The organism is Brenneria izbisi (assembly GCF_025840185.1).
Taxonomy (GTDB): domain Bacteria; phylum Pseudomonadota; class Gammaproteobacteria; order Enterobacterales; family Enterobacteriaceae; genus Brenneria; species Brenneria izbisi.
Genome location: NZ_JAMPJU010000002.1, coordinates 115343 through 230685 on the forward strand (window position 1 = coordinate 115343; position 115343 = coordinate 230685).

Consider the following 115343-nt stretch of genomic DNA (forward strand, 5'->3'; position numbering starts at 1 on the left):
CGCGATATTTTCAAGCTGCTGAAACGTCAGGATGTCTCCCCACAGCATGCGGGCGGGGTGTTTCGGCTGATGCCTTATATCCTGATCGGCACGATGCTGCTGGTCGCTATGACCTTGCCTATCGTGACCTGGATCTCCCCGTTCGGTTCAGGGGGCGATGTCATTACCCTGCTTTATCTGTTCGCCCTGTTCCGCTTCTTCTTTGCGCTGGCCGGATTGGATTCAGGCAGTTCATTCGCCGGTATTGGCGCCAGCCGCGAACTGACGCTCGGCATTCTGGTTGAACCAATCCTGATCCTGGCGCTGCTGGTGGTGGCGCTGATCGCCGGTTCCACCAATATCGGCAACATCAGCAGCACACTGGCCGCCCGTCCCTGGCTATCACCGACCGCCACGCTGATGGCGTTACTGGCCTGCGCATTCGCCGCCTTTATCGAAATGGGAAAAATTCCGTTTGATGTGGCGGAAGCCGAACAGGAGTTGCAGGAAGGCCCGTTGACGGAATATTCCGGGGCCGGATTAGCACTGGTGAAATGGGGCATCAGTCTGAAACAGGTGGTGGTGGCGGCGTTGTTTCTATCGATCTTCATTCCGTTCGGCAAAGCGGAAACCTTCACGCTGGCCGCCCTGTGCATCGGAACGATCGCGTTTGTCGTCAAACTGACGGTGGTGTTTTTCGTGGCGGCCATCATTGAGAACAGTCTGGCCCGCGGGCGATTCCTGCTGACAGGACACGTAACATGGCTGGGCTTTGGCGTCGCGGCGCTGGCGTTCGTTTTCTATCTTACTGGTCTATAAGGAGTAAGCATTCATCATGGAGACGGTTATCATAAAGAATGTTGCCCTTGCGACCTTGCTGCTGCCCTTCATTGGCGCCTTGTGGATCGCCGTCGCGCCGCAACGACAGGCCAAATGGTTATGCTGTCTGTTTTCTCTGCTGGCGACGCTTGGCATGGGGTGGCTGGCCGCTAACTATCTCATCGGCGGCAAAACCGATATGGTCTATACCCTGTACCGCTATGGTCAGGCGGAATTATTCGGCTTTCAGTTCGACAGACTCAGCCTGCTGATAGGTTTCGCCGTGGTGTTTCTCGGTTTGCTGGTCAGTATTTATTCAACCGGTTATATGACGCCCGGAAACCGTGAACACCCGCATGAAGGCACCAATCGTTATTATGCGTTTCTGCTGGTGTTTATTGGCGCAATGGCGGGCTTGACGCTCTCTTCAACGCTGCTGGGGCAACTGCTGTTCTTCGAAATTACCGGCGGCTGCTCCTGGGCGTTAATCGGTTATTATCAGCAGCCCAAATCCCTGCGTTCAGCGCTGAAAGCGCTACTGATTACCCACATCGCCTCAATCGGACTCTATCTGGCGGCCGCCTGGTTATTCGTCAGCACCGGCACGTTCGCGCTGAGCGCTCTGACGCAGTTGGATAGCGATGGCAAGATTATCGTGTTCGGCGGCATCCTGTTCGCCGCGTGGGGTAAATCCGCTCAGTTGCCGCTGCACATGTGGCTGCCGGACGCCATGGAAGCGCCAACGCCCGTCAGCGCTTACCTGCATGCGGCATCGATGGTGAAAGTCGGCGTCTATATCTTTGCCCGCGCGATTTTGTCAGCGGAACAAGTGCCGCACATCATTGGTGTTGTCGGCATCGTGATGGCGACCATTACACTGGTGTATGGCTTTATTCTGTATCTGCCGCAGAAAGACATGAAGCGGTTGCTCGCCTACTCCACCATCACCCAACTTTCCTACATTTTCTTTGCCTTGTCGCTGGCGATATTCGGCTCACGTATGGCATTCGACGCCGGCGTAGCCTACATCTTCAACCATGCTTTTGCTAAAAGCCTGTTTTTCCTGATAGCCGGTGCGCTCAGCTACAGTTGCGGCACCCGGATGTTGCCGAAGCTGAAAGGCATTATGCGGAAAAAGCCGTTGCTGGGCATCGGCTTTTGCGTCGCTGCGCTGGCGATTACCGGCGTGCCGCCGTTTAACGGGTTCTTCAGTAAATTCCCGTTGTTTGCCGCTGGTTTCGTCTTGTCCCGCGAATACGTCTGGCTGTTGCCGCTGCTCATTATCACGCTGATTGAATCAGTCGCCAGTTTCGCCTGGTTCCTCTACTGGTTTGGTCGCGTCGTGCCTGGCGAACCGTCCGAAGAAATTGCCGCGGCCTCGCCGGTGCCCTGGGCGATGCAGGGCGTACTAATCGTGCTGATTGTCATGTCGGTCGGCTCAAGCGTTATTGCCGCCGTCTGGCTGAGCTAAGGATGAATGATGACTGGATCCCTGATAGTGAATAACCTGATAGTAAATAATCTGGCCGGATTGCTGATCATTACCTCTCTGTTGGTGATCGCCGCTCGTCGTCCCGCGCTCTCCGCCTGCCTGTACGCGCTGCAATCGCTGGTGCTGGTGCTGATTTTTCTCTCGCTGGCCGATCTGTTGCAGGCGCAGCAACTCTACACCTGGTCGCTGACCGCGTTCATCACCAAAGTCGTGCTGGTTCCGGCCATTATGTACTGGGCTTTTCGCAAACTGGACGACCCGCTGGCCGATGGCGGCGTGGTCAGCCCAGTGATGATTATGTTGCTGGCGGCGGTGATTGTGGTGCTGTGCTACTTCGTGGTGGCGCCGGTTAAATTACCTATGGTGGCCGAACTGAAACCCGCGTTGGCCGTCTCCCTCGGTCACTTTATGATCGGCCTGCTGTGCATCGTCACCCAACGCAATATTCTCAAACAGGTTTTCGGCTACTGCCTGATGGAAAACGGCGCGCATCTGACGCTGGCGTTGCTGGCGAACCGTGCGCCGGAACTGGTGGAAATCGGCATTGCGACCGATGCGATTTTCGCGGTGATCGTGATGGCGCTGATGGCCCGTAAAATCTACCGCACGCTCCACACGCTGGATGTGCGACAACTGACAACGTTGAAAGGGTGAAGGAGATGACCAATATCGATTTGCTGCTCACCCTGCTGGCAACACCGTTCATTACCGCGCTGCTTGCCTTTCTCTGTCGGCTGGCTGGCAGTCATGCCCGCACGCTGGTAACTATGCTCCACCTGCTGGGTCTGACCGTGCTGCTGGTGGCTTCCCTGTCGCTGGTCTGGATGGTGTATCAGTACGGCGAAATACTGGCGCTACACAACTGGCTGCACCTCGACAGCCTGAGCGCACTGTTTCTGGCGATCCTCGGCGTGATTGGCTTCATCACCGGCCTTTATTCCGTCGGCTATATGCGCCACGAAGTGAACAGCGGTGAAATTACCGTCGTCACCCTGTGTTATTACTACGGTTTTTTCCATCTGTTTCTCTTCACTATGCTGTTGGTGATCACCAGCAACAACCTGATCGTGATGTGGGCGGCTATCGAAGCCACCACGCTGAGTTCCGCTTTTCTGGTCGGGCTTTATGGCCAGCGTTCATCGTTGGAAGCGGCCTGGAAATACATCATTATTTGTACCGTCGGCGTAGCGTTCGGTCTATACGGAACGGTGCTGGTATATTCCAACGCGGCCAGCGTCATGAGTGAGCCGGGAAACGCCATTTTCTGGACGGAAGTGTTGCAGCACGCGGGCGAGTTGGACAATACCCTGATGCATCTGGCGTTTATCTTCATCCTGATCGGTTTCGGCACCAAAACCGGGCTATTCCCGATGCACGCCTGGTTGCCGGACGCCCACAGCGAAGCGCCCAGCCCGACCAGCGCGTTACTTTCCGCCGTCCTGCTTAACTGCGCCTTGCTGGTGATTGTGCGTTATTACATCATCGTCAGCGCCGCGCTCGGCCCTGAATATCCGCGCCAACTGCTGCTGGTATTCGGCCTGTTGTCGGTGGCGGTCGCCGCGTTTTTGATGTTGGTGCAGCGTGACATGAAGCGTCTGCTAGCCTATTCGAGCGTCGAGAATATGGGGCTGATTGCCGTCGCGCTGGGCATCGGCGGGCCACTGGGGATCTTCGCCGCGCTGCTGCATACCCTGAATCATAGCCTGGCGAAAACGCTGTTATTTTGCGGTTCCGGCAACGTGCTGTTGAAGTACGGTACGCGCGATATGGATGCGGTGAAAGGCATTATGCGCGTCACCCCGCTCACCGGCGCACTGTTGGCCGGCGGCGCATTAGCGCTCGGCGGCATGCCGCCATTCAATATTTTCCTGAGTGAGTTTATGACCGTCAGCGCCGGTATCAGCGCCGGATACCGTTGGCTGGTCATCATCCTGTTGATCTTGCTGACTATTGTTCTGGCCGGACTGGTGCGCATGGTTGCCGGTACGGTGCTGGGCAGCAGCCCGGAAGCCGTCGGTAAAGGCGAGTTGGGCCTGCTGACCACCGCGCCGATGGTGTTGCTGATGGCGCTCATGCTGATAATGGGCACCCATATTCCTCAGCCGGTACTGCAACTGCTGGAGAATGCCGCCACTGTGGTACAGAACCTCGCCCCGGATAATAACCTTACCCCGCTGGCAGAACACTCGTCGCTAACCCCTTCCCGTCAGGAGATGTACCGTGATTAATGAACAACCGGTTCCCAGCCAGATTTCCTCTGCCGACAAAATCGGCGCGGGCTATATCGCGCAGGTCAGACAGCAATTTCCGGCGGCCATACTGGAAGAAGCGTGGCAAACCCATGATCAACTGACGCTGACGGTAAAACTGAATAGGTTGCCGGAGGTGGTCGAATTCCTTTACTACCAGCAAGGCGGCTGGCTACCCGTGCTGTTCGGCAACGATGAGCGCTCGTTGAACGGCTGTTTTGCGATTTATTACGTGCTATCGATGGAGGCGGGGGAGAAGTGCTGGATCATCGTCAAAGCGTTGGTGGATGCGAATAATCCGGAGTTTCCGTCCGTGACGCCCCGCGTACCCGCCGCCGTCTGGGGCGAGCGCGAGATCCGCGATATGTACGGCCTGATCCCGGTTGGTCTGCCCGATGAGCGCCGTCTGGTATTGCCGGACGACTGGCCGGATGACCTCTATCCGCTGCGTAAAGACGCGATGGACTACCGTCAGCGCCCCGCCCCGACGCAGGATGAAGAGTCCTATCCGTTCGTTAACGAAGGCGGCGGCGCGGCACGCGTGGTGCCGATTGGCCCGTTGCATGTCACTTCTGACGAACCTGGTCATTTTCGGCTGTTTGTCGATGGGGAACAGATTGTCGATGCGGACTATCGGTTGTTTTATGTCCATCGCGGGATGGAAAAGCTGGCGGAAACGCGCATGGGCTACAACGAAGTCACCTTTCTGTCAGACCGGGTGTGCGGCATCTGCGGTTTTACCCACAGCGTGGCTTACGCCTCTTCCATTGAAAACGCGCTGGGGATCGTGGTGCCGCCACGGGCGCACAGCATCCGTAGTATTTTGCTGGAAGTGGAGCGGCTGCACAGTCATCTGCTGAACATCGGGCTGTCCAGCCACTTTGTCGGCTTCGATACCGGTTTCATGCAATTTTTCCGTATTCGCGAGAAGTCGATGACTATCGCCGAGCTTCTGACCGGTGCGCGCAAAACCTACGGGCTCAACCTGATTGGCGGCATTCGCCGCGATATTCTGAAAGACGACCGGTTAAAAACCATTAAGCTGATCCACGAAATGCGGACCGACATCACTCAGCTTTCAGACATGCTGCTCAATACCCCCAACATGCTGCAACGTACCCAGGGCATTGGCATTCTTGATAAAAAAGTGGCCCGCGATTACAGCCCGGTCGGGCCGATGATCCGCGCCAGCGGCTTCAAACGGGATATGCGGATCGATCATCCTTATGCCGGTTATCTTGATCTGCCGATGGAACTGCATCACCTGGATGCGGGTGACGTGTACTCACGTCTGCTGGTGCGGGTACGCGAGGTGTTCACCTCACTGGCGATGATTGAATATGGTCTGGACAACCTGCCGGAAGGCGCGCTGCTGAACGAGCATTTCTCCTATCAGCCGCATAAGTTCGCGCTGGGCTTTGCCGAAGCGCCGCGTGGAGAAGACGTACACTGGAGTATGACCGGCGATAATCAGAAGCTGTTCCGCTGGCGTTGCCGGGCCGCCACTTATGCCAACTGGCCGGTACTGCGTTATATGTTGCGCGGCAACACCATTTCCGACGCGCCGCTGATCATCGGCAGCCTCGATCCCTGTTACTCCTGTACCGATCGGGTCACGCTGATTGATGTAAGAAAACAGAAAGCCACCACCATTCCGTATAAAGAAATGGAACGTTACGGCCTGGAGCGCACCAATTCGCCGCTCAAGTAGAGGGATGAATCATGTTGAAACTGTTTAAAACCATCATCCAGGCGGGCGACAGTACGGTGAAGTACCCGTTCAAGCCGCTGGCGGTGTCGGCGGGGTTTCGCGGCAAGCCAGAGTACGACGCCAGACAGTGCATCGCGTGCGCGGCCTGCACCACGGCCTGTCCCGCCAATGCGCTGACAATGGAAACCGACATCGCCAGCGGCACCCGCTCCTGGCAGTTGTTTCTGGGGCGCTGTATTTTCTGCGGACGCTGTGAGGAAGTCTGCCCGACACGCGCCATCGTGCTGTCGCAGGCGTTTGAGATGGCGGTCATCCGTAAGGCCGATCTCTACCAGCGAGCGACATTTACCCTGCTGGACTGCCATGTCTGCCGCCGCCCTTTCGCCCCGCAAAAAGAGGTGGAATACGTTATGGCGCTGCTGGCGCAATCAGGCCAGTCAGAAGAGAGCGTGGAAGCGCAACGCGCCCACTTTGCCACCTGCCCGGAATGCAAACGTAAACAGAATATGAATCACCGAGGCAATGTCATGCTGAGCCAGCATCTTTCCGCGGCAACCGGCAAACCATCCGCCTCCCGGAAAGGGAGCAACTCATGAGCATCTTGTCCAACTACCGCACCACACCGATCGCGCTGGACGAACAGGCGCAAAAGCTCAAAAAGACGCTGTTGAAAGATATTCAGCGTTCTGCTTACGTGTACCGCGTCGACTGCGGCGGCTGCAATGGTTGCGAAATTGAAATCTTCGCCGCAATCACGCCACTGTTTGATGCCGAACGCTTCGGCATCAAAGTCGTCGCGTCGCCGCGTCACGCCGATATCCTGCTGTTTACCGGCGCCGTAACCCGCGCGATGCGTGCCCCCGCGTTGCGCGCCTACGAATCAGCGCCTGATCCGAAAATCTGTATTTCCTACGGCGCCTGTGGCTGCGGCGGCGGGATCTTTCATGACCTGTATTGCGTCTGGGGAGGCAGCGACACGATTGTACCGATCGATGTCTATATTCCGGGCTGTCCGCCGACGCCCGCGGCAACCATTTACGGGTTTGCCGTCGCGCTGGGATTGCTGGAGCAGAAACTACACGGCAGCGACCATCAGCAAACCGCGGATGAAAAGGTCGCCTTGATTCATCCTGACGTACCGCTGGATCTGCGTATTTTGCTGGAGCGAGAAGCCAGACGCATGGCCGGATATCGTCAGGGGCGGGAAATCAGCGATGCGTTTCTGGCCCGGTTGGAGAATCAACCGCTGGACGGGCTGGATCAGCGTATCGCCCACTGGCTGCAAGAGCGTAATGATCCACGCCTGAATGAAATTGTCGGGCAGTTACAGCAAATCTATCTATCGCTATTGCAGGGAGCACGTTATTGATGAGTACCCAGGTCATTTTTTATGCCTTGAACCAGAAATTTCTTGATGCAAAAGATACGCCCGACATAAAAAGCCGCATACCGGAACAGGCTCAGCAGGTGATGTACTACTCGCTGTCTATCGGCCATCACGTTGGCGTTATCGACTGCCTGAAGAAAATACTGATTTGCCCGCAATCCGACTACCAGCGCTGGATAGCGCAACTTCCACCGGGAGAGGCGCTGCGAAAAATGGCAGGCTTGCTGAAATTCGGCGAGATCACCATTGATGGCAGCCATACTCAACTATTAGGCCGCGCATTTGGCGCGCTGGGCGCAGAACAGGATCGCTATGCGGCATGGACGCAAACATTGCTGACGTACCTGGCCGCCATCGAGCGGGAAAGCGCACTTTATTTAATGGTGAAACGTATTGATGGCTGAAACTGAATGCGGTAGGGAACATATAGTGGATAGTGAAAATATGGTGTTGACCGTGGGCAACACCATGATGGGCGACGATGGCGCCGGGCCGTTGCTGGCCGAACGGATGACACAATATCCGGTGTTCGGCTGGTCGGTGATCGACGGCGGAACCATTCCCGAAAATGCCGCGCACCGGCTGCGTGCGTTGCGCCCCAGGCGGCTGTTAGTGGTCGATGCCACGGACATGGGGCTGACTCCCGGTGAAATCCGCATCGTCGATCCGACCCGCATCGCGCAAGATATGCTGATGAACACCCATAACCTGCCGCTGAATTTCCTGATCGATCAGCTAAAGGAAGACATTCCCGACGTGATTTTTGTGGGTATCCAGCCCGCGCTGGTGGCGTTCTATTTTCCGCTCAGCGCTGCGGTCGAACAGGCGGTGGACAGACTTCACCAGCGCCTGAGCAACTGGCAGGGAAACGGCGGCTTTCAGGTTTTGTAACTGGAAAGCCCTGGTTACGCCGCTTATGTTGCATTGATTATTAAACGTTATTAGCAATTACCCCATTCTGAACACAATTTTGTTACACTACCTGCCGAGCGATTCATGCAATCAGAGGTCAGAAATGAAAATTAAAAGTTATGCGGCAATGCAGGCTGGTCAGGCTTTGGAACTGTATGAGTACGATGCCGGCCCGCTGGATGCCGAAGACGTTGAAGTTGAGGTTGAATATTGTGGTGTCTGCCATTCAGACCTCTCGATGATCGACAATGAATGGGGCATCTCCAGCTATCCGCTGATCGGCGGTCATGAAGTCATTGGCCGTGTTGCGGCACTGGGCGACACCGCCAAAAATAAAGGCTTGTCGCTGGGACAACGTGTCGGTATCGGCTGGACGGCCAAAAGCTGCCAGCACTGCGATGCCTGTATCAACGGCGATCACATCAACTGTCGTCAGGGCGCGACGCCAACCATTTTGAACCACGGCGGATTTGCCGAAAAATTGCGCGCCAACTGGCAATGGGCGATCCCGCTGCCTGATAATCTGGATATCGCCAGCGCCGGTCCGCTGCTATGCGGCGGCATTACGGTATTCAAACCGCTACTGACCCACAATATCACCGCAACCAGCCGCGTCGGTGTCATTGGCATCGGCGGGCTGGGACACATCGCCATCAAAATCCTGCGCGCAATGGGCGCGGAAGTGGTGGCGTTCAGTTCCTCTCCCGCTAAAAAACAGTCGATTCTGGATATGGGCGCCGACGAGGTGGTCAACAGCCGGGATACGGAAGCGCTGAAGCAACTGGCCGGACAATTCGACCTGATTATAAGCACTGTGGCGGTGGATCTCGAATGGCAACCCTATTTTGAAATGCTGGCGCCCAGAGGACATTTCCACACCGTTGGTATCGTGATGAAACCGTTGCCGGTGCCTTCCATTACGCTCATCGGCGGTGATCGCTCGGTGACAGGTTCGTCCACCGGCTCACCGGGACAATTGCGCTCACTGCTCAAGCTGGCCGCGCGTGCGGATGTTTCTCCCAAAGTGGAATTCTTCCCGATGTCGAAAATCAATGAGGCGCTGGATCATGTCCGGGCTGGCAAAGCGAACTTCCGGGTGGTGTTGAAAGCAGATTTCTGATGTGTCGCTAGCGGCATGAGGAATGACGACGGGGACAGCAAAGTCCCCGTCTGTACGTCGGTCAGAATTTTTCCCAGTTATTGTTATGCCCATTCGCGGATAATAGAGACGTATTAACGGGAGAAGGACGACGCGCCAACGCCATACTCGGTGATGGCGAAATTCGTTCGCTGCCTATCGGACAACCATCAGCTTCAAGATGGAAAACATCCACCGTCGCCAAAAGCTGGTCCGTTTTCTCATCCAGACGGGCAGCCGCTTCTGCCGCCTCCACCACCAGCGCCGCATTCTGCTGCGTGACCCCATCCATCTCGTGCACGGCCTGACTAATCTGGCTAATACCACGGGCTTGCTCATCGGTCGCCGCCGCAATTTCGGCAATCAAATCGTTGACATGTGAGATGGCGTCAATAATCTCGGTGGTCGCATCGCCAGACTGTTTTACCTGATCCGCTCCCGCCGCCACCCGGGTTACCGACTCAGAGATCAGATCCTCAATCTCCTTCGCCGCCTGTGCGCTGCGCTGCGCCAGCGTTCGCACTTCGCCCGCGACTACCGCAAACCCCCGCCCTTGTTCACCCGCTCTGGCCGCCTCTACCGCCGCATTGAGCGCCAGAATGTTGGTCTGGAACGCAATCCCATTGATAACGGTGGTGATGTCGGAAATTTTGTGCGAACTGGCGCTGATATTTTCCATGGTTTCCATGACGTTGCTACTGATTTTGCCGCCTTTATGCGCGATATTGGCGGCATTCTGCGCCAGATTGCGCGCCAGATGAACATGCTCCGTAGTCTGCTTTATCGTGGAATTGATCTGCTCCATGCTGGCGGCTGTTTGCTGAAGCGCGGCGGCCTGTTGTTCGGTTCGACCAGACAGATTATCGTTCCCCTCTTTAATATCAGTGGTTCCCTGATCGATTTCCGCCGCGCTCTGACGAATAACCGATACCGTATCCCGCAGGCTTTTTTGCAATCGCTTGATATCCGGTATCAGTCGCCCCGCACAGTTACGGCCAAATTCAGCCAGTTCACACCCCAGTTGTCCGGCAGTCAGTTGCGCCAGATGCGATTTCAATACTCCGATTGGGATCACCAGATAATTTTTCAGGTAGTACTCGGTAAAAAGCAAAATGATAAGACCGACCACCATCGCGGCGATCAGCGCATTTCGATTGCGCTCATTCTGTTCGTTAATACCCGGCAGCATATCGGCCTTGGTAATCTGATCGGTATATTTTTTTATTTCATTGCCAAACGTCATGCTAACAGGGGGATAAACTGAACGGAAAATCTGTCGAAAACTTTCCACATCATTGCGTTGCAACGCTTCGTTCATCGGATCAATCGCAGTTGAAACCAGCGTCGACCAGGTATCACTTATCGATTTGATCGTCACGTCATCAACACCGACATGTTCGGCGGCAGTAAATTTCGCCAGCGAATCCTTGGTATTCCCGATCGCGGTTTGCGCCATCGCCAATGTTTGTTGCGCGTTTTCTGGATTATTGTTCTGCAAATAATCCATTGTTCGCTCCAGTCGGGTCACCGCGCGAAAATATTGATCGGTGCCGTAGACAAGATGCGAATAGGTATTACGCTGAACTTCGGTTTTGTGCAGTTGATTGGTGACGTGATAAAGAGAATAAAGACTGAATCCTGAAGCAATTCCCCATATAATCAATAAGAACGCCACAATCATTAGCACCATACCTCTGATGCTGACATTTCTTAAAAAGCTCATAGCTCAACAACCCCATACCATTAGTCAATAAGCGTCAGAACCGTTGTCTGAATGACGCCTATTATCTATATCTTTATATCCGCTTCCTGCCGGATGAAAAAACCGCAGGTGCACCAAAATCCCCGATTCAGAATTCAAGCAAAGGAAAACCAGATTATTTATAGTAAACGGCGATACCTCATCCCTGTTTTATATATCCCATCGGTTTGTCATCCTTGTCCGCCTTATTTATAGCGGATATAAAATGAGTATAGGCATTAACCCATAAAGTGCGCGTCGCCTCTCGTCAAATCTGCCGAAATCCCCCCTTGCGCCATCGTCATCCTTGACATCATTGCCAGACGACCTTGATCAAAAATGGTTAAATTAAACCTAAAATCAATTAGTTAATTATTGATATTCGCCTTATGGCACAAAGCCTGCTTATTCAGAGCATGGTGTCGCTGCGCCACCGTGTCGACACCCTGATTTTTCATCTGAGTCCAGGTCGGAGACGATGTCATGAACCGGTTCGTTATTGCAGATTCCAATAAATGTATTGGCTGCCGCACTTGCGAGGTTGCCTGTATGCTGGCCCACAGCGACGGAAAAACAGCCTCATTATCTCCAAAAACCTTTTCGCCGCGCCTTAAGGTGATTAAAGGGCTGAACGTCAGCACCACCATCCAATGCCGTCAGTGTGAAGACGCGCCTTGCGCCAACGTTTGTCCGAATGGCGCCATCATTCATGCCGATGACTGCATTCAGGTGCGGCAGGAAAAATGTATTGGCTGCAAAACCTGCGTCGTCGCCTGTCCTTACGGCGCCATGACCGTGATCAGTAAACCGGTTGCCCGTATCAGCCATTATCAGGTGTTGGGCAACTGCATCAAAGCCGAAGCGCAGAAATGCGATCTTTGCGCGGGACGAACCGCAGGCCCGGCCTGTATTGCGGTGTGTCCGACCAAAGCGCTTCATCTGATCAGCCGTGATGATATTGAGGCCATGATCCAACGAAAACAACGACGTGCGGCGCTTGATGAAGCCGCAGGAATGCAGTTCTGAACGGTGCCGTTCAAGGTACGCTGAAGGAGAATAATCATCATGCAGAAAGTGATCACGGTCTGTCCTTATTGCGGTTCAGGCTGCAAAATTAACCTATTGGTTGAAAACGGCAAAGTGGTTGGCGCAGAAGGCGCCAATGGCGTGACAAACGAAGGCGAACTTTGTCTGAAAGGCTATTACGGTTGGGATTTTCTGAACGACACCAAATTACTGACCCCGCGTCTGAAACAACCGCTGATTCGCCGTCAGAAAGGCGCGCCCTTTGAGGCCGTATCCTGGGATGAAGCCATCGAATTCGCCAGTTCCCGCCTGAAAGCGATTAAAGAGAAATACGGCCCCGAAGTCATCATGCATACCGGTTCCTCACGCGGACCCGGCAACGAAACCAACTATGTGATGCAGAAGTTCGCCCGCGCGGTAACCGGCAATAACAATGTTGACTGCTGCGCCCGCGTCTGCCACGGCCCTTCGGTCGCCGGTTTGCAGGTAACGCTGGGTAACGGCGCCATGAGTAACTCCATCTGCGAAATCGAACATACCGAATGTATTCTGGTATTCGGCTATAACGCCGCTGATTCGCATCCTATCGTTGCTCGCCGGATCCTGAAAGCCAGGGAGCGTGGCGCCAACATTATCGTATGCGACCCGCGGCACATTGAAACCGCGCGGATCGCCGATCTGTGGTTGCCGCTAAACAACGGCTCCAACATGGCGCTGGTCAACGCGTTCGCCAATGTGCTGATCAATGAAGGTCTGTACAACAAGGAGTACGTGGCGCGCCATACCGAAGGATTTGAAGAATACAGTCAGATCGTCGCCAAATACACGCCGGAATACGTCGCGGACATCACCGGACTATCACCGCAATTGATTCGCGATGCCATGCGGATGTACGCCGCCGCGCCCTCCGCCACCATTTTGTGGGGCATGGGCGTGACCCAGTGGGGCCAGGGTGTCGATGTGGTGAAAGGCTTGTCCGGTCTGGCATTGTTGACGGGTAATCTGGGGCGCCCGAATGTCGGCGTTGGCCCGGTACGCGGTCAGAATAACGTGCAGGGTGCCTGTGATATGGGCGCGTTGCCTAATGTGTTCCCCGGTTATCAAAACGTCACGGATCCGGCGGTACGGGAGAAATTCGCCAAAGCCTGGGGCGTGTCAAGCCTGTCCGACCAGATCGGCTATTCCCTGACCGATGTACCGCACAAAATCAAAGAGGGCAAAATCAGGGCCAATTACGTGATGGGAGAAGATCCGCTGCAAACCGAGCCGGATCTGTCCATGATGCGGGAAGCGTTTAGTGAACTGGAACTGCTGATTGTGCAGGACATCTTTATGACCAAAACCGCGTCAGTCGCTGACGTGATTTTGCCAGCTACTTCCTGGGGCGAGCACGAAGGCGTCTACTCAGCCGCCGACCGTGGCTTCCAGCGCTTCTATAAAGCGGTTGAACCTCAGGGCGACGTGAAACCGGACTGGGAAATCATCAGCCTGATGGCGACCGCGCTCGGTTATCCGATGCATTATAACAATACCCAGGAAATCTGGGATGAACTGCGCCATCTCTGCCCGCTATATTATGGCGCGACTTACGAAAAAATGGCCGGATTGGGCTACATACCCTGGCCGTGCACCACGGAAGACAGCCCCGGCACGCCATGGTTGTATGCCGGGAACCAGTTCGACCGTCCCGGCGGCAAAGGCCTGTTGTTCGCAACGGAATGGCGACCACCAATGGAACAGGTGGATGAGAACTATCCGCTGGTGCTGTGCACCGTGCGGGAAGTGGGCCACTATTCCTGTCGTTCCATGACCGGCAACTGCACTGCGTTGCAAACGCTGGCGGATGAACCCGGTTATGTGCAGGTCAACCCGGAAGACGCCGAGCGGCTGGGGCTGCGCGATCAAGAACTGGCCTGGGTTTCCTCGCGGCGCGGCAAAGTCATTAGCCGTGTCGCCGTCAGTGAGCGCATCAATAGGGGCGCGGTTTACATGACCTATCAATGGTGGATTGGCGCTTGTAACGAACTGACGCTCGATCACCTCGATCCGATTTCCAAAACGCCGGAATACAAGTATTGCGCCGTCAAACTGGAAGCCATTGAGGATCAACACGCGGCGGAAAATTACGTGCAGCAGGAATACAGCGAGTTGAAGGCGCGTCTGCGCAGGACAGCGGAAGAAGTGAATTAACGTACCGATGCGGCCAGGCTCGCTGGCCGCATCCCGCTCGCCTTTACTCCATATCCTCAATCGCTTTAACCGAAATCCCCATCCGCTGCATACGCGACAACAAGGTTGTGCGTTTCAAGCCGAGTTTGGCGGCAGCGCCTTTTGGCCCGGCGACGATGCCATTGGTTTCTTTTAATACCCGGATAATGCGCTGACGCTCAGACTCTTCCTCGTCATCCTCCCGTCGCGACACCACCGGCGCGTCTTTCAGCGCAACCGGTTTAGGCGTTTCCAGCGGCGAGAGATGCGGTTGCAGTTCAGCCAATTGCAAATTCAACGTCGTTCCCCTGGTGAGGATCACCGCCCTTTCAATCACGTTCTCCAATTCACGCACATTGCCAGGCCAGGGGAGTTTGCTCAATTGGCGCAACATATCTGATGGAATGCTATCAATGTTGCGATTCATTCGGCGTGCGATCTTGCGGGTAAAAAACTTCGCCAGCAACGGAATATCTTCCGGTCGTTCACGCAGCGGCGGGATCACAATCGGGAAAACGTTCAGACGATAATACAGATCGCTGCGATATTCCCGATCAGCAACCATCTGTTTCAGGTCACGATTGGTGGCCGCAATCAGGCGGACATCTACCGGGATAACCCTGCTTCCACCCAGACGCTCAATCTCCCGTTCCTGCAAAACGCGCAGCAGTTTGGGCTGCAACTCTAGCGGGATGTCTCCCACTTCATCCAGAAACAGCGTACTCTTATCCGCCAGTTCAAAACGCCCCTGACGCTGGCTTGAAGCCCCGGTAAAAGCGCCTTTCTCATGGCCGAACAGATCACTTTCCAGTAACCCGGACGGGATCGCCGCACAATTCATCTTCACCATACGGTTCGCCTTACGTGAACTCAGGCTGTGAATGGCGCGAGCGATCAACTCTTTTCCGGTGCCGGTCTCCCCCAGGATCAGAACCGTGCTGTCGCTGTCCGCTACCATTTCCACCTGTTCCAGCACCTGACGGATCGCCGCGCTGCGACCAATAATTTCGCCGAACGCTTCTCCGCCCACACTATGGGTACGTTCGGTGAGTTGCTCCGTCAGATAGAAATTCTCGTGGATTAGCGTGTCTTTCAAACGGGTAATTTGCTCGTAGGCCAGCGCATTGTCCAGCGCGATAGCAATACGCGCCGCAATCTGCCGCAGCAATTTTATTTCCGCTTTACTGACAGATAAATCGCTGTCGTGCGCCAGTTCCAGAACGCCCAGCACGCGATTGCCAAACGTCAGCGGCAGCAGGCAGGCATGCTTCAGGCTATTGTCGAACCATTGCGCCAGATAACGCGGAGGCTCCGCAGGATTAAGGTCATTGTCACGATGGATGAGCAAAACTTCATTGTCGCGCATGACCGCTTCCGCTCGCGTTTCCGATAGCTTGAGCGAGCCTTCGCCGTAATGCGGCGAGCGCCCGGAGAGGTAATGTGTGGCGTAATACTTGAGGGTTTTATCGTCGTCATCGTTATCTCGTAATGCCAGCGCCACGAAATCAATGCCGAAAAAGCGATGAATCTCTTTGGACACTTCCTGCGCCAGCGCCTTCAGTTCCAGCTTGGAAATGACAGTATTTGTCACATCCACCAGAATACGAAAGTGATCGCGTTCATGGCGCAGTCGCTCCTCCTCAAGCAGCGCCTGCTCGCGTTCGCCAATCTGTTCCAGCGTCAGCGTAATGATGTCGGTAAGCGACTGAAAGAAAATAATTTCACTCTCATCAAACCGGCTGCCGTCTGTTTTAATGAACTCGACGCCGCCTAACGAACGCTGCGACGTCAGCAACGGAAACTGGCAGTAATCACTGAGCCCGGCATAAGCCGGCTGGCTCATAAGATGAGGGAATTCACGCTGGAAATGCGCCCGGTCGCAGTGCAGCGGCGTATGGGTATGCCAGACGACACCGCCCGGTCCATCCAATAACAAGACCATTTCTTCATTACAGTGGGTTTTGTTCTCGCTGCGGTCATAGCGGTAAAGCCGAGTTCGATTATGCAGTAGATCGATCAGCAACACGTTGACTCGTCCGAACCGGACAACGGAAAAAGACAAGCTATCCAACACTTGCAACAGAGCTTCTACACTGCGTTGTTGCAGTAGGGTTTGTGACACCTTCAGTAGGGCATCCTGCCATAGAATCGACAACCTTGATGGGGAGTCTGTCAGTCGTATCACCATAACCACCGCAATAAAGTCAACAAAATTACTGGGGATATGTAGTGTAAGGATTAACGACCGGAAATCCTACGTCATCATGCCGATAGCTTGATCTGAATCGCTATTAACCAGAAGAATAATCAGGAAAAAATGCAGAATATTATTGTAATGACAATCATTTTTATCATGTCACGAATAATGGAAAATATCCCGCTTTCCTCCTCTGTCCGCCATTGAGTTTTTGCTCTCCAGCCCCAGTAAAAACTCACAAACCCGAAACAAAATAATTACAAATAAAGTATATATTTTAATCGAAAAATTATTTCAGGAAATATTTACTATTCGTAGATGAATTAAATACCTAAGTAAAGATTAAATAAATTAAGCGGATAAAATCACAACGGCTTGCTTCCATAGAAATGATGGGACTTCAAACAAAAAACATTTTTTAAATTAAAGTAACAAAGCGTAAGGAACAAATAAAATCTGTCTACAATATGTACAATTAAATTCACAAGAAAACATGCTTTTCTTTCTTCTCTCTGCCTTGACTTGCATAAACCTCCATAACCCACTGTTTATATACATGTTTAAATAAGATGGCATACTAACGGGCAGCCGCCATTTCCTATTGAATCACCCATTGATACACACTTTTTTCATGACAAAGATCACATTTGCATTTTAATAAAGAGAAAAAAAATGTAAAAATTCAAAATCGTTGTAATATCGGCGTGCAGACACAACACCCCAATAACAGATCAGGGTGATGGGTTGGGTTTGTTTATTTTATAAACACCCGCTTGTCACACTGCAATAATATTGTGTTGTCTGAATAACATCACCAACATGAGGTTTATATGCAAAGGCAGAAGTTAGTCATACAGATAGCCATCGCTATCTTGTTAGGAATATTGATTGGGTGGGCTTGCCACCAATATCTGGAAGTGGCTCGTGCCAAAGAAATCGCGTCTTACTTCAATATGGTCACAGACATCTTTCTTCGTCTTATCAAGATGATCATTGCACCGCTGGTATTTGCAACGCTGGTTTCCGGCCTGGCGAGTATGGGGAAATCCTCCGCGGTTGGCCGTATCGGTATGAAAGCGATGATTTGGTTCGTTACTGCCTCTGTCCTTTCTCTGCTCATCGGTATGATGCTGGCAAACTTCTTCCAGCCCGGCGCAGGCATGAACCTGGAGATCCCCCCCGTCGCGGCGCCAGTTGCATCCGGCCTGAACACCGATGGTTTTACGCTGAAGAGCTTCATCAGCCACATCTTCCCGAAAAGTATCGTGGAAGCGATGGCAAACAACGAAATTCTACAGATTCTGGTTTTCTCTCTGTTCTTCGGCTCTGCCCTTGCTTACGTCAAACATAGTAACAAACATGCAACAATCATTATTTCGATGATCGAGGAACTGGCGAAAGTGATGTTCCGCGTGACTGACTACGTCATGTCGCTGGCGCCTATCGCCGTATTTGCCGCCATTGCCTCCGCCATCACCACTCAGGGCCTGGGTCTGATTTATGACTTCGGTAAACTGATCGGCGAGTTCTATCTCGGCCTGGTATTGTTGTGGGCGGCGCTGTTCGGCGTCGGCTATGCGTTTCTTGGCAAGGCAATCGTTAAACTGTTCAAACTGATCCGCGAACCCATCATGCTGGCGTTCGCCACCGCGAGCAGTGAATCCGCTTATCCGAAAACCATGGAAGCGTTGACCAAATTCGGCGTGCCGAAGAAAATCACCAGCTTCGTATTGCCATTGGGCTACTCATTCAACCTTGACGGTTCAATGATGTATCAATCCTTTGCGATCCTGTTTATCGCTCAGGCTTACAACATCGATCTGAGCCTGACGCAACAGATTCTGATCCTGTTGACCCTGATGATTACCAGTAAAGGGATGGCCGGCGTAGCGCGTGCTTCTGTGGTGGTGGTGGCGGCGACGCTGCCGATGTTCAGCCTGCCGGAAGCTGGTATTCTGCTGATTATCGGTATCGATCAGTTCCTGGATATGGGCCGTACCGCTACCAACGTGGTGGGCAACAGTATCTCTACCGCGGTTGTTGCCAGTCTGGAAAAAGGCAAATATGACGAGGATGACCAAGAGGAACAGGAAGATCCCGCCGTCGCCTACGAGCAAACCCAAGCCACGCAGAACTCCTGATACGTTGAATGATTATCTGGCGGCCTGAGGGCCGCCAGTGCGATCAACATGTACCGGTATTCAGGTTTTAATATTCGCGCGGCAGCGCTTTTATATACCGCCAGAACTTTTCCGACGCCATATTCAACCTGGCATCAAGGCGATAAAGATAGACGCCCATGCTCATCGCGGCATCCTCCTTATCAAGGATCACCAGTTCCTGACTTTTTAGTTCCTCTTTGATGGAATAGTCCGGCAACCACGCTATACCATAACCGCTTTTGGTCATCCGTTTGAGCAAATCACTCATCGACGAGACGAAATGTACCGTGAACCTGTCGCTGTCAACGGAAGACAAATATCGGCTGACCTGACGCCCCATATAACTGGTATCGGTATAATTCAGAAGCGGCACAGAAGGCGCATGAATATCAAATAACGGATTACCGTTGCTATCGCAGGCGCAGACCGGATAAAGGCGGGATTCCCGTATTTTTTCATGCATAAATGGTTCAGACATCAATTCTTCGTTATAGAATGAGAAAATGAAATCGCTCCGCCCCTCTTTGAGATTTAATACCGCCTCATCAACATCAATTGATTCGACATAAAATATCTTTTCCTGCGGTTCCGGCACGGTTTTTAATAACTCAGGCATAAGAAACACGGACAGCGAATGTGCGGCGGCAATGGTAATTTTATTTTTATAATGGCTGCCGCCATGCAACTTGTTCAACTGATATTCCAGATCGTCCAGGGTATTTCGGATATGGGCATGAAAAACACGGCCCGGCTCGGTTAATTGCAAAGGGGAAGACGCGCGATCAAAAAGATCGAATCCAATGGCGGTTTCTAACGCGCGGATACGTCGACTAAATGAAGACTGTGAAATATTTCGTTTCTCGGCTGCTGTTGTAAAACTACGGTATTCCTCCAGCGCGATAAAATCATAAAGCCACTTTGTCTCTATATTATTCAGCATGATATTTCACCCCCCTCTCCTACCAGCAACGCCAACCCAGGAAAAGCATGAAGATAGCATTCGTTATGCAAAACATACATAGGGGATGGGAATTTAGCAATTCACAAATCCTGGCGATATGCGACCATCCTTGCAGTTTCAACACGCAACGAGGCAAACAGCATGAACAGTCTGGTGGGAATTCTGGGTGGTATGGGGCCGGGTGCAACCGTTGACGCCATGCAAAAACTGATCAGAAACACTCCCGCTTACCGGGATCAGGATCATATTCCGACGATTGCCGTCTCCATCCCGGATATTCCCGACCGCACAAAATGCATTCTTGACCATAGCCCGTCGCCGCTGGAAAAAATGATTGAATATATGAAAATATTGGAAAATGCCGGTGCTGAATGCATTATTATTCCATGCAATACCGCACATTATTGGTTTAAGGAATTAAAACAACATGCACAGGTGGAAATGATCAGTATTATTGATACCGCCTGTCAGGTTATTCAAGAAAGAAAAATCGCTCAAGTCGGATTACTGGCGACCACAGCGACAATCAAGGCGCGTATTTATCAAAATAATCTCGCTGAAAATAGCATTGCCTGCCATATTCCAACCGAAGAAGATCAGATACAGGTGATGGAAAGTATTTATGCTTATAAAGCAGGCGAAGCGGCTACCGCACATGCTCTGCTGTCGCCAATAAAAGATCGGCTGCTGCAAAACGGGGTAGCAAAAATCATCCTTGGCTGTACCGAATTGCCGCTGATTCTGGAAAACGAGATCAAGACGACACCGGACAATTATATTGATGCCACAGAAGAACTGATCAAGAAAACCGTTGAATGGTATTTTTCGCACGTTCATAAAAATGAGATCGCAGCCTGAAAAAGCTTGAGCTCCCATAGATTGCACATTCTCTCACCGAACAGTTTAAAATTGTCGTTTCCGCCTTTGACATGTGCGGCGCGCCCCGTTATGATGCGCCCCGTTCACACGATTCCTCTGTAGTTCAGTCGGTAGAACGGCGGACTGTTAATCCGTATGTCACTGGTTCGAGTCCAGTCAGAGGAGCCAAATTAAAGAAAGCAGACGTTCACTAACGTCTGCTTTTTTGCTTTTAATCAATTGGTTATCCCCTTCTTCAAGTTCGCCCTCGTTCACCAAAAACCACTCGAAGCCATATCCTTTTGCTGGTAAAGATACTGATGAAGCGGGTTTGCCACCAAAACCACATAGCACCAAAAGGAAAGATGATTATTACTGAATTCCATCCTCTCGCACAGATCCGTAGCCATGCAGAGCGGAAAGGTTGGAGACTTGCCGGTCATGAATTTTCTTGTATCCCGCGTTGCAATTGACATCCGCTAATCCCAGCCTTAAATTGCAGCCGCTCAGACACGTACCTTACAAGACCACCGGAACACCCGTCGCCCCTGAAAGAGGTATCAAACGGACTGTCATCGCAACGCTTATTCAGCCTTGCAATCGATATCGCTGACCTTTTCACCGCGTATAATTTTACCGTAAATTTTAGCACTCAGTTTTGGCGTGCGTTTTTGCGTATCGTAATCCACATAAATCATACCAAACCGGCTGTTGTAGCCACTGAGCCATTCCAGGTTATCGTGACTTGACCAGACATGATAACCCTGAATATTTGCTCCTTTGTCCATAGACTGCTTCATCGCTGCGATGTGGTCGACGATATAGAGGCAACGGTTAATATCGTTGATTTTACCGTCAACGAGCTTGTCCTCTCCGGGGAACCCTGCCCCGTTTTCGGTAATAATTACCGGCGGATTGCCATAATTTTTCTGAATTCTTTCGAGCAGTGCGGAGAACTGATCAGGTCTTACCGCCCCGTTAAAAGCAAGCTTCTCTTGCGCGGGGAAATAAATTTCCGGTGAATACGCGTCTTCTGCACCTTGCTGATGACGGACGAAGAATGGCGCGTAATAGTTGACGCCAAGAAAGCCCAGCGCAGAATCGTGGATTCGTTTGGCATCACCGGGTTGCACATCAATGTTGAGATGATGCGCCGCAGCCAACTGGAGGACATCACTTGGGTAGGTTCCCTTGTATATTGCGTCCAGGAACCATCGGTTCAGAATGCCGTCGGCAAGAGTAGCGTCGGACTTGTCCTCTATTGATGCATTCTGGTCTGTCAAGATCGGGAAGAAAGGTAAAGCGATACCCAGGCGGCCCTTATATTGCTTCTCCCTGAAACGCTCCTGAGCGGCGGCAGAGGCAAGGAGGATGTGGTTGTATGCTTTCAGTGAGGTTTCAAGATAAGGCAACGATGGAACAATCGGTGGAAATGTAATCTCTTCACCATTAAGACGTTTTTCCGCCATAATTTTGGTTGCCAATTCCACGGTCGGCTCATTTATCAAAACAAACTGATCAACTTGATCATGGAAGTTCGCAAAAATAACATCGGCATAGCGTTGGAACCATTCCACGGAGTCCCTATTTTCCCATCCTCCGGCTTTTGCCAGCGAATCAGGCATATCCCAGTGATAGAGGGTTACCAGGGGCTGAATACCCGCGGCCTTGAGATCTGCGATAAACTGCCGGTAGTGTGCAATAGCTTTGATATTAACCGGCCCCAGGCCGTCAGGAATGATCCGCGTCCAGGCTATCGAAAAACGATAACTGTTTAATCCTATTTCTTTAAACAGCGTAATATCCTTCAGGTATTGATCGCGATCGTAAAAGTTGATGGCGATTTTACCGGATATACCCGGCCCGGCCAGATGCTTCTCGTCCAGATAGTAATCCCACACTGAGCGCCCTTTATCATCTGCGGTGGCCGCCCCTTCAACTTGATAAGCAGCGGAAGCTGCCCCCCAGAGAAAATCTTTCGGCGCATCCTGAACGGATGCAACGCTAAGTGTTGTTAATAATCCTGACATCAATACACCCTTTTTCATGCTAGTTCCGTTAAACCATCGTTTAATCATAGCGGTTCCTCATTCCTTGCCATCTGAGATTATCCCTCCGCTATCCGCCTACGAAGGTGAAAACCTCAATATATCATCTATTGATGATATATTGGGTAAGTATCGATTGGCTAGCCAAAGACCCATGTGGCGTAACTGAAAATCTGCGGCCTTCCGGCGCTTGTCAATGTCATTGGGGATAACTGCCGTGGAGATGAAGGGAATATCGGGGGAAAAGTATTAAGAGGGCTGATGTCAGCCCTCTGTGGAATGGGTTATAGCGTATGTTCGGTGCGGGAAATAATATCGTCCTGCGTATCGGGTGATAGCGCGGTGAAAAACGCCGAGTACCCCGCCACGCGCACGACCAGATCACGGTATTGGTCCGGGTGTTTTTTCGCTGCTATCAACGTGTCGCGCGAAACAATATTGTACTGAATATGCCAACCTTTATGCGCTTCGAAGAAGGTGCGCAACAACGCCATCAGCTTAAGACGATCGTTACTGTTATCCAGCGTCGAAGGATTCAGTTTCTGATTCAGCAACACGCCGCCCAGGATCGAGCCGGTCGGTAATTTACCAATCGAGCTAATGACCGCCGTCGGCCCCAAATGGTCGGTGCCGGACGCCGGACTTGCGCCCTCGGCCAACGGCGTATGCGCCTTGCGTCCGTCCGGCGTCGCCATGGTCGCGGCGCCAAACGGCACGTTGGCGGAAATTGACGACGTACCCGCATAATAGTTGCCGCCGATCGGCCCGCGGCCATAACGCGGATTGTGGTAATGCCGTAACTCATCGATGTAGGTTTGGTAGGCGCGCACCAGCAGTTCATCAACACTATCATCATCATTGCCGTATTTCGGCGCCTGATTCATCAAACGCTGACGCAACTGCTCATTGGTCATACCGGCAAAGTCGCTTGCCAACGCCTGCGCCAACTGTTGCTGACCGATAATTCCCTGTTCAAAGACCAGATTTTTCACCGCGGCCAGACTGTTGCCCAGATTGGCGATGCCCACCTGCAAGCCGGAAACCCAGTCATATTTCGCCCCCCCTTGCTTAATGCTTTTCGCCCGCTCGATACAATCATCCACCAGCGCCGAACACAGAATATCGTGCGCGTTCTCTTCAAGGACGGTGTCGACCACATACTCGATTTCAATCGATTTACGCGTGTAATAACGGATCTGCGCATCCCACGCCTGCATCACCTGCTCAAAGTTGTCGAAGTTGCCCAGCGACAGCCTCCGGCTATGCGGCAGGAACACATTACCGCTGGTGGCGTCGCGTCCGCCGTCCAGCGCCGCCAGCATCACGCGGGCAAAGTTGATAAAACTCATACCGGTACAGCGATATCCCCACTTGCCGCCGACCGCGGTTTCAATACAGCCAATCGCGGCATACTGATAGGCGTCCTCCGGTTCAATGCCCAGACGGATGAACTCTGGAATGACGATCTCATCATTGTTAAAAGCCGGCATGCCGAAACCACAGCGGATCACCTGCACACAGGCATCGAGGAAATCGTCGCTGATGCCGGCATGGTAACGCACACTCAGGTTTGGCTGAGTGGAGCGCAAACGACCGCAGGACTCCAGAATGGCGTAAGAGAGCGGATTAACGGCGTCAATCGGCTGGCCGTTAATCAGGTTTTGTCCGCCGATGGTGACATTCTGATAAAGCGGGCTGCCGGCGGAGGCTTTCGAATGCGATCCAGAGCGGATCTTGTTGACCTCAAGTAGCTTGAGCCAGCAGCTCTGCAACATTTCGATGGCGCTCTCCCGCGTCAGCGTCTGTTGCAATTCCACATCGCGGCGATAATACGGATACAGATACTGGTCCATCCGCCCGAAAGAAACCGAGTGGCCGTTGGATTCAATCTGCAACGCCAGTTGGATGAAATAGCACAATTGTAGCGCCTGATAGAACGTTTGCGGCGGCCGATGCGCAATCAGATCGCAGTTTTCCGCGATCTGACGCAACTCTTCGCGGCGGGCATCACACGTTTCCGCCGCGACCATGTTTCTTGCTAGTTCGGCGTAGCGTTTAATGTGCCGGCTTAACGCATCCAGGGTGATATCGATAGCTTTCAGAAATTGATCGCCATGCAAATCGTCCAGCACCGTCAGGTTGATGCGCGAACGGCGCTCGACCACTTTCTCGCGTAACCCATCCAGACCTTTTTCCAGCAGCAGCGGGAAATTCACCGCCAGATGCGCGTCGCCGGAGGTCATATTGCCTTCCGCTTTGATGATACCGCTTGCCAGCAGCGCTTTCTGCTCGTCGGTAAACATGCCGTAGCAGCGATCCTGCACGGTCTGTCCCCGCCACCACGGGCAGATCTGATGCAGCGCGCGCTTGTTCTCTTCGCTGACTGAGAAACCCGCGCCGGGGCGGTCGGCCAGATCGTCGATTTCCTTTTCAATCCAGCCGACGGTGTATTCCGGGAAAATCGGCGCGGCGCGCACTTCACTGGCCTGATTGCCGATAATCAGCTCATCGTGTTTAATCCAGATAGTACGATTGGCAAGATGGCTAGCCAGCGCCAGCGCCCGGCGCACCGGTATCGGCTTATCCATGTTTTCCTGATAGGCGCGGGTGTAGTGCTGCGCGCGCTCCGTACATATCGGCGGTTTCACAATATGAATCAACGCGTTTTTATGCGCTTTAATACGTTCGCTCAACATGGTCAAATTCAGGGTGGTCATAGTTCTATCCTCGCAATGTGACTTTCAGCCCCTTTGCCTGCGCATAATGCTTTGCAAAAGCAAGTAATTCGGGATCATTCAACGGCTTATCCGCAGCGAAATAAGCCTGATTTAACAACACATACTTATTCATACCCAACGTGTGGTATGGCAGGAAATGAATATCGGCCACCTTTAACTCATCGGCGGCGAAGTCGGTAATCGCCCTGACCGCCGCTTCATTGGCGTTGAAATTTGGGATCAGCGGCACACGAATAGTGATGTGCTTTCCGGCGCGCGCGACTTTCTTCAGATTTTCCATCACGCGTCGGGCCGAACCGTCCGTCCAGGCGCGAAACACACACTCGTCCACATGCTTGAGATCGGCCAGAAACAGATCGGTATAGGGCAACGACGGTTCAATATAGGACCAGGGTACATGCAGGCAGGTTTCCACCGCGGTATGAATGCCCTCATTACGGCAGCGCTGCAATAGCGCGCTGGCGTTGTCCGGTTGCATGAACGGTTCGCCGCCGGACAATGTCAGACCGCCGCCGCTGCGCTGATAAAACGGGATATCGCGCCGCACGATGGCCATGATGTTGTCGAGATCGACCTCTTCGCCGCACACTGTCAGCGCCTGTGTCGGGCAGCACATTCGTAGGCGGGTGAAATCCGCCTTGGTCAGTCGTTCACGATAAATCGCCAAACCATGCGGCGTGTTTTCAATCGCTTCCGGCACGGCGCGCTGACAGAGATCACAACCGGCCATACAGAGGCGGGCATCAAATAACAGATCTTTCTTTCTGGAACGACTTTCAGGATTCTGACACCAACGGCACCCCAACGAGCAGCCCTTCAGAAATACCACAGTTCTGATACCTGGGCCGTCATGTGTGGAGTAGCGCTGTATGTTGAAAATCATTGCTTTGATCCGCTGAAATTCTTCATATGAAGATTAAACACGCTTCGAAAGAAAGTTAATTTGATTTTTATCAACAATCCTTCGTGTTAATGATTTTATACTTGGCAAAATTAGTGATAACTCACACTTTCCGAGGATAAACCGATGGAACTCTATCTCGATACCGCTGACCTCTCTGCCGTAAAACGCCTGGCGCGCATCTTCCCGCTAGCCGGCGTGACCACCAACCCAAGCATCATCGCCAGCAGCGGCAAATCTGTCGCCGAGGTGCTATTGGCGCTGCATGAAATATTAGGCGGCGAAGGGCGTCTGTTCGCTCAGGTGATGGCGCAGACGGCGGACGGCATGGTCGAGGACGCCAAAAAGCTGCATGCCGTCACCCATAATGTAGTGGTGAAAGTACCGGTCACGGCGGAAGGTTTGGCGGCCATCAAAATATTGAAAACAGAAGGCATTGCGACATTAGGCACCGCAGTGTACGGCGCAGGCCAGGGACTGTTGTCCGCGCTGGCGGGAGCGGAGTACGTCGCGCCCTATGTCAACCGTATGGACGTTCAGGGCGGCGACGGCATTCAGACCGTAACCGATCTGCAAAAGCTGCTGTCGCTGCATGCGCCGCATGCCAAAGTGCTGGCGGCCAGTTTTAAAACTTCGCGTCAGGTAGTGGAATGTCTGCTGGCCGGTTGCGAATCGGTAACAGTGCCGATTGACGTGGCGGAACAGTTTATCTCCGCGCCGGCAGTCAACGCCGCGGTGGAAAAATTTGCGCACGACTGGAAGCAGGCTTTTAATACGAATTCGTTATAGGGCGTTATTTCTGGTTCTTACCCACGGTATAGTATCGATCATTACCTTCATTTCATTTTCATTTGGCCATTATGAACGCACGGCAACAAAATATTATTCAGCTCGTTAATCAACGTAAAAGCGTCAGCGTCAGCGAACTGGCGCAGATATCCGGGGTATCGGAAGTCACTATTCGTCAGGATCTCAACGCGCTGGAGCGCAATAGCTACCTTAAGCGGGCACATGGTTATGCGGTTGCGATAGAAAGTGATGATGTTGATGCTCGCATGCAAACTAACTTTCAATTGAAAAAATCGTTGGCCGATTACGCCGCCACCCTGATTAACGACGGCGACTGCGTTTTCATTGAAGGCGGCAGCACCAACGCCCTGCTCGCCCGTTACGTCGCCAATGCGAAAGATGTCACCATCATTACCGTCAGTCACTACATTGCCCATCTGCTTAAAGATACCGATTGTGACGTGATAACGCTCGGCGGCCTCTATCAGAAAAACAGCCAGTCGGTGGTCGGGCCATTAACCCGCAGCGGGATCCAGCAGGTACACTTCCACAAAGCGTTTATCGGTATTGATGGCTATCATCCTGAGACGGGCTTTACCGGCCGCGACATGATGCGCTGCGACGTCATTGACGCGGTGCTAAGTAAAGGCGTCGAGACGATCGTGCTGACCGATTCAAGCAAATTCGGACTGATACAGCCTTATCCGATCTCAACCGACCATCAGGTCAGCCGAGTGATCACCGACATCCATCTGCCGCCGGCGTATCAGGACAAAATAGCGTCGCTGAGCATAAAACTCGATCTGGTCGCGGAATAGGCGTCAGCCTGACATTCGCCAGCGTGGACGCCCCTCACACAAGAAAGCAGACGTTCACGGACGTCTGCTTTTTGGTTTTTTATCAATGGGTTATCCGTTCCCCATGACTGCACCCGGCTGTTAAAAATCACTCGAAGCTATATCACTTTACTAACAAAGCCGTTTCGATTTTGTTTTTACCAGCAATAGGTGGGAGCAGTCATATCACTTACTGATACCAAAGTAAAAAAGGCTAAGCCATATCACTCACCCTCCGCTTACCTGCAATAGCGTCAAGCAGTTCATTAATATGACTTTCTTTAAGCAATTGGTAATGATCCGCCAGCAATGAAGCGACGTTGGGAGGTGAAACGGAAAACTGCACCCCGCTTTCAATAAACGAATAATCGTCGCCATGAGCTTTAATTACCGATATCGGCGCTTGAAGTCGACGATTTTTCAATTCATTAAAACTATAGTTAAATTCAAACGTTTGGCTGACTATATCGGTTATGCGTGCAATTTGCGTATGCGCCAGCGCATGATGATGTTGCGCGATGAAATCAATAAAGGCATCACGCGTTTTCACCTGCTGCAGACAGCTTTCCAGCAGAGGATGCTGGATGTCTCCCATGAAGACAGAGAACAAAATTGTCAGATAGGCCGGGTTAGTATAGCTGGCCTCGCGTGTATGTAGCATCGCCTGCTGTTGACGTACTTTTGGCGATCCCGGCGCGATCAAAATAAGCGCTTCCACCTGCTCGCCTGCAGATTCAAGCTGCCAGGCAGCTTCAAACGCCACACGCGCGCCAAAAGAGTATCCCCACAGTACATAAGGCCCATGAGGTTGTTTCTGTTTGATAAGCTGAATATCTTGTGCCGCCATCTCTTTTATCGTTGGATAAATAATCTCGCCAGGGTTAATGCCACTGGCTTGAATACCGTAAAAAGGCCGGGAGGATGAAAAAGAGACGGCGAGCGTTCTCAGATTCATACAGTAGCCGCCTAATCCTGGCCAACAAAATACCGGAGTTTGGCGACCTCGCGGCTGCAAAGGGATCAAGCGTGATAGGTCGGCAGCGTTCATTGAACTGTCAGTGATATGCTGCGCCAGTTTTTCAATGGTCGGCGCCGTAAAAATCAGTTGAGCGGGCAGATGATGATTCAACTTTTTATTTAACCGACTCATCAAAGCGACAGCAATGAGGGAGTTGCCGCCGACCTCAAAAAAATTATCATCAATGGATAGCTGCGGTTGTTTCAGACAATCTTGCCAGATTTCAGCAATCTGCTGTTCCAACGCATTCCGCGGTGGAACGATGGTTTTATGAGCAAGCTCTATTTGATGCGCCGCCAGACGTGGAATATCTATTTTTCCATTCGCCATCTGAGGAAGTTTATCCAATACTAAAATCTTATTCGGCAGCATAAAAGTCGGTAAAAAACTCTCCAGATCATCGCGCAGAATCTCAGCCGGCCCTTTCATATGGACGCTATCCTCCTTCATCCCTTCACTCTGTTTTTGCTCTTCGGTAATGCGTCCGCCAATACAAAAATAAGAGGCTTCTGGCTGTTCGGAAAGAATATTTTTAAGCACGATGGCAGCAGGCAAATCATAACCCGTTTCGGAACTGTAGCCTGAGGCCATTAATCCTATCAGCCTGGTATTATTCATCAGATGTTGCATCTGTCTACCAAGCGTGACGTATTTCTGCCAGCCGGTCTGCCCTCGACTCAATAATGCGATCCCAAAAGAGGCATTTTCATATACTTTCTGGTTAATCGCGATAACGTGTTTTTTCTGCACCATTTCACTGCTAATGAATTGAAATTGCTGATTCTTATAACAATAAATTCCAGGTGCCAATCCTCTCACTTTCTTCGGCATCGCCTGCACAAGAATATCTACCGGTGGCCGTGAACTCGTCTGATAGCGGTCTATGCAGCAACTGGTCAGGTAGTAATCCTCGTCGGCTACGCTGAGAAGCGACTTCACTTCAGGACAATACGCTTGCCTGACGATGCTCAATCCAAAGCGGGGAAGCACATAATCCAATACTCCCTGCATATGCCCTGCCTCAAAATTGAGAACTTCCTGAATATTGTTTTTATAGATTGGCTCTATCGCCGCTTTTTTACCAATAAAGTGACAGCGGAAATAAGGGGATTCGTCGGCAAGCACAGCGGCGCAAAGCACTAACTGATGGTTCAATGGGTGATAATAATAAATTCCACTTTCAATGCCCGCGATTCCCGCCAGTTCAACGTAAAGCTGCGTAGCGTATAACGCGCCCGGCGAAGACCAGGTATATTTCGGTAAAATGCGCTCTTCACTGGTAAAGCGTCCGAAGTAACGCAACAGAGCGCCCAGCGACGCTAATGACAGCGCAGAAAGGTCAACGGCATCACCAGATGGCGGCTGTTCAGCCAACATTTCCAGCAGGTCCCGTTCGGTAACGATACCGCCTTCGTAGTGGCGGTATGTCTTGCGGCCAAATGCCATCGCACGCTGCTCAACGCTTTCCTGCGCACCAGGAAGGTTGATGACCTGCTCGCCTTCTTTATCGTCACGGCATCCCATATTCGAAAGCTGCATATAAACCTGAGCTTTGTTAGCTTTTGACTGATGGTGACTTTCAGCATTGCCCTGGTCCATCAATGCCGCTTCTTTATTATTGAGCTCGACGAAGCTGATAAGATTTTGGTAACCGGTATGCGGATCATTTTTGACGATGACAGCAGCATGCCTGACCCAATGGTGTTTTTCGATGGCGGAGCGAATCTCATCAAGTTCAATGCGATAACCGCGTAATTTTATCTGATTATCTGTCCGGCCGACATAAGTGACTGTTCCATGCTCGCTCCAGCGCGCCAAATCGCCCGTTTTGTACATGCGCGCCTGCGAATTTTCAGATTGAAACGGATCCGGTAAAAAACGCTCCTGAGTCATTTCAGGCTGGTGCAAATAGCCGCGCGCCAATCCGATGCCGCCGATATACAGTTCGCCGATGTCTCCCGGCGCGACCGGCCGCATTTCGTTATCCAGGATGTAATAGTGCGTGTTATAAATTGGACGACCTATTGATATTATGTCCAATTCTTTCTCAAGCGTATCCTTGCTGATGGTCCAGGCCGAACTGTTAATCGTACATTCGGTCGGGCCGTAAAGATTTACCAGTTGGCAACCCGGCAACGTTTCCAAACAGAGAGCAGCAAGGCGTTTATGCAATGCCTCACCGCCGCTGAAAACCTGCTTAAGACTGACGCAGTTCAGCACGTCATCATCATCCAGAATCGCCTGTAATAGCGTGGGTACGCATTGCAGTGCGGTAACTTGATAACGACGAATGAACTCGATAAGACGCGGAGGATCCTTATAAATCCCCGAAGCAGCCATAATGACCGTTGATCCGCAAGCTGGGGACAAAATTTCCCATTGAGCGGCATCAAAACTCATGGGCGTCTTTTGCAAAATACGCGTCTGCGTGCTGAGTTGATATTCGCAAGCCAACCAGTGCATCTGGTTAACCAGGCTGCGTTGTTCGATCATCACCCCTTTGGGTTTACCCGTACTGCCCGAAGTGTAAATAACGTAAGCCAAAGTATCAGCAGATACGGTATAGTCTTGCTGTGGCGCCATGCTGATAACGGATTTCGCCATATACTTCTCCACATCTTTCTCAGTGAAAATGTGAACGGAGGAAGGCGCTAATTGCTCAAGCTGTTGGCGCAAATGTTCCTGCGTAAAAACCGCTTCTGTCCGACTATCTTCCAACATGTAGCGCAGGCGCTCCTCAGGGTATTCCGGTGACAGCGGCAAATACCCATTGCCGGATAACATAATCCCCCACGCGCCGCACATTAGCGATATTGAAGGGTCGACAAATAATCCGACGCAGCGATCATAATATCCGAAATTATCCTTCACATATCTCGCGATCGATTCAGCCTGCTGCCAGAGATTTTCTCTGGTCAGTATCTCCTGTTCGAAGATTACCGCCGGGGCCTGTGGCGCAAAATCCTTTTGTTGTTTAAATAAAGTAATAAGACTGGTGTTGGAAGCTAATTGAATTGCCAACTGATTAGAGCAATCAATAACTCCGAAAGAATTCTTTTGATCATTATTAAGAAACATTATTTACTTCCTTATCAAAATATAATGTATTTGCTAGATAATTATTTTTACTGTCTCTGGGTATTTTTATTCTTTATATACCGTCATCGGCTTGCTGTGAAAAACTTGCAGGAAGTTCAGGCGTAGTGGTAAAACAACTGGCCGCTTCCCGATAAATAGCAAGACCGTACGTTCTGTTCCATATTTTTTGCGCGACATAGACCAACTTTGGATTATGCTCTTCGGCTTCAACGATGGCGGCATTGATAATGTGCCGCCACTGCTGCGCCACATCCCGATCCTGTACATCGTCAAAATTATTTTTCCACCGTAAGTCCAGATGAATTAACGTCTGGGGGTCAGGAAAATCGCCGCTGGATAATAGAATTCCCATCATCCCTTGCCAGAAATTACGAGCAACGCTGCGATGTTGTTCCTCTGGTAATTTGCTGGCTATTTGCTCCATTGCATATAATGAGGTAATTAAATGCAAATTGACGAAATCGCCGGGGCGGGCCAGGTAAATGATGGCGACGATATAGTGGATCTGAAGCCACACCTGTTCCATTTTCTCATTTAACAACCAGCCGGGCATCGCATCCATAAGTGGGTGCCCTTCAGCCAGCGACATTGCAATACGATATTGCAATCCAGAACGTTTGAGCTCAGGGTGACACTTTGCCTTCTCTGGCTCGATCTCGCCGTTCTGTATTCGCTGCGCCCAAGCCTGATATTCCGCGCTGTCCAGCTTCAGCATCGTACTGATAGAAATCAGCGATTCGATGGCGGTTGCGTCTTTGGCGAGGGATGACGGAGTCTGACGCTGCGGATGGCAGGAAACCCAGGAGAATGCCATATACGCCAACCCTTCGATAATCATGCGCGGATGATTGTAATCAAGTCCCCATCCCAGATGGATCGTGGCATGCGTAAAGGCCCCCGCCCACCCTGGCAGTAAAATCGGCATCCATTTAGCCAAAATGGTTGGCAGCCCATCACGTTCCGTCGCAGCGGAAAAGTACTCACACCAGTTGGAGAAACTGGTACGCTGTCCCAGCAACGTCAGGCAATTGTTGTCATCAACCGTATAGCGCGAAGGTCGCTTCGGCTCCAGGCCAAAACCATAAGTCGTTTCTTTAACATACTGATAATAATATTCTTCGATCCTCTCTGCTGAGGCTCCCAAACCCGCCAACGCCACTACAGCATGTTTATTGTGATTGGAAAGATGTCCGTTAAATTCAATATGGTGTGAAGAATCAGCCAATAGCGCATCAATTCGCGCCTTACGGGACTGACAGGCGTCAGCCATCCTCTCCTTTGAGGATATTTCAAAAGTCATTGCGTATTAATCCGATCTAATAAGGCAAAATATCTTTTTATAAAAGATATTTTGCTGTGATTACGAATGGGCTATCAGTCAGACAGTAATTGCCTGCTGCGACTGCATCGTTAAAATAGCTTCTACAATCTGGTCAAAAGTTATAGCGATTTGCAGTGGCTTCTGATGTTCTAATTGCTCCCGGCTATGAACACCCCACTCAACCCCCAACCCCGTGATCCCAGCCTGCTGCGCCATAAGCAGGTCGTGAGTGGTATCACCGACCATACAGGTTTGCGCCATCGACGCTTGAAAAGCCGCCATAAGAACTTGCGCCATTTCTGGATGCGGCTTCGGATGTATAACATCATCGGCACCCAGCACTTTGTAGAAAAAAGGCGACAGGCCAGCGGCATCAAGCAGTGCATTCGCGCTTTGAGAGACTTTACTGGTAGCCACCGTCAGAATAACGCCGCGCGCCTTTAGTTTTTTCAATCCGTCAATAACGCCAGGAAAGACCAGCTGCGGCGCCTGGGGCAAAACCTGTTCCCGAAAAGCCTGCTGATACGCGTTAACCAACTGCGGCAGACGCTCATCCTGTGCGGATATATTCATCAAGCGCGTAAAGGCAGTTTCCAGCGGCAGCCCAATAGTCTGACGAATATCCCGTTCATTAACAGCGACGAAATCGTTTGCGTGCAACACGCTGCTAAATGCCTGAACAATGCCCGACGGCGTATCCACTAATGTTCCATCAAGGTCGAAAATAGCCAGCACCGAATTCATTCTCAGCCCTCGCTCTTCAGAAAACGCGCATGTGCAACCGCCAGTCGCGCTCCCACGGCCGCGTTACTGATCAACACCGACATATTGGCTTTGACAGTCTTACCCTCGGTGGCTTTTGCGACCGCCCGCATAAGATAAGGCGTAGCTCCCGGTCCTCGAATGCCTTCTCGCTCCGCCTGTTCCGCCGCCTGACGAATAATGCCTTCCACTTCATCTCGGTCGATTGCGTCTTCCTTATTAACCGGCGCGGTGATGAGCACCGCACTGCGATTACCTAGCCGCCAGTGATGTTCAATAATGCTGGCCACCTGCATATCATCGTCAATGCGGTGCGGACTACGGAACCCGCTGCTTTCACAATAAAACGCTGGGAAATCATCCGACTGCCAGGAAATTATAGGCACACATTGCGTTTCCAAATATTCCAGCGTTAAGCCAAGATCCAAAATACTTTTGGCTCCGGCGCAAACCACCGCCACTTTGGAACGAGTGAGTTGAATGAGATCTGCGGAAATATCCATGCTTTTTTCCGCCCCCCGATGCACACCACCAATACCCGCAGAGGCAAAGAACGCGATACCAGCCAGATCTGTCGCCACCAGAGAGGATGCCACCGTCGTTGCCCCCATCCCCCGCCGCGCCAGAATGACAGGAATATCCCGGCTGGTGGTTTTCGGAATTCCTTTAACCGAAGCGAAGCGGTCAATATCCTGTTCCGTCATACCAATAACGAATTTACCGTTTTCGAGACCGATGGTCGCGGGGACGGCCCCTTCATTCCTGACCGCCTGTTCTATTTTTAGCGCAGTTACGAGATTCTCAGGATAAGGAAGTCCGTGAGAAATCACCGTTGACTCTAACGCCACAACGGGTTTGCCTGTATTTAAAGCATCAAGCACTTCTTCGTTATAAGATAATAAATCAGTATTTTTATACAATTCCATTTCTATAATATCTCATCGTTTGGGTTATAATTGGGGAAAGTATGCGTAAATTGTTTTTTCCCTAATATTTCATTTGGATAAATATCACTCATCCATTTTTCAGGCTCAATAGGTTCGAAAGCAACGGAAATAAAATCTTTCGGACATTTAACGACATAACTTATTGCATTAATGAACATATTTGAAAGTTCATCACGCTGTTCATTTGTTAATGAAGGGAAATGTTTCATATTTACATGCGGCATAAATATAACCCCAAAAATTAATATGCAATCAAGTGTGAAAAGGATGTTATGTTATTTGTGATTTTTTACTAGCTGATGTTGAGGAAAAAAATAGTTTCCTTTATTTCAACAATTAATTTAATTTATAAACCATTAAAAAACTAGGAAAAACTCCAGAGTTTTACCTGGAAATCGAAATAAAAACAAACATTATATTTTAATATGCCACATAGTAAATTGTTCAGCGAGTGATAATTGGTTATTGATGCTTAATAACATGATTATAGCAATAACAACCAAGCGTTAATTAATGCATTGCCGCTAAATTGAGGTAGCTATAGGAGTATAATCATGAAATTAAAGGATTAAATATAAAACGACAGATTCATAGACTGAACTTTCGACGGGTTATAGCTTATATGAGATTAACGGAGAATGTCCTGCGACACCCTCCGTTAATGTTAAAAAACGGCACTGGATGCCGTTCTTAATCACCTAGCCAAAACCTACCGAAATGATTTTTTTCAAATAATGGCTTCAACCGCTCAACTTTTTGATAGTGTTCCTGCTCGAAATATCTTATCGGGATAGATTTATGGTCTGAGCGCTCTTTCTTGCTGCTGATATTTTCGATACCCAAATACCTGCAACTATCAGGACGACAGCGAGTACACTGATCCAGATCGTATCGGATGGATGGCTAATCTGATCAATAACGACACCAGAGATCATCTGACCGCTAATAATTAACATCGCAGCCTGCGTCGAGCCGATTCGTGGAAGAACATAGCTGTTAATCGCCACAAACAGGGCGCCCAGTGCGCCACCTAAGTAGGCATAAAAAGGCGCATTAAAATGGAATGATGAGAAACCATCGCTCTGCACCACTATAATCAAGGTCAAAAAAACAAATCCGACGATATGGTTCCACAAAGACGCATAGAAAGCATTGCGTTCCATGCTCAAACGGCCATTGATTGAACGGCTCAGACTAATGCATACACCATTAAATAAAGCAAGAATAATGAAAGTAATCATAAAATTATCTATAGATTATTAGAAGAGCGCTACCACAGAGTATTAGCATGACAGAGACAAGATCCAGTAAGGAAAAGCGGCATTTAATAACGCCAAACCACCCTCGCAGATCGGATAACAGGCCAAAAATTATCTGCCCGGTAAGCATCAACCCCAGCGTTCCGGCGAGTTCCAACGGGCTATTTACGGCAATTGCGGCCAGAAACACGGTAAGCGCGCCAGGAATCCCACCCAGGTAACTCCAATGCGGCGGCTTGCCTTGCGTAGAATGGGAGTGGGCGGTTTGCACCTTACCAAACCGCATCATCAGTACCCAGGCAACGATAGCGCCAGATCCATGAGCAAACCAAGAGGCTATCAGTGGGGAATTCCATGTTGAGAGGTAGCTGTTGGTCGTGATCATGGTCGTTAATAACACGCCCGCGCCTACAGCCAGCAAAAAAATACTGCCCGTGTTACGCATAACTTAAATACTCCTGAATAATTTAGTGATATCTTAGAAAAAAACGAAATTTGGTATAACCCTGTTCATAAGAAACACATTGTTTACAAGAAGTTGACAAAATAATGGATAATTTCGCAACAATTCCGTTTTTCATTGCCGTAGTTGAAACAGGCAGTTTCTCCGGCGCAGCAAAAAAACTGGCGGTGACTAAGTCAGCGGTTAGCAAACGAATCAGCCAGTTTGAAGACGAGCTCGGCATTAGATTGCTAAATAGAACCACGCGGAAAATCAGCCTGACAGAAGCGGGGTTGAAATATTATGAATATGCCAGGGCCGCCAATTTACTAATGAGAGAAGGACAGGACGCCATATCCAAAATGCAGGGTAAGGCACAGGGGCTCTTAAGGATTTCCGTCCCGATGGCGTTCGGCAGACTGCATATCTCTCCGCTTATTCCCGAATTTCTACGACAAAATCCTCAAATTGAACTGCACATGTCAATGGATGACAATATGGTGGATTTAGTCGGTGAGGGATTTGATATGGGGATCCGCATCGGACAGCTTAATGACTCTTCTCTTATCGCCCGTCAATTATCCCCATGCACCAGTGTTCTTTGTGCCTCTCCCCTTTATCTTGAAAAGCACGGCACGCCTCATACTCTGGATGATTTAAATCAGCACAATTGTATTCTTTACTCGTATTACCGTGGCGGTGCGACCTGGACTTTTAATAGCTCGTATGGACAGGAACGCTTTTTTCCCCGAGGAAACTATAAGGTGAACAACAGTGAGGTTTTATATGAGGCGCTTCTGGCTGGCATCGGTATTTGTCAAATGCCGAAATTCATCATCGGCCCGGCGTTGGACGATGGCCGGCTTGTTCCCTTGCTACCCGATTACCAACTCCCGCAACATAATATTTTCGCGGTTTATCCGCAGAGGCGCTTTATGCCGGAAAAAATGCGTCTATTACTCACATTTTTTTTAAAATGTTTCAATGAGAACTCGGAATACAGGAAACGTTATGAAAACTAACTTGTTCCGCAGAAAAAATTAAATCACTGCGGGTCTAGTCAATATTTCCGTATCCTTTATGCACACGCCCCTAACAATACCAAAATCCACAACGTCAAGCCTTCCAATAAACCCTTTAAATTAACAGATTGTCATGCGGGTTAAACCCAGCATCATCATTTAAAGCCCAGTAAACGCCTCAATGGGCGACTTACCGTGAGACGCGAGGAAATCCAGCATGGTAAATTCATGCACAATGGCGTCATTCGTCGCGGTGGCATAAAATGGCGCAAGGTCGCCAGCAAGCAAATTCTGATATTGTTGTCTTAATGCTGTATTCTACTGCATAGCCACCCAGCCCTGAACAGGCGCCTTACCTTCACCTGGGTTATCGGATTGCGCGACTAAACCACCATGATATTGTGGCTCCTGCTGCAAGTAGAGTGGAATATTCCTGGCATCAGGGTCAAAAAATCGATCCTGGATCTGGATGAATAGTTTCTTGTTCATTGTATTGAGTATTGAAAGATCTTTTTCTATTACGGAAAAGTCATACTCTCCTTTGGATTTTTCCAATTTTTTCCACGTATAAACAATCTGTACGCCGTCAATATCTGGTCGCATAAGCAATGAATGCAAGGTTTCCAGTTGGCCGTAAGAGGTGTAAAGATAATTTTGGGGCGTAGTTGCCTGCACGTCGCTGAAACCAGATAAAAGAAACCAAATCGACATCATAATAATCCGCATAGCCGCACCTGTAATCGTCATGAAAATCAGTATGATTAACAGTATCAGACAACAATGTCTGTTCTTAAAGCGTAGCAGCGCCGGGCACCATTACCGGCAAAATATCTCAGCGACTAAATTTGGCAGGACAAGCATTTACCTGAAATAACGAAAAGATCAGCACCGTTACGGTTGGTCAGGCATCAGTAATACCTGACCAATAACAATAGAAAGAAAAGGATCAGTCTGGCGGGCGCGACACATGCCCCGCGGCGACCTGATTAGCCTTGGCAACTGCCTGCGCCATAAGCAAATAATCAATTTGAGAAGCTATTCACGAAATTGTCCAAACAGACGGATGAAGATCGGGAAAGAGATGGAGATAGGGATGGTGATTAGTGATGGTGGAACGTTGAGCAATATGACGCCGTTGCCGTTTTAGCGGCCTCGCCCGGCATCATGAAACCGATAAGGGAGAGGCCGATGAACCAATATGGCTATAACCTGAGATCAGCGGGATGCTTTATTAAGCACGCTATTGATAGCGGTCGCCAGTTCATTAATCTCGAATTTTGCCACATAAGCATCTGCGCCCACATTACGCACATGATCCTCGTTGGCGCTGCCGGACAGCGAAGAATGAATGATCACCGGGATATTTTTCAGAAATTCATCGCGTTTAATATTACGCGTCAGCGTAAAACCATCCATTTCCGGCATTTCCAAATCGGTTAACACAAACCCGATTTTATCCGAAATCGGTCGACCTTCCGCTTGTGCGGCCTGTGCTATCGCCTTGATTTTATTCCAGGCCTCCTGTCCGGTCACATGCATACTGTAGGGAAGCGACATCATATTCAGCCCCTGTTCAAGGAGCGAACGGGCAACTTTTGAATCTTCCGCCACAATAGCGATCGCCCCCGGTTTCATCGGGTATGTTTTCTCTTGTGCGTTCTCGATCCGAATATCACGATCAACCGGTATGATGTCATGCAGAATTTGTTCAACGTCCAGAACCAGCGCCAGACGATTACTCGCTTTATCGTTGTCAAGCCGCGCAATACTCGTGATATAACTGCTGCTCACGCCCGCCTCCGCAGCAAGCACCTGACTCCAGTCAAGGCGAACGATATCGTCCACGGATTCCACCGCAAAAGCCTGAGTGCTGCGCGCATATTCCGTCACAAGGAGAATGTTGAGCCCGGTGGCCGGTACACAGCCCGCCGCCGCCGGAAGATCGATGACAGGGATGATTTGTCCACGGATATTCACCATACCAAGCATAGGAGATTTCATCCCTGCCGCCTTAGTTAACGCTGGCATAGGCACAATTTCGCGAAGCTTAAACACATTGATACCGAACAACTCAGATTGTTCATCATTTGACGCGGATGGTGCAGAACCCAATCGGAACAATAAGAGTTCAAACTTATTAGCAGAGGTGAGGTTGGTTCTCTCCTCAATATCTTTTTGAAAATTATCCATGCTTTCCTCAATGCGAATAATTATTAATGTACGGTAACAGGCGACATTCGCGATGCGAGCAGAATACGGGCTGGCATCGGCTCCCTCACTGTTCGCGATCAGTAGTTCCCTTCAAATCTTATCCACCGCCAAACAGCGTTGCTATGCTCAGCCAAGCGATCACATAAACGTGATCATCGTGTATCTCAACGTTGATCATTTTTTGTTATCGGCAGCATGTGATGATTTCATGACATCAAAAATCACCAATAAATCAGCTTTAGCATAGATAACAGTATAAGACGCATAGCAGGTAATGCAGAGAAAACCTGTGATTCTCCTTCCACGATGGGTAAGCGAACATCAGGTCATAAGGAAGAGATTTCTCACTGATATGCCAAAACCGCCAGAAAATCAGGGCAAGCGCGATTTTTTATTCTATCACGGCGGGTATTTCGCCGACAGAATGCGCGAGGTATGTAACATCCGCAGAATATGCATTTCGTTTATCTTTCGTTTCAGCGCATAGATAATGTCGTTACCGCTGAGGCTGTCCGTTTCACCGCGTTGCAGCGCATTCCATGCCGGCACAACCTGTTCCTGCAACCATTTCTCCACCGCATTATCACGTGCCAGTAGCGCCAGCACCCACATTCCCACCGGCACCACCCGGTCTTTTCGTCTCTTTCCCTGTCTTACAACCAGCCCGCCGCGCCCCATGTCCACGTCAACTAACAGCAGATTCGCCAGTTCCGAACGCCTCAGCCCGATGCTCCACAGAATTTCCAGCACCGCTGCGGTTTCCTCCACGCCCGCCATTACCCTGAGCGGCAAGTGACTCACTTCAGCGGGATTTACCGCCGGGACGTTTTTCGGGGGGGATTGCCCCCCGTCTGGATGAGGATACCGATATCGCCACGCTGATGGCAGAACTCGACGGCCACGACAGCGAGGGTGCGGACTGGATACGCGATAACGGCGAACTGACTCTGGCGGGCGACTGGCTGACCCGCTGCGGCTTGCTCGGCCAGTCGTTAAATATTGAACTGCTGCCCGGTAAGATGATTATTTAGGCGGAGCGAAGAATTATGCTGGCGTAATAATAAAATAGCCGGAAGGATCATTAGATCACTTCCGGCTTTTTTAGTTAGCTAATAAAAAAAACAACCGACTTTCCTTCACTCTCAAAATAAGAAAAGTTATCAGAAAGTACATCCAGTAAAATATGATAGCTCTTACTGTCATTTCTGAGAGCTTTATTAAGATCCACTAAAAATACACATGCCTTATCACTTTCAAGTAAGTCCAGACCACCAAAAATAGAATCAGAAAAAGCATCAAAATTGCATCTACTATACAATGGTGGATCTAGAGGTAGAGATTTTTTTATTTCATCAAAGACATCATATATATTTTTCGCTTGACTGAAATAGGCATTAATTATCACATACCCATTTCCTTCATACTCATCAACTAGTGCATCCAGTTCATTTGTTTGGAAAAAATTCAAAGACATATCATCTAATCCTTACAAAGGATGGGTTTCCTGAATCACCGTAATGCGTCCATGTATAATATGTTTCACCCGTATTGCTATTAACAACAACTCGCCGTGCACCTGCTCCGCTTACACCGGGACCAGGATCTACTCGATACTCTCTATACGGAGAATTTGCACCACTTCCACCGGGTAGTTCACCTTGATGATTTTTAAACGTAGTTCCCCATTTTCTTCCAAGAGCTCCAGCAGGTTTATCTCCATTATCAATATGTCCTAGCGTTCTATTTACAGCGGCTTCTTCCGCAGCAGGTAGAGAGCCTGGAGTGATCGTCGCAGGATTAGCTCCTTTGGATAATTTTGCAGCCTCTTCAGCCGAATACCCTTGTGAGCGATAGTCTTTATACCTTTCATACCTAGCTTGACAAACGGATCTTGCCAACCCCAGTGGATCACAGAACTCTAAAGGATTTGTGACATATGATTGAGGCCTTATCCCGCCGTGTAACCCTATCGGGTCCGGCGATATATACTGCTGAATACCCTCCGCATCATAATAACGATGCCGGTTATAGTAAAGCCCTGTTTCCGTATCGTATATCTGCCCCTGATAGCGCAGGTCGCAGTACACCTCCTCGTTCGCCGCATCGCCCAGATAACGCCTCAGCGGAAGGGGGATTTTGTCCTCGCGATGCGCGCCCCATAACCCCTGCTCGCCCCGCCAGTGAACCTGGCCGGATTCACTGCATAACTCCCGCGCCGTCCCCGTCAGGTCCGTCACGATATAGTGCAGCCGCGTCGTCCCCTCCTTTGACTCCACCTGCGCCAGCGGACGAAAACTTCCCGGCTCGTACACCCACTGCACTTCCCGTGCCGCTGAACCGTCTGCCCGGTACTGCTGCTGACCTATCAGCTGGTCACCGTCCCAGCGGTAACTCACCCGTGCTACCGCCTGCGCCGACGGCACCTGGCCCTCCCGCACCTTACTGACTCTGCGACCAAACGCATCGTAACGATAGCGCCAGCGCTCGCCGCCCGGCAACAAGACCCGCACCAGCCGGTCCTGCACGTCCCACTCGTATCGCGTTTCCTTCACCCGGAAACCCGCCCGCAATGTCCGTTTCTCCACCAGACGCCCACACTCGTCATACCGGTATTGCGTATCGCCGCGCTCGACCACCCGGCCCGCCGCATCATACCGCGCCGACCACTGCACCGCCGCCTCCGCAACCGACAGCGTCTCGCCTTTCCCCGGCGCTATCCCGGCGATTTCACACAGGTTCTACTCGCTGTCGTAACCAAACAGCCGCGCCTGACGCCGCTTCCCTTGCGCCCGTCGCTCCGCCGTCACCTGACCCGTGCCGTTCAGCCTGAATGCCTGCTCGCCCCAGTGACTGTCGCTGATGCCCGTCAGCCGGTCCAGCACATCATACTGATAGCGGCGCTCCAGCACGTCGTTCACGCCCTCCAGCGCCTGATGCCGCAGCAACCCGTTCGGACTCCACGCCTGACGCAGGGAAAATCCAGCCTCGTTGCTTCTGCGCTGCTCCTGACCCGATGCCGTGTGGCTGAACTTCAGCGGCTGATGCGCGCCGATGCCCAGCGCCGACAACCGTCCCGACGACCACGACAGCCGCAGCGGAGCCAGCACGCCCTCCACCACCGACCGCTGCCCGCCCGCGTCGTAGCCGCTGTGGACGGCTTCACCGTTGACCCGCTCCGCCGTCACCTGACCAGCCCGGTTATAGGCGTACTCCACCACCGCATCCGGGCTGGCCGCCCTGACCAGCCGACCGGCCATATCATACGCCAGCGTCGTGACGCCCTCGGTTGTCCCGTCCGCTTTCAATGTCGTGAGCGTCGTCACTCGCCCTGCCGCATCATGCGCGTACCGTATCGTGCTGCCGTCCGGAGCGACACGCTGCGTCATCCGACCCGCCGCATCATACACGTAGCGATACAACCGACCGTCGTAATGCCGCTCTTCACTCAGACGCCCGCAGTGGTCAAAGCGATACTGCCACTCCCGCCCCTGACTGTTTGTCACACCGGCAAACTCGGCTTCCGCATTATAGTGGTAGCGCACCGTCGCACCCAGCGGGTCCGTGGCCGTCAGCAGGTTATCGAACGCTCCGTAACGGAACTGATAACGCTGGCCCAGCGCGTCGGTTACCGTCGTCAGATTACCTTCCACGTCGTAACCAAACCGGGTTTCGCTGCCGTCTGTCAACGCCATTGAGTAGCGGAACAGGTGACACGCCCCGCATAATGGTAAATCCAACCCGCCCTCTGCCATCAACCTCAAAGGCCGCTGGCTGGAAGAGTGTGGCTTTATCACCGGGATGCCCGTCACCGTTACAGTGGAGCGGGGCAGGATTATTATTGAGACGCAGATTAATTTTTAGCGGTTGACCAACAGTTAAAAATAAAAAGCCGGAAGGATCGTTAGATCGCTTCCGGCTTTTATTCTTAATAGGAGCTAATAATATCTCTTATATTGGATATAAATTCCCTATTATTTAAAACATCATCATCAAAGACCAAAGATAGATTACCCAGTAGGTCTTCAAATTCAAAAAATTTATCTTCTAAAAAATAATCCATCGTCGCTATAAAGTCGCTTCTTTCTTTATCAGAAAAAGAAAGATACTCATCTTTAAGTAAGAGATCACAAGCTTTTCTTAAATCATGTTTACTATTGACATCTAGACCCGACAACAAAGAGACATCAGAATCAACAACATAATTCGCATCAAAAACCTTAAGTAAACTTTCCAATATAAAAACATTTCTTTTCATACTTAAGAACCCCAAACAGGAAAGGCAGTAATAACCTCTCCAGATCGATTAAACCATACTTTAGCACCATGAGAAACGGAGTATTTTAAATCTCCACGTCTTACACCATCACCAATCCATCTTCCATAATCAATTGGTTGTTCCGCAGCAGTTTTTCCTGCTTGCCGATAAATTGTTTGGGCTCTTTGAATTGCATTTAATTGATCTCTATGACTAGAAAAACGAGTTGCCGCAGTTGGTATTTTCTCAATAGCCCCCGTAGCAGGGTTTCTACCAGTAGAAGCTCTAGCAACCTGATCACTTATGCTTGTTTGCGCACCATGTTTATCTAAAAAATGCGCGCCAGGTGTTGCGTCTTGCATCTCTTTCAATCGACGATGGGCATTGGCCTCAGCAAGCTCATTAATCCTTGCCTGTCGCTCAGCTCTCGACATTTTCTTCGGATCAGGCGGACACCCAGCTAACCCCAGCGGATCAACCCACTCCAATGGATTATGCACATAACCCTGCGGCCTTATCCCCCCCGCCAGCCCTATCGGATCCGGCGATATATACTGCTGAATACCCTCCGCATCATAATAACGATGCCGGTTATAGTAAAGCCCTGTTTCCGTATCGTATATCTGCCCCTGATAACGCAGGTCGCAGTACACCTCCTCGTTCGCCGCATCACCCAGGTAGCGCCTCAGCGGAAGGGGGATTTTTTCCTCACGATGCGCGCCCCACAGACCCTGCTCGCCCCGCCAGTGTACCTGGCCGGATTCACTGCATAACTCCCGCGCCGTCCCCGTCAGGTCCGTCACGATATAGTGCAGCCGCGTCGTCCCCTCCTTTGACTCCACCTGCGCCAGCGGACGAAAACTTCCCGGCTCATACACCCACTGCACTTCCCGCGCCGCTGAACCGTCTGCCCGGTACTGCCGCTGCCCCACCAACTGGTCGCCGTCCCAGCGGTAACTCACCCGCGCTACCGCCTGCGCCGACGGCACCTGGCCCTCCCGCACCTTACTGACTCTGCGACCAAACGCATCGTAACGATAGCGCCAGCGTGCCCCGTCCGGCAACAAGACCCGCACCAGCCGGTCCTGCACGTCCCACTCGTATCGCGTTTCCTTCACCCGGAAACCCGCACGCAATGTCCGTTTATCCACCAGACGCCCGCAGTCGTCATACCGGTATTGCGTATCGCCACGCTCGACCACCCGGCCCGCCGCATCATACCGCGCCGACCACTGCACCGCCGCCTCCGCAACCGACAGCGTCTCGCCTTTCCCCGGCGCTATCCCAGCGATTTCACACAGGTTCTGCTCGCTGTCGTAACCAAACAGCCGCGCCTGACGCCGCCGCCCCTCATCACGGCGCTCCGCCGTCACCTGACCTGCCCCGTTCAGCCTGAATGCCTGCTCGCCCCAGTGACTGTCGCTGATGCCCGTCAGCCGGTCCAGCACATCATACTGGTAGCGACGCTCCAGCACGTCGTTCACGCCCTCCAGCGCCTGATGCCGCAGCAACCCGTTCGGGCTCCACGCCTGGCGCAGGGAAAATCCGGCCTCGTTGCTTCTGCGCTGCTCCTGACCCGATGCCGTGTGGCTGAACCTCAGCGCCTGATGCGCGCCGATGCCCAGCGCCGACAATTGTCCCGACGACCACGACAGCCGCAGCGGAGCCAGCACGCCCTCCACCACCGACCGCTGCCCGCCCGCGTCGTAATCGCTGGTCACCGCCTCCCCATTCACGGTTTCGCTCACCACCTGACCGGCCCGGTTATAGACATACGCCACCACCGCATCCGGGCTGACCGCCCTGACCAGCCGACCGGCCATATCATACGCCAGCGTCGTGACGCCCTCGGTTGTCCCGTCCGCTTTCAATGTCGTGAGCGTCGTCACTCGCCCTGCCGCATCATGCGCGTACCGTATCGTGCTGCCGTCCGGGGCGACACGCTGCGTCATCCGACCCGCCGCATCATACACGTAGCGATACAACCGACCGTCGTAATGCCGCTCTTCACTCAGACGCCCGCAGTGGTCAAAGCGATACTGCCACTCCCGTCCCTGGCTGTTGGTCACGCCGGCAAACTCAGCTTCCGCATTATAGTGGTAGCGCACCGTCGCACCCAGCGGGTCCGTGGCCGTCAGCAGGTTATCGAACGCTCCGTAACGGAACTGATAACGCTGGCCCAGCGCGTCGGTTACCGTGGTCAGATTACCTTCCACGTCGTAACCAAACCGGGTTTCGCTGCCGTCTTCATAAATCACTTTTGACGGCGACTCGCGTCCCCCCTCGTATTCCCAGCGACGCACCTGCATACCCTGCTCATGGGCGATGTGCCGCTCCGTCAGACGGTCATAGTCGTCATAGATAAACGTAACTGCGGGCGCGTTGTCGCGCTCAAGCCCGCTCAGTAAGCCGCGCGGATTATAGTGATAACGTTGCAGCACCCCATCCGGCCCGATAAGCGTCGCCAACTCGCCATTATCATGATAATGATGCAACCACTCGCGGCCTTCCGGGTCATTCACTTCCACCAGTTGGCCGGCGGCATTACGCTGGTAACGCCATACGCTGCCCATCGGGTCGGTATAAGCGGTTAACTGACCATCGTCGTCATAGTCATAGCGGTGTATCGCGCCATCCGGCAACGTCACCGTCGTCGCCTGCCCCCACGCATTACGCTGGTATTCCGTGCGATTGCCCAGCGGATCTATTTCTGCCGCCAGTTGGTTGTTTACCCACTCAAACCGGGTTTCACCGCCGTCTGGCTCGCGGCGCAGCAAGATATTATTGCGCTCATCACGCACATAGCTGATCACCCCGCCAAAACCGCTGTGATAATGGCTGGTCAGATTGTTATCGTCGTATTCGAAATGGCCCGGCCAGTATCCCCCAGCGGTTCTGTCACGTACCGCCCGGCCTTTTTCATCGTAATCATGCTCAACCCAGGTAGAACCCAAATCGGACCAACGCAACAGCCAGCCTTCCGGCGAGTAACGGTAGTCAAAATTACGCCCTTCGCCCGCGCGAACGCTTAACAAATGTCCGTGCGCATCATAGGTATAACTGACCAACGTTTTCAGCGGCTGACGATGCGCGTCGCATAATGTCAGTTTGACAATCCGGCGATGCGCGGTTTCCACATGCACCAGACGACCATCAGGTAAGGCAACCCAGCACAGGGTCGCCCGATCCCATAGCAGCGATATACGGTTTCCTGACCGGTCCTCGATCGCCGTCAGACACAGTTGCAGACCGAGCGCATGCTCAAACCGGTAGCGCAAGCCATCAACATGCTGCAACACCAACTGCCCCTGCCGACGGGTCAGTCGCCACGCCGGGTTGGACGGCGCACGGCTCGATTCGCCTTCGGCGGGCAGAGCGAATACCGCCTGATCGAACTCGCCGTCGGTCAGCGTGATCACGCCTTTGTTCAACGTCAGACTCATATCCCAGTTGCAACGCCACAGCGTACCCAGCAACCCAGGCTGTCGTTCGCCGCCTGAACGGTAATAGCGTTTCATCAACAGCGCCAGCACACCCGCCAGTTGGAAATCGGTGCGCCAGTCCACCACATAGCCCGTCGCCATATCCACGGGCTCGCCCTCACGCTGGCATGTGCCGTTGGTGGCGCAGGTTTTCTTATCCTGCGTGTCGGCACTATTCTGCTGTTCCGCGTCAGCCTTGCGATCATCCCGGTTACGCCCCGCATTGACGCTGCTCGCCTTTTCCGGCACGGAGGCGGTTTCTGCCGACTTGCCGCCAGACCGATGCTCAGCGGTAGCGGATGATGATGACGTGGCGGCGCCCGTCTCTGTTTTCGCCGGGCGTTTGGCCGCGGCGGTCGATTTCGCAAACGCCCCTTTGGAAAGCGGACTCCCGGAAGCACGCGTCACGATTAGCGGAATAAAACTGTCGAATTTGCTCTTAAGGATCGTAATGGCCTGGTCGTACTGATCTATCAACGCCTTCACATAATCGATCATTTTGCTGAAGCGCGCTTTCATCAAACCGGCGATCCAGCCATCCTTGTCTGACGCTTTCAGCGCGTTGATCAACGCCGTATGGATCGTCGCCAGCATCGCCTTGCCTTTCTCCGCATATTCCTTCAGTAAGCCGCGCAGTTGGGTTACGCCTTTAACCAGATTGCCGTCTGACAAGCTGCGGATGGTTTTGATGGCAAACTGCACCGCTTCTGGTGAACCCTTATCCACTGCTTTAAGGATCGCCCGCCCTGACACCTTTATCGCGTCGCCCATCCCCGGTACGACGCCGATCACACAGAGCGCGCCATCGACCAGATGCAAAGAGTCATCCATCAGCGCGGGCTTTTTATAGGTTCTCCAGCACCAGTCGCCAATGGAATAGACATCCAGCGCCTGCCCCACCACCGGAATACAGCCGAGGATAATTTGACAAAGCATAATCAACGCCGCGTTGTCATCATCTCCTTTATCCGCCACTTCCGCCGCCAGACTGTGGTGAGTTTTGTTAATCGCCTCCTTTAGCTGACGGCTGCCGCGGTTGACCTGTTCATCCAGTTCCCAGAAACGGTTATAGGCTTTCCGGTATTCGTCGGGGATGAGCGTAAACAGTCCCGCCCCTTCCACATCCACATGGCTATTGCTGCTGTCGTCCGCGTCATAGGAGAGCAGACCTTGCTTACGTAAGAGGATATACAGCGTGAAATACTCGCCGGCCAGCGCCGCATAAGCCGGATTGGACTGCAAGACGGGGTTATTTTGCACGGTTTGCTCAGGTTTGAACTCATCCGAGCCTTCATCCAGCATCAGTTCATACGTGCTGCACCCCATGTCATAAATAAAACAGAGGCCATTGGCATCGGTTTGCCCGCGGATCTCGGTTTTATTACTGTCAATCAGGACAAATGGCGCATTCGGCACGGGTTTTCCCGAATCGTAATGGTAGTAAATTAAGGCCTCGCAACCACATGTTACGCAACCGCCAGAGATTTTATTATCAGTGCTGAAGTTCTGGTTGGCCGCGGCTTCACTGGAGAGCAGCGTGACTTTTTTTTCCTGGCTCATCGTGACTCCTTGTTATGCTTGTTCATTGTCCTGATGTTCAAGGGCCGCGCTATACAGGCGATCCATACGGTTTTGCGTACCGATATTTTCTGCTTGCGCCAGAATCTGCTGCGCCCAGGGCTGAAGAATAAAATCCGGTTCAAGTTCGGTCGCCAGCGCCAGCCAGCGCACAATGTCGCGGTCATTGTTAAAACCATTGAGACGGGCCTGCTCGGACTGCTGACGGATAAACGCAAGCAAAGACGCATCATCGGTATCGCGCCAGCGTGGATGGTATGACTTCAGATGCGTCATATAACGCTCGAACACCTGTTGTTCTGATGGCGACATGATGGCTTGCCATTGCGCATCGCTCAGTTGGCGCGGCAATGTATCTGATATGGCATGTGGCTCGCGGGCAATAAGATTTAAGGTCTGTACCGTACCGTCAGGTGAGAGATCGCAGAAACTGTCGATAGGACCATAGAGCGCACAGGCTTCTTGCGCATTGCTGGCTGACAGTAACTGGCTGACCACCTGCCAGTCACTGATGCGTAAGATGGCATTTTCGCCTGACGGCAAAGTCACCAGGCTCCAATTTCTCAGATGCTTCATGACTTCAATTAGTTGATCAAGGGGGGAATAGGCCTGCATAAACCACGCCAGTTGCATCCCCATACCCCAGCCATCCTGTGTCACGATGTATTCCCGCACCTGCGGCCAGTTAGCGGCATGAACCGGGATACAGTAAGGCGATGCCGATGCATGTATTCGTCCGGCGTCACCCCAATACAATCGAGTCTGCTCCAGGCTGCCGCCCCAGCGCTCCGCCAGCCACGGCACGGCGTCATTCAACGCGGCATCCGCGACAATAAAACAGCCGCCCTGCGCGATGCGCGTCCGCCAGGCGGCTTCGTCTTCCGATTTCCGCGCCAGAAAAGGTTGAGACACACTCACTGCATGACCTCCGTAATGTCAGGTAATTCTCCCCGCATCCAACCAGGGCGATGATAATGAAGACGCACGCTCTCTACGCGTTCTGATTCGGCTTTAAAGATCCGAATGCTATCGCCAAGCGTGTAATGTTCGCTAAGATGAATAAACGCCGGATGTTGAAAAAATTCGCTGCCTAGTACCCAGCGGTGTGCCGACCATGCTTCGCATTCCGTTTCTGTTGCTCTGGGGTAGCGGGCTTTTGCCAGTTTTATACCGCTGATAAAGCGGCTTTTCACCACCTCAATATCCAGCGGCAAAAAATATAATGTACTGACAAACAAAAATAATTCGTTCGCCAGCCGATGTAATCGATTTTCATCGGCGAGCAGATAAAACTGGTCACGCGTCAGTTGAATCTGATAATCCGGGTTAACCTCACCACCCTTTTCGCGCTCAATCAGTAACCGGTACTGACCGTGTTCGCTATCAGCTATCGGCAAGTACAGGCTGGTCAACGGTCCAAGAAAGTTTGTTTTGGCGTTATCGTCAAGCGTCTGCCACCAGGACGACAAGACCTCCGGCGCATAGCTACGCAGCAACGCACGGGTGCCGTCAGGCCAGAGACATGTGATACGTTTCTGCCAATAAGCGGCCATTGCCTTGAGCGATAATTCAGCGTTCATCAGTATCACGCCATGATGTTTTGCGGGTTGGGTATCAATCAGCCAGTGCAGCAATGTTTCCCCCGGCCCGCCCTCCGTGACCTTTACCACCATCGGCGCCCAGACTTGCCAGTCCGCAGCCTGCTTATCAAAACGCAGCGGCTGCCATAACTCAGCCGCGACAGGTTGAAAAGCGCACCAGAATTCAGGTAACGCCGGGTAATTCAGCGGATCAATAATGGCGTACAAAGGAAAAGCATGCTGCTGGCTGATTTCAAACAAGTTATAACCGTTTGTCGTCATCGATATTTATCTGTGTATTATTCAGGATGAAATAAACAAGCACGTTAGAATATGCACATAAATACAATCAAAATAACCTGATAAATAAACTCATTATTAAATTATCTCAGTTAATTTTTATTTATTAAAAAATTCACGGTAATGTAGTAAAATAAATCTCCACCGATTATCGAATACCTACTTATAATTTTTACTAGAAAACCTTCCCTGACATAAAAATATCATATTCAGGCAGATGCCTGATGACTTTATTGAAATTGTGCCAGTAGTCCGTTGGTGACTTATAGCAACTTGCGTCAACGCATTAAAGCGGCTCACCTTTTGCCCGGCGCTCTCTTACCTCTTCGGGTGAACGCGGAGGAAACTTAACACCTTGTTGCAGTAACACCTGTTTGACTTTTAGCGCCCATTTATAGTGCGGAGAATCAGTTGACATAATGGATAGGCTTTCTTCTACCGTCCAGGACAGACTTGCACCTGTTGCTGAATACGTATTTACATTAGCACCATGCTCTATCAACCAGTAGGCAATTTCATATTGATTAAGATAAGCTGCATAATGAGCACTGGTAGTTTTCTGCCCATCCGTTAAATTTACATCGGCTCCGCGTTCTACCAATAACTTAATATCCGCCCAACGTTCTTCGTTAATCGCGCTAAATAGCGCTGGCTGCTCAAGATGACCTATAGCATTAGGATCGCCTCCTGAATCCAGGATCATACGCAACCAGTCAGGATCTTTAGCACCAGATACAGAATTAACCGCACTATCACCAAAACCATCTTTATAGTTTGGATTGGCTCCCAGCTTTAACGCCAGTTTTACCGCTTCTTTGTCCTGCGTTTCATAAATCAACCACAAGAGTGGGGTTACGCCTTCTTTTCCCTGTATATTCAGATCCAACCCCTGCGACAGTTGCTGCCGGGCAGCGGCTTCATCACCATTACGGATACTTTGCAACAATGCCGCCATCGGCGGCTCAAATAATTCACTGGCCTGCATACTGCGTCCTCCCGCCTGACAGGCGGTTAACAACGGCAAACAAGCTAATAGCAGTTTGAACCAACGCCTCAAAGCGGCTCACCCTTTGCCCGGCGCTCTCTTACCTCTTCGGGTGATAACGGCGGAAACTTAACACCACGCTGCTGTAATCGCTGTTTTACTTTTAGCGCCCAAGAATATTGAGGAGATTGGGGAGACATAATTGATAAGCTATCTTCAATAGAAAAAGCAAGGTTACTACCAGTATCATCATAAATATTTATATCCGCGCCTTGTTCAATCAACCAGTAAGTGACCTCATATTCATTCAGATAAGCTGCATAGAGTGCGCTGTTTCGTCCTGGGGCATCTTTTAAATTTACATCGGCCCCACGTTCTATCAATAATTTAATATCCGCCCAGCGTTCTTCGTTAATCGCATTAAAAAGGGCTGGTGTCTTATTATGATCTAATGCATTGGGGTCTCCCCCCGCATCCAGCATCATCTTTAACCATTCTGGTGACTTAGCGCCTGAAACCATATTCACTGCGGTATTACCATGACCAGTTCTAAAATTGGGATTAGCCCCCAGCTTTAATGCCAGTTTTGCACCAGCCTGATCTTTCTCCATAACCAGCCACAATAAGGGCGTAATCCCCTCTTTTCCCTGCACATTCAGATCCAGCCTTGTCTGCGCTATCTGACGTTGAGCCGCTGTTTCATCCCCTTTTTGAATAGTTCTTAATAATTCCACCATTGGTGGTGTAAAAAATTCACTGGCCTGCATACTGCGTCCTCCGGCTTGACAGGCGGTTAAACATCCCAACATAACTATTCCTATCCATTTTAAATGCGTCAACCATTGCATTATGCCCCCTTGAGTACACTAGTAATTTTACCAATATCGTCCTTTTTCTGGCTTTCAATACCGGCAATCACCTGGTCCATCCCATGACGAGCCAGCGGTGACCCGCCGGAAGCTGGCAACGACTGCATGATTCCAGCTGCTTTTGGCAGAGCACCGCCCAGTAGCGTCGCCACGCCTACCACGCCACCAATTGCCGCCCCGGTTGAACCACCGATTAGCGCCCCGGCGCCTGACAATAACCCCGGCACCACCGCCTTACCAACACCTTGCACCATCGTTAAAATTTCACCATCCACAGCCTGAGTGGTAATCAACGAGTTAATTTTAGCAAGATCAGCGCCCCCAGCCCGACTCGTAGTATTCGCATGCAGACCAGCCGCATTAAAGGTATAACCGGTTAAACCACTCATTCCGACGCCCGCCGATGCCAGACCACCACCTAACGAATGCCCAACAATAACAGGATCAGGAGAAATAGACCTTTTTACCATTTTCGCTAAATCCATAGACTGCTTATATTGTGCCGTTTCTCTGCCCACACCTTGTGAAAGATTAGTCATCCAATCCTTTGCACCCGTGACCGCATTATTTGTACCCCGATAAGTCAACATGGTTTCACTATTGATAGCGGACTTAAATAGCGCAGCACCAAACCCAGTGTCTTTATCCATTAACTTGGCATTTCCAAGCCCCGGAATTGTACTGGTATCCATCAATTCCAACCCCACCGGCGCCTTTGGCAACGACGACAGCACGCCCCGCCGAAACTCATCCACCGGATAAACATACTGCGCCGCTTCCGCGCGCAAAATGCTGTCGTTATTAAACGCCAGCCGTTTTGCCGCTTCCGCCAGCCCCGGCAGCGTGGCCGCTTCAGTCGCGAGTTTGGCGCGCGCCAGATAGCGATCCTTACGCTGGGCGATAGAGAGTAATTCATCCAGAACGGGCAACTCGGCAGTTTCCGCCCATTCCATCAGCGTCGGCAACAGCATCGGCGTTAATGCCAGCAGCGGAGCGCGACTTCTGGCGGACTGTTTGGCACAGGCTTGCACCGGGGACTGATAAGGTATATCGCCAATCAAGACATCCCCGCTGCCTGCGGCTACTGAACCACCGCAACCAATGGCATCACCGATGCGTGCCGCCGGTTTTCCATTAATGCTCACCGTGCTGGAACCAGCGGAAATCGCTCGATTATGTACCCCATGCGGCATATTCGGGCAAGGGCAGGCATGAAGCAATACCGCATCGCCCTTACGGGCGGCGGGTTTGCCATTGATAGTGACATCACTGCTGCCTTCAATAATCGGGGTTGCCGGGAAACAACCGTGTCCCGCGCAACTGTCCCCTAGACGTGCGGCGCCTGGCATAATCTCTCCTTAACGCCTGTCAGGGGCATCGGGTAATGTCGGTTTGCCGGGCTCATCCGGCGTAACGGAAACCGGCGCAATACCGGTTCCCGGCGCACCGCCTTCATTAACTTTCACCCGTGCGCCGGAAATGGTGACGCCGGCGCTATCAATTTTGATAAAGCCGCCGGGCGCTTTGATCGTCAGCGCCTGGCCCGCTTCCAGCACAATATCCGCCGCTTTCAGGTAGCTGTCGGTATTCACCAGAATGCGTTGATGCGCGCCGATCAACGTCTCTTCCGATCCCGTCAACGTGGTCTGGCGGCTGCCTTCAATATGAGAGATCTCGCCGCCACCGATAAAACGTTTTAGTGACTCGGCAATCTTCTGGATAAAATTACGCCCGATATGCTGATGATGATCCTGACCGATCTGTTCAAAATCATCCTGCCCGACAGTACGGTGACGATGACGCTCAACCCGCTGGAATTGATCCTGCGCAACGCTAAGATGCTGATCCAGTCCAACGCTTTGCCGGTGAATGTTATTGATCACCGCATCCATATCTTTTTGGGCATGCAGGTAAATCTGTTCGCGGGTAGCTTCATCCTCAAAGCGCAACTCGTTAAATCCGCTGCCTTTGTGGGTATCCGTTCGCAACGTAGTGCGTGTTTTATGCTCAGGCAAGATATAGGGCGTCGGATTAGTGGCATGAAACGTCCGCCCGGTCACTATCGGCTGGTCCGGGTCGCCCTCCAGAAAACTCACTATCACCTCATGCCCGATGCGCGGGATGGCGATTAGACCGTACTGTCCGCCCGCCCAGCCCTGACTCACCCGCACCCAGCATGAGCTCTGGTCGTCGCTTGCGCCGTAGCGGTCCCACGGAAATTGCAGCTTCACCCGCCCGTACACGTCGCAGTAGATTTCTTCTCCCGCCGGGCCGACCACCGTCGCGATTTGCGGGCCGTCCACCATCGGCTTGTGCGGCATCAACGCCCGCCACGTCGTTTTGCCTTTCACCACGCTGAAACTGTTGCTCAGCGTCGTCGGCTCGCCCCCGCTTTCCTCTTCCAGCGCCTGCGGCTGTTGCCCCACGTGCGTTACCCCGACTATCTGCCACGCGATATTCAGTGCCGCGTTCGGGTGCTCCGTCAGCGAGAACGCGCTGCCCGGCATCAGCCCCGCGCAGTTCGATTCCCCTTCGCCCGTCACCGCCCCGGCGCGCAGCGCATCCAGACGGTAGCCGCTGAACGCTTTTCCGCTCGGGTCCTGTTTGAAACGCCCCGGATAGTCATAGTGCTGGTAGCTCTCTCGCTGATGCTCAAGCTCGCTGCCCGTCTTCTGATGCGACAAGCCGTAGGCCGGGGTCTTGAAGCTGTAGTCCTTCAGTTCCACTTCCGCCGTGCTCACCCGCTCCGCATAGTGGAAACGCCTGACATACGCCCCTTCCGACAGCCCCTGCGTCGCCAGGTTGAAGAACAGGTCCGGCCCTTTTCCCTGCGCCCCCGCGTCATCCGCGAACACCAGCCGGTGCTTGCCTTCCTCGTATTCGTGGAAGTAGTACAACCCTTCTTCCGCCGCCAGACGGTTGATAAACGCCAGGTCGCTTTCCCGGTACTGCACGCAGTATTCCCGCTGCGCATGCTCGTGACGCAGCGCGAACGCGTAATCCGTGATACCCGCTTCGTCCAGCAGCGTGGCGATAATCTCTTCCGGCTTCTGTGCCTGAAAGATACGCGCGTTGCTGCGCAGCCCCAGCCGCCACAGCGCCGGACGCACTTCCGCCTGATAACGCGTGCGGCGAAAGCCGGTATCGCCCTGAGTGAAACCGCTGACGATGCCGCTCACCCGGCGTTGCAGTTCGCCTTCGTACCACACCAGCAGTTCGCACGGCTGGTCCAGCACCGCGCCGAAATCAATATCCGGCTGCGCGCTCGCCAGACTCAGCGACAAACTGAATGGCCGGTTCAGCCCCTCGTCCAGCCTGAAATCCACCACCGCGAACGTGCCCGCCGGCAACGCGCCGAGCGTCACGGTGAACTGTAATCCTGTGCTGTTTGCCACCTTGTTCCTCCTCCCTCTGCCACGGCTACCGCACGCCCCGTTACCGCCCGGTGCGACATGCAATTATCTGATGAAAAAATGAAACCGCTGTGTTGTGGTCTGAGTCCGCCCACACCGCAGCACAGCAAAAAACCCGGCACGCTGGCCGGGTTGAACAGGGATTACGCTTCGACCGGCGCACGCCAGTCGTCGGAGCCGGACGTCCCGGCGACGGTGTGTTCCCAGTCGATTTTGCGGTAGGACAGAGACACCTGAATCAGCTGGGTGTAGTCCAGTTTGGACGGGTCCTGGCAGTGCGGCATCTGGCAGTCGATGTCCACGATGGTGGCGTCGGTCAGGATGGTGGAGAAGAAGTGCTCCTGCTTGCCTTCAACGGAGGTGCGATACCACTTCAGGGTGACGGTCGGCAGCATTTCGCCGGAGGCCAGGGCGTTGTACATCAACGGCACCGCCTTGTTCAGCGCCACGGTGAATTTGAAAGGTTTGTGCACGCGCTGACCGGAAGGCTGACCGGACTGCGGGTCAGTCGGGACGGTGACGACGTGTTTGAATTCCTGCACCAGCATTTCATCTTCGTGGCCCTGCACGTAGATGTTGCCGACAGAGTCGGACGTGAAGGCGCCGGCAGTGATATTGCCCTGAGTTTTTCCTTCGATGCTGATATAGCATGGGGTTGGCATGGTCTTGCTCCTTGTTGATGAAAACAGTTGATTGAAAACAGTTAATTAAAGCCTTTAAATGAACATGTTTTTGACTTCACTTGCTTGTTTAGCAATGACCATGCCAATTTTTATGTTGTTGTTTTTAAAGGAAATTAACTTAAGTCAAATTTTCCCTAAGTAAAATTTGAGCAAAAAGTTGCGCAGACTTCCCGAATCGTTTGCAAACATTGCGCAAAAAGTGATTTATGCTGGAAAACGAGCAAGAAGTTGCGCAGATTTTGCATTTATTCTGAAAGTTTTACTTAGGGATAAACCCCTGTGACGACCAATGCAGGGCTAATCGCTGCCCGGCTTTGATCTCATCAGGCTGCATGGTCGCTTCAAGATCATTACGGGCATGGATCGCTTCCGGCATGCCTTCCGTCGCCGCCATCGAGTACCAGGCATAAGCATGAATACGGTTGCGAGACGCGCCAAGCCCCTCCTGACGCATGATGCCCATTCGATACTGAGCCATCCGATTGCCCTTATGAGCAGCCAGCTGATACTGCTTCAACGCTTCCCCATAATCGGCTTTCCCCCCCTGGCCCCATCTGAGCATTTCGCCATACGCCAGCCGCGAATCAGTATCGCCGGCCAATGCCGCCTTCGCGAACGCTTCACGCGCCCGAGCCCACTCATTACGTCTGAGCAGCCATTCGCCTAATTCGCGTTGGGCGCGGACATACCCGACAGATGACGCCTGTAGCAGATAGCGCTCACGTTTTTCATCGTCCGTTTGCAACAGGCTGAGTAAATAGTTCGCTTCGCCCGACCCGCTGGCGGCAGCGCGCTCCAGCCAGTTAAGCGCCAGTTGTTCGTCCTGCGGCAAGTAGTTGCCTTCCCGATATGCCTTGGCCAGCCACAGTTGCGCCTCAGCATCCCCCGATGAAGCCGCTTTCTGATACCAGTTCAGCGCGTTCCTGCCTTCTTCATGACGCGCCATCCATAACTGCGCCTGTGTCTGCCCCAATGCTGCCGCACGGTAATACCAGCGTTCAGCCAGGTCGCGGCGTATCACCACGCCTTTGCCTTGTTCATAGCGCTGCGCCAATTGGTATTGCGCATCCCGGTTGCCCAGATGCGCCGCTTTCTCCAGCCACCTCACAGCATCCGCTTCACCGCCGGCACGCGCTGCGTGCCACTGCGCCACCAGCAGTTGCGCCGGGGCATAATCGTTCGACGCCGCCGTTTCAAAGATCTCCAGACATTGCGCGACCAGTTCATCCTGATGCTGCGCCTGACAATCCCTTCCCAGTCGATAGCCAGCCTCGCCGTTCCCCAACCGTGAGGCCTGAGTCCACCAGCGACGAGCTTGCGGGCTGTTCTTCGGCTCGCCTAATCCGGCCTGATACCAATCCCCGACCTGCAAGGCGGCTGCCGCGCGCATTTCCTGATTGCCGGATAGCGCCGATCGTTCCGTCGCTTTCCGCATCCATTGCATGGCATCGGTATACTGCGAGCGCGCCGCCAATGTTTTAGCCAATTGATACTGCGCCTCGCCATTACCCCGGTTGGCCGCGTTCAGTAATTCCGTTTCAGACATCGAGGAAACGGGGGACTGACACGACGCCAGCCAACATACCGATAGTGCTATGAATAATTTTTTATATTTCATCATGTTATTGCTGTTAGCCATTATGTATCGCAACCATTGCGGGAATATCAGGTATCGCCCCGAACTCAACGAGTCGTGCCATCCTGTTGCAACCGGTACAGGCGTATATTGAATGAACGCAGTTCCTCTTCCATGCTGCGCAATTCTGTCGGCGTCAGTGGTTGACTGGCGCCGTCACGTTCCTCCAGCGCACGCAAACGAACACTGAATGGCACATCCGACATCAGATCTTTTTGTATGTCGTAGAGTTTTGACTTCAGGTACGAAAGGGTGACAGTACGGCGCTGGCGTTCAAGTTCAAGCAGTTGCCGCAAGGTGTCATTGACGCCAGAGCGCGCCTGTTCATAGCCTTCCGCACGCGGCGGATCGATCTGCTGACTATCAAGGGAGAGCCGCCACTGACGATCCATCTCTTTCACCGCCAGCGAGTCCGGGTACAACTGTTGCATTACGCCTTTCAATCCCTCCCCGTATTGATAGAGGTAGAATGGCGAGGCGTTTTTTATCTGCGTCAACTGGGTCTGATAGCGATTGATCAACTCACCTTCCATACCCTGCAATGTCTGCTCGCCCAATACGATACGCACCTGACGAATATCGTTATGATCCGGGGCGGTCGGCAATACGTAAGCCGATGGTTGCAGCAGCGCCAACGCTTGCATTTTCTGTTTCTGCCAATGCAGCCAGCCGGCGACGGCGACTACCGGCAACGCACAACTCAGCAAACCGGCGACAAACCAGAACCAGGCGGGTTTTTGCTTACGATGCGCTTCAATCTTCAGTACCGTTGGTTTCATCTGCCCTTTCTCCCGTCCGACCAGAATACTGCCCGACGGCAACGCAGGCTGACCTGCCGCTGATGCGCCGGCCCCTTGCGATACGACGCCCGGTTCCATATCCGAATGAAAGAACACCATTGGCGGAATTTGCATGTCCTGCTTCTGCAACGCCTGATCGTCCGACACAATCACAATTTCGGTTTCATCAAACAGATGGGTATAGCCTTCGATGAAATGCAGCAGATTTTCCACACGGGGAATACGGCTCAGCCCCGCGTTATGCAGCTTTTCACTCATCAATTGCAGCGCCCGCTCGCAACGATAAACCAGCCGTTTATCTTCATGGCTGATGGCGTACTGGCGGATGACGTCGCTGATTCTGGCGATGAACCAGTCCAGCATTTCGATACGCGCCCGTTCCTGATGAACCGGCGGCCAAAAATTATCCCATTGGGTTACGATCAGGTTTGCCAGAAATTCACAGCTTTCGGTAAAGCCATTCAGTCCCGCCAGACGTGAACGCGCCAGGGTAAAATAGATCGCCGTCTGTAAATCCACCCCCTGTTTTTCAAAGATGGTGGTCGCCATGTCATGAACCAGCCGCCAGTCCACATCAGGACGGGAGGCGTGACTCAGTTTGTTAATTTCCGCCCGTAATGCTTCGTACTCAGGCAGCATCCGTGGATCACGGCCCACTTTCAGGGCCTGTTGCGCATCTTGCATATCACTTATCCGGCAATGGGGCGATTACGCCCCCTCAGGGTTAATAAAGCGAATCAGGCAGTCTGAACTGGCTGAACAAACCACCAGCGAACGGGTTATGGCTCGCATCGGTATAAACGCGGTAGGTCATTGCTCCCTGCTCCAGCGAAAAACGCACATCGAAAGTGTTGTCGTTAACCTGCGTCAGTTGGTCGCTGTTGATAAGACGGAACATCGCCCACGGGCCGTTAAAGCTCAGACTGCGCGGCGATCGCTCCCGATTGTCCGGCACCAGCGTCAACTTGCTTTCAGCGCCGTCGCGCATGCTGTTCGGCCATACCAGCGGTGTCTTCTGGCGACGACCATGGCTGTATTCCAGCAACTGTCCGTCCAGATTCAATACGCTGCGGCGTTTATTGGCTGTCAATTCCAACGGTTCAACCACGAAATGCACTTCCAGACTGCCTTCGGCGTTAAACAGGGTTTGGCGGATACGATCCGCCCGCTCCAGTTGTTTCACCAACTCGGCCTGCAACGGCGACGCGTTTCCGCCTTCCAGCATGCCGCTGTCTATCATCGATTTGAGGTTGGTCTGATAAAAACTATCCAGCGTACCGCCCGTCATAAAGAACAGTTCCATTTCTGACAACGGCACATCCTTGTCGGACGCAGGATTGAATGGATAGCGATCCGCTAGTTTCTCGTTGAAAGGGGTCACCACTTTGTCCAGCCATTCCTGATTCAGCGACGACATCGCCAGACCGGTTACCAGCGTGGCGCTTTCCTCCGCCAGTTGACCAACCCAGCGATCCAACGGCGCGGGAAGACCGCGGGCGTACTGCTGTAACGCGAATACCGGATCGGCGAATTTATTCCCCTGACGAACCTGTACCGCTTTCAACGCCGCCTGACCAGGATCGGTGGCGTTCACGATCTGATCCAGATAATGATAGAGATCAGTCAGCTTTTGATTAACCTCCTGCACCAGCGGGCCTTGTTCACCGCGACCGCTCAGCGCCGCGTTGATCGTCATGAACGGGCGACCGATGCGGGTATTCATTCCTTGCGCCGTATCATTTTCACCATCCGCCAGCTTACGAATGCGCGTGTTGTCGCTCACAGTTGTCAATACCCGCTGGAACGGCTGATCGTTGCCGGTAATGTCGGTCAGGACATCTAGCGCCTGCTCTGGACTATCGAGGGTTTGCACATCCAGATTAGCCAGCACTTTCTGCCACTGGTTGATGTAATCCGTAATGTAGCGGTCATTCACCTGGCGCAAGATCTCCCGGCGATCGGCCTCGCTGAACTGCGCGCGTTCACGCTGGCCCAGCACCCAGGCATCCAGCGCAGTCAGTTCCAACAATGCCTTATCCTGTTTGAGATAATAATCGCTGAAGCCCGGATAGGTCAGCAGACGGGGCACCGTTCCGGCCTTGTCGCTGCGTAGGGAAAACACCGGATCAAACGTTGGCCCGACTTCGTCACGGATCGCCAAGTCCGGCGGCAGCACTTGCGTCGCCTTCATGACCAGACTCTGGTAAACGCGCTGGTACATCGGCAGCTTGCTCAGTTCGCGCTGAGCACTGGCGATCGGTTCGCTAAACGGAGCAAAGGCAGCGATCGCCACGGCGTCCTTCTGCTCACGCGAGCGATGCCAGTCGGTGCGTTCAAGGGCATAATCCAGATGCCGCATCAGTTGCTCCTGCACATTCCCTTGTCCGGGAAACGCCCGTTGCCAACGCTGCGCCATAAACTGTTCCACCAGAGTCTTGTTGCGACCAGACGCATCATCCAGCATCCGCATTACCCGCAAAATCGTCAGCTTTTGCTCGCTATTGGCCGGCGACTGATTCAGGTCTTCCAACAACCCTTGCATCACCGCGGGCAGGAAACGCTGACTGAGCATTTGCAGATAGGAACCTTCCACATAAGGCCCGATCTTATCGCCCTGATAAAGACCGAGATCGGCCAGCACCGGGGTACGTTCATGGTAATTACCGAACGATAAGGTGGCATCACGGATCAGGTTCAGACGCGGCAGTTGCTGATAGCCCAACCCCGGTTGCCCTTCCAGTTCATTGGTGCCGATAAAGGCCTGTGCTTTGGTCAGCACGTTACGTCCCGCCTCTTCATTAACGCGGTAAAAGTGATGCCAACCGCCAATCAACGCCAGGCTCGCCGCCGCCATGCAACCGATGCCGATACTCAGCCGACGCCGCCGATAGAGGCTGTGCAACCGGTTTTCGCCCGCCAGCCCCGCTTCCGGGAAAATGACGTCGGGAAACAGACGCTGTACGAAAAAGGTATTGGATTCGCCCCGCATGGCGGCATTAACTGGTTCCGGCAATTGATAACGCCGGGATGCCGATTGAGCGAACGCATCAAAGGGAACGCCCTGCTGATACACTGAACTGGCATAAACGCCGCGCACCATAAACGAACGGTCCTCGCCCGTGACCAGCGTTTCGGTCAACACGTCCACCACGTAATCCTTCAGTCCGGCCAACTGTCGCACAAAGGCAAACAGGGTGTTGCGCACACTGCGGTCGGACTGGGTCAGCAACATGTCGGGCAGGTTATCGTTCAACTGGGCGACCCATTGATCCCAGAAATTTTCCAACTCCGTCAGCCAGCTTTTGTCCTGACTGGCTTGCGGGGTAAACGTTACTCCCAGTACGGCCTGACGCGCCTCGCGGTTCAACTGGCGATACACTTTGTCGAATCCGCTCAGCATATCCAGCCGGGTCAGCGCGATATACAACGGCAGGCGGGTGTTGAGGTTCACCGCGATTTCCTGTAACCGGCTGCGCATCACCTGGGCATAAGCTTTACGCTCGGCGACGCCCGCCTGCGCCAGCCACGCCATATCCAGCGTCAGCACCAGACCGTTGAGCGGCTGACGACGGCGATTAAGACTCAGCCACTGCAACAGATGTTGCCACTGTCGGGCATAGCGACGGCCTGAAGAATCGACGTCCAGTTCAGGCTGGGAGAGCAGTTGACCGTTGGGATCCCAGATCACCGCCGATTCCCCCACCCAGCAACTGACCTGCTGACCACTGGCGAGTTCACGCAATTCCGCCGTCAGCTTTGGATTGAGTTTATTGGCGGGATTGGCGCGATGAATCAGGCTGCTTTTGCCGCTGCCCGTCAAACCAATAGTGAGATACCACGGCATGGCGTAGAGCGCCTTTCTACCGAACTGGGTTTGAAATGCCGCCAGCCAGCGATCCAGAAACGTCTGCTGACTATCGACATACACTTGTAGCGGGTCCTGTTCGATGATTTGCTGTTCATTACGCTCCGCACGTAACTGCTGGACGCGGCGCCACACTTGCCAGGCGCTATAACAAAAAGCCAGCCACAACCAAATCAGGGTGAACACCACCCGCGCCCAGAAGCTCTGTAACGGACGCATATCGCCAAGCGTCAGTCGCGGCCCCAGCCACCAGGCCAGTACCAGCGCCACCACCCACAGTATCGCGCCCAGCCATAGCCAGGAGGGTTTCAGTTTCGGCAGTTGTTGCCGCAGAAAGGTAACGATTGTTTTAAACATAAGCGACCATTCACTCCGAATGTCTTATTTTTTGCGGGAAGCGACCAACCGTTCCAGACGGCTGACCATTCCCGGTTCCCACTGCATCAGGCCCAGTTGCTGGCTTTCCTGCCACAGATGCTGATAATGCTGTGCCGCCAGCGCTTTCATGCCTTCCTCGGCCAGCAAATCCGCCAGCACCAGTTCGGCATAAAAACGATCGCGCGGCGCTTTCAGACGACGTATTCGCTCATCCAACAACGACAACGCCGCCGCCATGCCGTGTTCGGCCCGACACGCTGAAGCCTCCGTCGCCAGATCGTCCTGTCGTTCACTTCCCGCCCGTCCCGCCAGCGTCGCATGCAACCACTGATTGCATTTATCGGTCAGAAACGGCGATCCATCGCTGAAGGTCAGTTCGCGCAACGTCGGCAAGCGATGGAGAAAAGCCGCCAGTTCTTCGGCGATGGCGTTGGCGACCAGCGCATACCCAAGTCGGGCGGCGACGGTCGCCGATAACATGTGACCGTCAAACCAATAGGGAGCCAGTGTCAGACTTTGCTCAATGCGTTGCCACAGACTCAAATCCGCCTGTCCCAACGCGCTGTGATATTCATCCATGCGATCGGCGGAAAACGGCGCCAGTTGGGTCCGATTACCTTGCGACGCCATAGGCGCGGTGGCGATCCCCGACCAGATGGCATGACGGCGTAACCGATACCCCACCGGCGCATCCGGTTGACGTTCGACCAACACCGTCGCCACCGTCAACTGAGTCTGACGCCAGCCGCGTTCATCGGCGGTATTGATCGCCACCGCGCTGGCTGACGGTGCGGCGGTTTCCTGGCTGACGCCCGCGCTTTCCGTCGTCTCGCCGCCACTGGCGGAAAAGGGGTTGGCGGCCTGATTCGTCTGCTGCCGCGCCTGATGCCGCTGTCGGGCGCGGTTGAGTCCTTGCCGCAATTCATCCGTCAGATCCGCCTTGTCGCTCGCCAGATCGCGCCAACGGTTCGCCAACTGTTCCGCCAGTTGATGCAGTTGGTTTAGCTCCGCGCCGGAAGCGCTTTCCGCCATACGCGGCATGACGCTTTCGAAACGCCGGACGATTTGGGTCATCAACCGCTGTTTCTGCGCCGGACTGGTTGGCCAGGCTTGCTGCCAGTAGTTCGCCAGCCAGCTATCCAGCAGCATCAGCGCGGTGGCAAAAGGCGTGGCCTTAGCCGGATGCTGTAAACAGCGCAATAGTTGCACCAGAACGCGCATATCTTTGGTTCGGCTTTCCAGCAGCGTCAGACAGTGGTCGGCCACCACATTGAGATCCACCTGACTGTGGGCCAGCGAACCGAGCTTCACCAGTTCGGTTTCCACCTTCTCCCACAGCGGGTCATCCGCCAACACCGCGGCACACAAGCTCTCATCAGGCAGCGGGGTCAGCAGACGTTTACACCACGGGTGTGAATGCATGTTCATTCCCCCTACCATCGGCACTGCTGACGCAGCGGTGTCAACGCCTCGCCCAACCCGGCGAGATCAATACGCAATTGCTGACCGTCCGTGCCGTTCAGCACCAGTTCGCGATGACCGATCCAACGTTTCAAGGCGTCGATGGCCGGCAGTCCGCGGCTAAACTCCAGCAGCAAGCCACGGTTGCGCACAAACCAGTTGTCCGGCGCCATCACGCCATCCAACTGCGACGCGACGGTTTCTCCTGCCCAGGGCTGGCTGAGCGTCAGCCTTAAATGCGTAATATTGCTGGCGCAACCGATCACCAGCGTATTGCCGTCCGCCAGAGAACGCGTCAGCGTCAGATCGCCGCTGCCCGCTTCCCGTCCAAGTTGGAAAGCGCCACCGGTCTTCGTCTGACCATCCGTTGGCGAAATGACGCCGGAACGTCCGGCCTCCCGACTCAGCGCGTCATAACACGCCAGCCGCACCTCGGCGGCGCTTTCATTGCGGCACTGTTCCCACAGTTGCTGCCAGGCGGGATCGGGCGATCCCGTCGCCGCAAGCAGCAGAGGAACCATCGTCAGAAACATCAGTTCACCTCCAGCTTTTGGCACTTGTGATCGAGTGTACGTTTGGGGATATTGAGACTCTCCGCCACCAGCAGACGGTTGCCCTGAAACTGGCGCATTCGCGCCGCAATAACCGCGGCTTCATACTGTTGCGTGGCGGTACGCAAATCGTGAATATGCTGAAAATCATCAGTGGCGACCACCGTCGCGCCGCTGATGCGCTCACGCAACTCCGGCGGTAATGAGGAAAGACATAAAGATTCTCCCGCCGGCGTATGCGCACAGGCGACTTCCAGCAAATTCTTAAGCTCCCGCACGTTGCCGGGAAAGTCATACCCCACCAGTTGTTTAAGGAAAGTGCGGTGCAAAGGCCCGACGACTTTCCGCTGCTGGCTGGCAAACTGACCGATAAAGTGCTCACACAACAGGCGGATATCATCCGGGCGTTCACGCAGCGGCGCCACCAGCAGCAGGCACTGACAGAGGCGGTGATAGAGATCCTGACGAAAAACGCCTTCTGCAACCTGTTGTTCCAGCGGCTGATGGGTTGCGGCGATGACCCTGAAATCGGAATGGCTTTCCCTGTCTGCCCCCAATGGCCGGAAACTATGGGTTTCCAGTACCCGCAATAGCTTGGCCTGCATGGACTGCGGCATATCGCCGACTTCATCCAGAAACAGCGTGCCGCCGTTGGCTTGCGCCACCAGACCAATCTTGTTGCTCTGCGCCCCGGAAAACGCGCCTTTCTGATAGCCGAACAACTCGCTTTCGATCAGGTTATCTGGAATAGCCGCGCAATTAATGGCGACAAACGGTTGCGCTGAACGCGCTGAGCACTGATGTAACAGACGCGCCACCACCTCTTTGCCGCAACCAGTTTCCCCTTGGATCAGGACGGCAAGCCGGTGGCTGGCCGCCTGATAGATCTGTTGATGCAATGCTTTAACAACCGCGGATTGGCCGATCAACGTTTCCTCTACCCGTTTCTCCCGCTCGCGCCGATGTTCGTCTTCATCTTTTATCTGACGCAGCGAATCCCGCAGCGCGCTCTGCTCGCGTTGGCTGCGCCCCAACGCGCGCAGCAACGTCAACTGGCGGCAAAATACCTGCGCCAGACGCGGGCCGTTGCCGCCCTGGTGCAACTGGCGCAACCGGTCCGGCGTATCCAGCAGCGCCAGCACCGCCAACGGCTTACCGCTGTCCGACAATAAAGGCAACGCGTGCAGCCCGCAGGCGTTGCCCGCCGCCAGGATCTGACGAAACTCCCGATGTTCAATCCGGGCGCCGCCGTACAGCGAATCCCAGGTGCGCGCCTGATTTTTATGCAGCACATAAGCCAGCGGATGACTGAAATCATCCGCCGCCAGCACCAGCGATACCGGCGTGCGCCGCATCTGACCACGACACGTCAATTGACGACCGCTGACATCCACCATGCCCAGCAATACGCCTTGCGGCTGCCAGGCCGTTTGCAACGTATTGAGCAACCAGTCGCATAAACCAGCCTCATCACGCTGGCGAGTGAGTGCGAGCGCCAGTTCAAGGGCTTCTTGCATACTCAGCCCTCTACCTCGGAACGGAACTGGCCTTCCTCGACGCGGAAATGAATACGACTGACAGCTTGCCCTGCTGACATACGCTGAAGTAATTGCAGCGATACCGGCGGCAGCAACGCGCCGTCAATGACGGATTCCAGCATTCGCGCACCGTTTTCACTGCGATTCGCCAAGCGCAGAATTTCTTCCGGCACCGCATCGTCAATTATGACTTCCGCGCCGAAACGCTGTTGCAGCAGATCCACCAGTCGAGAAAGTTTGCCCTGAACAATGGCGACCAAAGTGTGGTGATCCAGCGGCAGATAAGGAATGACCTCCATGCGCGCCAACAATGCCGGTTTGAAAAACGCCGCCAATTCAGGGTAGAGCGCATCCAGCAACACGTCCGGTTGGTGGGCATGGTTGACGATGGTCTGGAAGCCGAGATTGGACGTCAGGAAAAAGACGACATTGCGGCAGTCGATTACCCGCCCTTCGCCATCCGCCAGTTCGCCTTTATCAAAAGCCTGATAAAACAGGTTGAGGACATCTGGATGCGCTTTTTCCACTTCATCAAGCAATACGACCGAATAAGGTTTTTGACGGATGGCTTCTGTCAGTACGCCGCCTTCGCCAAAACCAACGTAGCCCGGCGGCGAACCAATCAACCGCGATACCGTATGTTTTTCCTGATATTCGGACATATTGATGGTGGTCAGATAGTTGCGACCGCCAAACATCAGGTCGGCGATCTGCACCACGGTTTCGGTTTTGCCGACGCCGCTCGGCCCCACCAGCAGGAAAGCCCCCAACGGGCGACCAGGGCGACGCAGATCGGCGCGCGCGGTCAGCAAGTGTTTGTGCAGTTGGGCAATCGCCAACTGTTGGCCCTTTATACCCTCGCCCAGAAAATCCGGCAGGCGCGTTACTACTTCCAGTTCCCCTTGCGAGATCCGGTTGAGCGGAACGCCCGTCCACTCGGCAATCACCGCCGCGATCTGGGTTTTATCCACATGCGGCGACACCAACACGGACGATTGCTGGCGCGCCGCCAGTTCGCGCTCACAGGTCATTAATTCCGATGCCGCGGCCTGTTCATCAAAATCATCAGGCCGAGGGTTATCAAGCAATGCGCTACGCAGATCAATCACCTGCTGTACCTGCGCTTTCTGTTGTCGCCAATCCGCTGTCAACTGCGTCAGCGCCGCGGCTTCCGCCTCACGGGTGGCGCGCAGTTCGGCCAGACGCGGCGCGGTGTCGCCCAGACCGATACGTTCCTGACGCTCAAGCTGCGCAATCTCCATGTCCTGCTGATGCAGGCGGGTTTGCAACTGACTGACCGCCCGCGGCGGCGTAGTGAGATTAATCGCTACCCTGGCGCAAGCGGTATCCAGTACGTCAATCGCCTTGTCAGGCAATTGACGCCCGGAAATATAGCGAGCGGACAATTGCGCCGCCGCCTGAAGCGCTTCTTCGTCAATCAGCACGCCGTGAGCTTTTTCATAAATGCCGCGCAACCCGCGCAGAATGACGATCGCTTGTTGCGCATCCGGTTCGCCGACCTTGACCAACTGGAAACGACGCGACAGCGCCGCGTCTTTCTCCACATATTTTTTATATTCGCTCCAGGTGGTCGCCGCGATCGTCCGCAACTCGCCACGCGCCAGCGCGGGCTTGAGCAGATTGGAAACATCCAGCCCGCCGGCCTGATTACCGGCGCCGATCAAGGTATGCGCTTCGTCAATAAACAGGATCACCGGGCGCGGCGCGGTTTTCACTTCCTGCATCACCCCTTTGAACCGTTTTTCAAACTCGCCCTTGACCGATGCCCCCGCCTGCATCGCGCCCAAATCGAGTGTCAGTAATTCCACATCGCGTAGTCTTTCCGGCACCTCTCCCGCGACAATACGCAGTGCCAACCCCTCAATCAGCGCGCTTTTCCCGACGCCAGCCTCACCCACCACGATCGGGTTGTTTTTACGACGGCGGGAGAGAATATCGATCATCAGATCGATTTCATGATCGCGGCACAACACCGGATCGAGTTGCCCTTGTCGGGCGGCCTCGGTCACATTCTGGGTATAGCGGGAAAGCTGGGTGCTGGCCGCAGCGGTTTGCTCCGCTGTGGATGACTGAGCCGCCGCGACCTCGGTTTCCACCGACTCTTTCACCCATTCATCAAACTGCTGACGCAACAGTTCACGGTTGATTTGCGCCAATGGCCGCGAGGCCGCCGCCGACAAGTAACGGTTCGGCGTCATCAGTAATACCAGCAGCAACACGCCGCTGCGCAGGTGGGCATGTTGAAACTCAGCGGAAGCCAGTAACCAACTGTCCTGTAACCATTCCACCAGCAACGGAGAAAACGAGGGATAGCCGGCGTCAAAGCCTTTATCCACCGAGGACGGCGACAGCAGCGCGACAAGTTCCTCAACATCCACCCCGGCGCGTTTCAGGATCTGCCGCACATCGCTCAGCGGCGTTTCCAGCATTTTCATCAACAGGTGTTCAATGCGTATTTCGGCGCCCTGATGTTGAATACACAGTACCGCCGCCTCTTCCAGCATATGGCGGCACACCGGGTTGAGCCGTTCAACCAGCGTTGGCAATTCAATTCGGATCATGAGAAACGCTCCTGTTATTGTAATAATTCTCCCAGTTGACGCAGTACGTCCTGGGTCTGTTGAGAAAGCTGGTAACGGTACAGGCCGAATGCGGCGGCTAACGCCACGCACATGCAGATAAACAGGGTACGCAGCGAAACCTGTCTGCGCAGTTGGTAGCGGGAAGCCTGCTGCCCCGGATTGAGGTGAAACACCGTCGGCGGATTGGCGGGTTCAGGGCGCAGCGTGTCATGCAGGCCGCGCACCACGCGATCCAGTTCCTCGCGCCCTTGCGGCATCACCCGGTAACGGCCTTCAAAACCGAGACAAAGACACAAATAGATGAACTCCAGAATGTCGCGGTAGCGCACCGGGTCATCCCGCAGCTTCTCCAACAGCACAAAAACCTTTTCCCCGCCCCAGGTTTCGTTATGGAAACGCGTTAACAGCGAATGCGCCGACCACATGCTTTGCCCGCCCCACTCGCGCCCCATTACCGCCTCGTCAATGAAGGTGCAGAGGATGTAGCGGAATGACAGGATCACGCCATTTTCATATCCATGAGAATGCAGTTCCTGTTCGATCGCCTGTATTTCAGACACCACCCGCTGGTAGAGATCCGCGACGCCGTCATAAGCGGCGAGTTGGCGAACCCGATCCACCATGCCCAACAGCGGCGTCACCGCGTCTATCATCGGGTTGATGCTTTGTCCGCGCAGACGAAACCAGTAGTCGGAATCCATATCCAGTTGTCGGGCATGGTCGTAAAGCAGGTCGCCCAGTTGTTCGTTTTTAATGACCTCAATGCTCATCTCATCCTCTCCTTACGACTGGCTGCGGATAGCCCAAAGCTGCATATCCAGTTCGGGGAATTCGCCAGCGATGTGGAATGCCAGCGTGTTGCCGGACACCAGCGTTTTCCAGGCCGGGCTTTGTCTGTCGAGTTGGAAATAGCTGTAACCGGCGTGATAAGGCAATTGACGCGGCGCCACCGGCAGCGGCAACAACGGCACGCCGGGTAATTGCAGGCTGATCAGTTCGCGGATCTTGTCGCTGGAGGCAATCTTGGTTTGTTGCAGCAACTGTTTACGCAGGTGCTCCTGCGGCATGCGCGCTCGCACCGCCAGCACGAATTCGGCGCTGGTCATTAATTCCGCATCGCCGACCATCGCCACCATCACGCCATAAGGCTGTTTCTTCAGTTGGATGGAAACCGCGCGCGGCGACAGTACGGTGCTCAGCGCCTGACGTAATGCCATCATCAGCGGCTCGAAACTGGCCTGCTGGTGTTCATGGCGGTAAGCCGGAAACTCCGGCGGCAAGCGTGATTCATCGGTAAATGTCATCAGTTCGCCGCACAGTTCCACCAACGCTTCGTGCAGCCGCTCAGGATGCAAGGTGCCGAGGCGCGCCAGATGAGAGAGCTTGGGTTGGGCGCGGTTGAGCAATTGCAGCATCATGAACTCCGCCACATCCGCCACTCCTTGCTGTCCCGGCGTCGCAATGCGCTGCGCCAGACTGCGGGCGCGTTCGGCGACCAGCCCGGCGGATTCCCCCAGAAAGCGCTTCAGGGACGGGATCGCCGTCACGCTGATACTGCACGGCATAAAGTTCGGATCCAGCACCAGCCCGCCGTCCGGCCGTTTATCCAGAATGTTGGCGATCGCCAGCGACGCGTAAGCGCTGCGATCTTCACGATCGAGCATCAGCCGCAGGCTGACCTTGCCGACCTCCATCGACACCACATCGCCGCCTTCACTGTGCAGATCACGCACGTCATGACGCTGCGATTGCAGGCGGCTGGCGATGCCTTGTCCCGGTTGCCCGACTTCGCTTACGCCGTTCACCGCCAATGGCAGCGCCAGATAGACTTTCTGATTCGCCAGCGCCACATCGGTGATTTCCAATGGCTGCGGCAAAGCATCGTCCCCCGGAATATTGAAAACCGTACCGTCCGGCATTACTCCGCTGGCGTTGACCAGCGCAATACGGCCAAAATTGAGGTACTCCTCATTGATTGCCAGCGATTGCAAGCCGTAGAAATAGTCGCTAAGCGCACTGAGACGGGCATGAAGCGCATAGTCTGTGTGTCTTTGCTGCTGCTGGAAGTGTTGCGGTTTGATAAACAGCCCTTCCCGCCAGATAACCCGATTTCGGCTCGACATGATTATTCTTCTTCTTGGTCTTTTTTGATTTCGACTTCATCCCGGCGCAGATGCACCAGAATCTGGTAAGTACGCCCGGTATTTTTCAGCTTGATGACCTTGCGCCATTCGGCGCTCTCCGGGTCGGCATAACGGGCGATCACCCCGACGTAATGGACTTGTTCATCCAACGCCTCCGGCGGCAGATACTTGAACTGCCCCGGCAGCAAGGTGTAGTCCTGATGATTGACATAGTTTTTGGCCAACGCCTTTTCGATGTCTGTGGTCACCTGGTCATAATCGGTCGCCAGCAGGCGGGAATCCTCCGCCAGCATCACCAATTGAAATTCGATGGGCGCAGCCTCGCCGCTCTCATTCGGATTGACATCCGGTTCCGCCAGCAGGCTAAACGCCGCAGTGGAAGGCTGGCTGTCGTTACTGCCCACCTGGATATCCGGGTTCGCCGCAACCTTGGCCATCTTGCCGAGCGTGGCGCATCCCGGCAGCAGCGACATCAGGACGCACAGCCACAGGACGCGCAGCATTATTGCCGCTCCTGTTGCTGACGCACGGCACGGTCATATGCCTGGGCGTATACCTGATGGAACAGCTTCTGAAACCCCTGCTGACGCGGTGAGGTCAGTTCGCGGTAATAGTGCTGATACATCTGCCATGCCCAGCCGTCATCGGCAATTTGTTGTTCGCCGCTACGTCGATAATGTTCAAAACGGTTTAGCAATGCGGCCGGAGAAAACGCCTGTAGAATGCTTTCCAGCGCCACGGCTATCGCCTGTTGATTCGCCAGATGATGAACGCGCACGTTATTCAACACCTCTTCCACCGCCGCAGGCGCGGAGAGATGTACCGGGCTTTTGCCTTCGGCGAATAACAGCGACAGGGTATCCGTATAATCCAGCCCCAGACGCAAGGGGTTATCTTCAATCGGACGCAGATGGGTTTCCGCCAATGCTGTCTGCCCGGTTTGCAACGCCAGCAGCCCCTCCACCATCATGCGCAGGCTTTTGCCCATTTCTTCCAGCATCTCCCGTAACCGCGGTTCGTCCTCCACCGGCAGCGAGATCCCCAGCCCGCGCATCAACGGGGACAATAGCGTACTGTCGATATGTGCGCCTTCCAGCGCTGTCAGTGGGTTATTGATGGTCGGTAATTCCACAAATTTCTGATCCATGGTGTCCTCTACAACAGAAAAAGAAGAAAGAGACGTCGATAGCGATTCATTGGTCTGTTCATCGTCGGACGTCAGCAGCGCACGACTCTGCTCCTGCTGTAGCGCCCACAGGGGATCGTTGAATACCGCCGTCGTGTCGGCATCCGCGACAGGTTGGCTTTTTTTCTCTTCGCTCAACCACCCGCCCAGCACATCATCGGAATGTTGTCCCAGTACCTGATCGATGTCCGCCTCAGTGGTGGGAGCACCGAAGTACACCCCTAACCGAAACGGACCGATCACCAGTTCATCGCCATGAGAAAGAACGACTTTGCGCTCCCGTCCAATTGGCGATAAGGCGCCGTTGATGAATGACTGACCGCTCAGATCGCACAGACAGAAACGGCCATCCTGCATTTCAATGCGCGCATGGTTCGGCAGCACCGCGCCAAGCCGATCCCGTAATTGCCACTGATCGTCGTCAGATGCGCCCAGCGTGCCGCCGCTGAGATCAAACTGATGTTGCACCTGCGAATTGATATCCAGTTGTTCGCTGTTAAGCACAACCAGCGTGAGTGAGTTGGTTTCGTTCACAATTACTCCTGCACACAAATCGTCACATAGGGGTCGGCTGGTGGCTGTCCCAGGAAACTGCTCCATCCCAGACGGCTGCTCTGTTCGCTACCCAGACGCAATCCTTTGGCCTCCCCCTCGGCAAAACCGAGGCGTAAATCCCAGGCCAACTGGTCACGCAGGATGAACGAAACAAAACGCACCAGCGGCTGAAAGTGTTCGCCGTTGGGCAAAAAACTGAGAAAGCGGCTAAAACTGAGGTTCCCGATTTTAAGCAGGAATTTACCCGCGCAGTCGCTCACGTTGTCGCCGATGACAAAATCCCCGCCCAGCATCATGTTGGCGCGCCCCAGACGGTTCTGTTGTCCTTCATGAATCGGCACCCGGCGGCGCTGCCAGGCAACGACCTCGACATCGTCCAGATCAAAACAGTGGATCACCAACCCCGCCACGACTTCCGGGGAACGGCTGGGGCTGGCGAGCAAACCGGCATAGGACAGCATCTTGGCGCGGTTGACCGGCAGGCTGTCACGCACCGCGTCGTTGCCTAACCCCACCAGAGCGAACATCAACCGGGAAAAACCATCCTCGCCGTCATTCTGAAAGCGAACGTGGTAGCGATATTTGCGCCAGGCGCGATGGAGCAGCGTCAATAGCCGGTGATGAAAGAAATCGAGAAACACGCCCAGTTTTTGTTCGCCCTGTGCGTACTCCCAGGCCAATTCCTCCAGGTAATAACCCGGCATCGGCGACTGGCTGCCGTGCAGCCCCAGAAACGCCACCTCCAGTTCCTGCCGCCCTTGGTTATCCTGTCCCACCCGCAGAACATCCGCGGGATGGAAACCGATTGATGCCGTCGAACGGAAACGCAACCGCTCCTGATCGGGCCGGAAGTCCAGTTCCTGTTCCAGATCAACCTCTTCCAGCTGATTAAGCAGTTCCACCAGTTGGAAAAAATTGAAATGCGAGGCATCCTGGCGAAACATCACATCATCGAGTGCTGACCTATCTGTACCGGCCATCGGTAGCGCTCCTTGTTATCGATGTTGACCACTTCCAGCAGGTGGAAAGCGTTGACGCTGGCATACAGCGAGAAGAAATGCGCCAGCACCGTACTGAACAGATACAGTTCTCCTTCGCTGGAGAAGGCGGACTGTCGTATCGACAGCACCGACTTCAGACCGCGAACCGGCATCCCCCGCACCAGTCGATCAATGGGCGAGGTTTCGATGGACTCGATCCCAGCCAGCCGTTTACGCGATGCCTGCTCCGCTTGTTTGTCATGCAGGGCGGGGAAATCGTAGGTGCGCAAAATTTGCACCAACGCATCGCGGCGCAGCAACGAAACATAGTTCAACGACAGGTTGGAAATCAGCGTCCAGTGCAGGCTGCCGTCCATTGCCGGTCTTAGCGGACGGGTTGGCCGGGTCAGATTGCGAAATGTGGCGAAGGAGGGAGAATTGCCGGTCGGCACACAGATCGCGCCAACCGGCAATTGCGCCGCCCGCGAACGATTGGTGCAGGTCAGGCTGACGGAAATGGATTCATCCAGATCAATTACTTCACGTTCATCCCCACGGACAAAGGAAAGCAAATGCTCAAAACCGTCGCCGCTAACAGCTTCCCGTACCCGAATACGGTAATACAGCGCCAGCCGCCCTTTGGCGCGCTCGATCTGATGCTGGAAGCTTTCAAATGGCTGGTAGACGCGCGGCACGCCGCGTGAACGACCGGCATTGCCTTCCACCCAGCCTTCCACCTTATCGACGGAGAAAATTTCAAATCCTTCGGCATGACGGTAACTGGCTTTCAGCGGATATTCCGTCTGACGTCCGCTGAGATTGATCGGTTCGCTGTCATGCTGGAACAGATTGATGGCCGGGACGCAGTTGAGCATGAATGAGTCGGGCCGGATTTTCAGTTCCGCGGGCAAAGGGCGGTCGAAACAGAAATGCAGGCGGAACGCCGTTACCGTCAGCGGCAAGTCGGGCCATGTCGCACCGGATAGTTGGAAGAACAGAAAGCTTTCGGGGAAACAGAAATACTCTTGCAGAATACGATAGCCGGAATAAACGTTGCCCGGATACGGCAGCAGCGCATCTTCACGCTCAAATCCCACCGTTTTCAGTACGCCGGCTTCCTGACGGAAGCGCTGGCCGTCGACTTCCAACTCAATGTGTGATAACTGGCTGGCTATCCAGAAATAAAGTTCATAGGCGGTGTAAGTATCGCCGCCCAGATAAAAGCGCAGTTTATCGAGTTGCAGAGAGCCTAATGACAGCGGGCCGTGCAGACCGATATCCAGCGTAATGGTCGATAGATCGTTACCGCTTTGTACATTGATCTGCCGGATATCCGCCGGGTAGATCCAGGCGTCGTGACAGGTCTGAAAATGACAAACCACCTCGTCAACCGGCAGGCTGTCAAGCTCACAGCCGCGTGCGACAAAAGCAGGCTGCGCGATGGCGCCGGGGAGTACCGAAAACTGCATAATCGTCATACTCGGTACGGGGCGCAGATAGTTGGGCCACAGCATGCCCAGCAAACCATGCGTCAGTTCAGGAAACTCGTCCTCGATCTTCGCCCGTAGACTGCCGGTCAAAAAAGCGAACCCTTCCAGAAGTCGCTCGACATCCGGGTCGGTGGTCTGTTCTGACAAAAATCGGGTGAGTTCAGGGTGTGCCTTGGCGAATTCGCGCCCTTGCAGGCGCAAGTAGGTCAATTCATCCCTGAAAAAATGTTCCAGTGACATAATCAGATCATTCTGTAATGGCGATGACTATCCATATGAATATTGAAGGAGGCGACCTGTTCCAGTTCATCCAGCCTGACATGGGCGGTGACCTGAAACGACATCTCCAGCGGATTAGACAGATAGTCCGACGCACTGACGTCCACATGGACGATTCGAGGTTCAAAGCGACAGATGCACTGCCGGATCGCCTCCCGGATTTTTCCCCGAATATCGGCGCCGCTTTGCGTGGCGTCATTGAAATCAATCACGCCAAGCTCAGGTGCGCTGCGACAACTTCCGGGCCGGGTATTGAGCACCTGATCCAATTGACGCTTCACGGACGCAATCAGTGCTTCAATATCCATTTCAGGGGAAGCGCGCGCCGCTTCCCCCCGGATACGATCGAACAGGCTGGCCGCGGTTCCCCTTTCCCAGGCAGAAAGCGACGGCATCAGCTTTATTCCTTATCCAAACGACCTACCAGCGACAGTTCAAAGTTTGCCCCCATGTACTTGAAGTGAGGACGAACCGCCATAGTGACCTGATACCAGCCGGGTTCGCCTTCCACATCCAGCACGTTGATTTGGGCGGCGCGCAGAGGACGGCGGCTGCGAACGTCTGCCGGCGGATTTTCCTGATCGGCGACGTACTGTTTGATCCAGCTATTAAGCTCACGCTCAAGATCCTGACGTTCTTTCCATGCGCCAATCTGCTCACGCTGCAACACTTTGATGTAGTGCGCCAAACGATTGATGATGAACATGTACGGCAGTTGCGTACCCAGCTTGTAGTTGGTTTCCGCCTCTTTCCCTTCTTTGGTGTTCGGGAACACCTTAGGTTTCTGCACCGAGTTGGCGGAGAAAAACGCGGCATTGTCGCTGTCTTTACGCATCGTCAGCGTGATAAAGCCCTCTTCGGCCATCTCGTATTCACGACGATCGGTAATCAGCACTTCCGTTGGGATCTTGGCCTGAAGCTGTCCCATCGCTTCATAAACATGCACCGGCAGATCGGTGATCGCGCCGCCGCTCTGCGGGCCGATGATGTTCGGACACCAGCGGTACTTGGCGAAACTGTCCGTCAGGGCGGTTCCCATCAGGTAGGCGGTGTTGCCCCACAGATAGTGGTTATGATCGGAACTGATGTCTTCCTTGTAGTTGAAGCCCTTAATCGGGTTCTCAACCGGATCGTAAGGCAGACGCGCCAAAAAGCGCGGCGCCGTCAGGCCCAGATAACGCGCGTCTTCCGATTCGCGCAGCGAGCGCCATTTGGTGTAGGCGGGGCCTTCAAATACCGATTTCAGATCTTTGATGGAAGGCAAATCGGTAAAATCGTCCACGCCAAAGAAGGTCGGCGCTACGGATGAGATAAACGGCGCATGGGCCATCGCGCCCACCGCGCTGACATACTGCATCAGTTTGATATCAGGAGAACTCTGGGTCATGGCGTAGTCGCCGATCACGCCGCCGATAGGCTGACCGCCGAACTGTCCGTATCCACTGGAATATACGTGTTTGTAGAAACCGGACTGCGTGATTTCAGGCGCGAACTCGAAATCTTCCAGCAATTCTTCCTTGGTCGCGTGCAACACCAGAATTTTAATGTTTTCACGAAAATCGGTGCGATCCACCATCAGCTTCAAAGAGCGCCAGGATGATTCCAGTTCCTGAAGCGCCTGAGCATGCAGGATAACGTCGATCTGCTTGCTGAGCTTTTTGTCCAGTTCGACGATCATACTGTCGACCAACGCTTTATTCACTGGCTCCGCTGCGTTGCCGTTATCAAGAATATTGGCGACCAGTGCGGCGATCCCTTGTTTGGCGACGCTGTACCCTTCATCCACCGGGGTGATGCGCGCTTGCGCCATGATTTCGTCAAGCAGTGATCCAGAGGCACTGGCGGCCCCGGACTGCGCTTGTTCTTCAACGATTGACATAATTGTTTCCCTATCTCGTCAGTAAACGTCAATTATTCTGCGGGTTTTACCAGATCCAATTCTTTGAGTAGCTGCTCTCTGGCCTCTTCGCTGGACAAAAGATCCTGCAAACGATTACGGAAGGAAGGAATATTGCCGAGAGGTCCTTTCAATGCCACCAGCGCCTCACGTAACTCCAATAACTTACGTAATTCAGGCACTTGTTGAGCAATGCGATCAGGCGAGAAATCATTCAGAGAGCCAATACTCAGTTTGACCGGCAGATCATCCTGACTCTCCTCTTCGAGACGATTGGGCACGCTGAAATTCAGTTCCAGCTTGGCCTCTTTCATCACCGAGGCGAAATTGTTTTTGTCGATCGCTACCGTTTGACGTTCCTCGATAGGCGTTTCCTCTGTACGTCCTTTCATATTTCCTACTACCATCAGCGTCAACGGCAGTTCTATTTCCGCCTGCTGACCACCAGTGGCCGGGACATATTTAATATTAATACGTTCCTTTGGTGCGACAGATGCACCGTCAGTTCCTTTAGCCATATGTCTATACCAACGTAAGGGCGCTCTGGCCCGGAGAAATAAGGTCGATTTCCATCGAAATCCCTGCCGATTTCAGCAATAGCAGACCATCCGAATCACAAATAAATAAATTATTTGTTTTTTCGACCAACGAGATAAAAGAAATAAAATCCGCATCATTATACGGCGTTACTAAACGCATTATTAAATCGTATGAACCACGATTCAAAAGGAGAAAACAAGCGTCAAATAAAGGAAAAAACCTAAATACGCTTATAATTTTCGTTTGGATCATACACACAACACCAACAGATGGTCAATGCCTATATAATTAGATGAACCACTAAAGTTAATTAAAAAATAAAAACAATAAAAACAATGAATTAAGAAAATTAAACACATCAAAAACAGCGTCAAAAAACCCATCACGCCCTTATTCTCCGGCAGTCTCAATTAAACAAAAAAAGCACTATTTTTTGTCTTCTAATTTAATTTGCGAGCTAAATAGTTAGCATGATAATAATGAGTGCTTCTGGTAACTGATAAGCAATTTTATTTTAACTTATTTTTAATTCTATTATTTTTGGTTTTTTCAGGATAAATAACCATAGCAAGAATCCAGGCCAGGACTCATGAAAAAATCTGGTGGTTTTTATAAATAATATACTCTTAATAAAAACCATCAGAATTTTAATTTATAAATATCACTTAATTTAAAACAATAAACTAAAGCTTATAGCATTAAAGATAAATGAGAATGTTGATGTCGATTAATAAACAAACAATCAATTTAATGTTAGTAAAGTAGCCAGAGAGCAAGATCCATTCTGAAATATGACAGATAGATTAGAAATATTTAGAACATCGGGCAGGACTGGATGATTTACATTCCATTTGAATAGCGCGGGGTACTGCGCCTGCAATCCATTGCAGGCTCTACAGGGGAAGATAACGAGGCTTATCCCCTACACCCGATGACAACGCGTCGCCGTGCCGGAAGACGTCATACTCAGCGTTTGCGGAAGCTGGCAGCCATCTCCGGCGTAGGGACAGCGCTCGCGGAAAAAGCAGCCTGATGGCAGATTACGGTTACTGGGAAGCTCGCCTTTACGATCCGCCTGTCCGTCATCCAGCAGCCGTCCGGCCTGCGGTACGGAATCCAGCAACAAACGGGTATAAGGATGCTGCGGTTGCGTCAGCACCTGTTGCGCTGGACCAAGTTCGACAATCTGTCCCAGATACATCACCGCCACCCGGTCGCTCATATGCCTGACGACCGATACATTGTGCGAAATCAGCACAAACGTCAGATTTCTCTGCCGCTGTAACGTCACCAGCAGATTAAGGATTTGCGCCTGTACCGAAATATCCAGCGCGGATGTCGGTTCGTCCAGGACGATAATATCCGGTTCGGAGGAGAGCGCCCTGGCAATGGAGATTCGCTGGCGCTGACCACCGGAAAATTCATGCGGCAGGCGGTCAAGATAGGCCCGGCGGATACCCACCTGTTCGGCAAGTTGCGCGGCCAGTTCACGGCGCTCCGTCACGCTGTTGTGTTTTTGCACATAAACAGGCTCGGTGATAATACGCCAGACCGGTAAGCGCGGATCAAGCGATGATTGCGGGTCCTGAAACACCATCTGCATACCCGAACCAAACCAGGAACCGCCCTGACGCGCCCGGTTCAGTTCGCCGCCGCTTGGCTGCTGCAATCCCATCAGCAGTTGGGCTAGCGTACTTTTGCCGCAACCGGATTCCCCAACGATGCCCAACGTTTCGCCGCGCATAATTTTCAGATCAAGCCCATTCAATGCGTGGACATAGCTTTTCGGTTTACCCAACCAGTTATAGCTGGCGGGAAAACGCACTCGCACATCCTGCAATTCCATTAATGCTTCTTTCATCATCTCACCTGCTCCTGTTCAGCCGGTTGCGGATGCCAGCAGGCAACCTGCTGATGCCTGCGCGTTACGAGCGGCATTAACGATGGCGACCGTGCGCACTGGGTATCAGCATGCGCACAACGCTCACGGAAGGCACATCCCGGCGGCAGTTGCGCCAGATTGGGTACCGTGCCGGGAATAGCGTGCAGCAAACTGCGCGGTTCGGCATGCTCCGGCGCAGCCTGCAACAGACCAATGGAATAGGGATGCGCCGGATGCGCCATCACCTCATCGGTGGTTCCGCTTTCAATCACCTGCCCCGCGTACATCACATAAACCCGATCGCACAATTGCGACACTACGGCCATATCATGTGTGATGAACAGTACCGCGGCGCCGCTGGCGCGCGCCTTCTGTTGCAGCAGACGCAACACCTGGCGCTGTACGGTGACATCCAGCGCGGTGGTCGGTTCATCGGCAATAATCAACTCCGGCTCGCAGGAGAAAGCCATAGCAATCAGCACCCGCTGACGCATGCCGCCCGACAGTTCAAAGGGATAGCGATTCATCACCTGTTCCGCATCCGCTATCTGCATGTCATTGAGCAGACTTATCGCTTTCCTGCGCGCCTGTTTAGCGTTCAGCGACTGATGCAGACGGAGGATCTCGCTCATCTGCCGCCCGATTTTACGTGTCGGGTTGAGGGCGTTCATCGGCTCCTGAAAGATCATCGCCACGCGCGAACCGCGCACGGAGCGCATCGCCTGTTCGCTGGCCTTGACCACATCCAGGCCGAGCATGTTCAGGCGTCCGCCGGTAATAATAAAACTATCCGGCGGCAACAACCGCATCGCCATCATCGCGGTAACGGATTTACCTGAACCGGACTCCCCCACTACGCCCACGATCTCCCCGGCATTAACGCTAAGCGACACCTGATTCAGCGCTTTTATTTCTCCGCCATAAACCGGAAACACCAGTTGCAGATTGTCGATATCCAGTACCGGTGGCGGTAACGAAACATCAGCCAGAATACGTTCAGTCTGCATATCAACGCCCTCTTCCTTTCGGGTCCAGCAGGTCGCGCAGACCGTCGCCGAACAGATTAAAACCGGTTGCGGTAATCAGGATCGCCATACCCGGAAACGCCGAGTACCACCACTGATCAAGAATATAGTTACGTCCGTTGGCCACCATTGCCCCCCATTCGGCGGTCGGCTGCTGCGCGCCAAGACCGATAAAGCCAAGCGTGGCCGCCATCAGAATCGAAGTGCCGATATCCAGCGAAGCCTGCACAACCAGCGGCGGCAAGACATTGCGCAATACATGCCAGCTAATCAAATGCCAGCGCGACGCGCCAAAGGTGCGGCTTGCCTGCATGTAGGCCTGGTGACGCAACATCAATGTTTGCCCGCGCGCCAGGCGGACATAGAAAGGAATGCGCACCACCGCTATCGCCAGCATCGCATTGAACAGGCTGGGGCCGAGCGCCGCCGCCAGCGCCATGGTCAGCACCAGCGAAGGCACCGATAACATGATGTCCATACAACGCATAATCAGCCCATCCATCACCCCGCCCATCACCCCGGAAAAACAGCCGAGCAGCGAACCGATAATCCCCGCCACCACCACGACCGCTACCCCAGCGGTTACCGACTGTTGGCTGCCAATTAGCACGCGGCTGAAAATATCGCGTCCGACTTCGTCAGTGCCAAACCAGTGCAACGCGGAAGGCGCCTGTAAGCGGGCGGTCAAATCGATAGCGTTCGGGTCATACGGCACCAGCCACGGCGAAAACAGCATCAGCAACGTCACAATCAGTATGATGAGCGCCCCAACCAACGTCAGCGGGCTGCGGCTAAGCAGATAAGCGGTACGCCGCCAGTTGGCGAAACGCGAGGTGGTTTCCGGCGGCGGTAGATTTACGTCGCCGTTCTCCACGCCATTTTCAATCAAAGACATCGCGGTTACCCCTCACGGCCAATACGCGGGTCAACCCACACGTAAAGTAGATCCACCAACAAATTGACGATCACATAAGCGAACGACACTACCACCGCAAAACCCATTACCGCCGGGAAATCCAGCGCCTGAATCGAGTTCACCACATAAGCGCCCATACCCGGCCAGGCAAACACCGTTTCCGTCAGCACCGCGCCATAGAGCAAGTCTCCCAGCGCCAGACCAAGGACGGTAATGGATGGGATCAGCGCGTTGGGCAGCGCATGACACAGGATCACCCGCCAGCGCGACAGGCCATTGGCCCGTGCGGTGCGGATATAGTCTTCCCCCAGTTGTTCCAGCATCGCCGAACGGATTTGCCGGGCGACAATGCCCATGTGCACGAACGCCAGCGTCAGCGCAGGCATCACCAGATGCTGAAAACTATTCCAGAACGCCTCGCTGTTGCCCGTCAGCAGTGAATCGAGCAGATAAAAACCAGTGATGTGCGTCGGCGGTTCCAGCCAGTCATCCAGCCGTCCGCCCCCCGGCAGCACATTCATCTGACCGTAAAACAGAATAATCACCCCTAACCCCAGCCAGAATGCCGGCGTGGAGATCCCCACCACCGAGAGCAGTCGCACCAGATGATCGGGAAATTTATTGCGATAAACCGCAGACAATACGCCCAGCGGCACCCCCAGCACGATGGCCAGCAGCAACGCGCTCAGCGCCAATTCCAGCGTCGCCGGGAAAAACGCTTTCAAATCTTCAAGCACCGGGCGGCCAGTACGAATCGAGGTGCCTAAATCGCCGTGCAGCAGATCGGTCACATAGCGGTAAAACTGTACGTACAGCGGCTGATCCAGCCCCAGTTGCTGGCGGATGCGCTGCACGATCTCGTCACTCGCGCGATTGCCCGCCAGCATGCTCGCCGGATCGCCGGGGATCAGGTGCGAGATGATGAACGTAATCACACATACGCCGATCATCACCAGCGCCAATCCCCAGCAACGCTGGCGGATAATGGTCCAGAAAGTCATACACGTCCCCTGACCAGCTGACAGCGATCAACCGCCGTCAGCCGGAAAAAACAGTCATCGGATGGCGTTCGCAGACGCCGCCAGCGTCTTTACCGGTTATTGCTTGCTCATCTGTCCTACGTTGAACACCTGCTCCAGCATCGGGTTAAACACAAATCCCTGAACCGCTTTGTTCATCGCCACCTGATAGTTTTTCTGGAACAGATAGACGTAAGCCGCTTCGTCGATCACTACCTTTTGCGCCTGTTGGTAGTAATCGGTACGTTGCTTTTGATCGGAAACCGCGATGGCTTTTTGCAGCAGCGCGTCGACAGCCGGGTTGTCATAGAAAGAACGGTTGCCCGGCAGCCCTTTCTTGTTGGATTCAAACCAGTAGTTCATATACATATAGGGATCGGCGAAATCGGGGCTCCAGTTGCCAATGGCGATATCGTAATCCCCCTTGCCGATACGATCGCGCATGGTGGCGTTAGCCAGTTTTTCCAGCTTCACGTTGATCCCCACGGAGGCCAGACTCGCCTGCATGGAAAGCGCGACCGGCTCCCAGTTCGGATCATTATCCGAATAGAGAAAGCTCAGCGTCTGACCGCGATCCGTCACCTTCGCCAGCGCCGCTTTCGCTTTTTCCAGATCCAGACCATATTGCATCGCCGTCGCATCATAACCCCACATGCCTTCCGGGATCGGGCCGCGCATCTGTTTGCCGTTTCCGCCCAGAATGCCTTTCACCATGCCCTGATAATCGGTTGCCCAGGAGATGGCGCGCCGGAAATCGACATTATTCAACGGTGCTTTACCATTATTGAGATACAGATAGGTCACGCGCAGCGCCGGGTAATCTTCCACCGCGACCACGCCGCCTTTTTTCAGCGCCGCCAGTTGATCCATCGGCAATGAGTCGGCGATATCGATATCGCCACGGGACAGTTGCAGACGACGGCTGGAACTTTCACCAATGATTTTCACCGTCACGCGCTTAAATGCAGGCTTCGGGCCGTTGTAGTGCGGGTTCGGCACCAGCACCAGTTGCTGCCCTTTCTGCCAGCGCTCCAGCTTATACGGCCCCGATCCGGCGGTGTTGGCGGCCAGCCAGCTTTTGCCCTGATCGTCAGGATGCGCGTCGGCGATAGCCGGGTTGACAATGCCTGCGCCGTCATTCGCCAGCGTATAAAGGAATGGCGCGAACAGGGTTTTTAGCGTAAAACGCACAGTCATCGGATCGATAACCGTTACCTGCATATCTTTGGGAAATGCTTCCGATGGCCCTTGTCCAATCTGCATCAGGCGATCGAACGACCACTTCACCGCGTCGGCATTGACGTCCGAGCCATCATCAAACTTTGCGCCCGGTTTCAGTTTGAACGTCCATACCAGTTGGTCATCGGATGTCGTCCAGCTTTCCGCCAGTTCGCCTTCAACATCGGTCGAACCTTTTCCGCCTGCCGTTTTGTACTGCACCAAACGCTGATAAGCCGGATAAGTGACCGTCCAGTCGTTATTATCAATGGTCACCGCCGGATCCAGCGTCTGTGGATCGGCTGCTTTGCCGATCACCAGCATATCCTTCGGCACGGCGGCCTGGGCCTGAAATGTGGCGCCTGCCACGGCAAATAATACGACGCCCGCCACCAGACCAGAGGCAAACAGGCGGTGAAGCGAGACAGGGACTTTGGCGCTAATAGTGCTCATGGGTAATCTCCTGGTATCAATAAAAATTCGGATAACGTCGTTTTTTGTGTCATGGTTTGCGCAAGGTTTGTGACTCGTTGGTCATCAACCGACGTTGATCGGCGGATAGCAACCGAAACGATCGGTTAACAACGGATATTCCCTGGCGCTGGGTAATTCAAAATGCCACCACTCGCTGGCAATGCCGCAATACCCGCCCGCCTGCATCACTGCGTTCAATAACAGGCGATTACGCTGTATCGACGCCGGTAAATCGGGATAGAAGGGATGCGAGCGTTCATTCATTTCATCAAACGCCGCGCCCATGTCGAGAGCATTGCCATGTTCATCCAACAACGTGAGATCAATAGCGACGCCACGGCTGTGATGCGAGCCAAGACGAATGTCCATCACGTATTCAGGATTGGGAAACGCCGTCCACAAACAGACTTGCGCCTGTTGCGGGCGATAAGCGTCAAAAATCTTCAGATTGAAACCGGCCAGTCTCGCAACGTTGGCACAGCGCACCAGCGCTTGCGCAGCATCCGGGTGTAACAGGCAGCGGTATTCACGGTAAATCGGTTGTCCGGTCAGGTTATCGTCGGTGGCGTATTTCAGATCGATAACCACCTCCGGCAACAACGCCGCGACATCCACCAGTTCCACCTTGTCACTTTTCTTCATCAGACTGTTTTGCGTCACCGTGCATTCCTTATTCATCACATCAGTTTTATTCGGGTTACGTCTTATTTGGGTTAGCAAGATTGCCCCCTTGTCGTTTTTGGCTGGCGCCGCGGTTACGATTCAAATTGGCCGAACTGTTTTTGCAGCGTTCGATTTTCCGCCAGCCGCTGTTCGGCCTCGCTGCCGCGCAATTCCAATACCGCCGAAGTCAACAGGTTGAACAGGCAACTGAGCGGCGCCAGCGAATCCCAGAACTGACCGGTATCGGTTTTCACCTGAAGCAGATCCACCGGATAGTCCCGCGCCCACGGACAATAGACGTCGGTAATCAATGCCAGCGACAGACCGCGCTCACAGGCGGCGTGACAATATTTCTGCGCCACCACCGAGTAAGCGCGCGTATCCGTCACCACCAGATACGGGTTGGCGAATTCCGAATTCAGCGATTCAACATAGGTTCCCGATAACCCATCGGCGAAATAAACCTTGGGACGCAGGTATTCAAGATGGCTGTAAAAAGCATTGGCGATGCCACGGGTGGATTGAATGCCCAGAATGAATACCGCATCGGCGTCGGCCAGCCGGCCACTGATGCGGGTAAACATCTCTCCCTGGGTCAGTTGGTAGACGTGATTGATCGCATCCAGTTCCAGCGCCAGCGCCTGTTGTAATTTCTCCTGCTGCGGTTGTTGTCGGCGCTGCTGATACACGCCCAGCCGGTCCGTCACCAGCCACGGCTGATAAAACCCGCCGCCGTTCTGCTGGCGCAATGTGCGTTTAAAATCATCCAGATTGCGGTATCCAAGACTGCGCAGATAGCGGCCAACCGAAATGCCGCTGGTAGCGGCGCTGCGGCCAATACTGTCTGCGGTTTCAAATGGAACCTGCGCCAGATTAGCCAGCAGATATCCGGCAATACGTTTGCCGGTTGGCGTTTGTCCGGCAAACGATGCTTCAATCTGTGCAATTACATCGTGATTATCAGCCATGCCTCATCCCTTGTTGTTTTGCTATCAAAATCAACCAGATTGTTATTTAGCTAACAAAGCATGAAGCGTGCCAATTATCTTTTTAGAATTAATTCATTTAGTAAACAGAATGTTATGGAAAGATGGGTGTCATTACATCGGGTAAGATCGGAGGATAAGAAGGGAAAAGCGAGCAAGACTGCACAATAACAAGGCAGTTGCCCCAGAAGTTAACAATCCACAACATCACGATAACGCCCCTGGGGAAACCGTTTTTATCTTAACCTTTCAGGCGGCGGGATGCTTTTGCGCGTACTCGGCGCTGTTAATCCATTGATGCGCGCCTTCCCAGCTAAAGCGCCACTCCCGGACGGGACCGGCCATCACGTTCAGATAATAGCTGTCATAGCCCGCGATGGTCGCCACCGGATGATAGCCTTTAGGCACCATCACCACATCCCGGTCATAGACCGCCATGCTTTCATCCAGTGAACGATCGTCGGTATAGACGCGCTGCATGCAAAATCCCTGTGGTGGATTAAGCCGGTGGTAGTACGTTTCCTCCAGATAGGTTTCATGCGGCGGATTATCCTGATCGTGCTTGTGGCTGGGATAGGAACTGGTGCAGCCTTCATCGGTATACACCTCGACCACCAGCAGACTGTCCGCCGCATTATTTTCCGGCAGGATATTGTGTACATAGCGCCGGTTGTTGCCGTACCCGCGTTGCTCGGCATCAATGTCCGTCGGTGCAATCAGGCGGGTTGGATAGGTTCCACGACCCGGCGCGCAACAGACCGCCAATTCCAGCGCCGTGTGCGCGGTTACCGTGATGCTTTCTCCTGCGGTGACGTAGACCGCGTATGGTTTTCGGCGTTCAAACGGGTTCATGCGGTCACCAATATTTTCAAAACATTCGCCCGGCGTGACGACCGTCGCCTTTCCCCCCAGCAGCACCAGACAACGTTCATTGTCTGTTGCAGGCAGTAACAGCGTTTGCTCCGCCGCCAATTGAAACACTTCAAACCCAACGTATTGCCAACCTGCGCGTTGCGGCGTAATTCGTTGGATACAACCCTGTTTATCCGGGGCGTGATGACGGGATAATAGTTGAGACATCGTGGGCTCCTTAACTGATGACGCCTGCAAGGTGAAGATCGACGGGCTCATACCTTGCAGAGCAGCCTGATACCGGGATGAAGCCGATATCAGGCGGAAAATCTTGTGATCAAATCAACCCGGCCTGCTGAGCGAAGCGTTGCAGATTATTGTAGCCCAACGTGGCATACGTCAGCGGGTGCGCTACAGAAGGATCCTGCTCCGCTTCCACCACCAGCCAACCTTGATAATGATGTTGTTTCAGAATATTGAACACTGCGGGATAATCGACGCAACCGTCGCCGGGTACAGTGAATACGCCGCTGAGCACCGCATCCAGGAAGCTGGTTTTGCGATTTTTGACATCCTTCAGCACATCCGCGCGAATATCTTTGCAGTGCACATGATTGATGCGTTTAATCCAACGTTCAGCGACCGCCACCGGATCGGCGCCGGCAAAGGTCAGGTGACCGGTATCCAGCAGCAAGCCGACTTCCGGCCCGGTATGCTCCATCAGATTATCCACATCTTGCGCGCTTTCGATAACGGTTCCCATGTGATGATGATAGGCGATTTGCACGCCCTGACTCTGGGTGTAACGCGCAAACTCGGTCAATTTCTCCCCGTATTCGCGCCAACGTTCGGCGGGAAAACGGGGACGCAGATGAACCGGCTGTTGCTGGTCGCCATGAATGGCGCCGGTGACTTCCGCAAATACCATCACCGTCGCGCCCAGTTCACGCAATAACGTCAAGTGATCCTGCACTGCCGCGATCTCTTCTTCCACCGAGCGAGTCAGCAACTCGCCGGAATACCAGCCGGAAACCAGCTTGAGGTGATGCGCCTGCAAAATCGGCCCCAGCACGTCAGGTTTTCGGGGAAATTTATTCCCCAGTTCAAATCCGGTAAAGCCTGCCTGACAGCCTTCGTTCAGGCAGGTTTCCAGGGGAGTTTCCGCCCCCAGCGAGGGTAGATCGTCATTCGTCCAGGTGAGTGGATTAATACCAAGTTGAACGGCCATAGTCATTTCCCTTAATCATACTGGTGAGGATGTCCAGCTACCCGCGCTGACGCCATAAGGCAATCAGTTGCAGGTAGTTATGTTTAATTTGTTCAATCAGTTGTTTATCGTCGATCGCGCCTTTCAGCCACTGTTGCGCGGGTTGGGCAAACAGCGTGCGTCCGACGGCAAAGCCTTTCACAATCGGGAAGCCGACGGCGGCGTTGAACCCCTGACGCAAACTTTCCAGCGGGGCGTCCAGCCCCAAAATCACCACGCCGCGGCAGTATGGATCGCGCTGCGCCAGAATCGGCGTCAATTGCGCCCATCCGCTGGCCGACAGCGGCGGCAACTTCCACCAATCAGGGCGGATGCCAAGGTTGTAGAACCGCTGGATCGCCCGCAGATAGAGTTCGTCGCTGTGCGGCATCCCGGTCGGCAGAATGACTTCCAGCAACAGTTCGTGACCGGATTTACAGCAGGCCTGATACACCTCCATCACTTGCATTTCCTGCTCGCGCCGCAGCGCGTGATTGTCTTCCGGGTGGAAAAACACCAGACATTTCACTACGTGCTCCAGCGGCCAGTTGATCAACTGTGAACCGATATTGCCGCATTCCATCGCCAGCGGACGCGATCCCGGCAGTTCAATCGGTCGTCCAATCCACCAACCCTGGCCAGTAATGTCGTTCAGCGCATCCTGCCCGAACGTGCCGTCGCACAGCAGCCCGGATTTGCCTTCCAGCCCGGCTTGCCGAGAGGTTTCGTAACTGGCCTGAAGGATCAATTTTTTAAGCGCCGGGAGGCGACTCATCGGCGCGCCGCAGTTCAGCGCCATATCTTCAAGCTGGCTGCGATGGTCAAAGGCCATCACACACAGTTCATGCCACTGTTTACGGCGCGTCGTGACGCGATGCAGATGGTTCAGTTCGCTATCCAGGTCGGGACGTGGAACCTCGGACGCTCGCGCCAGATAGTTATCCAGTTCAATCCGGCTTGGCATGGCGGGCGCGCAACCATGGCGAGACACCACCAGCGCTCCGCACGCATTGGCGTAAACACAGGCTTTCTCCCAGCCTTCGCCGCTGAGATAACCGCGCAGCAGACCGGACATAAAGGCATCGCCTGCGCCCAGCACATTCAGGACGTCCACCCGCACGCCCTTGATGGTGATGCCTTTATCCAGATGATCCGGGATAATGTCGGTAAACACCGAACAGCCCAGCGCGCCGCGCTTACAAACCAGTTCCGCCTGTGTGTGCGCCCGTACCGCGCGCAGTGCCTGTAACGTATCGGTACTGCCGCCCGCGATATGAAACTCCTCTTCGGTGCCGACAATGACATCAAACAACGTCAGCACCTGCTGCAATTGCTCGGTCACCTGTTCGGCGGCGATAAAGCGCGTTTCGCCATCCCCCAGCGAGGTCAGCCCCCACAATACCGGACGATAGTCGATGTCCAGCACCGTCTTGACGCCGTTGCGCCGCGCATAGCCCAGCGCGGTCAATACCGCTTTACGCGTGTAGGGATGCGACAGATGCGTGCCGGTGATCGCCAGACAGCGGGAAGAAGCGATGTAGTCTTCCGTAAAATCCTCTGGCGCAATGGCCATATCAGCGCAGTTATCGCGATAGAAAATCAGCGGGAAGGTTTCACGATCTTTAATGCCCAGCAGCACTAGCGCCGTTAGCCGCTCTTTGTCGGTAATCAGATGACTGGTATCGCACCCCACCTGATTTAGCTCCTCACGCAGAAACCGGCCCATATGTTCATCGCCGACCCGCGCCAGCATCGAAGAACGCAAACCTTGCCGGGCGGTGCCGTAAGCCACGTTACCAGACGATCCGCCAAGATATTTGGCGAAGCTGCCCATATCTTCCAGACGCGAACCAATCTGCTGCCCGTAGAGATCGACAGCCACCCGTCCCATGCAGATCACATCAAATGTCTTTTCCTTACTCATACGTCAACACCCTGTAAATAAAAAAGAAATTAAATTAGATTGCTGACAGGCCCATCAAACGATGGTGGACATTGATCCCATCAGCCAATTTCGTCTACCGTCACCCAACGTGACATCTGGTGTGACAGAACAATGGCGTCCAGAATGCGTGAGACTTTCCACCCCTCTTCAAAATCCGGCCACAGCGGTAGATCGGCGGCAATACCGTCAATCAGATCACGGACTTCCACCGTCTTTTGATCGTTAAACCCGATACCATGTCCAGCGCCGCTACAAAACGCCGCATAATCCGGGTGCAACGGGCCGATCAGCAGGGTACGGAATCCCTGGCGATGCGCGGGATCATCCTGGAGAAACAGTTTCAATTCCGCCATCCGCTCCTGAGTGAAACTCAGCGCGCCTTTGCTGCCGGTGACCACATAGGTCAGCCCCATTTTGCGTCCGCAGGCAATGCGCGAGGTTTCAATGACGCCGCGCGCGCCGTTGGCAAAGCGCACCAGGGCGTGCGCCTGATCTTCATTTTCCACCTGCACCCATCGCGTCGACCCCGCGTGGGAAGGCCGCTGTGTGATCACGGTTTGCAAATCGCCACATACGCTATCGATGTCGCCCACCAGATACTGCGCCATGTTGACGATATGCGCTCCCAGATCCCCCAGCGCGCCCAGACCGGCGGTTTCCTTGCAACAGTGCCAATCAGCAGGTTTGAACGGTTCGCACAGATAATCCTCGTTATGGGCGCCGTAGAAATGCACAACGTCGCCGATCTCGCCGTTGGCGATGATCTCTTTCGCCAGACTCGCGGTCGGGTTCTTCATGTAATTGAACCCCACCAGCGTTTTCACCCCGGCCAGTCGCGCCGCGTCCACCATTTCCCTGGCATCCGCCGCATTCAGCGCCAGCGGTTTTTCGGCGTAGACGTGTTTACCGTGGCGGATCGCCGCCATCGCCATCGCCTTATGCAGGAAGTTAGGCGCGCAGATGTCCACCACATCAATCTCGGGATCAGATACCAACTCACGCCAGTCGCCGGTAGAACGCAGAAAACCCAACTCCCGCGCACGTTCGTCCGCCCGCTCCGGCGACACGTCGGCGAGCATGGCCTTGACCAGCGCTCCATTCAGGGGAAACACCGTCGGCGCCTGTGAATAAGCAATGGCATGCGCCCGTCCGATATAGCCTGAACCAATCATCCCAATACGAACCGTTTTCATATCAGTCTCTGTCTGTCAGATGGCGCCGCGACGACTCTTGGCGTAGGTATCAAACGCCACCGCCAGAACAATAATCAGACCGGTGATAATCTGCTGGTAGTAGGCCGAAACATTCATCAGCACCAGACCGTTAATCAGAATCCCCATGATGATCGAACCGATAATCGTGCCGCTGATACGACCATACCCGCCCATCAACGAAGTGCCGCCGATCACCACTGACGCGATGACGCGCAGTTCAAATGTAATGCCGGCGACCGCTTCCGCGCTGCCCAAACGGGCGCTGAGAATAAAGCCCGCTAGCCCAGCCAGACAACCGATCACCACATATACGCTCACCAGCACCCGTTGCACATTGACTCCCGCCAAACGTGCGGCTTCCGTATTGCCGCCGATGGCGTAGACGAAACGCCCCCAGCGGGTTTTATGCAGCGCCAGATAACCCGCCAGCGCCACCAGCGCAAAAATCCAGATGGGTACGGAGATGCCCAATATTTCGCCACGTCCCCACCAGCGGTATCCAGCATCAAATCCGGCGATTGGCGCGCCATCGTTTATGACCAGCGTCAAGCCGCGCCAGATGGTCATCCCGCCCAGGGTGACGATGAACGGCGGCAGGCGCAGGCGGGTAACGCCCAACCCATGTAAAAAACCAATCAGCGTCCCCACCGCCAGACAAACGCCCAGTCCAACCAGCCAACTCATGCCGTACCAGGCATCGGGATCGACGGTGGTGAAGTTATCGCCTTTGATGATTGAGGCGGCTGTTATCGCGCAAACCGCCAAAATGGAACCCACAGACAGGTCGATGCCTGCCGTCAGAATGACGAAGGTCATCCCCACCGCCATAATGCCGTAGATGGAAACCTCGGTGAGAATGTTGGTGATATTACGTTCGGTCAGAAAATTGCTGTTCTGAGACTGAAAGAAAATCAGCAATAAAATCATAAAAATAAACACACCAAAACGCTCAAAAAACGCAATGGGATCGAAACGTCCAGGATTGCTGGACGGTACGCTGATCTTAGAAAGCGGCTGCTGCGACATGCGTCACCTCCGTTATGCTGCCTGTTGTGCATCGTGACAGATGGCCATCATGGTCATCAGTTTCTCTTCGGTGGCGTCATCGCCATGAATCTCTCCACTAAGACGCCCTTCGCTGAGCGTGATAATGCGATCGGAAATCGCCAGGATTTCCGGCAAGTCGGAAGAAATAACAATCACGGCCACGCCTTGCCTGGCCATATCGAACAACACCTGATGCACTTCGGATTTGGTGCCGACGTCAATCCCGCGCGTCGGCTCATCAACGATCAAGACTTTCGGATTGAGGGCCATACAACGAGCCAGAATCACTTTTTGCTGGTTGCCGCCGGACAGTTTGCGCACCTCTTGCTGGCTATCCACCATTTTGATGCGCAGCGCCTGACGGTAGGATTCAATCAGTTGATCTTCCTTGCGGGTATTCACGAACCAGCGCCAGCGCAGCAATGAAGACAAGCTGGACAACGTGATGTTGTCGCGGATGGGTAATCCCAGCACCGCGCCCTCTTTCTTACGATCCTCAGGAACCAGCGCGATGCCCTGCGACAACGCATGCATGGGATTAGTGGGGTGATAGGGCTGACCGTCCAGCAAAAACTCACCAGTGGTGAATTTGTCGGCCCCGAACAGACAACGAGCAATTTCGGTTCGTCCTGCGCCCACCAGCCCGGCGATCCCCAGCACTTCCCCTGTATGAACCTGAAAACTGATATCGTTCAGCGCAATACCGTGCGTATCCAACGGCGGTTTTTCCCGGCTGAGCCCGTTGACCGCCAGCCGCACCGGTTTATCCAGATGATGCGTTTCACTGGCGGGACGACGGTTGAATACCACATCACGCCCCACCATCAGGCGGATAATCTCTTTGACGTTAGTCTGCGCCACCTCCCCTGAACCGCTATAGCGACCATCCTGAAAGACGGTGAAGCGATCACACAGTTGGAAGACCTCATGCAAACGGTGCGTCACGTAGATTACGCTGACGCCTCGGCCCTTCAACTCGCGTACCACGCGATGCAGACTTTCTACTTCGCTGTCGCTGAGCGCGGCAGACGGTTCATCCATCACGATCAGACGGGCGTTAAGGGTTAATGCTCTGGCGATTTCCACCATCTGTTGCTGCGCAACGCTCAGACGCGCGACTTGTGTGGTCGGCGCGATGTTCAGTTGCAGATAATCCAATACCGCTTTGGCTTCCTGATTGACTAAGGACGTTTCCACAAACAGCTTGCCGCGACAGGGTTCGCGCCCCAGAAACATATTCTCGGCCACCGTCATATTCGGCAGCAGATTAAATTCCTGATAAATGGTGACAATGCCTTGCTTTTGCCGTTCGACGGGAGAATCCTGCACCGACAGCACTTTCCCGCCGAACCATATATCGCCGCTGGTCTGCGGCTGCGCGCCGGCCAGCGCTTTCAGCAATGTTGATTTACCAGCGCCATTTTCTCCCAACAGAGCATGAATTTCCCCCGGCATAACAACCAATTGGGCTTTGCTCAAGGCCCAGACGCCGGAAAAGCTTTTGGTCAGGTCGGTAATTTTCAGTAAGGGTTGCATGATGCTTACTCTCCTCAATTACAGGCTTTCTTCCAATACAGGCTTTCCTGATCAATCGTTCCGGCCCGCTCGGTTTTTCCTGCCCGCTCCCTCATTTCCGCCGCTAGTTGATCATTCCCGCGCAGGCAAGGATCGGCGCTCGGCGCATCAGCGCTCCGCCTGAGCGGGAATAACGGAAAGGGGCCGGTAAGCTATTTACCTGCTTTGTTTGTGTTGCCCGCTTCGCTAATGCGCTCAGCGTCATTCAGGTTATCTTTGGTAATCATGTTCGGTGGATAGTCGGCGCCGGTGATGGGCGTCTGGTTGCGGATATTATTGGTCAATTGCGTCAATGCGGTTGTCACGGCGTAGCCTGGACGCTGATCGGCGGTCACCGTCAACCAGCCTTCCCGTACACGAGCCAGCGCTTCCGGCACGGCATCAAAGCCGGTTACCATTATGTCGCCGGGTTTCAGTCCCTGCCCCTGCAACGCTTCAATCGCGCCCAATGCCATGTCGTCATTGGCGGAAAGAATCACCTGCGGACGCTTCGGCAACGATGGCAGAACGCTTTCCACAATGCGCATGCCTTCGGAACGCATCCAGTTACCGGTTTGATCGGCGACAATGCGGTATTTGGCGCCGCCTTCCTTCAGGCTGTCACGAATTCCCTGAGTACGTTCGATATTGGAAGAAGAGCCAGGTTGCCCGGTCAGCAGAATGATTTCGGCACCGTCCGGGAATTGGGTTTTGACATAATCTGCAATTGCCTGACCGCCTTTGTAGTTATTGGCGCCAAAATGTGGCACGACTTTTTCCGTTTTCACGGAGCGATCCAGTGTGACTACCGGCAAATTGGCTTCCTGAATTTCGGTGACGGCGCTGGATACCGCATTCACATCATTCGGCGACACCACAAAGCCTTTCGCGCCACTTGTGATCGCGTTTTCCAGATCGGCAGCCTGTTTCGGCGAACTGCCCTGACTATCAAGCACTTGTAAATTCACGCCCAGTTCTTTGGCGGTTTTCACGGCAGTGCGCTGCATGTGAACTTCGAACGGCAAGGCTAGGTTGGGCGTACTGAATACGATCGGCTCATTCTGCGCCTGAGCAAAACCGGAAAGACCAAACGCGAGGGAGATAGCGGTCATGTTGATTATCTTTTTCATGCGTCTTTTCTCTGCATTAATGGTAGGTGTAGGGTATGAATCGCCGGTCGGATTACAGCGTGATCGCTTTGCCCTGAACCAACGATTCCAACGCTTTATCCGCCAGATAAAGCGCGCGTTCGCCGTCCAGCCCGGTGCATTCCGGCTGAACACGGCCATTGAGAACCTCGACAAAATGGTTCCATTCAGCGACATAAGCCGATTGATAGCGTTGCAGGAAGAAATGCTCAGGTTTCGCCGCCAGACAGCCGTCGTCCGTCCACTGCTCCACCACGTTTTCACGAATATTGCCGGCGCTCAGTACGCCTCTGGCGCCGTGCAGTTCCAGACGCTGGTCATAGCCATAGCCGGAACGACGGCTATTGACGATGGTCGCCATCGCGCCGGACGCAAATTTCAGCACCACAAAGGCGGTATCAATATCCCCCGCCTGTCCGATCGCCGGATCGACCAGATTACTGCCCTGAGCGAATACCGAAACCGGCTCTTCCCCCATGATGAATCGGGCCATATCGAAATCATGAATGGTCATGTCGCGGAACATGCCGCCGGAAACACGAACATATTCAGCCGGCGGCGGCGACGGATCGCGGGAAACAATCAGCAGAGATTCCGCTTTGCCGATATTTCCCGCTTCAGACAGGGTTTTCACCCGCCGGAACTGCGGATCGTAGCGGCGGTTAAAGCCGACAAATAACGGCACCTGCTGTTGCTCCACCACTGTCAGACAATCCCGCACGCGGGCGATATCCAGATGTACGGGTTTCTCACAAAAAATGGCTTTGCCGTTTTTCGCCGCCAGTTCAATCAGATCGGCGTGGGTATCCGTTGCGGATGCTATCAGCACAGCGTGAACAGCGGGATCGCCCATCACTTCATTGATGGTGCGCACCTGGGCGTGATAGCGCTCGGATAAGGCCTGGGCATTGGCTGGATTGGGATCAACCACGGCATAAAGATTGGTTTCTTTGTGTTCAGTGATGTTCACGGCATGGACCTGACCAATACGACCCGCGCCCAATAAAGCGATGTTAAACATAAAGGCTCCCTTGATAGCTGAGTTACTCATGCAATTTGTTGTACCCGCTATCTTTCAAGTTGCTGATTTCACATCGTCGATTGCCAGTGTGCCGACCGGCTGCAATTTAAAATCGATGGGGTACAAATACCGTAAGATGGAAAACGGAACCACGATTGACAACAGGCTTGACTACACGTTTCCCTACCTTGTTCTTTAGCAAAATGCCTGACAGTCAAAATAAAACATTTATTTCAGTTTTAGTTAATTTGAAAGTTATGTTTTTGCGTGTCAGTTAACATTTCCGTGACAGATTCAATAGTTTTTGTAATCAAAATCACACATTAGATGAAATACAGAAACAAAAAGGGCAAAAAATGAAGGAATCATAGGAGAAGTGGATAAATCATGGAAATTGCTATCGACAAGCAAAAATGAAACATACGTTCCATTTTTACTTGTCATCCCGCCAGTGGCGAGCGGGAAGGCAGACTATACTCCCGTAGACTACGCTCCTGTAGACCATGCTCCTTAGAAAACCATGCTCCCCGGCAAACAGGGATCAATACTGCCGGGCATCTGACAATTTATCTCTGACCTGGCGCGCTGCGGCTTCTATCTCAGGGTTATCCGCCACCTGCGCCGTACCGGTGCGCCACCATGATTCATAACCGTGAGTCATGGTCTTAGGCAGAACTTTAATATCCAGCAAGACCGGGCCGGGATGCCGCCGGGACATCGTCAACGCTTCTAACAATGACGCCTCATCATGCACCCGCCATGCTTTACAGCCGTAACTCTCGGCATTGCTGGCAAAATCAACGGGTATCAGCGGCCCGCGCAGTTGTCCGGTGTCCGGGCAACGGTGGCGATTCTCGGTACAGAAACTCCCCATTCCCTGACTCATTTGCAAGTTGTTGATACAGCCAAATCCCGCATTATCAAACAGTAAAACGGTGATTTTTATTCCTTCCTGCACGGCGGTTTGCAGTTCCGTGTGCAACATCAGATACGAGCCGTCCCCCACCATCGCATAAACCGGCTGTTCCGGCGCGGCCAGACGCGCCCCGACCGCGGCGGCGATTTCATACCCCATGCAGGAGTAGCCGTACTCCAGATGATAACTATCCGGCGTGCGAACCTGCCAGAGACGCTGTAAATCCCCTGGCAACGACCCCGCTGCGCCGACGATAATGGCATCGTCTTCCAGCTTTTCGTTCAGTAGCCCCAATACGCGCGTTTGCGTCAGGTGAGTATCCAACATCCGGCGGTACTCATCGAGCTTATCCGCCAGCCCATCTGCCACTTCTGGAACCAGTTCGCCCGAATCTTGCAAGGTAAACAACCGTTGTAGTTCGGTTTGCCACACCGATCGCGCCTGCGCGATCTCATCCTGCCAGCGACTGCGATAGTTCGCAGCAGTCAGACGCAGGGACAACGCGTCCAGCCCGACGCGCGCATCGGCAATCAGCGGCAGCGCATCCAGTTTCAGCGCATCAAACTCGGCGACGTTCAACAGCAGAAACTCAACATCCGGGTGCTGAAACAGGGATTTCGAACCGGTGGTGAAATCGGTTAACCGTGTGCCGACGCCAATCACCAGATCCGCGTCCCGCGCCAGTCGGTTAGCGGCCAGCCCGCCGGTTACCCCAATACCGCCGCAATTAAGCGGATGTGACGATACCACCGCCCCTTTGCCTGCCTGCGTTTCAGCGAAAGGAATCGCGAACTGCTCCGCAAATTGCCGTAACGACGTATGCGCGCCGGCATAACGCACGCCGCCTCCGCAAATCAACATCGGCCGCTGCTTGCGCCGGATCAGCGCAACAGCCTCTTCCAGTCGGGCGACATCAGGAGGACGGCGTTCAATGTGATGCACGCGTTTACGGAAGAACGCGGCGGGATAATCCCAGACCTCCGCCTGGACATCCTGCGGTAGACACAGCGTCACCGCGCCGGTATCCGCCGGATCGGTCAATACCCGCATGGCATTGATCAGCGCACTCATCAATTGTTCCGGTCGGTTGATGCGATCCCAATAACGGGAGACGGGTTTAAAACAGTCGTTGGTGCTGATAGAAACATCGTGATACTGCTCAACCTGCTGCAATACCGGATCCGGTTGCCGGCAGGCAAACAGATCGCCGGGTAGCAGCAGCAGCGGAATACGATTGGCGGTGGCGGTCGCGGCAGCCGTCACCATATTCGCAGCCCCCGGCCCGACTGATGAAGTCACGGCATATATTTTCCGGCGCAGATGTTGCTTGGCGAAACCGATGGCGATGTGAGCCATCCCTTGCTCATTACATCCCTGATGTACCCTAAGATGACCGGCCTCCTGTTCCAGCGCCTGACCGATGCCAAGTACATTGCCATGCCCGAAAATCGTCATCACCCCATGCACAAACGGGGTTTCCTCACCATCCACACTGACGTACTGCTGGTTAAGAAACCTGACCAGCGCTTGCGCCATGGTCATTCGTAGCGTATCCATTGTGTGCTCCTTCGTATGAGCGCTTTTTTGAAGATGCCCGAAACGATCAATCACTCCATTGTCGGCATCACGAAGCTGCTGTTGTGTTGTTCAAGACGCACGCTGGCTGGCCAGCGACTGGTGACGGTTTTCATTCGGGTATAGAAACGCACGCCGTCATTACCATGAACATTCAGCGGCCCGAAAATAGAGCGTTTCCAACCGCCAAAGCTGTGGAATGCCATCGGCACGGGGATCGGTACGTTGACCCCCACCATCCCGGCCTGTACTTCTTCACAGAACTGCCGCGCCGTTTCACCATCGCGGGTGAAAATCGCCGTACCGTTGCCGTACTCGTGATTGTTGATCAGCGTTACCGCCGTCTGATAATCCGGCACGCGCATCACTGCCAGCACCGGTCCAAAAATCTCTTCACGGTAAATTTTCATTTCCGGCGTCACGCCGTCAAATAATGTCGGGCCGATAAAATAACCCTGCGGATGGCCGTTTACCGACAGCTTGCGGCCATCAATGCGCAATGTGGCGCCCTGATCTACTCCACTTTGGATATAGTCGGCAATCTTGCTCTTATGCTGAGCCGAGATAACCGGCCCCATTTCATTCTCCTGCCCTTCGACCAGGCCGGGGCCGACACGCATGGCGCGGATCTGCTGCTCCAAACGCTGACACAGCGTCTCCGCCGTTTCATCGCCTACCGCAACCACGACGGACAACGCCATACAACGTTCGCCCGCCGCCCCAAACGCGGCGCCCATGATAGCGCTGGTCGCCATCCTCATGTCCGCATCCGGCATCAGGATACAGTGGTTTTTAGCGCCGCCCAGCGCCTGACAGCGTTTACCATGCGCCGACGCCGTTTGATAGATGTACTCCGCTACCGGCGTTGAGCCGACAAAACTCACCGCTTGAACCCGCGGATCGCTCAGCAGCACATCAACCGCCTCTTTGTCGCCTTGCACCACATTGAATACGCCATCCGGCAACCCCGCTTCCTGCAACAGTTCCGCCAGCATCACGGACAGCGACGGATCTTTTTCCGACGGTTTGAGCACAAACGTATTCCCGGTCGCCAGCGCAATCGGGAACATCCACATCGGCACCATCGCCGGGAAATTGAACGGCGTGATCCCCACGCATACGCCAAGCGGCTGCATCAGCGAGTAGCTGTCTACGCCCGTTCCCACGTTGGCCGAATGCTCGCCTTTTTGCAGATGCGGGATGCCGCAGGCAAACTCCACCACCTCCAGTCCACGCGTCAATTCCCCTACCGCATCGGAATAGACCTTGCCGTGCTCCTGCGAGATCAGCCGGGCCAGCGTATCCATCCTTTCTTCCAGCAGCGCTTTGAAACGAAACAGAATACGCGCGCGCCGTAACGGGGAATATTTCGACCAGGCGGGGAAAGCGGCCGCCGCCGCCCCAATAGCCTGTTCCACCTCGTCGGCGCGACACATGACAACCTGACGAATCTGCTCGCCCGTCGCCGGGTTATAAACCGCTGCATAGCGTTGACTGCGGCTGGCGACGACAGCACCCTGAATAAAGTTAGATACGGTTTCCATGTTTACACCTCTGTGGGTTCTAAAGGAGGACAAAGGGCTGATAACGGATTACAGTATATGAAATGAACGTTTCATTTTATAAAAAAATAAAATAAATGTTGATTATTGTGATCTGCTACGAATTTTTATGTAAACTGAGTTCAGCGCTTAGGGATGCGACAATCCGGCGATTATCACCACTTCATCTGTCGAGCCGCACTGAACCATATGTTCTGTTTCCAGCCCCCAGAATGAAAAAAACAGTTGAGATAACCAGCTATCAGGCACTGCCAACCCACCTGATATTGAAAAATAACGGGCTGAGATAAATTCTTTTGGGAGAGTACAAATTATGGCAATGGCGACCAGCCTGAGAGAGTTGCAGGAACAAATCCGCGATCGTTACGATACGCTGAGCAAACGGCTACAGCAGGTCGCTCACTATGTGCTTGATAACACCAACAGTATTGCGTTTGATACCGTGGCCGTGATCGCTGAACGGGCCGACGTGCCGCCCTCAACCCTGATCCGCTTTGCCAATGCGTTTGAATTCAGTGGGTTCAACGAGATGAAACAGCTATTCCGTATGAATCTGGTGGAAGAAACCGCCAGCTATACCGATCGGGCGCGGTTGTTTCGGGCGATGGAGTCCGACGCAATACCGGAAACCCCGCTCGATATCCTGCATGAGTTCGCCCGGTCGAACTCACAGGCGATGCAGCAATTGGCCGCCCGGACGCCACAGGGCGATCTGCAAAAGGCCGTCGATTTGCTGGCCAGGGCGGACACGATTTATGTCGTGGGCCTGCGTCGTTCATTCAGCGTCGCCACCTACCTGACTTATGCTCTCAGTCATCTGGAAAGCAACCCGGTGCTGGTCAACGGGCTGGGCGGCATGTTCCGCGAGCAACTCAACCGCGTGGGTGAAAAGGATATTGTGGTTTCCATCAGCTTTTCGCCCTACTCCGAGGAAACCCTGATGGTCAGCGAGATCGCGGCGAAAGCCGGTGCACGGCAAATTGTGATCACTGATAGTCAGATCAGTCCGCTGGCAACGCTCAGCGATGTCTGCTTTGTGGTCAAAGAAGCGCAGGTAGACGCCTTTCGTTCACAATCGGCCACGCTGTGTCTGGTGCAATCGCTGATGGTTTCGCTGGCCTATCAACAGGGAAACGGCACAAAAAGCGGGGAAGAAAAACAGCATCGCGCCTGAACGGATTTAGCGGTCTGCGATAAACAACTGGCGCGGCGCTTGCGTCAACCGCTGATGTCCTTGCTCGGTAATGGCGATCGTTTCGCTGAATGCCAATCCTTGCGCATAAATATACATATGGAACACCATACCGGATTTCAGACGCCATTCCGCGTTCGGTAGGAAGACACGGCTGAAATCGCTGGTTCTTGGTGAGAAGCGCGGGTAATAGCCCAGTGCATAACCGGTAATACTGGCATAATCCTTCCGAAATCCAGAGGTTATAACAGCATCACGAGCCAGGCTATCGATATCTTTGGCGACTACTCCGGGTTTCATCGCCGCAAATTGTTTATCCTGAATAGTAATTAACTGTTCGGCCAGTGCCTTCTGCTGCGGGGAAGCTTTGCCAATTACGATAGGCCGCATCAACCGGGCGCTATACCCATGTTTAAATGCCACAAGCTCCGTATGTAAAATATCGCCTGAAACTAATGGATGATTATATAAGTTTCCATGCAAGAAACTGTTTCCCTCGCCCAGAGTAATAATGCCGCAGCGGTTGGAGTCAACCCCGTTGCGCATAAAGACCTGATGAACGACACTTGCAACGTCACGCCCCGTTTTGCCCTCTCTAACCTCAGATACAGCAGAAGATAACGCCAGATCACAGGCTTTTGAGGCATCAGAAAGATATCTGATCTCCTGTTCGGTTTTACATTCCCGCAATAGCTCCAGCACACCAGAGAAATCCCGAAAGGATTGTTCTGGGAAACGGTTTTGTAAACGATTAAAACGTTTTACCGTCATGTTGTATGAATCAAAGTCCATCCCGACATTCAGCCGATCCCAGCCACGATGCATAATCGTATCAATAAGAATATCAACCGGGTCCTGCCAATCAGAGAAGGTCACCGTATCAGTAACCCAACTATTTTCCTGAAAGGTATGCGCATCCATCGCGCGGAATATCATCACCGGCGCATCCTGCAATGTGAGTAAACATGCCCGATACAGATTCTCTGAAATGCCAAATCCGGTGAGATAATATAAAAACTCAGCTTGATCGACGATCAATAACTCAATGTTTTTCTGTCGCATGTAGGCACGAACAATTTCAACCCGTTGATGATACTCTTCTGGCGTAAATATTATTTCGTTACAACTATTCATCTTATCCCCATTAATTTACCGGAACATAATTATCGTTTGGTCATGAGATTCGCTGTTAGCAACATGACCATCGTAATCATAATTAACAATACGCTCACCGCGGCTATAGTCGGTTCTAATTCAAATTGAATGTTATTCCATATTCTCACCGACAACGTCTGTGCATTATTACCCGCCATAAACATGGCAATAAGCAATTCATCAAAAGAACTGAGAAAAGAAAATATCGCGGCGGATATCATGCCCGGCGCTGCAAGCGGAAAGGTAATGCGTCTGAGCACGGTAAAGTTGCCGGCCCCCAGACTCATGGCGGCGTATTCAAGCTGACTGTCGATCCCCTGTAAGGTTGACGAGATAATGATCGTCGCAATAGGGAGAGAGATAATGGTATGCCCGATAATAATAGCGCCAACGTTGTCAATCACATCAATGGCGGAAAAGAAAAAGAATAACGATAGCGCTGAAATAATATTGGGAACAATCAATGGAAGCAATATTAGCGCATAAATAATGCGCTTCCCTGCGAAATGAAAACGCACCAATGCGATTGCCATCAACAGGCTTAAAAACATTGCCAATATGGTCGAGATAAACGCAATACGAAAACTCAACCATAAAGAGTCCAGCCATTCGGCATTGCTCAATACTTTCTCCATCCAACGCAGGGAAAATCCGCTTGGGGGAAAAGCCAGATAGTTCGCCTCGTTAAACGCCAAAGGAAAAATAATGATAATGGGCAAGGCAAGAAATAACAGCACCAGCATTGAGAGTATTAACGATAAAAAGCCAGGCTTATTTCGATTCATCGTTTCGCCTCAAATAAACGTTCCAGTCCGACAAGTCGCTGGTATAACCAGAATAACAACAGCGTAAACACCAATAATAACGATGACAGCGCCGAACCAAAGCCCCAGTCAAAATAGATTTCAATCTGGCTTTCAATCACCATAGCGATCATGGTCTGCTGCGGCCCGCCCATCAACGCCGGCGTAATGAAAAACCCCAACGCCATAATAAATACCAGTAATCCGCCTGCGGCGGCCCCCGGCAACGAAAGCGGGATCACCACCCGCCAAAAAGCCCTGAGACGTGAAGCGCCAAGGCTTTCCGCCGCACGGAGCAACGTAGGATCAATGCCGCGCATCACGCTGTAAAGCGCCAACACCATGTAGGGCAACAGAATGTACGTCATACCGATCAGCACCCCGGTCGTGGTATACATCAGCTTTAACGGCTCATTCACCAGACCAAGCGCGATCAGCGCGCGGTTTATCATGCCTTCGGTGCCAAGCAGCACCATCCAAGCATAAGTTCGCACCAATACGCTGGTGAAATAAGGAATGATGACAATAATCAGAAAGATATTAGCCCGCCGGGGCGTTAATCTTGCCAAAAACCAGGCAAGCGGATACCCCAGCAGCAATGTACTGAGCGTGACCCATAACGCAGTGCGCAGCGTAATCCACAGCACATTAAGCCAGATCGGTTCATGAATAATCCTCAGATAATATTGCCAGGTGAATTCTGGACTGTAGACGCTAAAACTCAGCATTTTTATCAATGGATAGACAAAGAACGCTGACAAAGCCAGAAGTGATGGCGCCAATAGCAACCAGAGCGTCCGGTTTTTGCGCGACAACGATAACCTCACGACGAGGGTTCCCCGGCAATAAACCATAAATCTTGCGGTTGCCAGCCAAGAGAAACCGTCATTCCAGGCGTCAGGGCTTTTTCCAGATGGATATTCTGAGCCTGAACCAGTAGTTCCGTTGCATCATTGAGTCGCAGCGTCACTTTTACCGTATGCCCCAGATAGAGCACATCGGTGACGATAGCTTTCACCGGTAGTATACCCAATGCCGTCAGACGAATTTTCTCAGGCCGTAATACCGCAAGCACCCGCTGACCAGCAGCAAGGCCCGCTACGCCTCTGCCGCTTATCGCTTCGCCGCTATCCAGCACCACCTGATAGCCATTCGCCTGAACCGACAGAATGCGACCGCCAATGAAATTAGACTGTCCGATAAATTCAGCAACCCGGCGATTAGCCGGTTGTTCATATAACAATTGGGGAGCGTCAATCTGCGCCATCCGCCCATCTTGCATCACCGCCACGCGATCGGAAAGCGTGAGCGCTTCTTCCTGATCGTGGGTGACAAACAATACAGTAGAGCCGGATGAGGTATGTAAACGCTTGATTTCCAGTTGCATATGTTCACGCAATTTTTTATCCAGCGCGCCCAGCGGTTCATCCATCAACAGGGCTTGAGGTTCATAAATCAGCGCGCGCGCCAACGCAATTCGCTGCTGTTGACCGCCGGACAATTCACGCGGCAACCGATGACCTTTATCGGCCAACTGCACTATCTCCAATGCATCGGCAACTTTTTTTCGGATCGCCCCCGACGACTCTCCGCGCATTTCAAGCGGGAATGCCAGATTGCGGGCAACCGAAAGATGAGGGAAAAGTGAGTAGTTCTGAAACACCACGCCCAGATCCCGTTTAGCAGGCGGCATATCGGTGACATCTTTTCCGCCTAATAAAATTCGTCCGGCGCTGGGAGCGGTAAATCCGCCCACCATCATTAACGTTGTGGTCTTGCCCGATCCACTGGCGCCCAGCAACGTAACAAATTCACCCGGCGCAATCGTCAGATTTAGATTATCAACCGCAACGGTCTGACCAAAACGGCGGGTAATACCCTGTAACCGGATTTCCGTTCCCACCTTGCGGGAACGGAATGACAGATTGGCAATACCCATTAAGCCCGGCCCAGAAACCACTGTTGCCAGACTTTACTCACTTGTTCCATATTATCCGCCCACCACTGTGCATCTCTCACAAATGTGTTGGAATAATAAGCTGGGTTAGAGGGTAACTTCACCAAATCTTCAGGGCGCACAAAATCGAAGGCTTTTTTATTGGTCGGACCATAGGCAATATGTTGAGTGAGTTTCGCCTGTACTTTGGGTTGCAGGGCAAAATCAATAAATAACTGGGCATTCTCCGGGTTCGGCGCGCCTTTAACCACACTCCAATACTGCACTTGCTGTTTCGCCTGATTCCATTCAATCGCCAACGGCGCACCTTGATCGATAAGAGTCTGAACGCGTCCATTCCACACAGCGCCAAGCACCGCATCTTTACGTTCCAATAGCTGAGCGGAGAGCGCTCCGGTATCCCACCATTTTGAAATATGTGGTTTGATTTTACTGAGCGAGGAAAAAGCACGTTCGATATTAATCGGATAAAGCTGATCTTTGTCCACACCATCAGCTAATAAAGCAAACTCTAATTCTGTCGAACTTGTGCGCATATCCGCTAAGGTGCGCGAACCAGGAAATTGCTTAACATCCCAGAACTCAGCCCAATTTTTAGGGTGTGATTTCTCACTGAATACCTCGGTGTTATAAACCATCACTGAGGCATAAAGAAGATTGCCAATCATGTTGGGGTGACGCAACTCCGGCATAATATCATTAGGATCGCTGAACTTCATGGCTGAATAATCAATCGGCGCTAATACCCCCGCTTGATCTAGATTAAATTGGGTAATATCGCTTAGATCCAAAACATCAATACTCACTTTACCGGTTTTTGACATTGCCAATATCTGTGAGCCCGTTGATGGTATGACTCTAACATTAATTCCGGTCGCCGCAGTAAAAGGCTTATGTACGGCAGCATCCATCGCATCCTGATAAGCGCCACCCAATCCTCTCACAATGACTTCCTTCTCACCTTTGGCAAACGCAATAGGCATAGAGAAAGCGCCAAGCGCCATACCAGCACTAAGAATTGAACTTTTCTTTATTAAATCACGCCTGGAGGTATTTACATTCTCCTCTATTAAATGCTGTGCACTGGAAAGTTGGCTTTCGTTTTTATTACTCATACTCATTGTCCTTTGATGTATATAACTGAAAACAGCCCTTTCCTGGTGTTAATAACTATATATTATTAATAATTACATTTAATCAAATTCTTATTAATTATTTTATTATCAGTATTTCCCTGGTGTTGACATTTTCCAATGACCGAGCAATTCCCATATTTTATCGGATTCTTGTACTCGTTTTTTTACATTCTCCTTATCTATTACAACCATTTGCGACATTAACCAATCAGCGACAATCATTGTGCCTATCTGAGACCAACGCCCAATGTGTGACATATTGCGAGCAATATAAAGCGTTTCCACCGCCTCTTTTGCTAAAGGAGAAGAAGGGCGATCGGTAAATGCAACAATATAAGCGCCCCGAATACGAGCAAGTTGCATCATTTCAATGGTATATGGAATATAGCGTTCATAGCCTATACCAATAAAAACATCCTCTTCATTGACATGCCTCATGCGATCGGCAACATCGCCCGCTCCAATTTCAAAGACTTCCGCATCCTTCAACACATTGAGTTGCATTGCCAGATAAGAGGCCATGGCATGTGTCGTACCATGTGCGGTTACCCATATACGTCTGGCGGAAACCATTTTTTGGGCAATACGGACAACAGTTTGAGGCTGATTCAACGCTGATGTTTGACTCATTAAAGAACTGCCATTCGCAAAAACATGTTCTTTTAATTCGATATCACTTGATGTGGTTAGAACCTGTTGATATATACCGCTTAATCCGATGTTTTCAATCAAGGCTTCGCCCAAATCCTCACGCAGATGCGCATAACCACGATAACCCAAAGCGCGGGAAAATCTTACTACCGCCGCATCACTGATATCAATGGCATTCGCCAACTGTCTGGCTGTCATAAACGCCACCCGCTCTTTATTGCGTTCAATGTAACGTGCAATAATTTTTTGTGATGGCGTCAGACTCGAAAAACGTTCACCAACCAGCTTTGAGAAATCCATACCGTCCTCATATGACTCATCAACTACAGTAAATTACAAACATGTTGTGTTTGCAACACTAAACTTTTTGTTTTTTTATAAAACAAACCATCAATCACAAAATCCTATTGATTTCCGGCCTTAGAAAGCATATTCCATTGGTAGTAAGCACAAATAATAAATAGCACACTACGACATAAGCCATACATAAAACTGATACTTACCCCACTGAATTAAATAAGCCACAAAAACTTATCATCTATTAAAAAATTAAATAAATCATCTTGTTATCGCCATCCCACTAATAGTGAGAATATACAGGATACGCTCAGGGTCATATGTGTTGTCACATCACACAATAAACGAAAAAACATAATTTCTTTCGCCATTGAATAGAGAGTAATCGGGTTACGCAGGCAATACGATATCGCTGTCCGTCAACCTTCCCATATTGTTGTACATAGCGCAGGCGGCATCAATCACATGCATGGCGATAGCCGCGCCACTGCCTTCGCCAAGCCGCATCCCCAATTGCAGATAAGGCTCCAGTTGTAAATGCCGCAAGGCAATAATGGCGCCTTTTTCCGCCGAGACATGAGAAGGAATAAGATAATCACGCACGGTCGGCGCAATCAGGCAGGCCACCAGTGCTGAGGCATAAGAGAGAAATCCGTCCAGCACCACGGGGCGGCCCGCCGCCGCCGCTCCCAGCATCACACCCGCCATGCCGACCAGATCGAAACCGCCTATCCTGGATAGCACATCAAGGCCGTCACGGGCGTCAGGTTGATTGAATGCAATCGCTTCCCGTACCACCGCCACCTTATGATACAGACGATCACTGGGGAAATTGGCTCCGATCCCCACCACCTGATGCGGATCGCGATTGGTGATAACACTGATGATTGCAGCGGCAGGCGTGGTGTTCGCCATGCCCAACTCTCCCACGCCAAACACCTTGACGCCGCTGGTTGCCTGTTCAATGGTCAATCGCGCACTGGCGCAGAGTAAATCCTCCGCTTGTTGACGCGTCATTGCGGCTTCACGAACGATATTGCCGCTTCCGCGCCGCACCCGCATGTTCACCACACCGGACAGCGGTTCACTGTCAATCCCGACATCCACAACCTTGACTTCAGTATTCGCGCTGGCCGCCAGTACGCAAACACCCGTAATGCCCTTGACCATATTGGCCGCCTGAATAGCCGTTACCGCCTGCGGTGTAATCGTCACCTCTTCGGCATATACGCCATGATCGGCAGCCATGACGATAATCTGTTTACGCTCGACCTGATGACCGGACAAACCACGCATACCCGCCAGTTGGATCGCCAGGGTTTCCAGTCGCCCCAAACTGCCCAGTGGCTTCAGTAAGCCATCAATGCTGGCAGCAGCCTGCCGCATGGCTTGGTTATCCAGCGGAACGATAGATTCAACCAGTTGGGGAAGCGTCAGTTTCGATTGTGTGTGCATAGATTATTCTCGTTATTCCTGTTGCCAGTACGTCCGTTGATTAAAAGCCCGCTGGATGACAAATCCATCCTGAATATCCAGCACGCTGTATGAATCTTGTGCAAAATGAAAATGCCACATGCCCGCGGCGGGCATACCTAATAACCTTGCCAGTAATAAACTCAGTACGCCCTGATGCGCCACCCAAAGATGGTTCCCCTGAATATCTTGCGTCATCAATGTCTGGACAAGGCTTTCTATCCGCGTTGAAAACTCAGGAAAAGACTCCCCCGCTGTCGGGCGAGCATGTTGCCAATCCTTCACCCAGACCGCCCAGTTTTGCGCATCTTGCTGTTGTAACTCGCTATGGTGCCGCATTTCCCAATCGCCAAAGTGCATCTCGTTCAGCGCCGTATCCGATGTCGCCGTCAATGGATGCGGCTGAAGGACTATTTCCGCCGTCTGCCGCGCCCGCGCCAAGCCGCTACTGGTCGCGGAAGTGAAATCGATGTCCTTCAACCACTCAGCAATCTGTCGGGCCTGTGCTACGCCGATATCCGTCAGGCGGACATCCGTGGTTCCGCAAAAAACACCGCTGAGATTGGCCTCAGTCTGACCGTGTCTGACAAGAAAAAGACGCATACTTTCCCTTATTATTTATAGGGTTATATAGTTTGCCGTTCTCGGCTCATTACAATGAGTTCATGACATTTGATTCATTACAACAGCGCCAGTAAGAACACCAGTTCACCGACTTCGATTGCCGCCCCCAGCGTATCGCCGGTTTGCCCGCCCAGCCGACGACGCAAATACCGGCCCATCAGCCAGATAACCACCAGGGTTATCGCCAATGCCAGTAATGCCCGCGTCTGGCCTGACAACCCGGTCAGTATCGCGCCGACCAGCAGCGTAATCCCTGTCGCGCCCGCGCTAACCTGACCGATATACAGATTCCCCAGCCCTTGCCCTTCGCGCGCATAGCGCTGCCGATACATCAGCAGTACAACCGCGGTCCGTCCGACCACCGATGCCAACGTCAGCAACGCCAACATGGCGGTATCGCGCAACGCTAATTCACTGATCGCCAGGACTTTCGCCGCTACGATGAAAATCAGCGCCAGCCCGCCGTTAGTGCCGAGTCGACTGTCGCGCATAATCTCCAGCATTCGCTCTCGCCGGCGGGCTGAGAAGACGCCGTCACAGGTATCCGCCAACCCATCCAGATGAAACGAGCCGGTAATCAACGCCTGCGCCAGCACAAAGCCCAACGCCGCCAGGGGAAATCCACTCCACGGCGCGAGCAGCGTGAACACGCTCCCCGCAATAGCGCCGACAAGCAGTCCGATAAGCGGAAAATAGACAATGCCACGCACGTACTGCTGCGCCGCCCCCCCCTGCATCCAACGTTCAGGCACCGGGATACGCGTCAGGAATTGCAGGGTGGCAAGAAACAACCGCAGACTCATTTGATTTTTACCTCAATGCCCGACACCACCAGATAAACAGACTCCGCCACCGCCGCCAGCCGTTGATTGACCCGTCCGGCGATATCGCGAAAATGCCGCGCCAACCTATTTTCCGGCACAATGCCCATCCCTAACTCGTTGGTCACCAGAAAGATCGGCGATGAGCGTTGTAAGCAGGCGGCGATCAATGCATCGATCTGTTGCTGGATCTCCGCCTCTATCGCCGGGAAATCCATCTGCTCTGGCGGCGTATCCCCCGCCTGATCAAATAATAGATTGGTGATCAGGGTCGTGATGCATTCCACGATCACGGCTTCATCCGCCGCAACCTGCTGCGCAATCAGCGTACCGACATCGCGGTAACCTTCCCAGGTCCGCCAGTGTGCCGGACGGCTGGCGCGATGTGTTCGCACACGTTCGGCCATTTCGTCATCAGTCGCCAGCGAGGTGGCGATATACAGCACCTGTTCACGCCCCGCCGCCAACTTTTCCGCCAGCGCGCTCTTGCCGCTACGAGCCCCACCAGTAATCAAAATCACCGAATACACTCCTGTTCAGATATTAAAGCTATGCAAATCCCGTTCAACTTCCTGTGAGACGCGCCTCATAAACACGGGACAAAAGGGGGGGTTTCCTGGCGTAAAAGGGGCTGAGCGCTCCTTGTCGAGCGCGTGCTACGACATTGCAAGGAAATACCATGATTTTCGCGCACGAAATAGCACTGAATCTGCATAAAACAGTTACCGTAAGTTTACAACTAAAAGGCCGCCTGCCAAGGGGATCGAGGTCGCCAACTATTCCGCCATAAACTGATATATCGCAGCAATATCAATATGTTCCCGCATGGCGGCAGCCAAAATATCGAACTGTTGTTGTTTGTGGCGGGCGTAATCAATCACCTCGCCCTCGAATGCTGGCAGCCCTTTGCGCTGACGCAGACTATTGAGCAACGCGCGTGTGAACTCAGCGTTATCGAACAGACCGTGGAGATAACTGCCCATAACGCTGCCGTCTGCATTGATCGCGCCGTCTTCATGTCTTGTCGCCTGCCCGTTACGACCGGTCAGAGAGATAAACGGTTCGACCTGCGATCCAGGGCGCGCCTGACCCATATGTATTTCATAGCCATTCACCGGCAGACCGGCGCAACTGGCCAACAGACCCGGTAATCGCGGCGCGCAGCGTCCCGTCACCCGCGTCGTCACTTTCTCTGGCGCAAACACAGTTTCCACATCCAGCAGCCCCAGCCCGTCCATGCGGGCGATCCCCGACTCCACGCCATCGATAATTCGCTTTCCCAGCATCTGATAACCGCCACAGATACCGATGACCGGTACGCCCGCCTGATACCGGGTTTGCAGCGTGTGGGCCAAACCGCTTTGTTGCAGCCACTGCAAATCATCCAATGTATTTTTACTACCGGGTAAGATGATCAAATCCGCCCTGGCCAGCGCTGACGCCGTGGCGACGTAATGCAAACTCACATCGGGCTGCGCCGCCAGCGCATTAAAATCAGTAAAGTTGGCGATATGCGGCAAACGGATGACGGCGATATCCAGATCCTTGAGTTGCGCCGCGGCGTATTTCCCGCTTTGCAGCGCTACGCCGTCTTCATCTTCCAGGTCGATATTCAGCCACGGCATGACACCAATCACCGGCACGCCTGTCAGCGCTTCGATCTGCGCCAATCCCGGCGTTAGCAGCGCCACATCGCCACGGAATTTATTGATGATCACCCCTTTCACCCGCGCTTTCTCTTCCGGCCGCAATAGCGCCAGCGTGCCATAAATCGCCGCGAACACCCCGCCGCGATCGATATCCGCCACCAGCAATACCGGCGCGTCAGCCATCGCCGCCATGCCCATGTTGACGATATCCCGATCGCGCAGATTGATTTCAGCCGGACTGCCCGCACCTTCCAGCACCATCAGTTCATATTCGCTGGCAAGGCGGTGGTAGATCTGATTAATTTGCTGCCGCAACCGCGGCTTATACTGGTGATACGTCGCCGCATCCATATTGCACAGCGCCTTGCCCATCAGCACCACCTGCGATTGACGATCGCCAGTGGGTTTGAGCAACACCGGATTCATGCGCACATCCGGTTCGATACCCGCCGCCTCAGCCTGGAAAATCTGCGCCCGTCCCATCTCTTCGCCGTTCGGCGTAATACCGGAATTCAGCGCCATGTTCTGCGCTTTAAACGGCGCACAGCGGTAACCATCTTGCGCAAAAATACGACAAAGTCCGGCAACCAGAGCACTTTTGCCGACATCCGATGCCGTCCCCTGAATCATGATGGCCTTGCTCATGGCATCCCCCCGGCACGCCATTGCCTGTTCACCAGAATAGTGGAGAAGTACGGTAACGCCTGATCGTCATCAACCTGATCCAGACGCCGCCAGCACTGTTCTCCCGGCAACGAGGCATCGGACATCAACAACGCGTGATCAAACAGATTGAGCCGCGCCAGTAGCGAGCGCACGGTGGCAAAACGGCCATAAACTTTCATCAGCACCACACAATCATGGGTAAGCAAAGCCTGTTCCACCTCAGCTTGCGGCGCGGTGCAGGACATCACGGCCAGCGATTGTTTCTCCATCGCCAGCGGAAACGCGGCCCGTGAAGCAATCGCGGCGAAAGACGTCACGCCCGGCACAATTTCCAGCCAGGGCTGCGGCCCAATCCGCGCCAGCAGAAACACCCAGGTACTGAACAACATTGCGTCGCCCAGCGTGATAAACCCCACCCGTTTGCCGTTGGCGACATCCGCGGTCAACTGCTGCGCCATCTCATCCCAGACGGCTTCTTTCTCATCGTTTTCGGCGCGCATGGGGAAATGACGGGTGCGGATCGCGGTCGCTGGCGACAAATATTCGCGCACGATGGATAACGCCAGACTGTCTCCGCCTTTGCGCCCCGCCGGCGCATACAGAACATCAAGCGTAGCCAGCAGGCGCGCCGCGCGCACGGTGATCAAATCGCTGGCGCCAGGCCCCACGCCTAGCGCATACAGTCTGCCGATCATCACACCTCCTCCCGTTCGTCATGATGCAGAACCGCATGCAGATGCCGGGCAAACATATCGCGGATCAGCGGATTTTCGCCCAACCCTTGCAACCAGCTTTGCGTGGTGATGCCAGCGGCTTCGAGTCGGGATTTCCATGAATCGGCGTCATCGGATGCCATATCGTTAATGGCGTGATCCCCCGCCACCAGCATCAGCGGCATCAGATGCGCTTTGCGCACCCCAAACCGCGATAGCCGCCCGATGATATGGTCGATCTCCGGGTAACTTTCAACGGCGCCTACCACCGCCGGAAAGTTCTGACTGGTCATCAGGTGATCGAGACAGGCATACGCCGAAAACGCGTGATGGCTGGCGCCGTGGCCCATAAAGACCACGCGTTCATCCGCCGCCAGCGGCGGCATCTGGGATTTCAGCGCCGTCATCAGTTGCTGATAATCCTCAAAACTGCTCAATAATGGCGCGCCCAGCGCCAAACGCTGAAACCAACTGCTGCACGCCCGTACTTCACTGACCACTTTTTCGTACTCGTCGCCATTAATGACATGCAAAGACTGGATCGCCACATCCTGATACCCGGCGTCCGCCAGTCGCTGAAGCGCCTGACGAGGGGTGTCAATCAATAAACCGTCGCGGCGGTACAGCTTACGGATAATCATTTCGGAGGTGAAAGCGCGAAA

At 53.2% G+C, this 115343-nt stretch carries 91 protein-coding genes, 1 tRNA gene and 3 pseudogenes (2 of these 95 running past the window's edge); 21 read left to right on the forward strand and 74 right to left on the reverse strand.

Going from position 1 to position 115343, the window contains the following annotated elements:
• The 10 genes from NC856_RS03270 to ahr form a co-directional block, all read left to right on the forward strand.
• A protein-coding gene (locus tag NC856_RS03270; RefSeq protein WP_318841720.1) for a respiratory chain complex I subunit 1 family protein crosses the window boundary here: on the forward strand, positions 1-798 show its 3' portion. The gene continues 174 nt to the left of window position 1, outside the view; 798 of the gene's 972 nt are visible here — the last part of the coding sequence; its start codon lies beyond the left edge, outside the window; the stop codon is at positions 796-798.
• Positions 799-814: 16 nt separating this feature from the next.
• Complete coding sequence (locus NC856_RS03275) at positions 815-2269, forward strand: hydrogenase 4 subunit D (protein WP_318841719.1); 1455 nt, start codon at positions 815-817, stop codon at positions 2267-2269.
• A 9-nt stretch (positions 2270-2278) separates the two neighbouring features.
• Positions 2279-2944 carry a hydrogenase 4 membrane subunit gene (gene hyfE, locus NC856_RS03280; protein ID WP_264089011.1) on the forward strand — a complete coding sequence of 222 codons (666 nt, stop codon included), beginning with the start codon at positions 2279-2281 and terminating at the stop codon, positions 2942-2944.
• Positions 2945-2949: 5 nt separating this feature from the next.
• Positions 2950-4518, forward strand: a complete 1569-nt coding sequence (locus NC856_RS03285) for a hydrogenase 4 subunit F (protein ID WP_264089012.1) — start codon at positions 2950-2952, stop codon at positions 4516-4518.
• Positions 4511-6250 carry a hydrogenase large subunit gene (locus tag NC856_RS03290; protein WP_318841718.1) on the forward strand — a complete coding sequence of 580 codons (1740 nt, stop codon included), beginning with the start codon at positions 4511-4513 and terminating at the stop codon, positions 6248-6250. The genes NC856_RS03285 and NC856_RS03290 overlap by 8 nt, the downstream gene beginning before the upstream one ends.
• Before the next feature lie 11 nt (positions 6251-6261).
• Positions 6262-6846 carry a hydrogenase 4 subunit H gene (gene hyfH, locus NC856_RS03295; protein WP_264089013.1) on the forward strand — a complete coding sequence of 195 codons (585 nt, stop codon included), beginning with the start codon at positions 6262-6264 and terminating at the stop codon, positions 6844-6846.
• Entirely contained in the window at positions 6843-7619 is a 777-nt protein-coding gene (locus NC856_RS03300; RefSeq protein WP_264089014.1) for an NADH-quinone oxidoreductase subunit B family protein, read from the forward strand. Before hyfH ends, NC856_RS03300 begins: the two co-directional genes overlap by 4 nt.
• Entirely contained in the window at positions 7619-8041 is a 423-nt protein-coding gene (locus NC856_RS03305) for a formate hydrogenlyase maturation HycH family protein (RefSeq protein WP_264089015.1), read from the forward strand. The genes NC856_RS03300 and NC856_RS03305 overlap by 1 nt, the downstream gene beginning before the upstream one ends.
• A complete protein-coding gene (gene hycI / locus NC856_RS03310; RefSeq protein WP_264089016.1) occupies positions 8034-8528 on the forward strand; it encodes a hydrogenase maturation peptidase HycI in 495 nt (164 codons plus the stop codon). The genes NC856_RS03305 and hycI overlap by 8 nt, the downstream gene beginning before the upstream one ends.
• Before the next feature lie 124 nt (positions 8529-8652).
• Positions 8653-9669, forward strand: a complete 1017-nt coding sequence (gene ahr / locus NC856_RS03315; RefSeq protein WP_264089017.1) for an NADPH-dependent aldehyde reductase Ahr — start codon at positions 8653-8655, stop codon at positions 9667-9669.
• A 61-nt stretch (positions 9670-9730) separates the two neighbouring features.
• Here ahr and NC856_RS03320 read toward each other — a convergent pair whose 3' ends face one another.
• A complete protein-coding gene (locus NC856_RS03320; RefSeq protein WP_264089018.1) occupies positions 9731-11410 on the reverse strand; it encodes a methyl-accepting chemotaxis protein in 1680 nt (559 codons plus the stop codon).
• Between the two features lie 501 nt (positions 11411-11911).
• Here NC856_RS03320 and NC856_RS03325 point away from each other — a divergent pair.
• Complete coding sequence (locus NC856_RS03325; RefSeq protein ID WP_264089019.1) at positions 11912-12454, forward strand: 4Fe-4S binding protein; 543 nt, start codon at positions 11912-11914, stop codon at positions 12452-12454.
• 39 nt (positions 12455-12493) lie between these two features.
• Positions 12494-14644, forward strand: a complete 2151-nt coding sequence (gene fdhF, locus NC856_RS03330) for a formate dehydrogenase subunit alpha (protein ID WP_264089020.1) — start codon at positions 12494-12496, stop codon at positions 14642-14644.
• A 43-nt stretch (positions 14645-14687) separates the two neighbouring features.
• Here the strand turns inward: fdhF and flhA are convergent, their stop codons facing one another.
• Positions 14688-16850 (reverse strand): formate hydrogenlyase transcriptional activator FlhA, encoded by a 2163-nt coding sequence (gene flhA / locus NC856_RS03335; protein WP_264089021.1) that lies wholly within the window; start codon positions 16848-16850, stop codon positions 14688-14690.
• An 839-nt stretch (positions 16851-17689) separates the two neighbouring features.
• On the opposite strand from flhA, the gene NC856_RS03340 reads away from it, so the two are divergent.
• Positions 17690-19000 carry a dicarboxylate/amino acid:cation symporter gene (locus NC856_RS03340; protein WP_264089022.1) on the forward strand — a complete coding sequence of 437 codons (1311 nt, stop codon included), beginning with the start codon at positions 17690-17692 and terminating at the stop codon, positions 18998-19000.
• A gap of 67 nt (positions 19001-19067) precedes the next feature.
• On the opposite strand, the gene hypT is transcribed toward NC856_RS03340, so the two are convergent.
• Positions 19068-19961: a hypochlorite stress DNA-binding transcriptional regulator HypT gene (gene hypT / locus NC856_RS03345; protein WP_264089023.1), complete on the reverse strand. Its 894-nt coding sequence runs from the start codon at positions 19959-19961 to the stop codon at positions 19068-19070.
• Positions 19962-20123: 162 nt separating this feature from the next.
• Here hypT and NC856_RS03350 point away from each other — a divergent pair, with 162 nt between their 5' ends.
• Together NC856_RS03350 and NC856_RS03355 are read left to right on the forward strand one after the other, a co-directional pair.
• Positions 20124-20840: a cysteate racemase gene (locus NC856_RS03350; protein WP_264089024.1), complete on the forward strand. Its 717-nt coding sequence runs from the start codon at positions 20124-20126 to the stop codon at positions 20838-20840.
• A gap of 113 nt (positions 20841-20953) precedes the next feature.
• A tRNA-Asn gene (locus NC856_RS03355) sits at positions 20954-21029 on the forward strand.
• Between the two features lie 395 nt (positions 21030-21424).
• Here NC856_RS03355 and NC856_RS03360 read toward each other — a convergent pair.
• The 3 genes from NC856_RS03360 to NC856_RS03370 form a co-directional block, all read right to left on the reverse strand.
• Positions 21425-22888, reverse strand: a complete 1464-nt coding sequence (locus NC856_RS03360; RefSeq protein ID WP_264089025.1) for a glycoside hydrolase family 1 protein — start codon at positions 22886-22888, stop codon at positions 21425-21427.
• Between the two features lie 284 nt (positions 22889-23172).
• Entirely contained in the window at positions 23173-25605 is a 2433-nt protein-coding gene (locus NC856_RS03365) for a formate C-acetyltransferase/glycerol dehydratase family glycyl radical enzyme (RefSeq protein ID WP_264089026.1), read from the reverse strand.
• 4 nt (positions 25606-25609) lie between these two features.
• Positions 25610-26509, reverse strand: coding sequence for a glycyl-radical enzyme activating protein (locus NC856_RS03370; protein WP_264089027.1), 900 nt, complete (start codon positions 26507-26509; stop codon positions 25610-25612).
• Positions 26510-26653: 144 nt separating this feature from the next.
• Between NC856_RS03370 and fsa the strand changes: the two genes are divergently transcribed.
• Both fsa and NC856_RS03380 read left to right on the forward strand, forming a co-directional pair.
• Positions 26654-27316 (forward strand): fructose-6-phosphate aldolase, encoded by a 663-nt coding sequence (gene fsa / locus NC856_RS03375; protein WP_264089028.1) that lies wholly within the window; start codon positions 26654-26656, stop codon positions 27314-27316.
• 71 nt (positions 27317-27387) lie between these two features.
• On the forward strand, positions 27388-28134 hold the full coding sequence (locus tag NC856_RS03380) for a DeoR/GlpR family DNA-binding transcription regulator (RefSeq protein ID WP_264089029.1): 747 nt from the start codon (positions 27388-27390) through the stop codon (positions 28132-28134).
• 232 nt (positions 28135-28366) lie between these two features.
• Here the strand turns inward: NC856_RS03380 and NC856_RS03385 are convergent, their stop codons facing one another.
• The 7 genes from NC856_RS03385 to NC856_RS03415 form a co-directional block, all read right to left on the reverse strand.
• Positions 28367-32248 (reverse strand): amino acid adenylation domain-containing protein, encoded by a 3882-nt coding sequence (locus NC856_RS03385; protein ID WP_264089030.1) that lies wholly within the window; start codon positions 32246-32248, stop codon positions 28367-28369.
• A 73-nt stretch (positions 32249-32321) separates the two neighbouring features.
• Positions 32322-33539 carry a questin oxidase family protein gene (locus tag NC856_RS03390; RefSeq protein ID WP_264089031.1) on the reverse strand — a complete coding sequence of 406 codons (1218 nt, stop codon included), beginning with the start codon at positions 33537-33539 and terminating at the stop codon, positions 32322-32324.
• Positions 33540-33647: 108 nt separating this feature from the next.
• Positions 33648-34334 carry an HAD family hydrolase gene (locus tag NC856_RS03395; protein ID WP_264089032.1) on the reverse strand — a complete coding sequence of 229 codons (687 nt, stop codon included), beginning with the start codon at positions 34332-34334 and terminating at the stop codon, positions 33648-33650.
• Positions 34335-34336: 2 nt separating this feature from the next.
• Positions 34337-35278 (reverse strand): pseudouridine-5'-phosphate glycosidase, encoded by a 942-nt coding sequence (locus tag NC856_RS03400; protein ID WP_264089033.1) that lies wholly within the window; start codon positions 35276-35278, stop codon positions 34337-34339.
• A gap of 2 nt (positions 35279-35280) precedes the next feature.
• Positions 35281-35523 carry a tautomerase family protein gene (locus NC856_RS03405; protein WP_264089034.1) on the reverse strand — a complete coding sequence of 81 codons (243 nt, stop codon included), beginning with the start codon at positions 35521-35523 and terminating at the stop codon, positions 35281-35283.
• A 558-nt stretch (positions 35524-36081) separates the two neighbouring features.
• Positions 36082-36540: a DMT family transporter gene (locus NC856_RS03410; RefSeq protein WP_264089035.1), complete on the reverse strand. Its 459-nt coding sequence runs from the start codon at positions 36538-36540 to the stop codon at positions 36082-36084.
• Between the two features lie 4 nt (positions 36541-36544).
• On the reverse strand, positions 36545-37003 hold the full coding sequence (locus NC856_RS03415) for a DMT family transporter (RefSeq protein ID WP_264089036.1): 459 nt from the start codon (positions 37001-37003) through the stop codon (positions 36545-36547).
• Positions 37004-37107: 104 nt separating this feature from the next.
• Here NC856_RS03415 and NC856_RS03420 point away from each other — a divergent pair, with 104 nt between their 5' ends.
• Positions 37108-38022, forward strand: coding sequence for a LysR family transcriptional regulator (locus tag NC856_RS03420; protein ID WP_264089037.1), 915 nt, complete (start codon positions 37108-37110; stop codon positions 38020-38022).
• Positions 38023-38340: 318 nt separating this feature from the next.
• Here the strand turns inward: NC856_RS03420 and NC856_RS03425 are convergent, their stop codons facing one another.
• The 4 genes and pseudogenes from NC856_RS03425 to NC856_RS17815 form a co-directional block, all read right to left on the reverse strand.
• Entirely contained in the window at positions 38341-38748 is a 408-nt protein-coding gene (locus tag NC856_RS03425) for a hypothetical protein (protein WP_264089038.1), read from the reverse strand.
• A 489-nt stretch (positions 38749-39237) separates the two neighbouring features.
• Positions 39238-40212, reverse strand: a complete 975-nt coding sequence (locus tag NC856_RS03430; RefSeq protein ID WP_264089039.1) for a chemotaxis protein — start codon at positions 40210-40212, stop codon at positions 39238-39240.
• A gap of 420 nt (positions 40213-40632) precedes the next feature.
• Positions 40633-40833: pseudogene (locus NC856_RS17810) on the reverse strand (hypothetical protein); the annotation flags it as partial.
• A 45-nt stretch (positions 40834-40878) separates the two neighbouring features.
• Positions 40879-41010: pseudogene (locus NC856_RS17815) on the reverse strand (hypothetical protein); the annotation flags it as partial.
• A 104-nt stretch (positions 41011-41114) separates the two neighbouring features.
• Here NC856_RS17815 and NC856_RS17770 point away from each other — a divergent pair.
• The gene (locus tag NC856_RS17770) at positions 41115-41264 is read left to right on the forward strand and encodes a SymE family type I addiction module toxin (RefSeq protein ID WP_318841717.1); all 150 of its coding nucleotides are present in this window, start codon (positions 41115-41117) and stop codon (positions 41262-41264) included.
• A 74-nt stretch (positions 41265-41338) separates the two neighbouring features.
• Here the strand turns inward: NC856_RS17770 and NC856_RS03445 are convergent, their stop codons facing one another.
• Both NC856_RS03445 and NC856_RS03450 read right to left on the reverse strand, forming a co-directional pair.
• Positions 41339-41707 (reverse strand): barstar family protein, encoded by a 369-nt coding sequence (locus tag NC856_RS03445; protein ID WP_264089041.1) that lies wholly within the window; start codon positions 41705-41707, stop codon positions 41339-41341.
• Between the two features lies 1 nt (position 41708).
• Positions 41709-43490: pseudogene (locus tag NC856_RS03450) on the reverse strand (RHS repeat-associated core domain-containing protein).
• A 514-nt stretch (positions 43491-44004) separates the two neighbouring features.
• Here NC856_RS03450 and NC856_RS03455 point away from each other — a divergent pair.
• Positions 44005-44094: a type I toxin-antitoxin system SymE family toxin gene (locus NC856_RS03455; RefSeq protein WP_264089359.1), complete on the forward strand. Its 90-nt coding sequence runs from the start codon at positions 44005-44007 to the stop codon at positions 44092-44094.
• Between the two features lie 64 nt (positions 44095-44158).
• Here the strand turns inward: NC856_RS03455 and NC856_RS03460 are convergent, their stop codons facing one another.
• The 42 genes from NC856_RS03460 to NC856_RS03665 all read right to left on the reverse strand — a co-directional run bounded on the left by NC856_RS03460 (position 44159) and on the right by NC856_RS03665 (position 101526).
• On the reverse strand, positions 44159-44488 hold the full coding sequence (locus tag NC856_RS03460; protein WP_264089042.1) for a hypothetical protein: 330 nt from the start codon (positions 44486-44488) through the stop codon (positions 44159-44161).
• A 2-nt stretch (positions 44489-44490) separates the two neighbouring features.
• Positions 44491-49530 (reverse strand): RHS repeat-associated core domain-containing protein, encoded by a 5040-nt coding sequence (locus NC856_RS03465; RefSeq protein ID WP_264089043.1) that lies wholly within the window; start codon positions 49528-49530, stop codon positions 44491-44493.
• A gap of 12 nt (positions 49531-49542) precedes the next feature.
• On the reverse strand, positions 49543-50466 hold the full coding sequence (locus NC856_RS03470; RefSeq protein ID WP_264089044.1) for a DUF4123 domain-containing protein: 924 nt from the start codon (positions 50464-50466) through the stop codon (positions 49543-49545).
• Positions 50463-51410 carry a DUF4123 domain-containing protein gene (locus NC856_RS03475; protein WP_264089045.1) on the reverse strand — a complete coding sequence of 316 codons (948 nt, stop codon included), beginning with the start codon at positions 51408-51410 and terminating at the stop codon, positions 50463-50465. The genes NC856_RS03470 and NC856_RS03475 overlap by 4 nt, the downstream gene beginning before the upstream one ends.
• A 304-nt stretch (positions 51411-51714) precedes the next feature.
• Complete coding sequence (locus NC856_RS03480; protein ID WP_264089046.1) at positions 51715-52413, reverse strand: ankyrin repeat domain-containing protein; 699 nt, start codon at positions 52411-52413, stop codon at positions 51715-51717.
• Between the two features lie 68 nt (positions 52414-52481).
• Positions 52482-53261: an ankyrin repeat domain-containing protein gene (locus tag NC856_RS03485; protein WP_264089047.1), complete on the reverse strand. Its 780-nt coding sequence runs from the start codon at positions 53259-53261 to the stop codon at positions 52482-52484.
• The gene (locus tag NC856_RS03490; protein ID WP_264089048.1) at positions 53261-54631 is read right to left on the reverse strand and encodes a PAAR domain-containing protein; all 1371 of its coding nucleotides are present in this window, start codon (positions 54629-54631) and stop codon (positions 53261-53263) included. The genes NC856_RS03485 and NC856_RS03490 overlap by 1 nt, the downstream gene beginning before the upstream one ends.
• A gap of 9 nt (positions 54632-54640) precedes the next feature.
• Positions 54641-56677: a type VI secretion system Vgr family protein gene (locus tag NC856_RS03495; RefSeq protein ID WP_264089049.1), complete on the reverse strand. Its 2037-nt coding sequence runs from the start codon at positions 56675-56677 to the stop codon at positions 54641-54643.
• Positions 56678-56838: 161 nt separating this feature from the next.
• Positions 56839-57357, reverse strand: coding sequence for an Hcp family type VI secretion system effector (locus tag NC856_RS03500; protein WP_264089050.1), 519 nt, complete (start codon positions 57355-57357; stop codon positions 56839-56841).
• 280 nt (positions 57358-57637) lie between these two features.
• Entirely contained in the window at positions 57638-58999 is a 1362-nt protein-coding gene (locus NC856_RS03505; protein ID WP_264089360.1) for a tetratricopeptide repeat protein, read from the reverse strand.
• A gap of 62 nt (positions 59000-59061) precedes the next feature.
• Complete coding sequence (locus NC856_RS03510) at positions 59062-60498, reverse strand: VasL domain-containing protein (RefSeq protein ID WP_264089051.1); 1437 nt, start codon at positions 60496-60498, stop codon at positions 59062-59064.
• Positions 60499-60538: 40 nt separating this feature from the next.
• The gene (gene tssM / locus NC856_RS03515; protein ID WP_264089052.1) at positions 60539-64036 is read right to left on the reverse strand and encodes a type VI secretion system membrane subunit TssM; all 3498 of its coding nucleotides are present in this window, start codon (positions 64034-64036) and stop codon (positions 60539-60541) included.
• Positions 64037-64060: 24 nt separating this feature from the next.
• Positions 64061-65479, reverse strand: a complete 1419-nt coding sequence (gene tssA / locus NC856_RS03520; protein ID WP_264089053.1) for a type VI secretion system protein TssA — start codon at positions 65477-65479, stop codon at positions 64061-64063.
• Positions 65480-65490: 11 nt separating this feature from the next.
• A complete protein-coding gene (gene vasI / locus NC856_RS03525; RefSeq protein WP_264089054.1) occupies positions 65491-66051 on the reverse strand; it encodes a type VI secretion system-associated protein VasI in 561 nt (186 codons plus the stop codon).
• Positions 66051-67586, reverse strand: coding sequence for a sigma-54 interaction domain-containing protein (locus NC856_RS03530; protein WP_264089055.1), 1536 nt, complete (start codon positions 67584-67586; stop codon positions 66051-66053). The genes vasI and NC856_RS03530 overlap by 1 nt, the downstream gene beginning before the upstream one ends.
• 2 nt (positions 67587-67588) lie before the next feature.
• Positions 67589-70189 carry a type VI secretion system ATPase TssH gene (gene tssH / locus NC856_RS03535; RefSeq protein ID WP_264089056.1) on the reverse strand — a complete coding sequence of 867 codons (2601 nt, stop codon included), beginning with the start codon at positions 70187-70189 and terminating at the stop codon, positions 67589-67591.
• Positions 70190-70203: 14 nt separating this feature from the next.
• The gene (icmH, locus tag NC856_RS03540) at positions 70204-70980 is read right to left on the reverse strand and encodes a type IVB secretion system protein IcmH/DotU (RefSeq protein ID WP_264089057.1); all 777 of its coding nucleotides are present in this window, start codon (positions 70978-70980) and stop codon (positions 70204-70206) included.
• Between the two features lie 12 nt (positions 70981-70992).
• Positions 70993-72333: a type VI secretion system baseplate subunit TssK gene (gene tssK / locus NC856_RS03545; protein ID WP_264089058.1), complete on the reverse strand. Its 1341-nt coding sequence runs from the start codon at positions 72331-72333 to the stop codon at positions 70993-70995.
• Between the two features lie 2 nt (positions 72334-72335).
• Positions 72336-72857, reverse strand: a complete 522-nt coding sequence (tssJ, locus tag NC856_RS03550; protein ID WP_264089059.1) for a type VI secretion system lipoprotein TssJ — start codon at positions 72855-72857, stop codon at positions 72336-72338.
• The gene (tagH, locus tag NC856_RS03555; RefSeq protein WP_264089060.1) at positions 72857-74074 is read right to left on the reverse strand and encodes a type VI secretion system-associated FHA domain protein TagH; all 1218 of its coding nucleotides are present in this window, start codon (positions 74072-74074) and stop codon (positions 72857-72859) included. Before tagH ends, tssJ begins: the two co-directional genes overlap by 1 nt.
• 2 nt (positions 74075-74076) lie before the next feature.
• Positions 74077-75075 carry a type VI secretion system baseplate subunit TssG gene (gene tssG, locus NC856_RS03560; protein ID WP_264089061.1) on the reverse strand — a complete coding sequence of 333 codons (999 nt, stop codon included), beginning with the start codon at positions 75073-75075 and terminating at the stop codon, positions 74077-74079.
• A complete protein-coding gene (gene tssF / locus NC856_RS03565) occupies positions 75039-76805 on the reverse strand; it encodes a type VI secretion system baseplate subunit TssF (protein WP_264089062.1) in 1767 nt (588 codons plus the stop codon). The genes tssG and tssF overlap by 37 nt, the downstream gene beginning before the upstream one ends.
• A gap of 2 nt (positions 76806-76807) precedes the next feature.
• Complete coding sequence (gene tssE / locus NC856_RS03570; protein ID WP_264089063.1) at positions 76808-77239, reverse strand: type VI secretion system baseplate subunit TssE; 432 nt, start codon at positions 77237-77239, stop codon at positions 76808-76810.
• A gap of 5 nt (positions 77240-77244) precedes the next feature.
• On the reverse strand, positions 77245-78723 hold the full coding sequence (gene tssC / locus NC856_RS03575; RefSeq protein ID WP_264089064.1) for a type VI secretion system contractile sheath large subunit: 1479 nt from the start codon (positions 78721-78723) through the stop codon (positions 77245-77247).
• Positions 78724-78755: 32 nt separating this feature from the next.
• On the reverse strand, positions 78756-79259 hold the full coding sequence (tssB, locus tag NC856_RS03580) for a type VI secretion system contractile sheath small subunit (RefSeq protein ID WP_264089065.1): 504 nt from the start codon (positions 79257-79259) through the stop codon (positions 78756-78758).
• A gap of 944 nt (positions 79260-80203) precedes the next feature.
• Complete coding sequence (locus tag NC856_RS03585) at positions 80204-81145, reverse strand: oligopeptide/dipeptide ABC transporter ATP-binding protein (protein WP_264089066.1); 942 nt, start codon at positions 81143-81145, stop codon at positions 80204-80206.
• Complete coding sequence (locus tag NC856_RS03590) at positions 81142-82170, reverse strand: ABC transporter ATP-binding protein (protein ID WP_264089067.1); 1029 nt, start codon at positions 82168-82170, stop codon at positions 81142-81144. Before NC856_RS03590 ends, NC856_RS03585 begins: the two co-directional genes overlap by 4 nt.
• A gap of 1 nt (position 82171) precedes the next feature.
• Positions 82172-83083 (reverse strand): D,D-dipeptide ABC transporter permease, encoded by a 912-nt coding sequence (ddpC, locus tag NC856_RS03595; RefSeq protein ID WP_264089068.1) that lies wholly within the window; start codon positions 83081-83083, stop codon positions 82172-82174.
• A 5-nt stretch (positions 83084-83088) separates the two neighbouring features.
• Positions 83089-84105, reverse strand: coding sequence for an ABC transporter permease (locus tag NC856_RS03600; protein ID WP_264089069.1), 1017 nt, complete (start codon positions 84103-84105; stop codon positions 83089-83091).
• A gap of 96 nt (positions 84106-84201) precedes the next feature.
• The gene (locus NC856_RS03605) at positions 84202-85794 is read right to left on the reverse strand and encodes an ABC transporter substrate-binding protein (RefSeq protein ID WP_264089070.1); all 1593 of its coding nucleotides are present in this window, start codon (positions 85792-85794) and stop codon (positions 84202-84204) included.
• Between the two features lie 84 nt (positions 85795-85878).
• Positions 85879-86457: a D-alanyl-D-alanine dipeptidase gene (gene ddpX / locus NC856_RS03610; protein WP_264089361.1), complete on the reverse strand. Its 579-nt coding sequence runs from the start codon at positions 86455-86457 to the stop codon at positions 85879-85881.
• A 113-nt stretch (positions 86458-86570) separates the two neighbouring features.
• Positions 86571-87446 (reverse strand): MurR/RpiR family transcriptional regulator, encoded by an 876-nt coding sequence (locus NC856_RS03615; RefSeq protein ID WP_264089071.1) that lies wholly within the window; start codon positions 87444-87446, stop codon positions 86571-86573.
• Positions 87447-87713: 267 nt separating this feature from the next.
• Positions 87714-88544: a 5-deoxy-glucuronate isomerase gene (gene iolB, locus NC856_RS03620; RefSeq protein ID WP_264089072.1), complete on the reverse strand. Its 831-nt coding sequence runs from the start codon at positions 88542-88544 to the stop codon at positions 87714-87716.
• Positions 88545-88653: 109 nt separating this feature from the next.
• On the reverse strand, positions 88654-89544 hold the full coding sequence (gene iolE, locus NC856_RS03625; RefSeq protein ID WP_264089073.1) for a myo-inosose-2 dehydratase: 891 nt from the start codon (positions 89542-89544) through the stop codon (positions 88654-88656).
• Between the two features lie 37 nt (positions 89545-89581).
• Positions 89582-91486 (reverse strand): bifunctional 5-dehydro-2-deoxygluconokinase/5-dehydro-2-deoxyphosphogluconate aldolase, encoded by a 1905-nt coding sequence (locus NC856_RS03630; protein WP_264089074.1) that lies wholly within the window; start codon positions 91484-91486, stop codon positions 89582-89584.
• A gap of 80 nt (positions 91487-91566) precedes the next feature.
• On the reverse strand, positions 91567-92700 hold the full coding sequence (locus NC856_RS03635; protein WP_264089075.1) for a Gfo/Idh/MocA family protein: 1134 nt from the start codon (positions 92698-92700) through the stop codon (positions 91567-91569).
• Positions 92701-92715: 15 nt separating this feature from the next.
• On the reverse strand, positions 92716-93747 hold the full coding sequence (locus tag NC856_RS03640; protein WP_264089076.1) for an ABC transporter permease: 1032 nt from the start codon (positions 93745-93747) through the stop codon (positions 92716-92718).
• A gap of 12 nt (positions 93748-93759) precedes the next feature.
• Positions 93760-95307, reverse strand: coding sequence for a sugar ABC transporter ATP-binding protein (locus NC856_RS03645; RefSeq protein WP_264089362.1), 1548 nt, complete (start codon positions 95305-95307; stop codon positions 93760-93762).
• 188 nt (positions 95308-95495) lie between these two features.
• Positions 95496-96434: a substrate-binding domain-containing protein gene (locus NC856_RS03650; protein WP_404802306.1), complete on the reverse strand. Its 939-nt coding sequence runs from the start codon at positions 96432-96434 to the stop codon at positions 95496-95498.
• Positions 96435-96504: 70 nt separating this feature from the next.
• Positions 96505-97491: an inositol 2-dehydrogenase gene (iolG, locus tag NC856_RS03655; RefSeq protein ID WP_264089078.1), complete on the reverse strand. Its 987-nt coding sequence runs from the start codon at positions 97489-97491 to the stop codon at positions 96505-96507.
• Positions 97492-98032: 541 nt separating this feature from the next.
• Positions 98033-99964 carry a 3D-(3,5/4)-trihydroxycyclohexane-1,2-dione acylhydrolase (decyclizing) gene (gene iolD / locus NC856_RS03660; RefSeq protein WP_264089079.1) on the reverse strand — a complete coding sequence of 644 codons (1932 nt, stop codon included), beginning with the start codon at positions 99962-99964 and terminating at the stop codon, positions 98033-98035.
• 50 nt (positions 99965-100014) lie between these two features.
• Complete coding sequence (locus NC856_RS03665; RefSeq protein ID WP_264089080.1) at positions 100015-101526, reverse strand: CoA-acylating methylmalonate-semialdehyde dehydrogenase; 1512 nt, start codon at positions 101524-101526, stop codon at positions 100015-100017.
• 331 nt (positions 101527-101857) lie between these two features.
• On the opposite strand from NC856_RS03665, the gene NC856_RS03670 reads away from it, so the two are divergent.
• Entirely contained in the window at positions 101858-102718 is an 861-nt protein-coding gene (locus NC856_RS03670; RefSeq protein WP_264089081.1) for a MurR/RpiR family transcriptional regulator, read from the forward strand.
• Between the two features lie 6 nt (positions 102719-102724).
• Here the strand turns inward: NC856_RS03670 and NC856_RS03675 are convergent, their stop codons facing one another.
• The 13 genes from NC856_RS03675 to cbiK form a co-directional block, all read right to left on the reverse strand.
• Positions 102725-103870, reverse strand: coding sequence for a M24 family metallopeptidase (locus tag NC856_RS03675; protein WP_264089082.1), 1146 nt, complete (start codon positions 103868-103870; stop codon positions 102725-102727).
• Between the two features lie 29 nt (positions 103871-103899).
• The gene (locus NC856_RS03680; protein WP_264089083.1) at positions 103900-104676 is read right to left on the reverse strand and encodes an ABC transporter permease; all 777 of its coding nucleotides are present in this window, start codon (positions 104674-104676) and stop codon (positions 103900-103902) included.
• On the reverse strand, positions 104673-105521 hold the full coding sequence (locus NC856_RS03685; RefSeq protein ID WP_264089084.1) for an ABC transporter permease: 849 nt from the start codon (positions 105519-105521) through the stop codon (positions 104673-104675). Before NC856_RS03685 ends, NC856_RS03680 begins: the two co-directional genes overlap by 4 nt.
• Positions 105518-106633: an ABC transporter ATP-binding protein gene (locus NC856_RS03690; RefSeq protein WP_264089085.1), complete on the reverse strand. Its 1116-nt coding sequence runs from the start codon at positions 106631-106633 to the stop codon at positions 105518-105520. Before NC856_RS03690 ends, NC856_RS03685 begins: the two co-directional genes overlap by 4 nt.
• A complete protein-coding gene (locus NC856_RS03695; protein ID WP_264089086.1) occupies positions 106633-107766 on the reverse strand; it encodes an ABC transporter substrate-binding protein in 1134 nt (377 codons plus the stop codon). The genes NC856_RS03690 and NC856_RS03695 overlap by 1 nt, the downstream gene beginning before the upstream one ends.
• 108 nt (positions 107767-107874) lie before the next feature.
• A complete protein-coding gene (locus NC856_RS03700; RefSeq protein WP_264089087.1) occupies positions 107875-108738 on the reverse strand; it encodes a MurR/RpiR family transcriptional regulator in 864 nt (287 codons plus the stop codon).
• A 387-nt stretch (positions 108739-109125) separates the two neighbouring features.
• Positions 109126-110190 (reverse strand): nicotinate-nucleotide--dimethylbenzimidazole phosphoribosyltransferase, encoded by a 1065-nt coding sequence (gene cobT, locus NC856_RS03705; RefSeq protein ID WP_264089088.1) that lies wholly within the window; start codon positions 110188-110190, stop codon positions 109126-109128.
• 12 nt (positions 110191-110202) lie between these two features.
• A complete protein-coding gene (locus NC856_RS03710) occupies positions 110203-110811 on the reverse strand; it encodes an adenosylcobalamin/alpha-ribazole phosphatase (RefSeq protein WP_264089089.1) in 609 nt (202 codons plus the stop codon).
• Between the two features lie 77 nt (positions 110812-110888).
• The gene (cobS, locus tag NC856_RS03715; RefSeq protein WP_264089090.1) at positions 110889-111635 is read right to left on the reverse strand and encodes an adenosylcobinamide-GDP ribazoletransferase; all 747 of its coding nucleotides are present in this window, start codon (positions 111633-111635) and stop codon (positions 110889-110891) included.
• Positions 111632-112174 carry a bifunctional adenosylcobinamide kinase/adenosylcobinamide-phosphate guanylyltransferase gene (cobU, locus tag NC856_RS03720; RefSeq protein ID WP_264089091.1) on the reverse strand — a complete coding sequence of 181 codons (543 nt, stop codon included), beginning with the start codon at positions 112172-112174 and terminating at the stop codon, positions 111632-111634. Before cobU ends, cobS begins: the two co-directional genes overlap by 4 nt.
• 255 nt (positions 112175-112429) lie before the next feature.
• The gene (locus tag NC856_RS03725; protein ID WP_264089092.1) at positions 112430-113947 is read right to left on the reverse strand and encodes a cobyric acid synthase; all 1518 of its coding nucleotides are present in this window, start codon (positions 113945-113947) and stop codon (positions 112430-112432) included.
• Entirely contained in the window at positions 113944-114663 is a 720-nt protein-coding gene (locus NC856_RS03730) for a cobalt-factor II C(20)-methyltransferase (RefSeq protein ID WP_264089093.1), read from the reverse strand. Before NC856_RS03730 ends, NC856_RS03725 begins: the two co-directional genes overlap by 4 nt.
• On the reverse strand, positions 114663-115343 hold the 3' portion of the coding sequence (gene cbiK, locus NC856_RS03735) for a sirohydrochlorin cobaltochelatase (protein ID WP_264089094.1). Its footprint extends 114 nt past the window's final position; only the last 681 of its 795 coding nucleotides appear in the window; its start codon lies off the right edge, out of view — the gene reads right to left on this strand; it ends in the stop codon at positions 114663-114665. Before cbiK ends, NC856_RS03730 begins: the two co-directional genes overlap by 1 nt.

Excerpts from the sequence above, each read along its gene's own strand:
- NC856_RS03275 (WP_318841719.1), top strand. The coding sequence starts at position 815 with ATGGAGACGGTTATCATAAAGAATGTTGCCCTTGCGACCTTGCTGCTG.
- hyfE (WP_264089011.1), top strand. The coding sequence starts at position 2,279 with ATGACTGGATCCCTGATAGTGAATAACCTGATAGTAAATAATCTGGCC.
- NC856_RS03285 (WP_264089012.1), top strand. The coding sequence starts at position 2,950 with ATGACCAATATCGATTTGCTGCTCACCCTGCTGGCAACACCGTTCATT.
- hyfH (WP_264089013.1), top strand. The coding sequence starts at position 6,262 with ATGTTGAAACTGTTTAAAACCATCATCCAGGCGGGCGACAGTACGGTG.
- NC856_RS03300 (WP_264089014.1), top strand. The coding sequence starts at position 6,843 with ATGAGCATCTTGTCCAACTACCGCACCACACCGATCGCGCTGGACGAA.
- NC856_RS03305 (WP_264089015.1), top strand. The coding sequence starts at position 7,619 with ATGAGTACCCAGGTCATTTTTTATGCCTTGAACCAGAAATTTCTTGAT.
- hycI (WP_264089016.1), top strand. The coding sequence starts at position 8,034 with ATGGCTGAAACTGAATGCGGTAGGGAACATATAGTGGATAGTGAAAAT.
- ahr (WP_264089017.1), top strand. The coding sequence starts at position 8,653 with ATGAAAATTAAAAGTTATGCGGCAATGCAGGCTGGTCAGGCTTTGGAA.
- NC856_RS03320 (WP_264089018.1), bottom strand. The coding sequence starts at position 11,410 with ATGAGCTTTTTAAGAAATGTCAGCATCAGAGGTATGGTGCTAATGATT.
- NC856_RS03325 (WP_264089019.1), top strand. The coding sequence starts at position 11,912 with ATGAACCGGTTCGTTATTGCAGATTCCAATAAATGTATTGGCTGCCGC.
- fdhF (WP_264089020.1), top strand. The coding sequence starts at position 12,494 with ATGCAGAAAGTGATCACGGTCTGTCCTTATTGCGGTTCAGGCTGCAAA.
- flhA (WP_264089021.1), bottom strand. The coding sequence starts at position 16,850 with ATGGTGATACGACTGACAGACTCCCCATCAAGGTTGTCGATTCTATGG.
- NC856_RS03340 (WP_264089022.1), top strand. The coding sequence starts at position 17,690 with ATGCAAAGGCAGAAGTTAGTCATACAGATAGCCATCGCTATCTTGTTA.
- hypT (WP_264089023.1), bottom strand. The coding sequence starts at position 19,961 with ATGCTGAATAATATAGAGACAAAGTGGCTTTATGATTTTATCGCGCTG.
- NC856_RS03350 (WP_264089024.1), top strand. The coding sequence starts at position 20,124 with ATGAACAGTCTGGTGGGAATTCTGGGTGGTATGGGGCCGGGTGCAACC.
- NC856_RS03360 (WP_264089025.1), bottom strand. The coding sequence starts at position 22,888 with ATGAAAAAGGGTGTATTGATGTCAGGATTATTAACAACACTTAGCGTT.
- NC856_RS03365 (WP_264089026.1), bottom strand. The coding sequence starts at position 25,605 with ATGACCACCCTGAATTTGACCATGTTGAGCGAACGTATTAAAGCGCAT.
- NC856_RS03370 (WP_264089027.1), bottom strand. The coding sequence starts at position 26,509 with ATGATTTTCAACATACAGCGCTACTCCACACATGACGGCCCAGGTATC.
- fsa (WP_264089028.1), top strand. The coding sequence starts at position 26,654 with ATGGAACTCTATCTCGATACCGCTGACCTCTCTGCCGTAAAACGCCTG.
- NC856_RS03380 (WP_264089029.1), top strand. The coding sequence starts at position 27,388 with ATGAACGCACGGCAACAAAATATTATTCAGCTCGTTAATCAACGTAAA.
- NC856_RS03385 (WP_264089030.1), bottom strand. The coding sequence starts at position 32,248 with ATGTTTCTTAATAATGATCAAAAGAATTCTTTCGGAGTTATTGATTGC.
- NC856_RS03390 (WP_264089031.1), bottom strand. The coding sequence starts at position 33,539 with ATGGCTGACGCCTGTCAGTCCCGTAAGGCGCGAATTGATGCGCTATTG.
- NC856_RS03395 (WP_264089032.1), bottom strand. The coding sequence starts at position 34,334 with ATGAATTCGGTGCTGGCTATTTTCGACCTTGATGGAACATTAGTGGAT.
- NC856_RS03400 (WP_264089033.1), bottom strand. The coding sequence starts at position 35,278 with ATGGAATTGTATAAAAATACTGATTTATTATCTTATAACGAAGAAGTG.
- NC856_RS03405 (WP_264089034.1), bottom strand. The coding sequence starts at position 35,523 with ATGCCGCATGTAAATATGAAACATTTCCCTTCATTAACAAATGAACAG.
- NC856_RS03410 (WP_264089035.1), bottom strand. The coding sequence starts at position 36,540 with ATGATTACTTTCATTATTCTTGCTTTATTTAATGGTGTATGCATTAGT.
- NC856_RS03415 (WP_264089036.1), bottom strand. The coding sequence starts at position 37,003 with ATGCGTAACACGGGCAGTATTTTTTTGCTGGCTGTAGGCGCGGGCGTG.
- NC856_RS03420 (WP_264089037.1), top strand. The coding sequence starts at position 37,108 with ATGGATAATTTCGCAACAATTCCGTTTTTCATTGCCGTAGTTGAAACA.
- NC856_RS03425 (WP_264089038.1), bottom strand. The coding sequence starts at position 38,748 with ATGCGGATTATTATGATGTCGATTTGGTTTCTTTTATCTGGTTTCAGC.
- NC856_RS03430 (WP_264089039.1), bottom strand. The coding sequence starts at position 40,212 with ATGGATAATTTTCAAAAAGATATTGAGGAGAGAACCAACCTCACCTCT.
- NC856_RS17770 (WP_318841717.1), top strand. The coding sequence starts at position 41,115 with ATGGCAGAACTCGACGGCCACGACAGCGAGGGTGCGGACTGGATACGC.
- NC856_RS03445 (WP_264089041.1), bottom strand. The coding sequence starts at position 41,707 with ATGTCTTTGAATTTTTTCCAAACAAATGAACTGGATGCACTAGTTGAT.
- NC856_RS03460 (WP_264089042.1), bottom strand. The coding sequence starts at position 44,488 with ATGAAAAGAAATGTTTTTATATTGGAAAGTTTACTTAAGGTTTTTGAT.
- NC856_RS03465 (WP_264089043.1), bottom strand. The coding sequence starts at position 49,530 with ATGAGCCAGGAAAAAAAAGTCACGCTGCTCTCCAGTGAAGCCGCGGCC.
- NC856_RS03475 (WP_264089045.1), bottom strand. The coding sequence starts at position 51,410 with ATGACGACAAACGGTTATAACTTGTTTGAAATCAGCCAGCAGCATGCT.
- NC856_RS03480 (WP_264089046.1), bottom strand. The coding sequence starts at position 52,413 with ATGCAGGCCAGTGAATTATTTGAGCCGCCGATGGCGGCATTGTTGCAA.
- NC856_RS03485 (WP_264089047.1), bottom strand. The coding sequence starts at position 53,261 with ATGCAATGGTTGACGCATTTAAAATGGATAGGAATAGTTATGTTGGGA.
- NC856_RS03490 (WP_264089048.1), bottom strand. The coding sequence starts at position 54,631 with ATGCCAGGCGCCGCACGTCTAGGGGACAGTTGCGCGGGACACGGTTGT.
- NC856_RS03500 (WP_264089050.1), bottom strand. The coding sequence starts at position 57,357 with ATGCCAACCCCATGCTATATCAGCATCGAAGGAAAAACTCAGGGCAAT.
- NC856_RS03505 (WP_264089360.1), bottom strand. The coding sequence starts at position 58,999 with ATGATGAAATATAAAAAATTATTCATAGCACTATCGGTATGTTGGCTG.
- NC856_RS03510 (WP_264089051.1), bottom strand. The coding sequence starts at position 60,498 with ATGCAAGATGCGCAACAGGCCCTGAAAGTGGGCCGTGATCCACGGATG.
- tssM (WP_264089052.1), bottom strand. The coding sequence starts at position 64,036 with ATGTTTAAAACAATCGTTACCTTTCTGCGGCAACAACTGCCGAAACTG.
- tssA (WP_264089053.1), bottom strand. The coding sequence starts at position 65,479 with ATGCATTCACACCCGTGGTGTAAACGTCTGCTGACCCCGCTGCCTGAT.
- vasI (WP_264089054.1), bottom strand. The coding sequence starts at position 66,051 with ATGTTTCTGACGATGGTTCCTCTGCTGCTTGCGGCGACGGGATCGCCC.
- NC856_RS03530 (WP_264089055.1), bottom strand. The coding sequence starts at position 67,586 with ATGCAAGAAGCCCTTGAACTGGCGCTCGCACTCACTCGCCAGCGTGAT.
- tssH (WP_264089056.1), bottom strand. The coding sequence starts at position 70,189 with ATGATCCGAATTGAATTGCCAACGCTGGTTGAACGGCTCAACCCGGTG.
- icmH (WP_264089057.1), bottom strand. The coding sequence starts at position 70,980 with ATGAGCATTGAGGTCATTAAAAACGAACAACTGGGCGACCTGCTTTAC.
- tssK (WP_264089058.1), bottom strand. The coding sequence starts at position 72,333 with ATGTCGAGCCGAAATCGGGTTATCTGGCGGGAAGGGCTGTTTATCAAA.
- tssJ (WP_264089059.1), bottom strand. The coding sequence starts at position 72,857 with ATGCTGCGCGTCCTGTGGCTGTGCGTCCTGATGTCGCTGCTGCCGGGA.
- tssG (WP_264089061.1), bottom strand. The coding sequence starts at position 75,075 with ATGGCCGGTACAGATAGGTCAGCACTCGATGATGTGATGTTTCGCCAG.
- tssF (WP_264089062.1), bottom strand. The coding sequence starts at position 76,805 with ATGTCACTGGAACATTTTTTCAGGGATGAATTGACCTACTTGCGCCTG.
- tssE (WP_264089063.1), bottom strand. The coding sequence starts at position 77,239 with ATGCCGTCGCTTTCTGCCTGGGAAAGGGGAACCGCGGCCAGCCTGTTC.
- tssC (WP_264089064.1), bottom strand. The coding sequence starts at position 78,723 with ATGTCAATCGTTGAAGAACAAGCGCAGTCCGGGGCCGCCAGTGCCTCT.
- tssB (WP_264089065.1), bottom strand. The coding sequence starts at position 79,259 with ATGGCTAAAGGAACTGACGGTGCATCTGTCGCACCAAAGGAACGTATT.
- NC856_RS03585 (WP_264089066.1), bottom strand. The coding sequence starts at position 81,145 with ATGATGAAAGAAGCATTAATGGAATTGCAGGATGTGCGAGTGCGTTTT.
- NC856_RS03590 (WP_264089067.1), bottom strand. The coding sequence starts at position 82,170 with ATGCAGACTGAACGTATTCTGGCTGATGTTTCGTTACCGCCACCGGTA.
- ddpC (WP_264089068.1), bottom strand. The coding sequence starts at position 83,083 with ATGTCTTTGATTGAAAATGGCGTGGAGAACGGCGACGTAAATCTACCG.
- NC856_RS03600 (WP_264089069.1), bottom strand. The coding sequence starts at position 84,105 with ATGACTTTCTGGACCATTATCCGCCAGCGTTGCTGGGGATTGGCGCTG.
- NC856_RS03605 (WP_264089070.1), bottom strand. The coding sequence starts at position 85,794 with ATGAGCACTATTAGCGCCAAAGTCCCTGTCTCGCTTCACCGCCTGTTT.
- ddpX (WP_264089361.1), bottom strand. The coding sequence starts at position 86,457 with ATGAAGAAAAGTGACAAGGTGGAACTGGTGGATGTCGCGGCGTTGTTG.
- NC856_RS03615 (WP_264089071.1), bottom strand. The coding sequence starts at position 87,446 with ATGGCTGATAATCACGATGTAATTGCACAGATTGAAGCATCGTTTGCC.
- iolB (WP_264089072.1), bottom strand. The coding sequence starts at position 88,544 with ATGTCTCAACTATTATCCCGTCATCACGCCCCGGATAAACAGGGTTGT.
- iolE (WP_264089073.1), bottom strand. The coding sequence starts at position 89,544 with ATGGCCGTTCAACTTGGTATTAATCCACTCACCTGGACGAATGACGAT.
- NC856_RS03630 (WP_264089074.1), bottom strand. The coding sequence starts at position 91,486 with ATGAGTAAGGAAAAGACATTTGATGTGATCTGCATGGGACGGGTGGCT.
- NC856_RS03635 (WP_264089075.1), bottom strand. The coding sequence starts at position 92,700 with ATGAAAACGGTTCGTATTGGGATGATTGGTTCAGGCTATATCGGACGG.
- NC856_RS03640 (WP_264089076.1), bottom strand. The coding sequence starts at position 93,747 with ATGTCGCAGCAGCCGCTTTCTAAGATCAGCGTACCGTCCAGCAATCCT.
- NC856_RS03650 (WP_404802306.1), bottom strand. The coding sequence starts at position 96,434 with ATGACCGCTATCTCCCTCGCGTTTGGTCTTTCCGGTTTTGCTCAGGCG.
- iolG (WP_264089078.1), bottom strand. The coding sequence starts at position 97,491 with ATGTTTAACATCGCTTTATTGGGCGCGGGTCGTATTGGTCAGGTCCAT.
- iolD (WP_264089079.1), bottom strand. The coding sequence starts at position 99,964 with ATGGATACGCTACGAATGACCATGGCGCAAGCGCTGGTCAGGTTTCTT.
- NC856_RS03665 (WP_264089080.1), bottom strand. The coding sequence starts at position 101,526 with ATGGAAACCGTATCTAACTTTATTCAGGGTGCTGTCGTCGCCAGCCGC.
- NC856_RS03670 (WP_264089081.1), top strand. The coding sequence starts at position 101,858 with ATGGCAATGGCGACCAGCCTGAGAGAGTTGCAGGAACAAATCCGCGAT.
- NC856_RS03675 (WP_264089082.1), bottom strand. The coding sequence starts at position 103,870 with ATGAATAGTTGTAACGAAATAATATTTACGCCAGAAGAGTATCATCAA.
- NC856_RS03680 (WP_264089083.1), bottom strand. The coding sequence starts at position 104,676 with ATGAATCGAAATAAGCCTGGCTTTTTATCGTTAATACTCTCAATGCTG.
- NC856_RS03690 (WP_264089085.1), bottom strand. The coding sequence starts at position 106,633 with ATGGGTATTGCCAATCTGTCATTCCGTTCCCGCAAGGTGGGAACGGAA.
- NC856_RS03695 (WP_264089086.1), bottom strand. The coding sequence starts at position 107,766 with ATGAGTAATAAAAACGAAAGCCAACTTTCCAGTGCACAGCATTTAATA.
- NC856_RS03700 (WP_264089087.1), bottom strand. The coding sequence starts at position 108,738 with ATGGATTTCTCAAAGCTGGTTGGTGAACGTTTTTCGAGTCTGACGCCA.
- cobT (WP_264089088.1), bottom strand. The coding sequence starts at position 110,190 with ATGCACACACAATCGAAACTGACGCTTCCCCAACTGGTTGAATCTATC.
- NC856_RS03710 (WP_264089089.1), bottom strand. The coding sequence starts at position 110,811 with ATGCGTCTTTTTCTTGTCAGACACGGTCAGACTGAGGCCAATCTCAGC.
- cobS (WP_264089090.1), bottom strand. The coding sequence starts at position 111,635 with ATGAGTCTGCGGTTGTTTCTTGCCACCCTGCAATTCCTGACGCGTATC.
- NC856_RS03725 (WP_264089092.1), bottom strand. The coding sequence starts at position 113,947 with ATGAGCAAGGCCATCATGATTCAGGGGACGGCATCGGATGTCGGCAAA.
- NC856_RS03730 (WP_264089093.1), bottom strand. The coding sequence starts at position 114,663 with ATGATCGGCAGACTGTATGCGCTAGGCGTGGGGCCTGGCGCCAGCGAT.